This window comes from Clostridium transplantifaecale, from assembly GCF_900626075.1.
GTDB classification, from domain to species: domain Bacteria; phylum Bacillota; class Clostridia; order Lachnospirales; family Lachnospiraceae; genus Otoolea; species Otoolea transplantifaecalis.
Window position 1 is genome coordinate 115,343 of record NZ_UYZY01000001.1, and the last position, 115,343, is coordinate 230,685.

108 protein-coding genes, 1 tRNA gene, 3 pseudogenes and 1 riboswitch (1 of these 113 cut by a window edge) are annotated in these 115,343 nt (G+C 42.9%); of the genes and pseudogenes, 109 read left to right on the forward strand and 3 right to left on the reverse strand.

Going from position 1 to position 115,343, the window contains the following annotated elements:
* Window positions 1-37 precede the first annotated feature (37 nt).
* Both trkA and EJL91_RS00510 read left to right on the forward strand, forming a co-directional pair.
* The gene (gene trkA, locus EJL91_RS00505; RefSeq protein ID WP_125140016.1) at window positions 38-1,396 is read left to right on the forward strand and encodes a Trk system potassium transporter TrkA; all 1,359 of its coding nucleotides are present in this window, start codon (window positions 38-40) and stop codon (window positions 1,394-1,396) included.
* 17 nt (window positions 1,397-1,413) lie between these two features.
* Window positions 1,414-2,856, forward strand: a complete 1,443-nt coding sequence (locus EJL91_RS00510; RefSeq protein WP_125140017.1) for a TrkH family potassium uptake protein — start codon at window positions 1,414-1,416, stop codon at window positions 2,854-2,856.
* Here the strand turns inward: EJL91_RS00510 and EJL91_RS00515 are convergent, their stop codons facing one another.
* Window positions 2,857-3,093 carry a hypothetical protein gene (locus tag EJL91_RS00515; protein ID WP_125140018.1) on the reverse strand — a complete coding sequence of 79 codons (237 nt, stop codon included), beginning with the start codon at window positions 3,091-3,093 and terminating at the stop codon, window positions 2,857-2,859. It lies immediately after the preceding gene.
* A gap of 71 nt (window positions 3,094-3,164) precedes the next feature.
* Here EJL91_RS00515 and EJL91_RS00520 point away from each other — a divergent pair, with 71 nt between their 5' ends.
* The 3 genes from EJL91_RS00520 to EJL91_RS00530 all read left to right on the forward strand — a co-directional run bounded on the left by EJL91_RS00520 (window position 3,165) and on the right by EJL91_RS00530 (window position 4,636).
* Window positions 3,165-3,500 carry a hypothetical protein gene (locus EJL91_RS00520; RefSeq protein WP_125140019.1) on the forward strand — a complete coding sequence of 112 codons (336 nt, stop codon included), beginning with the start codon at window positions 3,165-3,167 and terminating at the stop codon, window positions 3,498-3,500.
* Between the two features lie 224 nt (window positions 3,501-3,724).
* Window positions 3,725-3,988 (forward strand): hypothetical protein, encoded by a 264-nt coding sequence (locus EJL91_RS00525; RefSeq protein WP_125140020.1) that lies wholly within the window; start codon window positions 3,725-3,727, stop codon window positions 3,986-3,988.
* Window positions 3,989-4,354: 366 nt separating this feature from the next.
* Window positions 4,355-4,636, forward strand: a complete 282-nt coding sequence (locus EJL91_RS00530) for an H-NS histone family protein (RefSeq protein WP_125140021.1) — start codon at window positions 4,355-4,357, stop codon at window positions 4,634-4,636.
* Between the two features lie 20 nt (window positions 4,637-4,656).
* Here EJL91_RS00530 and EJL91_RS00535 read toward each other — a convergent pair whose 3' ends face one another.
* On the reverse strand, window positions 4,657-5,439 hold the full coding sequence (locus tag EJL91_RS00535; RefSeq protein ID WP_125140022.1) for a Cof-type HAD-IIB family hydrolase: 783 nt from the start codon (window positions 5,437-5,439) through the stop codon (window positions 4,657-4,659).
* Between the two features lie 296 nt (window positions 5,440-5,735).
* Here EJL91_RS00535 and EJL91_RS00540 point away from each other — a divergent pair.
* From EJL91_RS00540 to EJL91_RS00980, 92 genes and pseudogenes are all read left to right on the forward strand, one after another.
* Window positions 5,736-5,809: transfer RNA gene (locus EJL91_RS00540), tRNA-Pro, on the forward strand.
* A gap of 114 nt (window positions 5,810-5,923) precedes the next feature.
* Complete coding sequence (locus EJL91_RS00545; protein WP_125140023.1) at window positions 5,924-6,910, forward strand: GntR family transcriptional regulator; 987 nt, start codon at window positions 5,924-5,926, stop codon at window positions 6,908-6,910.
* A gap of 343 nt (window positions 6,911-7,253) precedes the next feature.
* Window positions 7,254-8,471 (forward strand): aconitase X catalytic domain-containing protein, encoded by a 1,218-nt coding sequence (locus tag EJL91_RS00550; RefSeq protein ID WP_125140024.1) that lies wholly within the window; start codon window positions 7,254-7,256, stop codon window positions 8,469-8,471.
* Window positions 8,472-8,879 (forward strand): aconitase X swivel domain-containing protein, encoded by a 408-nt coding sequence (locus EJL91_RS00555; RefSeq protein WP_125140025.1) that lies wholly within the window; start codon window positions 8,472-8,474, stop codon window positions 8,877-8,879. It begins immediately after the preceding gene.
* Window positions 8,880-8,916: 37 nt separating this feature from the next.
* Window positions 8,917-10,020: a TRAP transporter substrate-binding protein gene (locus EJL91_RS00560; protein WP_125140026.1), complete on the forward strand. Its 1,104-nt coding sequence runs from the start codon at window positions 8,917-8,919 to the stop codon at window positions 10,018-10,020.
* Between the two features lie 33 nt (window positions 10,021-10,053).
* Window positions 10,054-10,566: a TRAP transporter small permease gene (locus EJL91_RS00565; protein ID WP_125140027.1), complete on the forward strand. Its 513-nt coding sequence runs from the start codon at window positions 10,054-10,056 to the stop codon at window positions 10,564-10,566.
* Window positions 10,563-11,840 carry a TRAP transporter large permease gene (locus EJL91_RS00570; RefSeq protein ID WP_125140028.1) on the forward strand — a complete coding sequence of 426 codons (1,278 nt, stop codon included), beginning with the start codon at window positions 10,563-10,565 and terminating at the stop codon, window positions 11,838-11,840. The genes EJL91_RS00565 and EJL91_RS00570 overlap by 4 nt, the downstream gene beginning before the upstream one ends.
* A gap of 148 nt (window positions 11,841-11,988) precedes the next feature.
* A complete protein-coding gene (locus EJL91_RS00575; RefSeq protein WP_125140029.1) occupies window positions 11,989-13,218 on the forward strand; it encodes a nickel pincer cofactor-dependent isomerase, group 22 in 1,230 nt (409 codons plus the stop codon).
* Between the two features lie 777 nt (window positions 13,219-13,995).
* Window positions 13,996-14,160, forward strand: a complete 165-nt coding sequence (locus tag EJL91_RS24445) for a hypothetical protein (protein ID WP_164516718.1) — start codon at window positions 13,996-13,998, stop codon at window positions 14,158-14,160.
* A 147-nt stretch (window positions 14,161-14,307) separates the two neighbouring features.
* The gene (locus tag EJL91_RS00580; protein ID WP_125140030.1) at window positions 14,308-15,150 is read left to right on the forward strand and encodes a tyrosine-type recombinase/integrase; all 843 of its coding nucleotides are present in this window, start codon (window positions 14,308-14,310) and stop codon (window positions 15,148-15,150) included.
* Between the two features lie 483 nt (window positions 15,151-15,633).
* The gene (locus tag EJL91_RS00585; protein ID WP_125140031.1) at window positions 15,634-16,365 is read left to right on the forward strand and encodes a CpsB/CapC family capsule biosynthesis tyrosine phosphatase; all 732 of its coding nucleotides are present in this window, start codon (window positions 15,634-15,636) and stop codon (window positions 16,363-16,365) included.
* A 54-nt stretch (window positions 16,366-16,419) separates the two neighbouring features.
* Window positions 16,420-17,250 (forward strand): YveK family protein, encoded by an 831-nt coding sequence (locus tag EJL91_RS00590; RefSeq protein WP_125140032.1) that lies wholly within the window; start codon window positions 16,420-16,422, stop codon window positions 17,248-17,250.
* Entirely contained in the window at window positions 17,247-18,026 is a 780-nt protein-coding gene (locus tag EJL91_RS00595) for a polysaccharide biosynthesis tyrosine autokinase (protein WP_125140033.1), read from the forward strand. Before EJL91_RS00590 ends, EJL91_RS00595 begins: the two co-directional genes overlap by 4 nt.
* A gap of 140 nt (window positions 18,027-18,166) precedes the next feature.
* On the forward strand, window positions 18,167-19,597 hold the full coding sequence (locus tag EJL91_RS00600) for a sugar transferase (RefSeq protein WP_125140034.1): 1,431 nt from the start codon (window positions 18,167-18,169) through the stop codon (window positions 19,595-19,597).
* 110 nt (window positions 19,598-19,707) lie between these two features.
* On the forward strand, window positions 19,708-20,781 hold the full coding sequence (locus EJL91_RS00605) for an LCP family protein (protein ID WP_125140035.1): 1,074 nt from the start codon (window positions 19,708-19,710) through the stop codon (window positions 20,779-20,781).
* Window positions 20,782-20,870: 89 nt separating this feature from the next.
* Complete coding sequence (locus tag EJL91_RS00610; RefSeq protein ID WP_206429438.1) at window positions 20,871-21,425, forward strand: hypothetical protein; 555 nt, start codon at window positions 20,871-20,873, stop codon at window positions 21,423-21,425.
* A gap of 430 nt (window positions 21,426-21,855) precedes the next feature.
* Window positions 21,856-22,773, forward strand: a pseudogene (locus EJL91_RS00615) (GDP-mannose 4,6-dehydratase).
* 137 nt (window positions 22,774-22,910) lie between these two features.
* Window positions 22,911-23,396, forward strand: a pseudogene (locus EJL91_RS00620) (3-hydroxyacyl-CoA dehydrogenase NAD-binding domain-containing protein); the annotation flags it as partial.
* Window positions 23,397-23,944: 548 nt separating this feature from the next.
* On the forward strand, window positions 23,945-25,240 hold the full coding sequence (locus EJL91_RS00625; RefSeq protein ID WP_125140037.1) for a nucleotide sugar dehydrogenase: 1,296 nt from the start codon (window positions 23,945-23,947) through the stop codon (window positions 25,238-25,240).
* A gap of 18 nt (window positions 25,241-25,258) precedes the next feature.
* Complete coding sequence (locus EJL91_RS00630) at window positions 25,259-26,962, forward strand: phospho-sugar mutase (protein ID WP_125140038.1); 1,704 nt, start codon at window positions 25,259-25,261, stop codon at window positions 26,960-26,962.
* A gap of 18 nt (window positions 26,963-26,980) precedes the next feature.
* Window positions 26,981-28,294: a sugar phosphate nucleotidyltransferase gene (locus EJL91_RS00635; protein WP_125140039.1), complete on the forward strand. Its 1,314-nt coding sequence runs from the start codon at window positions 26,981-26,983 to the stop codon at window positions 28,292-28,294.
* A gap of 49 nt (window positions 28,295-28,343) precedes the next feature.
* A complete protein-coding gene (locus EJL91_RS00640) occupies window positions 28,344-29,315 on the forward strand; it encodes a type I phosphomannose isomerase catalytic subunit (RefSeq protein ID WP_125140040.1) in 972 nt (323 codons plus the stop codon).
* A 63-nt stretch (window positions 29,316-29,378) separates the two neighbouring features.
* Complete coding sequence (locus EJL91_RS00645) at window positions 29,379-30,752, forward strand: nucleotide sugar dehydrogenase (RefSeq protein ID WP_125140041.1); 1,374 nt, start codon at window positions 29,379-29,381, stop codon at window positions 30,750-30,752.
* 24 nt (window positions 30,753-30,776) lie between these two features.
* Window positions 30,777-32,633 (forward strand): heparinase II/III family protein, encoded by a 1,857-nt coding sequence (locus EJL91_RS00650; RefSeq protein WP_125140042.1) that lies wholly within the window; start codon window positions 30,777-30,779, stop codon window positions 32,631-32,633.
* A gap of 154 nt (window positions 32,634-32,787) precedes the next feature.
* On the forward strand, window positions 32,788-33,999 hold the full coding sequence (locus tag EJL91_RS00655; protein WP_125140043.1) for a glycosyltransferase family 4 protein: 1,212 nt from the start codon (window positions 32,788-32,790) through the stop codon (window positions 33,997-33,999).
* A 16-nt stretch (window positions 34,000-34,015) separates the two neighbouring features.
* Window positions 34,016-35,062, forward strand: coding sequence for a glycosyltransferase family 4 protein (locus tag EJL91_RS00660; RefSeq protein WP_125140044.1), 1,047 nt, complete (start codon window positions 34,016-34,018; stop codon window positions 35,060-35,062).
* A gap of 67 nt (window positions 35,063-35,129) precedes the next feature.
* Window positions 35,130-36,431, forward strand: coding sequence for a phenylacetate--CoA ligase family protein (locus EJL91_RS00665; protein WP_125140045.1), 1,302 nt, complete (start codon window positions 35,130-35,132; stop codon window positions 36,429-36,431).
* Window positions 36,432-36,469: 38 nt separating this feature from the next.
* On the forward strand, window positions 36,470-36,883 hold the full coding sequence (locus EJL91_RS00670; RefSeq protein WP_125140046.1) for an LbetaH domain-containing protein: 414 nt from the start codon (window positions 36,470-36,472) through the stop codon (window positions 36,881-36,883).
* A 25-nt stretch (window positions 36,884-36,908) separates the two neighbouring features.
* The gene (locus EJL91_RS00675; RefSeq protein WP_125140047.1) at window positions 36,909-37,364 is read left to right on the forward strand and encodes a serine O-acetyltransferase; all 456 of its coding nucleotides are present in this window, start codon (window positions 36,909-36,911) and stop codon (window positions 37,362-37,364) included.
* Window positions 37,365-37,385: 21 nt separating this feature from the next.
* Window positions 37,386-38,159 carry a glycosyltransferase family protein gene (locus EJL91_RS00680; protein WP_125140048.1) on the forward strand — a complete coding sequence of 258 codons (774 nt, stop codon included), beginning with the start codon at window positions 37,386-37,388 and terminating at the stop codon, window positions 38,157-38,159.
* A 12-nt stretch (window positions 38,160-38,171) separates the two neighbouring features.
* Complete coding sequence (locus EJL91_RS00685) at window positions 38,172-39,071, forward strand: hypothetical protein (RefSeq protein WP_125140049.1); 900 nt, start codon at window positions 38,172-38,174, stop codon at window positions 39,069-39,071.
* Between the two features lie 41 nt (window positions 39,072-39,112).
* On the forward strand, window positions 39,113-40,072 hold the full coding sequence (locus tag EJL91_RS00690; protein ID WP_164516719.1) for a glycosyltransferase: 960 nt from the start codon (window positions 39,113-39,115) through the stop codon (window positions 40,070-40,072).
* Complete coding sequence (locus EJL91_RS24745) at window positions 40,069-40,791, forward strand: acyltransferase (RefSeq protein ID WP_206429439.1); 723 nt, start codon at window positions 40,069-40,071, stop codon at window positions 40,789-40,791. The genes EJL91_RS00690 and EJL91_RS24745 overlap by 4 nt, the downstream gene beginning before the upstream one ends.
* A 24-nt stretch (window positions 40,792-40,815) precedes the next feature.
* Entirely contained in the window at window positions 40,816-42,027 is a 1,212-nt protein-coding gene (locus EJL91_RS24450; protein ID WP_164516720.1) for a hypothetical protein, read from the forward strand.
* Window positions 41,984-42,646, forward strand: a complete 663-nt coding sequence (locus EJL91_RS00700; RefSeq protein WP_164516721.1) for an acyltransferase — start codon at window positions 41,984-41,986, stop codon at window positions 42,644-42,646. Before EJL91_RS24450 ends, EJL91_RS00700 begins: the two co-directional genes overlap by 44 nt.
* A 21-nt stretch (window positions 42,647-42,667) precedes the next feature.
* Window positions 42,668-44,128, forward strand: coding sequence for a flippase (locus EJL91_RS00705; RefSeq protein WP_125140052.1), 1,461 nt, complete (start codon window positions 42,668-42,670; stop codon window positions 44,126-44,128).
* Complete coding sequence (locus tag EJL91_RS25315) at window positions 44,125-44,346, forward strand: acyltransferase family protein (protein WP_125140053.1); 222 nt, start codon at window positions 44,125-44,127, stop codon at window positions 44,344-44,346. The genes EJL91_RS00705 and EJL91_RS25315 overlap by 4 nt, the downstream gene beginning before the upstream one ends.
* A 210-nt stretch (window positions 44,347-44,556) precedes the next feature.
* Window positions 44,557-45,144 carry an acyltransferase family protein gene (locus EJL91_RS25320; RefSeq protein ID WP_125140054.1) on the forward strand — a complete coding sequence of 196 codons (588 nt, stop codon included), beginning with the start codon at window positions 44,557-44,559 and terminating at the stop codon, window positions 45,142-45,144.
* A gap of 39 nt (window positions 45,145-45,183) precedes the next feature.
* Window positions 45,184-45,327 (forward strand): annotated as a pseudogene (locus tag EJL91_RS00720) (NAD(P)-binding protein); the annotation flags it as partial.
* 267 nt (window positions 45,328-45,594) lie between these two features.
* The gene (locus EJL91_RS00725) at window positions 45,595-45,936 is read left to right on the forward strand and encodes a hypothetical protein (RefSeq protein WP_125140055.1); all 342 of its coding nucleotides are present in this window, start codon (window positions 45,595-45,597) and stop codon (window positions 45,934-45,936) included.
* Between the two features lie 27 nt (window positions 45,937-45,963).
* A complete protein-coding gene (locus EJL91_RS00730) occupies window positions 45,964-46,314 on the forward strand; it encodes a hypothetical protein (protein WP_125140056.1) in 351 nt (116 codons plus the stop codon).
* A 926-nt stretch (window positions 46,315-47,240) separates the two neighbouring features.
* Entirely contained in the window at window positions 47,241-48,065 is an 825-nt protein-coding gene (locus EJL91_RS00735) for a hypothetical protein (RefSeq protein WP_125140057.1), read from the forward strand.
* Between the two features lie 617 nt (window positions 48,066-48,682).
* Window positions 48,683-49,531 carry a tyrosine-type recombinase/integrase gene (locus EJL91_RS00740; RefSeq protein ID WP_125140058.1) on the forward strand — a complete coding sequence of 283 codons (849 nt, stop codon included), beginning with the start codon at window positions 48,683-48,685 and terminating at the stop codon, window positions 49,529-49,531.
* Window positions 49,532-50,041: 510 nt separating this feature from the next.
* Window positions 50,042-50,764, forward strand: coding sequence for a CpsB/CapC family capsule biosynthesis tyrosine phosphatase (locus EJL91_RS00745; RefSeq protein WP_243125244.1), 723 nt, complete (start codon window positions 50,042-50,044; stop codon window positions 50,762-50,764).
* A 162-nt stretch (window positions 50,765-50,926) separates the two neighbouring features.
* Window positions 50,927-51,721: a YveK family protein gene (locus tag EJL91_RS00750; RefSeq protein WP_125140060.1), complete on the forward strand. Its 795-nt coding sequence runs from the start codon at window positions 50,927-50,929 to the stop codon at window positions 51,719-51,721.
* Window positions 51,714-52,415, forward strand: a complete 702-nt coding sequence (locus tag EJL91_RS00755; RefSeq protein ID WP_125140061.1) for a CpsD/CapB family tyrosine-protein kinase — start codon at window positions 51,714-51,716, stop codon at window positions 52,413-52,415. Before EJL91_RS00750 ends, EJL91_RS00755 begins: the two co-directional genes overlap by 8 nt.
* 56 nt (window positions 52,416-52,471) lie before the next feature.
* Complete coding sequence (locus EJL91_RS00760; protein ID WP_125140062.1) at window positions 52,472-53,560, forward strand: LCP family protein; 1,089 nt, start codon at window positions 52,472-52,474, stop codon at window positions 53,558-53,560.
* 210 nt (window positions 53,561-53,770) lie between these two features.
* The gene (locus EJL91_RS00765; RefSeq protein WP_243125194.1) at window positions 53,771-54,187 is read left to right on the forward strand and encodes a hypothetical protein; all 417 of its coding nucleotides are present in this window, start codon (window positions 53,771-53,773) and stop codon (window positions 54,185-54,187) included.
* 213 nt (window positions 54,188-54,400) lie between these two features.
* Entirely contained in the window at window positions 54,401-55,300 is a 900-nt protein-coding gene (gene rfbA / locus EJL91_RS00770) for a glucose-1-phosphate thymidylyltransferase RfbA (RefSeq protein WP_125140064.1), read from the forward strand.
* Window positions 55,301-55,373: 73 nt separating this feature from the next.
* Entirely contained in the window at window positions 55,374-56,393 is a 1,020-nt protein-coding gene (rfbB, locus tag EJL91_RS00775; protein WP_125140065.1) for a dTDP-glucose 4,6-dehydratase, read from the forward strand.
* 48 nt (window positions 56,394-56,441) lie between these two features.
* The gene (locus EJL91_RS00780) at window positions 56,442-57,545 is read left to right on the forward strand and encodes a DegT/DnrJ/EryC1/StrS family aminotransferase (RefSeq protein WP_125140066.1); all 1,104 of its coding nucleotides are present in this window, start codon (window positions 56,442-56,444) and stop codon (window positions 57,543-57,545) included.
* A 47-nt stretch (window positions 57,546-57,592) separates the two neighbouring features.
* A complete protein-coding gene (locus tag EJL91_RS00785) occupies window positions 57,593-58,333 on the forward strand; it encodes a sugar transferase (RefSeq protein WP_125140067.1) in 741 nt (246 codons plus the stop codon).
* A 24-nt stretch (window positions 58,334-58,357) separates the two neighbouring features.
* Complete coding sequence (locus EJL91_RS00790; protein WP_125140068.1) at window positions 58,358-58,999, forward strand: NeuD/PglB/VioB family sugar acetyltransferase; 642 nt, start codon at window positions 58,358-58,360, stop codon at window positions 58,997-58,999.
* A gap of 11 nt (window positions 59,000-59,010) precedes the next feature.
* Entirely contained in the window at window positions 59,011-59,640 is a 630-nt protein-coding gene (locus EJL91_RS00795; RefSeq protein WP_125140069.1) for an MBL fold metallo-hydrolase, read from the forward strand.
* Between the two features lies 1 nt (window position 59,641).
* Entirely contained in the window at window positions 59,642-60,730 is a 1,089-nt protein-coding gene (locus EJL91_RS00800) for a 3-oxoacyl-ACP synthase III family protein (protein WP_125140070.1), read from the forward strand.
* A 16-nt stretch (window positions 60,731-60,746) separates the two neighbouring features.
* Window positions 60,747-61,511: an SDR family NAD(P)-dependent oxidoreductase gene (locus EJL91_RS00805; RefSeq protein ID WP_125140071.1), complete on the forward strand. Its 765-nt coding sequence runs from the start codon at window positions 60,747-60,749 to the stop codon at window positions 61,509-61,511.
* A 68-nt stretch (window positions 61,512-61,579) separates the two neighbouring features.
* On the forward strand, window positions 61,580-61,798 hold the full coding sequence (locus EJL91_RS00810) for an acyl carrier protein (RefSeq protein ID WP_227033077.1): 219 nt from the start codon (window positions 61,580-61,582) through the stop codon (window positions 61,796-61,798).
* A gap of 22 nt (window positions 61,799-61,820) precedes the next feature.
* Complete coding sequence (locus tag EJL91_RS00815; protein WP_125140073.1) at window positions 61,821-62,060, forward strand: acyl carrier protein; 240 nt, start codon at window positions 61,821-61,823, stop codon at window positions 62,058-62,060.
* 14 nt (window positions 62,061-62,074) lie between these two features.
* Complete coding sequence (locus EJL91_RS00820) at window positions 62,075-62,827, forward strand: SDR family NAD(P)-dependent oxidoreductase (RefSeq protein ID WP_125140074.1); 753 nt, start codon at window positions 62,075-62,077, stop codon at window positions 62,825-62,827.
* Window positions 62,828-62,842: 15 nt separating this feature from the next.
* Window positions 62,843-64,237: an AMP-binding protein gene (locus EJL91_RS00825; RefSeq protein WP_125140075.1), complete on the forward strand. Its 1,395-nt coding sequence runs from the start codon at window positions 62,843-62,845 to the stop codon at window positions 64,235-64,237.
* Between the two features lie 80 nt (window positions 64,238-64,317).
* Window positions 64,318-65,592: an O-antigen ligase family protein gene (locus EJL91_RS00830; RefSeq protein ID WP_164516722.1), complete on the forward strand. Its 1,275-nt coding sequence runs from the start codon at window positions 64,318-64,320 to the stop codon at window positions 65,590-65,592.
* A complete protein-coding gene (locus EJL91_RS00835; protein WP_125140077.1) occupies window positions 65,585-67,057 on the forward strand; it encodes an acyl-CoA carboxylase subunit beta in 1,473 nt (490 codons plus the stop codon). The genes EJL91_RS00830 and EJL91_RS00835 overlap by 8 nt, the downstream gene beginning before the upstream one ends.
* Before the next feature lie 29 nt (window positions 67,058-67,086).
* Window positions 67,087-67,557, forward strand: a complete 471-nt coding sequence (locus tag EJL91_RS00840; protein ID WP_125140078.1) for a VanZ family protein — start codon at window positions 67,087-67,089, stop codon at window positions 67,555-67,557.
* A 38-nt stretch (window positions 67,558-67,595) separates the two neighbouring features.
* Window positions 67,596-68,720, forward strand: a complete 1,125-nt coding sequence (locus EJL91_RS00845) for a TDP-N-acetylfucosamine:lipid II N-acetylfucosaminyltransferase family protein (RefSeq protein ID WP_125140079.1) — start codon at window positions 67,596-67,598, stop codon at window positions 68,718-68,720.
* The gene (locus tag EJL91_RS00850) at window positions 68,666-70,201 is read left to right on the forward strand and encodes a lipopolysaccharide biosynthesis protein (RefSeq protein ID WP_243125195.1); all 1,536 of its coding nucleotides are present in this window, start codon (window positions 68,666-68,668) and stop codon (window positions 70,199-70,201) included. The genes EJL91_RS00845 and EJL91_RS00850 overlap by 55 nt, the downstream gene beginning before the upstream one ends.
* Before the next feature lie 365 nt (window positions 70,202-70,566).
* Window positions 70,567-71,409: a tyrosine-type recombinase/integrase gene (locus tag EJL91_RS00855; RefSeq protein ID WP_125140080.1), complete on the forward strand. Its 843-nt coding sequence runs from the start codon at window positions 70,567-70,569 to the stop codon at window positions 71,407-71,409.
* 483 nt (window positions 71,410-71,892) lie between these two features.
* On the forward strand, window positions 71,893-72,054 hold the full coding sequence (locus tag EJL91_RS24455) for a hypothetical protein (RefSeq protein WP_164516723.1): 162 nt from the start codon (window positions 71,893-71,895) through the stop codon (window positions 72,052-72,054).
* Window positions 72,041-72,760: a CpsB/CapC family capsule biosynthesis tyrosine phosphatase gene (locus tag EJL91_RS00860; protein WP_125140081.1), complete on the forward strand. Its 720-nt coding sequence runs from the start codon at window positions 72,041-72,043 to the stop codon at window positions 72,758-72,760. Before EJL91_RS24455 ends, EJL91_RS00860 begins: the two co-directional genes overlap by 14 nt.
* Before the next feature lie 72 nt (window positions 72,761-72,832).
* Window positions 72,833-73,753, forward strand: coding sequence for a YveK family protein (locus EJL91_RS00865; protein WP_125140082.1), 921 nt, complete (start codon window positions 72,833-72,835; stop codon window positions 73,751-73,753).
* Window positions 73,754-73,764: 11 nt separating this feature from the next.
* The gene (locus EJL91_RS00870) at window positions 73,765-74,478 is read left to right on the forward strand and encodes a CpsD/CapB family tyrosine-protein kinase (protein ID WP_125140083.1); all 714 of its coding nucleotides are present in this window, start codon (window positions 73,765-73,767) and stop codon (window positions 74,476-74,478) included.
* Window positions 74,479-74,561: 83 nt separating this feature from the next.
* Window positions 74,562-75,992 carry a sugar transferase gene (locus tag EJL91_RS00875; protein ID WP_125140084.1) on the forward strand — a complete coding sequence of 477 codons (1,431 nt, stop codon included), beginning with the start codon at window positions 74,562-74,564 and terminating at the stop codon, window positions 75,990-75,992.
* Complete coding sequence (locus EJL91_RS00880) at window positions 75,992-77,113, forward strand: LCP family protein (protein ID WP_125140085.1); 1,122 nt, start codon at window positions 75,992-75,994, stop codon at window positions 77,111-77,113. Before EJL91_RS00875 ends, EJL91_RS00880 begins: the two co-directional genes overlap by 1 nt.
* 40 nt (window positions 77,114-77,153) lie before the next feature.
* Window positions 77,154-77,831 carry a hypothetical protein gene (locus tag EJL91_RS00885; RefSeq protein ID WP_125140086.1) on the forward strand — a complete coding sequence of 226 codons (678 nt, stop codon included), beginning with the start codon at window positions 77,154-77,156 and terminating at the stop codon, window positions 77,829-77,831.
* Window positions 77,832-78,159: 328 nt separating this feature from the next.
* Window positions 78,160-79,422 (forward strand): nucleotide sugar dehydrogenase, encoded by a 1,263-nt coding sequence (locus EJL91_RS00890; RefSeq protein WP_125140087.1) that lies wholly within the window; start codon window positions 78,160-78,162, stop codon window positions 79,420-79,422.
* Between the two features lie 27 nt (window positions 79,423-79,449).
* The gene (locus EJL91_RS00895; protein ID WP_125140088.1) at window positions 79,450-80,232 is read left to right on the forward strand and encodes a WecB/TagA/CpsF family glycosyltransferase; all 783 of its coding nucleotides are present in this window, start codon (window positions 79,450-79,452) and stop codon (window positions 80,230-80,232) included.
* Between the two features lie 117 nt (window positions 80,233-80,349).
* Window positions 80,350-81,459 (forward strand): glycosyltransferase, encoded by a 1,110-nt coding sequence (locus EJL91_RS00900; protein WP_125140089.1) that lies wholly within the window; start codon window positions 80,350-80,352, stop codon window positions 81,457-81,459.
* 55 nt (window positions 81,460-81,514) lie between these two features.
* Window positions 81,515-82,186: an LbetaH domain-containing protein gene (locus EJL91_RS00905; RefSeq protein ID WP_164516724.1), complete on the forward strand. Its 672-nt coding sequence runs from the start codon at window positions 81,515-81,517 to the stop codon at window positions 82,184-82,186.
* Between the two features lie 84 nt (window positions 82,187-82,270).
* Window positions 82,271-83,554, forward strand: a complete 1,284-nt coding sequence (locus tag EJL91_RS00910) for a hypothetical protein (protein WP_125140091.1) — start codon at window positions 82,271-82,273, stop codon at window positions 83,552-83,554.
* Entirely contained in the window at window positions 83,551-84,459 is a 909-nt protein-coding gene (locus EJL91_RS00915) for a glycosyltransferase family 2 protein (protein ID WP_125140092.1), read from the forward strand. The genes EJL91_RS00910 and EJL91_RS00915 overlap by 4 nt, the downstream gene beginning before the upstream one ends.
* Window positions 84,460-84,571: 112 nt before the next feature.
* On the forward strand, window positions 84,572-84,763 hold the full coding sequence (locus EJL91_RS00920; protein WP_125140093.1) for an LbetaH domain-containing protein: 192 nt from the start codon (window positions 84,572-84,574) through the stop codon (window positions 84,761-84,763).
* 97 nt (window positions 84,764-84,860) lie between these two features.
* Window positions 84,861-85,400 carry an acyltransferase gene (locus EJL91_RS00925; protein WP_125140094.1) on the forward strand — a complete coding sequence of 180 codons (540 nt, stop codon included), beginning with the start codon at window positions 84,861-84,863 and terminating at the stop codon, window positions 85,398-85,400.
* 47 nt (window positions 85,401-85,447) lie between these two features.
* Complete coding sequence (locus EJL91_RS00930; protein ID WP_125140095.1) at window positions 85,448-86,548, forward strand: glycosyltransferase; 1,101 nt, start codon at window positions 85,448-85,450, stop codon at window positions 86,546-86,548.
* 25 nt (window positions 86,549-86,573) lie between these two features.
* Window positions 86,574-87,479, forward strand: coding sequence for a hypothetical protein (locus EJL91_RS00935; RefSeq protein WP_125140096.1), 906 nt, complete (start codon window positions 86,574-86,576; stop codon window positions 87,477-87,479).
* A gap of 222 nt (window positions 87,480-87,701) precedes the next feature.
* On the forward strand, window positions 87,702-88,520 hold the full coding sequence (locus EJL91_RS00940) for a glycosyltransferase family 2 protein (protein ID WP_125140097.1): 819 nt from the start codon (window positions 87,702-87,704) through the stop codon (window positions 88,518-88,520).
* Between the two features lie 422 nt (window positions 88,521-88,942).
* Window positions 88,943-89,890 carry an O-antigen ligase family protein gene (locus EJL91_RS00945; RefSeq protein WP_164516726.1) on the forward strand — a complete coding sequence of 316 codons (948 nt, stop codon included), beginning with the start codon at window positions 88,943-88,945 and terminating at the stop codon, window positions 89,888-89,890.
* The gene (locus EJL91_RS00950; RefSeq protein WP_125140099.1) at window positions 89,865-90,824 is read left to right on the forward strand and encodes a hypothetical protein; all 960 of its coding nucleotides are present in this window, start codon (window positions 89,865-89,867) and stop codon (window positions 90,822-90,824) included. Before EJL91_RS00945 ends, EJL91_RS00950 begins: the two co-directional genes overlap by 26 nt.
* A gap of 50 nt (window positions 90,825-90,874) precedes the next feature.
* Window positions 90,875-91,756: a hypothetical protein gene (locus EJL91_RS00955; RefSeq protein WP_125140100.1), complete on the forward strand. Its 882-nt coding sequence runs from the start codon at window positions 90,875-90,877 to the stop codon at window positions 91,754-91,756.
* Window positions 91,746-92,738, forward strand: coding sequence for an O-fucosyltransferase family protein (locus EJL91_RS00960; protein ID WP_125140101.1), 993 nt, complete (start codon window positions 91,746-91,748; stop codon window positions 92,736-92,738). Before EJL91_RS00955 ends, EJL91_RS00960 begins: the two co-directional genes overlap by 11 nt.
* 180 nt (window positions 92,739-92,918) lie before the next feature.
* Window positions 92,919-93,167, forward strand: a complete 249-nt coding sequence (locus tag EJL91_RS25325; RefSeq protein ID WP_125140102.1) for a glycosyltransferase family 4 protein — start codon at window positions 92,919-92,921, stop codon at window positions 93,165-93,167.
* Between the two features lie 75 nt (window positions 93,168-93,242).
* The gene (locus tag EJL91_RS00970) at window positions 93,243-94,775 is read left to right on the forward strand and encodes a lipopolysaccharide biosynthesis protein (RefSeq protein WP_125140103.1); all 1,533 of its coding nucleotides are present in this window, start codon (window positions 93,243-93,245) and stop codon (window positions 94,773-94,775) included.
* Window positions 94,772-95,809, forward strand: coding sequence for an acyltransferase (locus EJL91_RS00975; RefSeq protein ID WP_125140104.1), 1,038 nt, complete (start codon window positions 94,772-94,774; stop codon window positions 95,807-95,809). The genes EJL91_RS00970 and EJL91_RS00975 overlap by 4 nt, the downstream gene beginning before the upstream one ends.
* Before the next feature lie 3 nt (window positions 95,810-95,812).
* Entirely contained in the window at window positions 95,813-96,862 is a 1,050-nt protein-coding gene (locus EJL91_RS00980) for a glycosyltransferase family 2 protein (protein ID WP_125140105.1), read from the forward strand.
* A 217-nt stretch (window positions 96,863-97,079) separates the two neighbouring features.
* Here EJL91_RS00980 and EJL91_RS00985 read toward each other — a convergent pair whose 3' ends face one another.
* Window positions 97,080-97,955, reverse strand: coding sequence for an AraC family transcriptional regulator (locus EJL91_RS00985; RefSeq protein ID WP_125140106.1), 876 nt, complete (start codon window positions 97,953-97,955; stop codon window positions 97,080-97,082).
* Between the two features lie 293 nt (window positions 97,956-98,248).
* On the opposite strand from EJL91_RS00985, the gene gmd reads away from it, so the two are divergent.
* The 12 genes from gmd to EJL91_RS01045 all read left to right on the forward strand — a co-directional run.
* Window positions 98,249-99,331, forward strand: a complete 1,083-nt coding sequence (gene gmd, locus EJL91_RS00990) for a GDP-mannose 4,6-dehydratase (protein ID WP_125140107.1) — start codon at window positions 98,249-98,251, stop codon at window positions 99,329-99,331.
* Window positions 99,328-100,272 carry a GDP-L-fucose synthase family protein gene (locus EJL91_RS00995; RefSeq protein WP_125140108.1) on the forward strand — a complete coding sequence of 315 codons (945 nt, stop codon included), beginning with the start codon at window positions 99,328-99,330 and terminating at the stop codon, window positions 100,270-100,272. The genes gmd and EJL91_RS00995 overlap by 4 nt, the downstream gene beginning before the upstream one ends.
* 12 nt (window positions 100,273-100,284) lie before the next feature.
* On the forward strand, window positions 100,285-101,601 hold the full coding sequence (locus EJL91_RS01000) for a sugar phosphate nucleotidyltransferase (protein WP_125140968.1): 1,317 nt from the start codon (window positions 100,285-100,287) through the stop codon (window positions 101,599-101,601).
* Window positions 101,570-102,577: a type I phosphomannose isomerase catalytic subunit gene (locus EJL91_RS01005; RefSeq protein WP_125140109.1), complete on the forward strand. Its 1,008-nt coding sequence runs from the start codon at window positions 101,570-101,572 to the stop codon at window positions 102,575-102,577. Before EJL91_RS01000 ends, EJL91_RS01005 begins: the two co-directional genes overlap by 32 nt.
* 132 nt (window positions 102,578-102,709) lie before the next feature.
* Complete coding sequence (locus EJL91_RS01010; protein WP_243125196.1) at window positions 102,710-104,431, forward strand: phospho-sugar mutase; 1,722 nt, start codon at window positions 102,710-102,712, stop codon at window positions 104,429-104,431.
* Window positions 104,432-104,439: 8 nt separating this feature from the next.
* Window positions 104,440-106,728 (forward strand): hypothetical protein, encoded by a 2,289-nt coding sequence (locus tag EJL91_RS01015; RefSeq protein ID WP_243125197.1) that lies wholly within the window; start codon window positions 104,440-104,442, stop codon window positions 106,726-106,728.
* Between the two features lie 488 nt (window positions 106,729-107,216).
* Window positions 107,217-107,936 (forward strand): LytR/AlgR family response regulator transcription factor, encoded by a 720-nt coding sequence (locus tag EJL91_RS01020; RefSeq protein WP_125140111.1) that lies wholly within the window; start codon window positions 107,217-107,219, stop codon window positions 107,934-107,936.
* 16 nt (window positions 107,937-107,952) lie between these two features.
* A riboswitch (cyclic di-GMP riboswitch) is annotated at window positions 107,953-108,041 on the forward strand.
* A 63-nt stretch (window positions 108,042-108,104) separates the two neighbouring features.
* Window positions 108,105-108,671, forward strand: a complete 567-nt coding sequence (cyaB, locus tag EJL91_RS01025) for a class IV adenylate cyclase (protein WP_125140112.1) — start codon at window positions 108,105-108,107, stop codon at window positions 108,669-108,671.
* Complete coding sequence (locus EJL91_RS01030; RefSeq protein WP_125140113.1) at window positions 108,668-110,980, forward strand: B12-binding domain-containing radical SAM protein; 2,313 nt, start codon at window positions 108,668-108,670, stop codon at window positions 110,978-110,980. The genes cyaB and EJL91_RS01030 overlap by 4 nt, the downstream gene beginning before the upstream one ends.
* Before the next feature lie 270 nt (window positions 110,981-111,250).
* On the forward strand, window positions 111,251-111,850 hold the full coding sequence (locus EJL91_RS01035; protein ID WP_243125198.1) for a VanZ family protein: 600 nt from the start codon (window positions 111,251-111,253) through the stop codon (window positions 111,848-111,850).
* 335 nt (window positions 111,851-112,185) lie between these two features.
* On the forward strand, window positions 112,186-114,402 hold the full coding sequence (locus EJL91_RS01040) for a bifunctional diguanylate cyclase/phosphodiesterase (protein WP_125140114.1): 2,217 nt from the start codon (window positions 112,186-112,188) through the stop codon (window positions 114,400-114,402).
* A gap of 141 nt (window positions 114,403-114,543) precedes the next feature.
* Window positions 114,544-115,343, forward strand: partial view of a PTS sugar transporter subunit IIABC gene (locus tag EJL91_RS01045; protein ID WP_125140115.1) — the start only. It continues 1,396 nt past the right edge of the window; 800 of the gene's 2,196 nt are visible here — the first part of the coding sequence; it begins with the start codon at window positions 114,544-114,546; its stop codon lies off the right edge, out of view.

A 115,343-nucleotide genomic window follows, 5' to 3' on the forward strand; every position in this document is an offset into this window, starting at 1 on the left:
GTACAGACTTGGATTGGATGTACACACGGAGGAAATTATGGAAGTTATCATTATCGGGTGCGGGAAAGTCGGAGTTACACTGGCCGAGCAGCTGGTCAGGGAAGATCATAACGTTGTGATGGTCGATACATCAGGAGAGAGGCTGAACAGCATTTCGGAAGATATTGATGCCATTAAGCTGGTCGGAAACGGAGCCAGCATCAGCACCCAGCTAGAGGCCGGGGTTCAGACGGCCGATATTCTTATCGCAGTGACGGGCTCTGATGAGCTGAATCTGTTTTGCTGCCTGATTGCCAAGAAGGCGGGCAAGTGCCATACGATTGCCAGGGTCAGGAACCCTGTTTACAGCAACGAGATTGGCTTTATCAAGGAGCAATTGGGAATTTCCATGATTATTAATCCGGAGCTGGCGGCAGCTACCGAGATTTCCAGGATTCTGCGTTTCCCTTCCGCAATCAAGATCGATCCTTTTGCAAGGGGAAAAGTGGAGCTTTTAAAGTTTAAGATTAAACCGGAATTCCGTATGGACGGCATGACGGTCATGGATGTGGACAGCCAGTTACGCTGCGATGTCCTGATCGGAGCGGTGGAGCGTGGGAATGATGTCACTATCCCGGCCGGTAACTTTGTACTTCATGATGGGGATATGGTGTCGATAATCGCATCCCCGCGAAATTCCATGGAATTTTTCAGAAAGATAGGGATACAGACCAATCAGGTTAAAAATACGCTGATAGTGGGAGGAGGCACCATTGCCTATTACCTGGCTCAGCAGCTCTCCGCAATGCGCATTAAAGTGAAGATTGTGGAGAAGGACAAGAAGCGGTGCGAACTGCTCAATGAACTGCTGCAGGATACGCTGATCATTAACGGCGACGGTACGGACAGGCGGCTTCTGATGGAAGAGGGGCTGACAAATGCCGAGTCCTTTGTGACGCTGACTAATATGGACGAGGAGAATGTCTTTCTTGCCCTGTTTGCGAAAGAAAACTCCAAGGCGAAGCTGGTTACCAAGGTAAACAGGATTGCCTTTGATGAGCTTATCGGGGCGCTGGATATCGGCAGCGTTATTTACCCAAAATACATTACGGCGGACTATATCCTCCAGTATGTAAGAGCCATGCAGAACTCGATCGGCAGCAATGTTGAGACCCTTTACCACATTCTGGACGGCAACGCTGAAGCGCTGGAGTTTTCCATCCAGGAGGACTCCGCTGTGACGGATGTGCCCCTCATGGAGCTGAAACTGAAGAAGAACCTTCTGATCGGCGGCATCAACCGCGACGGAAAGATCCATATTCCACGAGGACAGGACAGCATCCGCAAGGGTGATACGGTCATTGTCGTGACAACACAAAAGGGATTGCAGGATATACGGGATATTTTGAAAAAATAAAAGGAGCTGAAGAAGAGATGAATTATTCCATCATATTTTATATTATGGGGTGGATTTTAAACTTTGAGGCGGCTTTTATGGTGCTTCCCTGTATCGTAGCCCTTATCTACGGGGAGCAGGCCGGCTGGAGCTTTGTCACTACGATGGCTCTTTGTCTGGTCATCGGCATTCCTCTTGTTATCAAGAAACCCAAAAAACAGATTTTTTATACCTCGGAGGGATTTGTGACGGTTTCCCTCTGCTGGATTGTACTGAGTATTATGGGCGCGCTGCCGTTTTTATTCAGCGGTTCCATTACATCGCCGGTAGACGCCCTGTTTGAGACTGTGTCCGGTTTTACGACAACGGGGGCGAGTATCCTGAGCGATGTGGAATCGCTGCCGCGATCCATCCTCTTCTGGAGGAGCTTTACCCACTGGATCGGCGGAATGGGAGTGCTTGTTTTTATACTGAGCCTGCTTCCCCTGACGGGCGGAGGTTCCCATATGAACCTGATGAAAGCGGAGAGCCCGGGACCCTCTGTCAGCAGGCTTGTGCCGAAAGTGCGCCTTACGGCCAAACTGCTTTACTCTATTTATCTGTTCATGACGGTACTGGAAGTACTGTTTCTTCTCGCGGGAAAGATGCCGTTTTTCGACGCGATTACAATCACCTTTGGAACGGCGGGAACCGGTGGTTTTGCCATTAAAAACAGCAGTATCGCCGGCTATTCGCCCTATCTTCAGAATGTGGTGACTATTTTTATGATCCTGTTCGGCGTCAACTTCAGCGTCTATTTCCTGATCTTTATGAAAAAGATAGGACAGGCCCTGAAGATGGAAGAGCTGCGCTGGTATCTGATTATCATCGCCGCCGCGATTGGAATTATAACATTCAATACGGCCGGTCTTTATCCGGGGCTCGGTGATGCGTTCCACCATGCATCCTTCCAGGTTGCCTCGATCATCACCACGACAGGATTTGCCACCCAGGACTTCGACCTGTGGCCCCAGGCATCTAAAACCATACTGGTCATGCTGATGTTTGTGGGAGCCTGCGCCGGCAGTACGGGCGGCGGTATTAAGGTATCGCGTCTTGTGGTGCTGGTTAAGACAGTGAGAAAGGAGCTGATTCAGTTCCTTCATCCACAGGCAGTGCGTAAGATTAAGATGGACGGGAAAGTGGTGGAGCATGAGGTGGTTCGTTCCATCAATGTCTTTATGGTAGCCTATACGCTTCTGTTTTCGCTTTCGGTTCTCCTGCTTGCGTTTGACGGGGAGGATCTGATTACGAACTTTACGGCGGTTGCCGCTACATTTAACAATATCGGACCGGGACTTGAACTGGTTGGACCGTCTAAAAACTTTAGCATTTTTTCGGATCCCGCCAAGCTTGTGCTGATTTTTGATATGCTGGCAGGAAGACTTGAGATTTTCCCTGTCCTGCTTTTATTCTCCCGGGAGACCTGGAAGAAATTTTAATCAGAATTGTTCTACGGCGTGGTTTAAGATATCGATGAGCCGGAGCAGCGTATTGCGGTCGGGCGCTTCCAGAATAAGCCGGTTTCCATCTCTGTACAGATCGGCAAACATACTGATCTGACGGACGGGGCCTGTAAATCCGGAGCGGATTTCTTCCGCTCTGGAAGCATTTTGGCATATTGCGGCGGAGGAAAAAAGGCCGTTTGGTTCCTGGGTGATTTTTTCAATATCGAACATAATTTTGTACCTCGCTGTTCATATTATTTTTATACCATCAAAGACACTGGATTTGAGAAAGGATATACCTGATGGATATATTGTTTTTTTTGATAGGATGTCTGTTCCTTGCTGAAACCATTGACCTGTTTTGCAGCAAAGATTTCCTGATTTTCATATCTGATACGATTAACCCGGCCGATTATGATATAAAAAAGGTGTACTCGGTTGAAAAATGGCTGTTTGCCATTGATACTCTGGCCAGCTTTTCCATCGCCTTCCACCTGGGAGGGACGGCGGGAGATTTCCTGATGCTGGGACTCATCTTCCTGACGATCATCGGACACGGGTGGGTTTTTAAAAGTCCCAAATTCAGAACCCCTGGAAAACAGGCGGGAAGAAAAAATGGCAGAAAGAGCGGTAAATAACAGCTGGATATGCATGCATATCTTCAGGAAGCACCGGAGAAATCCGGTGCTTTTTTGTATCATAGGAAAAAAGCGACCCGCCTGCGGGATTCTTTCTTGTATTGCCAGCAGACAGTCTGTATTCTGCTGCTTCTCTATTCCTCCTGTCTCTGCATCCTGTAACACATTGTCCCCATGTACATACTATATACTATAAAGAGATACAAAAAAAGGAGATTTTGATTATGTGTTGTTTTTTTAATAATAGATGTGGTTGCGGCTGTGGCTGCAGAAATAATAACTGGGGTTGCAGCTGTGGCTGCAATAACAACAATAACAATGACTGGCGCAGAAGCAGGGCTTACAGAGCCGGCTTTAACGATGGTTATGCAGTAGGTTACAGAGATGGTTTTAATGCTGCTTCCGGTTGTGGCTGCGGCTGCAACAACAACTGGAGAGGCGGCGTATCCCCTCTCAATGAGTCCGATGGCTGCGGCTGCGACAACTAATTGACGGTTTGTGCTTTCACAAAATATTTACCGCATGTTCAAAATATATTCACATTTTCTACAAACAGAGGTCACAATTAAAAGATATACTAAGAGCATAAAGATAAAGCAAATAAATTGAAAAAAGCAAAAGAAGAAAGAAAACAAATTAATCAGACATTCAGAATAGTAATATTTTTTTCATAATAAGCCGGATGGTCACTGGACCACCCGGCTCCTCCTTTTTATCCGGCAAAGACACCTAAAGAATGTTCCTGCCGGATAAAAAACTTTCAGGTGACAGATTTATGTTCTAAAATTACGGAATTTGGCATATATATTAATGATCCGGGAAAAACTGGTAAGAGGAAAGGAGACGAAATAACTATGCCAAGAGGAAAAAGAAAAACGTGTACGGAAAAACTGTGTGAGGTCAGAGAGATGATAGAGGCTCTTGAAACACAACTTAAGGATTTGAAAGCGAAAGAAAAAGAGCTTCTGAAAGAGAGAAGAGAGGAAGACTTAAAACATATTGCCGATATTCTGGAGGAGAGAAACCTGACGCCGGACGAACTGGCCGGGATACTGGATCAGATGTCCCCGGCCGAGCGTGTAAGGCTGGTCTCCCATGTGGATCCAGATGAACAGGCGGAGTGGCAGGCCGTTTAAGAATTGCCCGGTCCGGCCGTTCAGTCGGCCAGAAGCCCAAGATGCAGGCAGGCGCGGTAGATGCCGTCCTCTGCAATGGAGGAAGTCACATAGTCGGCGGCCTCCTTTAGTTCATCAACTGCATTGCCCATGGCAACGCCGGTGCCTGCTTTTATAATTACTTCCAGATCGTTCATGCTGTCTCCAAAGGCAACTGTATCGGAGAGGTCTTCATTTTCACCAAAATACAGGGCCAGCCGTGTAAGACCGTCCGCCTTTGAGATTCCGCGTTCCATAACGTCGGCGCCGCGGCGTCCGGCAAAGAGCGGCATGCTAAGGCCCGGAAACGCTGCTTCGACCCGGCGCACCTGTGATTCATCACCGATAAAGGCCAGGGTGCGGATGTTCATATCGAGCATCTGCCATGGATCCTTAAAGCGCCTGCCGCAGCTGCCCCAGGCCCTGATGTCGCTGGCCTCGATAACCTCGGGATGGATATAAAAATCGTCATCCCCAAGCGTCATACCGATTCCATAACCCTCGCGGTCACAGTAGCAGAGCAGCTCCTTAAGAAGCGCCCTGTTGAAATGGCGCTCGAAAATCAGTGTATCGCCGACGGTGATCTTCGTTCCGTTCATGTGTACGATGGCATCCGGCCGGATGATGTCGCGGTATATGCTGCTGTAGTAATTATCCATATCGCGTCCGGTTGCGAGCACGATTTTATGTTTTTTTCTCAGCTTATTGATTGTCTCAAGAGCGCTGGGGGTGATTTCACCGGTCTTGTGGTCGAGCAGTGTCATGTCTAGGTCAAAACTGATCATTAGGATATCCGCCTTTCCGATAATTTGTGCTTTTATTGTTTCCTGCATATTGCTTATATCAGGGCACCGGATTTGTGAAAAACTGCAGGATGCCCACTGATTTGGCCGGTATTGAAGTATAAAATATCATGCAGGATGCTCTTATTATAGCACAGATAGGCAGGAATTTCAGGAGGGGGAACCTATTTTACCAATTTTTCACTCACTTTTCATAGGTAATATTTTTAAAATTTGATGAAACAGAAAAAATACAATTGATTTTTTTGAATTTTTTGGTATAATAGTAAAGCAGAGTACGGAGTATGGCGTAGCTTGGTAGCGCGCTCGGCTGGGGGCCGAGAGGTCGCAGGTTCAAATCCTGTTACTCCGACTGACTGAAAAACGCCGGGAATCTTTCTGACGGTGGTGAAAAGTTCGTGTAAGTGCTTTTTATCGCCGGGGAGGATTTCCGGTCTTTCTTTTTATATCAGGAGAAAAAAGTATTATGAAAATTTATCTGGATGAGACATCATCGCTGCCTAAATACCAGCAGATAACAGAGCAGCTCTATGCAATGATACGAAGCGGCGAGCTGAAAGCGGGGGAGAAACTGCCCCCCGAACGTGAACTGGGAAAAGAAAACCAAATAGCCAGGGGGACGGTTCAGATGGCGTATCAGGAACTGATCCGCCAGGGGGCCGCATATGCCGTGCGGGGAAGCGGAACGTACATTTCCGACGTGGGAGGCATCCTGAAAGAGGAGATTCTGACCAGGGAGATTAATACTATTTTCGAGCGCGCGGAGCAGATGGGACTGCAGACCCGTCAGGTGGTGGATATCTTCCGAAGGCAGATGGCCCGCCATATGGCCGGGGACGTCAAACTGATGACGGCCTGGGTGGACTGCTGCCCGGAGGCACTCCAGCTTGCGAAGAATGAGTATAAGAATGTGGAAAATAACAGCATCCAGCAGTTCCTTCTGGAGAATGTCCTGAAGGAGCCGCAGCTGCTGAGAGATAATTTTGATTTGATTGTTACAACGACCCACCACTATGAGACACTGATCCAGGCGTTTCCTGATCTTGTCAATAAACTGGAGGTAATAACAGTCGTTACAAGCAGCGAAACCCTGATAGAACTGGCTCAGATTTCTCCCGAGACAAGGGTGGTCGCATGGACGATCAGCAACCGGTTTATGGAAAATCTCCTGTGGCAGATTCGGGATTTGGAAAATATCCATATTGTGAAGACCTTTGTTTCCGACAAGGAGAGGGATGAAATTGAGGAGAGCTTGATGGAAGCGGATCTTTTACTCACGACAAAAGAGTACCGGAACCTGGGAGAGCCTTTTATGATCAATCTTATTAAGAAATACAGAGACAGGGGGGGAAGGGTTCTGGACTTTGAGTATGTTTTCGACCCCGGTTCCATTCTCCATCTTCAGACCCGTATCTGTGAGAAGATAGCGGAAAAAGAGAAGAACATGCTGTAGCACGGAAAACAGTTTTTTGCAGAATCAAATGGAATAAAAAGTAAACCATAAAAGGCGTCTGTTCACTGAGGGCAGGCGTCTTTTTGATTGTAAAAAAATAATCGGACAAAGTTTTGGGAACAGGTGATATTAAGGACGGGTTCCGAATATAATAATATTGGTATAGACCAAATAAAAGTGAGAAAACTAAAATTTTAAATAAAAAAGTGAAAATATCTTGACAAAAGGCTTACGCATGATTAAAATAAGAGCCATAAGTTAAGCAGATGTTAAAAACTATCTTAAAAAATAGTTTTCAGACTCAAAATTGGAATAGTCCAATATTAAAAGGAGGAGGAAGTAAATGAAACTCACAAATTATGAACAGGATGTGCTTAATGGGAAATATGGGGAAGGCGCATCCATGGCAATGGAGATTCAGGTGGCAATTGGAGAGACGTTTGACGCCCCGAGGATGGTTCCGGTGACAAGAACGCATGTGGCTCTGAGCGCACAGGACGCAGATCTCTGGTTTGCGGAGAAGCTGCTTTCAAAAGGAGCGAAATGCAAGATTCCGCCGACCATCAATCCAAGCATCTGTATCAAGTACCTGAATGAGCATCTGCACGAGGTTCCCGACGAGGGAAAGAATATCGTGTTCGCCACGAACGAAGCTTACCGCAAGCTGGGAGCACAGCTTACTTTTGACTGCACACCGTATCTGCAGCAGAATGTTCCGGCCTATGGGGAGGTCATTGCATTCTCTGAGTCGAGTGCAACGCCTTATGTCAATTCGGTGATCGGAGCAAGGACTAACAGGGAAGGAGCCAACAGCGCCCTTTGTGCCGCCATCACCGGCGTAGTTCCGGAGTATGGGCTTCTTTTTGATGAAAACAGAAAAGCGGAAATACTGGTGGATGTACAGGCCGACGTTAAGACCGACTTTGACTATCAGATTCTGGGCTGGTGTTATCCGGAAAAATATAAAGGACTTGAGGTTCCTGTGTTTAAGGGAATCAAAGAGAGGCCGACACCGGAAGGATTTATGAATTTTGGAGCCCAGCTCAATACGTCGGGCTGCGTATCCATGTACCATATAGCGGGGATTACCCCGGAAGCCCCGACTGTGGAAGCCGCTGTCGGAAACAAGAAGATTAAACGGGAAATCGTAATTACAGACAAGGATTTGCAGGATACGAGAGAACGGCTCTGCAACGAACCGGGAAAAATTGATTTTGCCATGTTCGGATGTCCGCATATCACAATCCGTCAGGTCGGCATTATTGCAAAAATCTGCGAAGGAAGAAAATTTAAAGTGGATACCTGGCTGCTGACCAGCTCCCTGACAAGAGAACTGGCGGATCGAATGGGATATTTAAGCATTATCCAGAGAGCCGGAGGCCATATTGTAGCCGATACCTGTATTGATGTGCCGCCATGCTGGAAGCCGTACTACGGTTCCGTGGGAGTAACGGATTCCCCGAAATGTGCATATTACAACGAAATCCGTGGAATTAAATTCTTAATCCGCCCGATTGAAGAAGCGGTTGAGGCGGCAATTTCAGGAAAGGTGGTTAAGTAAATGGAACGTACATATCACTGCGCAAAAATTGCAAAAGGAACGGCAAAGGCTGAGGCGCTGGTATCCAAAGATGCCGTCTGCTTTTATCTCGTAGTACCGGAGACCGGGGAGCTCATTGAGCGCAACCACGATATCAACGGAAAAAATGTGGCTGGGAAAATACTCATTATGCCGTCAGGCAAAGGCAGTTCCGTAGTCCAGGCCGATGGACTCTATAAACTTTTAATGAAAGGCAATCACCCGTCCGGACTGATCGTGGAGACGGCGGACACAGTGTTGGTTACGGCGGCTGTGGCCATGGAAATTCCGATGGTACACAAGGTAGACCCGGAATTCTTCAAAGAAATTAAAGACGGAATGACCGTATCAATGGACGCTACAAATGGAATTATTACCGTAAACGATTGATCCACAGTCAGAGTGAAAATCCAGAAGGAGGATATGTATGAAACGAAGAATAAAGGCAGCAGCGGCAATCCTGACAGCAGTCAGCTTAGTAACAGGCCTCACGGCATGTGGTTCATCAGGCAGCGCTTCCGGCACACCGGCGGCTCAGGCCGACACAAAGAGTGATACATCATCTCAAAACCAGCCGGCCGGAGATTCCGGATACACAGGAGAATCATATCAGATCAGTATCGGACATATCTGTTCCGAGAGCCATTCCCTTCATAAATGCTGTCTGGCTTTTAAGGAGGAAGTAGAATCCAAATCGGGCGGTAAGATTACCGTGGAGATTCATCCCAACAGCGAGCTGGGCGGTGATGAGGCGATGCTGGAATCCGTAGCGCTTGGAACACTGACTATGGTAGTTCCGTCGGCCAACCTGCTGAGCGCCTATGTGGACGGCTTTCAAGTTCTCGGAATGCCATACCTCTTTGAAAATCCGCAGCAGGCATTTGCTGCAATGGATGGAGATTTAGGAACCATTCTGAACAAAAAGCTGGAGGACAATAACGTAGGTCTCTTAAACCTCGGTTATAACTTTAACGGCATTAGAAATATGACCAATAACAAACGGCCAATCAAGACTCCTGAAGATTTGAAAGGACTTAAAATGCGCTGCATGAGCAACCAGGTATACATAAAGATGTTCGAAGCGCTCGGAGCAAATGCGACACCTATGAGCTGGAGCGAACTTTTCACAGCAATGCAGCAGGGAACCGTAGACGGGGAAGAAAACCCGGCGTCCCTGATTTACGAATCGAAATTCCAGGAAGTACAGAAATATATCAGCACTACAGAACACATCTATGATTTCTGCGGAATCGTTATCAACAGGGATTTCTATGAGGGAATGGATGAGCAGGCAAGGAAAATTCTGGATGACGCAGTACAGACCAAACTGATCGATGAACAGCGCTCCATGGAGTTAGACAACAATGGAGAATATCTGAAAAAGCTGCATGAAGAAGGAATGGAACTGACAGAGCTTACACCGGAAGAACGCAAGGTCTTCGCAGAGAAGGTCGCACCGATGTATGAAAACTGGGAGAATACCTATGGCCAGGACATTGTGGATGCAGTGGAGAAATACAGAGCTGAATAATATCCCGATGGCAATTGTGAAAGGAAGAATCTTATGAAGAAAATCATAAACTTCTATAATCAGCTGGAAGCCCACCTTCTGGTGTGCAGCCTGATTTTTACCGTGATTCTCGTCTTCTTCCAGGTAATTCTGAGATATGTGTTCGGATCCTCACTTTCCTGGTCGGAAGAACTGGCAAGATACATATTTATCTGGCAAATCTGGCTCGGCACCAGCGTGGCCCAGAGGGATAATTCCCATGTCCGTATCGAAGCGCTGGGCGGTACAGGGGAGAGCAGACGTAAAGATCTGATTCGCATCATTTCCGATGTGATTTGGCTTGCATTCTGTCTGCTGCTTGTAAAATACGGATTTGAACTGGTAGCCTCCATCCAGAAACGCGGCCTCATCTCGGCCGCGATGAGGATGCCGATGTACCTTGTATATTTGAGCCTCCCTGTCAGCCAGCTGGCGGTGTCAATCAGGATTATCGGAGAATTATGGCAGAAACTCCATGAACTTAAAAATGATAGAGGAGAGATTGGGGAAGGGGGCGAAGGAGCTTGAATATAGCCGTACTGTTTGGTTCATTTGTTTTGATGATGGCTTTGTCGGTACCTGTCGGATACGCCATAGGCATTGCTACCTTTATCACGCTGACCTGCTTTTCTAATATCCCGATTGCTCTTATTACCCAGAACGCCATTACCGGCTGCGATTCATTTCCGCTGATGGCAATTCCGTTCTTTATGCTGGCCGGAAACCTGATGAGCAGCGGCGGAATCGCAAAGAGAATTGTGGACTTTGCCGATACGCTTTTAGGATGGATTCAGGGTGGGCTCTGTATTGTAACAACGATTGCCTGCATGTTCTTTGCGGCAATTTCCGGTTCTGCGATGGCGACGACATCGGCAATCGGCGGATTTATGATACCTGAGATGGAAAAACGCGGTTACAGCCGGCCGTTCAGCGCCGCGCTGGCAGCCTCAGCCGGAACAATCGGTGTTATCATTCCGCCCAGTATTCCATTCGTTATCTACGCTGTAGTTGTGGGAGAATCTATCAGCGACCTGTTCATGGCCGGAATCGTCCCTGGCATATTGATGGGTGTGGTTCTGATTATTGTATCTGTTTTCCGAACAGGCGGAGAAAATGTCAGCAGAGGAGAGAAGCCAACTATTAAAAAAGTCTGGGTATCTTTCAAAGGCGCCTTCTGGGCGTTGCTGACACCGGTCATCATCCTGGGTGGAATTTATTCCGGTATTTTTACTCCGACCGAGTCGGCGGTTGTGGCCGTTGTATACTGCTTTGTAGTCAGCGTATTTATTTACAGGGAAATTGATTTAAAGGGAGTGTACGACTCATTTTACAGAAGTATCAGCGTCAACGGAATGACCACGTTTATGGTGGGACTATCAATGGCATTTGCCGCTTATCTGACAATGGAACGGATTCCGCATAAGATTGCAGCAGCAATGCTGAGCGTTACGGACAACAGGATTATCCTGCTTCTTTTAATCAACCTGTTCCTGCTGTTTATTGGCTGCCTGATTGACAATATCCCGGCCACAATCATTCTTTCTCCGATTCTGCTGCCGGTAGTAACACAGATTGGCATGTCTCCGATTACATTCGGCGTTATGCTTACAATGAACCTGGCAATTGGTTTTGTCACACCGCCTTACGGCATTAACCTGTTTGTGGCGGCCGGTATTTCGGGAGAGCCGATGACGCGGCTGATAAAGCCGATGCTGTTCTTTATTGGCGGACTCTTGATTGCACTTGGCCTTACAACGTTCTGCGAACCGGTTACGCTGGGGCTTTTGGGGCTGCTGAAGTGATGGGACATTCAATGGGACATTCATAAACAAAATATTTATAAACTAAAAAATGCCACATAAGAACTAACTTATAAAGTAATATCGCAAAATCTTCTTTTTCCTGGTGTCAGGTATACAGGTGCCAGGGAAAGAAGAAAGGAGGTGGGAAATGCCTTTATTATTGGAAGAGGACTATAATATAGAACTTCCGGTTATGCATCGGGTACGTCAAAAATTTGACCGCCCAACCGTTGGGGACCTGGAAGGCAGAATCCGTGAGGAGATAGCAAAAGACAAGGTGTCCGGAAAAATAAAAAAAGGCCAGCGGGTAGCTGTGGCGGTTGGGAGCCGTGGGATTAGAAATCTGGCCGTCATAGTGCGCGGTGTTGTCGATGAAATAAAGAAATATGGGGGCGAGCCCTTTATCGTGTCCGCGATGGGAAGCCACGGCGGCGGAACGGAGGAAGGACAGAAAGAAATCCTGACCGGATACGGGATCACGGAAGAAGCCATGGGAGTTCCTGTTATAGCCCGTCTTGATGTGGTGGAGATAGGAGCGCTGAAGAGTGGGACAAAAGTATATTTTGATAAGACAGCGTATGAAGCCGACCTGGTGGTGCCAATCAACAGAGTGAAAATCCACACCGATTTTGTCGCCGATATCCAAAGCGGCCTTTGCAAGATGCTGGTGATTGGCCTGGGAAATCATATCGGCTGCACCTCCATCCATGAGGAGAGCTTCGACCAGTTCGGAGAAGTGCTGAAAGGAGCCGCCTCCATGATTATGCAGTCCGTCAATGTCGGTTTCGGTGTCGCGATTCTCGAAAATGCATACGATGAAACAGCATGGATCGAGGCGATTCCGTCCGAGAATATAATAGAGCGTGAAAAACAGCTCGTTAAAATGGCGGCTGGAAACATGCCGACTCTGATGATACCTGAGATTGACGTGTTAATCGTTGAAAAGATAGGAAAAGATATTTCCGGCTGCGGCTATGACCCCAATATTTTGGGAAAAAGTTATCTTCTCAAGGAATTTATTCTGCCGGTACCGAAAATAGATAAGATGGTACTGCTGGATCTTTCTGAGGAAACCCATGGAAACGGTGTGGGACTGGGAATTTTTGATATCACAACGAAAAAAGTATTTGAACAGCTCGACTATGAGTCCATCTATGCCAATGGAATTGCTGTCAAGGATTTGGATGACTGCAAGATTCCGGTGATAGCAAAAGATGAAGATGAAGCAGTTAAGATCGCAGTAAAAGTGCTGCGTGGAGCCGATAAAAAGCGCCTTAAGATTGTAAGGATTGAAAGCACGCTGAGGCTGGAATATATAGAAGTTTCAGATGCGCTGCTGCCTTTGGTGGAAGCGGATGAGAGGCTGGAACTTGTTTAAAGTTAAAGGATCACTACTTATAATTTGATAAAATATTGCATGGCAGGCCTCCTGAGTACCCCCTCGGGGGAGGTCTGCTTCTTGATGTGGGGATTTAATTGAGATGCGAGGACGCCTCTGTAAGACGGCGGACGGGGGAGTGGGAGGGTGTGTATGAGTCTTCAGTCCCAGTTTGTAAGTTGTGGTGAGGGGGAATCCAGGAGAAAAAATTCCTACGGGGACACGCTTTCGCTTGTGGAATGCGCAGCGGATGCTAGCTTCGTGTAAGACCTCAGCAAGCACCGGCGGATTCCAAGGTCCCCTTCGGAAAGTTTTCTCCTTCCTTCCCCGGGCAGGTTGTCGGCGGGACTGAAGACTCAGCGAAGGCTGTTGCCCCGTCCGCCGGCTTCAGGGGCTGATTGTCTCTTTCGTCAAGTGGGGAGGTGGTATTGTCGCGGCCACGATATAGTCGTAACTATTTTACATTCTGATGATATCCTGGGATGCATAAAAAGAGGCTCAGAATAAACACTCTAAGATTCTAAGTTTAAATAGTTTCATAGTGAACAGGATGTAGTTTTCAGGCATCCGGGGAAACGTAGTGGCAGCGGCAAGCGTCTCCCCCATTGAAGAAAGAGGACAAATCAGCCGCCGCAGGACGGGGCCGGGCAGACGTCCTAGGCTGAGTCTTTCGTCCCGGCCATAACCTTCCTGCGGGGAAGAAGGGAGAAAAAGATTCCGGAGGGAACCTGGGAGTTCATTGGTACTTACCGAGGTCTTTTCGAGGTTAGTACCATTATGTACTCCAACGAGCGCAAGCGTTTCCCGCAGGAACTTTTTCTGCCCGTATTCCCCGCCCGCGACACCCTGACGCCCGGGACGAAAGACTCATCGATCCCCCTCACCACCCCGGTCCCCGGCCTGACGGCGGCGTCCTCATTTCTCAATCAAATCCCCATTTAATGACGCAACTCTGCGCAAAAAAGCTCACGTGCAAAAGATTTGGAATAAATTACCAGAAAAGATTGTCCCTAATTCATTAAAACATACTCCAATTAATGATAATATATTAAGAAGACTAAAATTTCACTTAAAAGGAGAATGCCGACGATGGAACTTCATATGATAACACCTGACTTGCAAATACAATACCGGGATTACCTGGAACGGGACGAAAAGAGCAGCCATACGGTGGAAAAATATCAGAGGGATTTAAAGAAATTTGTATTATATCTTGGTGGGCAGAATGTGACGAAAGATCTTGTGATCGGTTTTAAAGAAAACCTGGTTAAAACGTATGCGGTGAACAGTGTTAATTCAATTTTGGCATCACTCAACAGTTTTTTTCAGTTTACCGGTTGGCAGGAGCTTAAAGTAAAGCAGCTCAAAAAACAACATCAGGTCTATTGCCCGGAAGAAAAAGAACTTACCAAGAAGGAATATTTTGAGCTTATTAAATCTGCAAAGGAAGAGGGCAAGGAGAAAATAGGGCTGATTATCCAGACGATAGGCAGCACGGGCATCAGAATCAGTGAATTGTCCAGTATTACTGTACAGGCGGTGAAAAATGGGCTGGCACAGGTGGATTGTAAAGGTAAAAACCGCCAGGTGCTTCTGCCGAGAAAACTGGTGATAAAATTATCGCATTATATAAGGAAAGAACGCCTCCGCACCGGCCCTGTTTTTGTTACAAAGAGCGGCAATCCTCTGAACCGAAGTAATATCTGGCGGGAAATGAAAAGAGTCTGCCATCTCGCAGGAGTGAATGCAAAAAAAGTATTTCCGCACAATCTGAGACACCTGTTTGCAACCTCATTTTATAAAATGGAGAAAGATATTGCAAAATTAGCCGATCTGTTGGGGCATAGCAATATAAATACAACAAGGATTTATATTATTTCGTCGGGGATTGAACATAGAAAGCAGATTGAGAGGATGAATTTGTTATTATGATGATACAACATAATAGTGATTATGTTGTATTTACATGTTTCAAAAAGAATTGTTCTCCAGAAAATAAAAAATTTACTAATTTTATAATCTTTTTACATTTTTAACCTTCGACTATTATAGCAGTAAAGATCGGAAAGTTCAATGTTTTAATGGGTAAACATGTCCTGTTTTGTATAAATTTGTCTTGAATGATATCAGGGTAGCGTTATAGGACAAGGCCTGGATAAGCAAATCTAAAAAAAATGATAAATTTTTCCACCTCTTTTATTCACGGTAAATACCGCTCATCCAATGGTAAATTTTTCCATATCTAATACAAAAAATAAAAACCCAGCTAACTGTTTCCAATAAACACAGCTATTCTTAGATTTTCAAACGTTTTTCCCCATTTTTATTATCTTAAACATCAATATCATAAATATAAAATACAACATAATCACTATTATGTTGTATTACGCAAGAACCGTAGTTGGAGATTATTCTATGATATCAGAATCAGGAATTATCGATGTACATTCGCACATCATTCCGGGAGCGGACGATGGGTGCAGGTATATCGGAGAGACCTTGGAGATGCTGAAACTGGCATATAGTCAGGGGGTGAGGGGTGTGATTGCCACGCCGCACTATGTGCGCGGTCATAACCGAATGGACGCGGATACCCTGAAGGAAAAAGCAGGCAAGCTTCGGGAGAGTGTTGCGGCCGTTTTACCGGATATGAAAATCTACCAGGGACAGGAAATTTTGTATTTTGACGGTGTTACCGAAAAACTGGCCTCGGGAGAAGTTCTGACGCTTCAGGGGACAAGATATGTTCTTGTCGAATTTATGCCTTCAGTTCCATATAATGAGCTTTTTCTGGCAGTACGAACTCTGCTGCTTGCAGGTTACTTTCCGATACTGGCTCATATTGAACGGTATCAATGCCTGAGAAAGGGCGGATATGTGGAGGAACTGATTCACGCGGGCGCCTATATGCAGATGAATTACCGCTGCCTGAGCAGGGCAAAGGGCCTGGCTGAACGCGCCTGGTGCAGAAAAACGGTTTTGGAGGGAAATATCCATCTGCTTGGAACCGATATGCACCGTCTTGATTACAGGCCGCCGGAACTGGAAAAGACCCTGGCCTGGCTGAAAAAAAGAGGGGGCGAAGAGCTGACAAGGAAATTGACAGCGGAAAACGCTGCAGCGATTTTAGCCGGAGACAGTTTGTAATAGAAAAAGAACAGCATTATAAAAGACAAAAAAGATAAAGAGGAATAACAGAGTATGGAAAAGATGTATCAGGACGATGACGAAATAGAGATTGATCTCAGAGAACTTTTTTTTGAACTGAAGAAAAAAATATGGTTTATCATTGCAGGCCTTTTAATTGGCGCGGCTGTGACCGGAGCCTACAGTAAATTTCTGATTACGCCGCAGTATAAGTCGGAAGCAAAACTCTATGTACTTTCAAAAGAGACAACGCTGACATCCCTGGCGGATTTACAGATCGGAAGCCAGCTTACGCAGGACTATAAAGTTCTTGTCGTCAGCAGGCCGGTACTTCAGGGTGTTGTCGACCATATGAAGCTCGATATGACCTACAGGGAACTTGAGAAAAAGATGACGATTGACAACCCGAACAATACACGTATCCTTACGCTGACAATAGAGGACCCGAACCCCTATCTGGCAAAGGCGATCGTTGATGAAATAGCCAACACCGCTTCCGATTATATCGGAGAGATTATGGAAATGGTGCCGCCCAAACTGATTGAAGACGGTGAGGTGGCGACAGTTAAATCAAGCCCGCATGTTCTCAAAAATACCATCATCGGAGGAATTCTGGGACTTTTACTCGTATGCGGCATTATCGTTGTAAGAGTGATATTGAACGATACGGTTAAATCGGAAGAAGACGTCAGCAAATACCTGGAGCTTCCTGTGCTCGCCGTGATTCCGAAAAAGGGAAACGGAAGTGACAAAAAGAAAGGCCAGGGAAAAGAAAAGAAATCCCGCAGCACGGCCAGGAACACCAAGGTGCCGTCTGTTGATAAGGAACACGGCTCCAGCCGAAAAGGCAGTACCGACAAAAAGGAAGGGGGAGAACGCAAATGAACGAAGAAATAGTAATAGAGGATTTAATCAGCCCCGGAGAGAGCGGTATGGGAGAACTGGTTCTGAAAGGATTTGAAGTAAACGATTATCAGTATGAAGAGGCGATGAAAACGCTCAGAACCAATATCCAGTTTTCAGGCAATAACATACATACAATCATGTTCACCAGCTCTGTGCCGAATGAAGGAAAAAGTGAGACCACGTTTCAGCTGGCGGCATCCATGGCCCAGCTTGGTAAAAGGGTACTTCTGATCGATGCCGATATCAGAAAATCGGTGCTGGTTTCCAGGTATCATCTGGAACATCAAGTGGACGGCCTGTCACAGTATCTGAGCGGACAGAGTAAAAAAGAAGAGGTTATTTACAATACAAATATTGAAAACCTGAATATCATTTTTTCCGGTCCGTTTTCACCAAATCCGGCGGAACTTCTCGAAGGGAACCTGTTCGGAGAACTGGTAATGTGGGCAAGAGGATGCTATGACTACATATTGATTGATTCGCCGCCTATGGGAAGCGTTATAGACGGAGCCGTTATTTCGCGTCACTGTGACGGGGCGGTTCTTGTTATCGAGAGCGGGGCTATCAGTTACCGGCTTCTTCAGAAAGTAAAAGGACAGCTGGGAAAGAGCGGCTGCCGAATTCTTGGGGCGGTGCTTAACAAAGTCGATATTAAACAGGGAAGCTATTACTACTATGGCAAGTACGGTAAATATTACGGGTACGGCCATGAAGATTCTAAACAGGGGAAAGACGCCAAAACGGTTTCCGTTTAAAAACAACAAAATTCGGAAGGTTGTTGGCGGCATTATTTAACAGAAGCACCGTGCGGAGGACATGTTTTTTATCGTTCAGGTATGCACGGCAGGAAATTATTGAGATTAGGCTTTAAGGTTATAAGGGAGCAGGGTATGAAATGATTTTAAAAAATAGAGCATTCTACATGGTGTTGGATATAGCGGCAATTATTATTTCCTACATATTGTCGGCGATTATCAGAGAACCTGTGCTGGCCGGAAAGTCCTCGCAGGAACTCTGGTTTGGTGGAATGATGCTCCTGGTAGTTTATGTACTCGTTATTCTTTTTTATGCACCCAAAAGAGGGCTGATGCGGAGGAATAACTGGAACGAATTCCGAATCGTAGTAACCATCAATTTCCAGATGGCTCTGGTGCTGTCGTTACTTCTCTATCTTTGCAGAGTCGGAACAAGATTCCCAAGATCGTTTTATATTGTACTGTTTTTCTTCAATGTAATCTGGATGTATCTGGGAAGGGTATTTCTCAAAAATGCACTGTTTTCATTTTACAGAAACCCTCAAAATAGAAAACGCCTGTTTATCTGTTCCAATAAGGAAAATGCGCTGAAGGTGATGCACAAGTTTGTGACCTCCTCGATGTATGACTATGAGGCGGTTGCCCTGATGCTGGTGGATAACGAGAAGACCGAGGAAAATGAGAGGGTGGTAATCTACCGGATATTGCACCGGGATTCGCGTTCTTATATGGAAGAAAGCAAGGAGAGCCTGGAAGATTTTCTGAGGCATCAGGTAATTGACGAAGCTTTGCTTAGTCTTCCGGAATCGGGCAGGGAAGAAATCGGTAAGTTTGTCAGCAGGCTGGAGACGATGGGGATTAATACCCATGTGACGGTAAACAGCTTTATCCGTGGTAATAAAGAAAAAACAGTAGAAGATTTTGGCGTTTACCATGTACTGACCTACAGCCCGAGGATTTTTGAACCGACAGAAATGTTTTTGAAGCGGGCAATGGATATTGCTGGGGGAATAGTTGGCCTTCTGTTAACCGGTGTTTTGAGTATTGCTGTCATTCCGGCAATTTGTCTGGAATCGCCGGGAGCGCCTATTTTCAAGCAGAGCAGGATAGGCAGAAACGGCCGAAGGTTTTATATCTATAAATTCCGTTCTATGTATAAAGATGCTGAAGAACGGAAAAAAGAGCTGATGGCCCAGAATGAGATGGATGGCCTGATGTTCAAAATGAAAGATGATCCGAGGATAACGAAGGTAGGAAAATTTATCCGAAAGACCAGCATTGACGAATTTCCACAGTTTTACAATGTCCTGAAGGGTGATATGAGCCTGGTTGGGACACGGCCTCCCACAGAGGAAGAGTTTATGCAGTATGAGGAGCGCCATAAGAGAAGACTGAGCCTGAAACCGGGTCTCACCGGTTTGTGGCAAGTGAAGGGCAGAAGCGAGATTACGGATTTTGAGGAAGTCGTCAAACTGGATCTCGAATACATAGATAACTGGACTATCTGGTCGGATATTAAGCTGCTGATTGAGACGGTGTTTGTGGTGCTGTTTCAGAGAGGGGCAACCTGAGAGGCGACTAAAAAGGAAAATGAAAGGATAGGCTCATCTTTCATTTAAAGAGGTTTTCGTTTTAAGAGTCTTTCTTTTAAAACGGATTAAGTAAAAGCAGGAGAGTAACAATGGTTAACAAAACAGAAAAGGATAAGAAACAAAATAAGTTCATGCATAGCAAGCTGTTTATCGCCGTTATTTCCCTGTGTGTATTGATTGCAGCAATCCTGTTTATTAACTTTAGCTATAACCTGTACCTTGATAAGAAAAAAGCAGAGGCAGGCATCTCCGGGGAAATTGGAGGAGATGATTTGGAGGCCGTATTGGGGAAGGCGGGTAACGGGGTTATTGAACTGGATGGAAAGAAGTACCGCAGAAATACTGCGATCAGGGCAATCCTTTGTATCGGTGTTGACACCCAGGGGGAGATGGAATCCTATCAGGCCTCCGGCGTGGCCGGACAGGCGGACGGACTTTTCCTGGTAGCCCAGGATATGGCCAGAGATACGGTCAAAATATTGATGATTCCCAGAGACACAATGACGGAAATTACACTGTTTGACTTGATGGGAAATGAGCTGGGGAAAGATACCCAGCATTTGACGCTGGCATTTGCTTATGGTGACGGTAAAGAAAAAAGCTGTGAGCTGATGAAGGACGCCGTGTCGGATCTCCTGTTCGGGCTGAAAATTGACGGTTATCTGGCCGGCAATACCAGCTCTATCGGCCTTTTGAATGATGAGGTAGGTGGCGTAACAGTCACAATACCGGTGGACGGGCTGGAAAAACGTGATCCGGAACTTGTGAAAGGCAGAGAGATTCTTTTGAATGGGAAGCAGGCGGAGATATTTGTCCGCTACCGCGATATTACGGTGGCCCAGACTGCAATCAGCCGTATGGATCGTCAGAAACAATATATGGAAGCTTATTTAAAAAGGGTGAAGGAAGCAGCATCAAAGGATAATACTCTGATTACCCGTATTGTCAATGATATTGAGGAACATATGGTCACCAACATGGCGAAGGATCAGTATCTGGATATGGGGCTTGCGTTTCTGAACAGCCAGCAGCAGGTAGGCCAGGGAGACTTTCTGACCGTGCCGGGAGAGGCAATCGAGACGGAGCGGTTTGATGAGTTCCATCCGGATCTGGAGGGACTGAAACGGATGGTGGTTGAGCTGTTTTATAAGGAAGTCGGATAACAGCTTTAAACGTTAATCACAACAGTAATTAGCTGCCGAAAGGCCGCTATTTATTGATAAATATTTTTAAGAAAGGAGCAGTGGAAGACATGAAAAAGCGATATGTAGGCCTGCTGATTGCAGCAGCTCTGATGGTTCAGCCTATGACTGCATTTGCAGCAGGCAGCGTAAGTTCAAGGCCGTCAGGCGGAAGCAGCACTCGCAGCGAATCTCTGAAAACAGGAAAACTGGATCAGAGCGCAGCGCCGGTTGTTAACAATGGAGGCGCCGCTGGAAATGGTTCTGTGTCATTTGCCACAGATACAAACGCACTTCGCGATGCTGGTTTATCCTGGGATCTGATTGAGAAAATCAATACGATCAATGCAGGAACTGAGGCTCTGTACCGTACAATCGGAACTACCGATATGGTCGGTTACGCAGCTTTAGCACCAGTACAGACAGCACTGGCTGGAAACAGTACAAGTGTTAATCTGTACGTGCCGAACCTGGTTGAAGGACTGAACGACGTTCAGGTACTTTACTACAATCAGGCAACAAAGGCATGGGAACTGATGGCACCAAGCAGCATCAACTATGCCACAAAAGAAATTTCCGTTAATTTAAGCGGAACAACTCCATTTACGATTGTTTATAAGAAGTAAGGATTTATGTCTTCGGAGTAGATAGGAAAACTTGGAGAGAGTGTCCCTTGTTCCTCTGGGGCGGGAAGTTCTGGAGGGATGGGGGATATGATGTTTATTAAAATAGTAATTTGTGTTTTCATTTGGACTTGGAGAAAAGTAATACTGATTTCTTTGTTATTGTTACTTCAAGGATTTTCTAATACAGTATTTTGATATTAATGAGGTAGAAACGGTGAAATAGAAAGCCACTTGGAATGATAAAATCATAGATTTTTGTATTTGGGATAGATGTGGAGCATGATGATAAAGTTATATATTGTTGAAAAATCTAGTAAAATCAACGATTTTATGAGGATGGGGAGTTCTAATGGAAAATTTATATAGATAACAATAGGAAAGATGAAGGAACATAAAAAGGGTGCGTATAGCTTACAGAACAAAATGGTAAATTCTTCCAGGTGTTGCCGGTTTTGTTGGCTCTAACCTTGCCAGGAGACTCTTTGCTGATATTCCGTCTGTGAAAATTATAGGTATTGACAATATGAATGATTATTATGCTATTCGATTGAAAGAAGCTAGATTGGAAGAATTTTTTTCCGTCCGAATTTTGTATTTGTGAAGGGCTTCTATCGTGGATAAAACTCTTGTAGATAAGATTTTTGCTGCCTATTAGCCAGATGTGGTTGTTAATTTGGCAGCACAGGCAGGTGTTTGTTATTCCATTTCCAATCCGGATACATATGAGGAGTCCAATCTAATCAGTTTTTACAATATTTTGGAAGTCTGCCGTCATTCCTACGATAACGGCGCAAAGAGTGTGGAACATCTGGTTTATGCAAGCTCCTCCAGCGTTTATGGAACAAATAAGAAGGTTCTATATTCTACAGAGGACAAGGTAGACTATCAAGTTTCCCTTTATGCTGCTACGAAAAAATCAAACAAACTGATGGTTTATGTTTATAGTACAGATTTTTAACTACGGAAACTGTAAACATGATTTCACATATGTAGATGACATCGTAGAGGGGTAGTAAGGGTAAGGCAGAAAGCACCTGACCGTGTGACTGGTGAAGACGGACTTCCGCTGCCTCCGTATGGTGCGTATAACATTGGCAACAACCAGCCAAAGAATCGGTTGGATTTTTTGACAATCCTTCAAGAGGAGCTGATTAGAGCAGGAACATTGCCGGAAAATTACGACTTTGAAGTTCACAAGGAATTGGTTCCGATGCAGCCGGGTGATGTACCTGTGACGTACGCAGATATAAGTGATGTCGAGAGGGACTGTGGTTTCAAGCCGAGTACCAGTCTTCGTGAAGGGCTGAGCCGGTTTGCTGAGTGGTACAAAGACTTTTATATGACGTAATTGCCTTGTAGAAATAAAGGCAGATAAAATTACTCGCAAGCAGGGAAAATCCCAATCGTGAGTGTTAAATATCCATAGCGCTGATAAGAAATTCAATGATTGGATATGAGGAGAACATTATGAGGGAATTTAAGAATTTGAAAATTGCGGTTGCCGGTACCGGTTATGTTGGTTTATCCATTGCCACATTGCTTTCCCAGTATCATCAGGTAACAGCAGTTGACATCGTTCCCGAAAAAGTGGAACTGATTAACAACAAAAAGTCTCCAGTTCAGGACGAGTACATAGAGAAGTTTTTGCAGGCTGATAAGAGTGGCGAGAGAAAACTTAATCTGACTGCCACGGCTGACGCAGAGAAAGCCTATAGTACTGCTGATTTCATAATCATAGCTGTTCCTACGAACTACGATAGCCACACGCAGCACTTCGATACGAGTGCTGTGGAAACTGTGATCGAGCTTGTGATGAAGTACAATCCAAACGCTGTAATGGTTATCAAGTCAACCATTCCGGTAGGTTTTACGGAGAGCATAAGGATAAAGACTGGTAGTAAGAATATCATGTTCAGTCCGGAGTTTTTAAGAGAATCCAAGGCACTATATGACAATGTCTACCCTTCAAAAAAAGTTGCGTAAAGCACATTGTTTTATAGCGTCTCAAATGCACACGAAATGAAGGATGAAAATGGGGTTGAAAATTACACTTTCGCCCGATACGAAGGGTGAAAGTAGGTACATAGAGCGTTGAAAATCACAGGTTGCGGTTTCGCCGTGGTTGTTCACTGTACCCTACAAAAACGAGTATTCCTCCTAAAAACGCACCCGAATCGTTCTCGACCAAAAGGGCAAATGGGGAACAAAGTGGGAACAATGTGGAAAAATAAGGGAAAATCGAGTGTTGAGAAGGGCATTTTCGCCCGGTTTGAAGGATAGATGTAGATACATAAAGCGTTGATGGCGCTGTGGATGCCCACAACATGAAGCGTTTTGAAATATGACAGTGCTGTGGATGCCCACAGTGGTGTTTATAAAACTGAGTATTCCTCCGCTGTGGTTCACGCGGTTGTGTTTAACACACCAACTGATTCACACAGTGGGTTTTGATATATAGGCGAGGGACAAGTCATAAAGAGGCAAGTCCCAAGAAAAAATACTGGAGGCTTGAAAAAGCTATGGAAAAGTTAAGCGTGTTAAACAAGTCAAATGGAGAAAAATACAATATCGCAGTGGCGGGGACAGGCTATGTGGGACTTTCCATCGCCGTGCTGCTGTCTCAGCACCATCATGTGATGGCCGTGGACATCATCCCGGAAAAGGTCGAGATGATTAATAATAGGAAGTCTCCCATTCAGGATGAGTACATCGAGAAGTATCTCGCGGAGGACGTAGCCGGTACAAGAAAACTGGATTTGACCGCAACGCTGGACGGAAGAGCCGCATACAGCAATGCGGACTTCGTCGTTATTGCAGCACCGACCAACTATGACAGCAAGAAGAATTTTTTCGACACATCGGCGGTTGAGGCTGTGATCAAGCTGGTCATGGAGCGCAACCCGGATGCCATCATGGTCATCAAGTCCACAATTCCGGTTGGATATACAAGAAGCATTCGAGAAAAAACAGGCAGCCGGAATATTATTTTTAGCCCTGAATTTTTAAGAGAGAGTAAAGCTCTTTGGGATTGTCTGGAACCCTCAAGAATCGTCATGGGCTACGAGGTCGGCGATGAGCGCTTGGAAGAAGCAGCACATATTTTCGCAGGGTTGCTGCAAGAGGGCGCTACTAAAGAAAATATCGATACGCTTTTCATGGGCAGCACAGAGGCCGAGGCGGTCAAGCTGTTCGCCAACACCTATCTGGCACTTCGGGTAAGTTACTTCAACGAACTTGATACATACGCAGAGATGAAGGGGCTTGATACTCAGGCAATCATCAACGGTGTTTGCCTTGACCCTCGAATTGGCACTCACTACAACAACCCAAGTTTTGGCTATGGCGGTTACTGTTTGCCAAAAGATACGAAACAGCTTCTGGCAAACTACCAAGATGTCCCGGAGAACCTCATCGAAGCCATTGTGGAGAGCAACAGGACTCGCAAGGACTTCATCGCAGACCGTGTACTGCAAATGGCGGGCTACTACGGGTACGAGGAAGATAACGAGTGGAATGCGGGGAAGGAAAAGGAAGTGGTTATTGGCGTTTACCGTTTGACCATGAAGAGCAACTCCGATAACTTCCGCCAGAGTTCCATCCAAGGCGTTATGAAGCGTATAAAAGCCAAAGGTGCCAAGGTTGTTATGTATGAACCGACGCTGAAGGACGGAGAGACGTTCTTTGGCTCAGTCGTGGTCAACGATCTGGAGAAGTTCAAGAAAATGTGCGATGCCATCATCGCTAATCGGTACGATAGCTGTTTGGATGGTGTAAAAGAGCGGGTTTATACGAGGGATATTTTTAGACGGGATTGATACAAGAAGGAGTACAAAATGGACTACTTACAAACTTACGAATACTGGAAAGCAGACGAGTTTTTCAACGAAACAACGAGAGACGAGTTATCAAAATTAGACCCTGTGGCGGATGCCAAGGAAATTGAGGACCGCTTCTACCGTGACTTGGAGTTCGGCACGGGCGGCTTGCGGGGCATCATGGGTGCTGGCACAAACCGAATGAACAAATACACAGTCGGCAAAGCAACGAAAGGCTTGGGAGACTATCTCATTGTGACATATGGTGCAGAGGTGTGTCGGGAGCGGGGGGTGGTAATTGGCTACGATACCCGAAACAACAGCAAGTATTTTTCGGAAGTGGCTGCAAATGTTCTCAGCAGCATGGGAATCAAGGTATACCTTCACTCTCACGCCAGACCGACTCCACAGTTGAGCTACTCCGTACCGTTCTGGAGTGCCGTCGCCGGTGTGGTCGTAACGGCGAGCCATAACCCCAAAGAGTACAACGGGTACAAAGTGTATGACGAGTTTGGCTGCCAGTTGGTTCCTTGGCAGGCGAAACAAGTAATATCCTATGTTGATGCAGTAACAGATTATAAGACCATTGATTTTTCTGGTAATCGCACTTTGATCCACATGGGTGATGTGACCGACAACTTTATCTGTGCTGTGTTAAAGCAGAGCAGGAACAGAGATAAAGATTCCAAGGAAAACCTTCATGTGATCTATACGCCCCTTCATGGAACGGGAAATGTGCCCGTAACGAAAGCACTTCTGCTGGATGGCTTTAAAAAGGTAGAACATGTCGATGCACAGGTCTCCCCGGATGGCAGCTTCCCCACAGTGGTGTCACCCAATCCGGAGGATAGGCGTGCGCTGCTGCTGGGCATTGAACAGGCTGAGAAATGTGAAGCCGACATCGTTTTGGGAACCGATCCAGACAGTGACCGTGTTGGCGTTGCCGTGAAAACAGCGGAAGGATATCAGCTGATGACCGGCAACCAGATCGGTGCGCTGCTGATGGATTATGTACTCACCCATACAAACCTGACTGCCATTCATAATCCCGCTGTGGTAAAAACCGTGGTCACTTCTGAGCTGGGTGCTGAGATCGCAAAGAAATATGGATTGACTGTGTTCTCAACCTTGACCGGCTTCAAGTTTATCGGAGAGAAAATCACCCAGTTTGAACAGGCGAAGAAAGCTGGAAATCCAGAACAGGATTACACCTTCGTCCTTGGTTATGAAGAGTCTTATGGCTACCTCGCCGGTACTCACGCGAGAGATAAGGATGCGGTGGTTTCCAGTCTGCTGATCTGTGAGATGGCTGCCGAATACAAGGCAGCAGGCAAGACGCTCTTTGACCGTATGAACGAGCTTTATGACGAGTTTAGTTATTACAAGGATGCCTTGGACAGTTTCACATTAAAAGGAAAGGACGGACTTGAGAAGATTGCAGCCATGATGACCGGGCTGAGAGGCGGAGACGCTCCGTTTGTAGATGCAGAACAGGTGATTGATTACAGTGTAGCGGTAGATGCAGAGCCCGGCTTTGGCAAGCTGCCCACCTCAAATGTTTTGAAATATATTCTGAAGGATGGCTCCTGGATTGCAGTTCGTCCGTCGGGAACAGAACCGAAGATCAAAATTTATTACAGCGTAAAAGGCAGTGACCGTGATGAGGCAGAAAAGAGGCTGATGCAGATTCAGGACACGATTAAGAATAAATTAGGTCTCTAATGACAGGGGGAATTACTTATGAACATCATTTTACTTTCCGGCGGCAGTGGCAAACGCCTGTGGCCGCTTTCCAACGATATCAGAAGCAAGCAGTTCATCAAGCTGTTCAAGGATGAGCAGGGCGAATACGAGTCTATGGTGCAGCGTGTTTACCGGCAGATCACCACAGTTGATCCCGATGCCAAGGTGACCATTGCTACCAGCAAGACGCAGGTATCTGCTATCCATAACCAGCTTGGGGACAAGGTATCCGTATGCGTGGAGCCTTGCCGAAGGGACACTTTCCCCGCTATCGCGCTGGCGGCTGCTTACCTTCATGATGAGTTGGGAGTCGGAGAGGACGAATGTGTTGCGGTATGCCCGGTAGACCCCTATGTAGATTTGAGTTACTACGAAGGCGTGGAGAGGCTGGAAAAGCTGGTAAATCAGGGAACGGCAAACTTGACCCTGATGGGCATCGAGCCGACGGTTCCAAGCAAAAAATATGGATATATTATTCCTGAAAATCCTAATGAGGTAAGTGCTGTAAAGGAGTTCAAGGAAAAGCCGGACAAGGAAACGGCGAAAACCTACATAAGCCAGGGCGCTCTCTGGAATGCCGGTGTGTTCGCTTTCAAGCTGGGCTATCTTGTGCAGAAAGCCCACGAGATGATCGACTTTACCGACTATCGGGATTTGTTCTCCAAATACGATACCTTGACAAAAATATCATTTGACTATGCTGTTGTGGAAAAGGAACCATCCATTCAGGTAATGCGTTACTCCGGCGAATGGAAAGATGTCGGCTCGTGGAATATGATGGCAGAGGTAATGAGTGAAAACACTAAAGGAAAAGCTGTATTAGATGAAAGCTGTGTTAATACACATGTGTTCAACGAGTTGGATATACCGGTTCTCGTTATGGGATGCAAAGATCTTGTGGTTGCAGCAAGTTGTGACGGTATTCTTGTCTCCGATAAAGAGCGCAGCGGGGCGATGAAGCCGTATGTTGAAGCAATCACTGAGGAAGTCAGATATGCAGAGAAGTCTTGGGGAACGTATACAGTCATTGATGCTCAACCCGGTTCAATGACAATTAAAGTTGCATTATCTGCCGGAAGCAGAATGAGGTATCACAGCCATGAGTTGCGAGATGAGGTTTGGACAATTCTCTCGGGCAAAGGAACGACGATTGTGGATGGTATGGAACAAATAGTGCGGCCCGGTGATGTTGTGAGTGTTGCAGCCGGGTGCAAACATACCCTCATTGCAGATACAGATATGAGTATTGTTGAGGTTCAGGTTGGTGATGAGATCAGCCAGAAAGACAAACAGGTATTCGAACTGGACTGAAAGAGCGGGGAATACCCAGATAGAGAATGAACAAGGAATGTAGTGATATATGGAACCAATGCTGTTAAGGCCTGTTGGAAAGGACTACCTCTGGGGCGGTTCTCGATTGAAAAATGAATACTATAAAGACTGTCCACAAAAGCCCCTTGCAGAGACATGGGAGTGTTCCGTCCATCCTGATGGACCAAGTAAAATCGCAAATGGCGGAGAGAAAGGAAAAACATTAGCCGCTGTTCTGCATGAACTTCCAGAGTATCTTGGGACCAAGGCTTCTGGAGAACTTCGAGGCGAATTGCCGATCTTGGTAAAGTTCATTGATGCGGAAAAAGACCTCTCTGTGCAGGTACATCCTTCTGATGAATACGCAAGAGAGCATGAGCACCAGAACGGAAAAACAGAAATGTGGTACGTGCTGGATGCGAAACCCGGAGCGACTCTTGTGTGTGGATTTGCTCATGATGTCACACCGGAGATTTTAAGGACAGCAGTGGAAACAGGAACTTTGGGTAAGCATCTGCAGAAAGTGTCAGTTTGTAGCGGCGATATTTTTTACATACCCGCAGGCACAATACATGCAATTGGTAAGGGAATACTTATAGCAGAAATACAAGAGAGCTCCAATGTGACCTACCGGGTATATGATTACGACCGCGTGGATAAAAATGGACAAAAGCGACCACTTCATTTTGACAAAGCTGTGCAAGTACTCAATATGAAAGCAGGCGCAGATGTCAGGCAGAGACCGCGGAAAGTAGACTATTACTATGGCTGTGCCAGAGAAATACTGTGTCGGAGTAAATATTTCGAGACAGAACGAGTGCGGGTAAATTTGGGATTCAGTTTTACAGTAATGTTCACGTCGTTTCAAGTATTGCTTTGCATTAATGGTGGTGGCGGTATCACATCAGAAGGCAAACACAAACCACTAAGATTCAAGAAGGGAGATTGCATTTTCCTCCCGGCTGGGCTTGGCAGATGCCATGTTTTAGGGAAGTGTGAGATGCTAAAAATACGTTGCTGAAAGCAGAATACAGAATATGGAGTCTGCTGGTGCAAATAAACAAACTTAAAGAGGAGAATGAAAATGAACATTAGTATTTTTGGGCTTGGATATGTTGGTTGTGTTGGCGCGGCATGCTGTGCAAAGCTGGGACACCGTGTGATTGGAAATGATGTGTCCGAAAATAAAGTAAAGTTGATCAATCAGGGACGTCCCACTATTATTGAAGCCGAAATTGATGAGCTTGTGAAAGAGGCACATGACAAGGGGCTTCTTGAGGCAACAATGGACTATCATTACGCAGTTCACAACTCTGAGATTTCCTTTATCGTTGTCGGTACGCCCAGCAGTAAGGAAGGGCATCTGAACCTGAATTATATTTATGGAGTGGCACGTCAGATCGGTGAGGCGATGCGTGACAAGAGCGAATTCCATATTATTGCAATTCGCAGTACAGTTCTTCCCGGTACGAATAAAAAGGTTGGTGAGATTATCGCAGAAGCTTCTGGCAAGGAGCGCGGCAAGGACTTCACAGTGGTTTCTAATCCTGAATTTCTGCGAGAAGGTACTGCTGTAAAGGATTATATGAATCCGCCGCTCACACTGATCGGTACAGACAGCGAGATTGCAGAGGCTAAATTCCGTGAACTGTATAAGGATATTCCTGGCGAATTTATTTCCACGGATATTGAAGTTGCCGAAATCATGAAGTATGTGAACAATACTTATCATAGTCTCAAGATTGTTTTTGCCAATGAGGTCGGCAATATCTGCAAGGCTCTCGGTATTGACAGCCACAAGGTTATGGAAATTTTCTGCAAGGACAAGCAGCTGAATATTTCGCCGTATTACTTCAAGCCCGGTTTCGCTTATGGTGGCTCCTGTCTGCCGAAGGATTCTAAGGCACTTCGTACGTTGGCCCATGATTTGTATGTGGATGTTCCTGTAATCAATGCAATTAACCCATCCAACGAGCAGCAAAAGAAGAATGCAGTTGAAATAATCGAAAGCAAGGGAAAAAGGAAGATTGGTATTTTGGGACTCAGCTTTAAATCAGGAACAGATGATTTGCGCTGCAGTCCAATCGTGGATGTTGCTGAGACATTGCTCGGCAAAGGATATGAAATACATATTTATGATAAGAATGTGCGCGTATCTCAGCTGACTGGAACTAATGCTGACTTCATTGCTGCTAAGATTCCTCATCTGCATGAAATTATCACAGACGATATGGATGAAGTGGCAAATGCGTGCGAGGTTTTGGTTATCACTAATAAGGAAAAAGAGTTTGCTGACATTCCCGAGAGATATCCGCATAAAATGATCGTGGATTTGGTTCGCCAGTTTAGGGAACTCGATTATGAAGGTAACTATGAGGGCATTAGTTGGGGCAATATTAATGTAAACCCGCAGCAGGATGTAGCGATTGAAAGGACAATGGTTAAGACGGAGTTTTAATATAATGATAGAGGAGGTCTTGAGATGGCGGATATGGGCTGGCTTATAAGAAGACTTAAAGCTATGAGTGTGCCTGAAATCCTGTGGCGTCTATCACAGAAAGGAATTCAGAAGCAAGAAGAAAAGTTATATAAGTCAAAGTCGATAGCAGTTACAGAGAGAGTGTTTAACAGTAAGCTGTCTGAACTGAAGCCGTTAAACGATCTCCTTTATTTGAATTTTGATAATTTGTCATTCGTCGTAGAACGTGATATCCACCTGATTGGTGGGTATGAATACCAACAGTATAAAAATAAATGGAGCGCTGGATTTCAGACAGATGCTGATTGGCCAGATACCTTTTCCTATTCGTTGGAGTATAAGCAGAGAGATGACATCGGTGACGCTCGAACGAACTGGGAACTGAATCGCCATTTTCAGTTTGCATTGCTTGCAAAGAACTACTATGCATCTGGGGATAAGACACATCTGAATGAACTAGAAAGTCTGTTTGACGATTGGAATCAGAGGAATGCATTTTTACATGGCATCTCATGGACAAGCGTAATGGAAGTTGCAATTCGGGTCAGCAACTGGTGCTATGCATATTCGTTCCTGACAAGAAGCAAAGATGTTCCGAAAGAATTGTTAAAGCATCTGCGTGTCGGCATTATCAACATGACTGACTATATCGCACTGCATTATTCTAGATACTCATCTGCTAACAATCATCTTATCGTAGAAGCATATGCAATAGGTCAAAGCGGTATTTTCTTCGACTATGAACCGTGGGTTGAACTTGCTGTATCGCTTTTGACAAGGGAGCTTCCTTTGCAGAACTATTGTGATGGTGTAAACAAAGAACTATCGCTCCATTATCAAAGTTTTTATATGGAGGCAATGGGATTAATGCTTCGTCTGCTAAAAAAAAGTGGGCGATCTGTGCCGGCTACATGGGAATCAATGCTCAACAAAATGTGTCACTATGTGCGTGATTGCATGGGCGACTACGGTGAAATGATTGAGTTCGGGGATAATGATGAAGGGAAGATTCTTGATCTTCATGGCGGCGAGGAAAACCATTATCAATATGTTTTAGGGCTTCTAAGCTGTCTGTTGGACACTCGCTACGTTGATTTGGAGGAATGTTCTGAGAATTTGAAGTGGCTGTTCACGGATGAGGAAAGAACAACGGCCAATCGAAAGGGTGAATATAAGCCAAGGGGAAGTGTCACCTATAAAGAAGGAGGAAACTCGATCCTTCGCAGTAAAGACAACAGAGTATTGATCGGTATTGACCATGCTGCTCTTGGATTTGGAAGTATTGCAGCTCACGGACATTCTGACGCCTTAAGCTTTCAGATGTATGTAGATGGAGAGCCAATCTTTATTGACCCTGGAACATATATCTATCACTGCGATATCGAGGCCAGAAACGCATACCGAAAAACGGAAAATCATAATACAGTCTGTATTGGTAACAAGGACCAGTCAGAAATGCTGGGTGCATTCCTTTGGGGAAAGAAAGCAGAGTGCAAGCTAATCAAGTCCGAGCTTGGTGAAGTGGATGTTATTGAAGCTGAACATGATGGATACAGTCCGGATAAGCATAAGAGATCGTTTAGACTTTGTGGTAATACATTTGATATCACAGATAATGTCGAAACGAGAAAAGGATGGAAATCCTCATTCCTGATCAATGCGGAGCTTGTTGAACTAAAAGAAAATTCGATACATTTATCTTGCAATGGTAATGTTGTTATTATGACATGGACATGCGGAAGTGCCAATCTATCAGATGCCTATATATCTGATACATACGGTGAAAGACGTGGAGTAAAGAGATTGGTTTTATCAGGAAAAGAATCTACGAAAACAAACTATAGAATAAAATGGCTGTGATACATTTGGCTAAAAATCTACAGCCAAGGAGTTAAACATGGGAATCGCGTTACTGAAAAGGTTGAATTCAAAAATGCTAACAATATTGAATACACCATAGGAGGAAAATATAAGCTGAATATCAATAATTGGAAAACAACAGGAGAAATCTGAAATGGGTAAGCAACATAAAATCCTTATTATAGTAGAAAATCTGCCGGTACCTTTTGACACCCGTGTGTGGCAGGAGGCTACAACTTTAGTGGCAAATGGTTATATCGTGTCAGTTATCTGCCCGAAGGGAAAGGGCTACATGGCAGAAGAAGAAACGATAGACGGTGTACATATTTTCAGACATAATCTTGCGGAAGAGGGCAACGGTGTAATTGGATACTTAAGAGAGTACTCTGCTGCTTTGAGTGCGGAGGTTCGTCTGGCAAAGAAAATTTACAAGATGATTGGTTTTGATGTAATCCATGGATGTAATCCACCAGACGATATTTACCTCGTTGCGCGACGGTTCAAGAAATATGGCGTGAAGTATGTTTTTGATCATCACGATATCTGTCCAGAGCTGTTTGAAGCGAAATTTGGTATAAATAGCATCACAAAAAAGTTGATGTATCAAAGTCAAGTCTTTATGGAACGTCAAACATATAAACACTGCACTTTTGCTTTTGTGACCAATGAGTCCTATAAGAAAATTGCCATTGAGCGTGGAAAGATGGACCCAAAGAAGGTGATTGTCCTGCGCAGTGGTCCAAAGCTGGAACGCATGAAAATACAACCACCGGTGGAGAACATCAAACGCGGGAAAAAGTATATGGTCGGATATCTTGGTGTTATCGGCCAGCAGGAGGGTATCGAATATATCCTGCAAGCTGCTAAATATTGCAGGGAAACGCTGAAGCGTGATGACATCTTCTGGGGTATCGTTGGTGGCGGTCCGCATGTGACCGCACTGAAAGAAATGTGTTCAAAGATGGGTCTGGATGAATGTGTGGAATTCACAGGGCGTGTTTCGGATCAGAAATTGCTGGACTACTTGAATACAGCGGATGTATGCGTCAACTCAGACACTTACAATAGTATGAATGACAAATCCACAATGAACAAAATCCTTGAGTACATGGCACTGGCGAAACCCATCGTTCAGTTCGAACTGACAGAGGGGCATTATTCGGCGCAGGAAGCATCCCTATATGCAGAGCAGAATAACGCGAAAGATATGGCTGATAAGATTGTCTATCTGTTGGAAAACCCAGAAATGAGAAAAAAGATGGGTGAATACGGCAGGAATCGCGTTGTACATGAACTGAGCTGGGAACATACCAGCAAGGCTCTACTGGAAGGATACGAAAAATTCTTTAAGGGGAAATTTAATTGAGTTGAGAGGGAACTTGATGAAAAAAGTATTGTTGATTTCGAACCATGTTTTTCATTATAGACAGAAAGTTTACAATTATTTCTTCGATGCTTTTCAAAAAGATGGTTTTGAATTTCATGTGCTAAGCGATTCTTATCAAAAGGTTGATTGGGAGAACAAATTCATACAGCATACAGAACCGTTTTCTGTGCAGGGTTATTGCAAGCAAATCAAGGCTATGAAACCTGATGTGGTAATAGTTTTCCTTCATTTGAAAGATAAGATAATGTTACCGATTATTTATTATTGCAAGTTGCATCATATTCCGATTATTTATTGGAATCATGGCATTAATCTTGAAACGCCCGATGATAAGACAAAGAATGCGATTTTTCATTTCATTCACGATCGTTGTGATGCACTGATTACATATACGCCGGAAATGCGGCAGTATTTCACAGACAAGAATCAGAAAAAGTTGTTTGTAGCTTATAACACAATTAACCTGTCAGGTATAGATAAAGGCGCTCTGCCGAGCGAAGGGGAAACGAAAAGTAAGTATGGAATTAAGGAAAAACGTGTCATTCTTTACATTTCACGATTGATGCCATATAAGAGACCTGACTTGGTAATTGAGGCTTTTGGTGGCGAAAAGGATATTGCTGTTGTAATTGTTGGACCAGGAATGTCTGATGAGCTACAAAAGAGGGTAGATGCATTTGACAACGTATATTATCTTGGCGAGAAATACGGAGATGAAGTAGACGCAATTTATAAGATGGGTGATGTATTTAGCACACCCGGTCATATCGGTCTAGCCGTGAATCAGGCGTTGTTCTGGGGGATTCCCATAGTTTTGCTTAAAGGACGACATGCACCTGAAATCTATTATATGAAAGATGGGAAGACAGGCTATCTTGTAGATAATGAGGAAGAGTATAAGGACAAAGTATTGACGCTTCTGCGCGATGACCAGTTATTGGAACAGATGTCGAAAGTATGTCTGGACGTTTACGATAATGAGGTAAACATAGATAGAATGTACGATGGCTTTATAGAAGCAATCAGGTATTGTAAAAAATAAAGGGCTGGATTCGGTACTTCTCAGAAAGAGAACTGTGACGGCTAAATAGTATGAATGAGGAAAAAATATGGGCATTGCATTATTAAAGAAACTGAATACAAAAATGCCGGATGGATTGAAAACAGCATTAGGTCCGTTGATTAGAGGAAAGCTGATTTATAACAGTACGTTCCGTCACCAGTATTCGGCACTGGTTAAAGCGGACACCTATAGTTATGAGGAACAGGGGAATAAGCAGCTGGCTGCATTGAAAGAAACGCTGGTTCACGCTTATGAGCATACCGCTTTCTACTGTAGTGCATTTGATAAAGCAGGATTTAATCCGCATAAATTTTCTTCTTTTGAGGAGATGAAGCATATTCCGGTAATTACAAAAGCTGATGTGATTGCAAATTATGACGCAATGCAGGCTGATGATATAAATGATTTTTACCATGCCACGACAGGAGGAAGTACAGGAGTACCCTTGAAGGTTTCTTTGGAGCGGGAATCCATCTACCGGGAACGGGCTTTCATATATCATTACTGGAGTAAAGCGGGTTATGATTACAGAACATCAAAACTTGCAACTTTTCGTGGAACGGATTTCAATGGGAAGCTCTTTAAGGCAAATCCTCTCTATAACGAAATTCAGTTTAATCCCTGCCGAATCAATGCGGGAACGATACAGCTCTATTACGATAAGATTATGAGCTTTGGAGCAGACTTTCTGCACGGCTTTCCGGGAGCTATTTATAGTTTCTGCAAATTTGCAAACCGGGTCGGATTAGAGATAAAGGACAAGTTTAAGGGAGCGTTCTTTATCTCCGAAAATGTATATGATTTCCAGAGAGAATACATTGAGCAGTCTTTGGGATGCAAGACATATGCATTCTATGGTCATACAGAAAGAGCAGTATTTGCCGAATTTAATGGGGGGGGGTACTCTTTCAATAAGGCATATGGCTATGTTGAGCTAAGCGAGCAGTCCGAAGGATTTATCATCTGCACAGGATTTATAAATCATAAGATGCCGTTGATTCGCTACCAGGTCGATGATTATGCAGAAAGATATTTTGACAGATATAAGATTGAAGGACATCGTGAAGGCGGTCTGATCGGGAAAAATGGCGAAAATATTTCTTCTGCGATGCTTGAAGTTCACAGCCCTGTACTTGAGCGCATGGCTAAGTATCAGTTCATCCAAAAAGAACAGGGCAAGGTAACGGTACTGACCGTTCCCGTAGATAAGTTTACTGAGCAGGAAGTGGAAGAAATCCGCATGGTATATCAGAATAAATTCGGTGAAGGCATAGATGTTGAGGTGAAACCGGTGAAGGATGTTCAATATACCTCAAGAGGGAAGTATAAGCTGATTGTGCGAGAGTAGCATACGAAGTACGATTGCGTGAAGAAGGGATTATTAACATGGAAGTTCAGAAAGCGATGCAAACTTATCGAAAATCCAACAACAATTTTATAAAAGGCATTTGCCGAAAATGGGCAAAACTGTGGGGCTGCTGCATCGGTAGCAAAGTTCAAATTGGGGAAGGCGTTCGCTTTATTCATAACGCAGTCGGAACAGTCATATACACAGACACTGAATTACAAGATAATGTTTGGATTTATCAAAACGTAACAATAGGTAAAGCTGATGTTTGGCACAATAACGATATTAAGGTTGTTATCCATAAAGGTGCTTGCCTGTGTGCCGGAGCCAAAATATTATGTCCTTCAAATGAGACACTGGAAATTGGTGAGAATTCAGTAATTGCTGCGAATGCGGTCGTGCTACACTCTGTTCCTCCAGATGAAATCTGGGGGGGGGGTACCTGCTCGTAAGTTAAAAAACCGGGAGGATTAATCTGTGGATGCTTATAAATTATACAAAGCTGAAAGAAAGTTGTATCTGCATCACATACCGTTCTTGCCGAAGATTATCAAGGGGCTGATCTATGTGATACATAACTGTTCTATTCCTTATGAAGCTCAAATTGGCCAGAGCTGCAAGTTCCTCTATGGCGGAATAGGGTGTGTAATCAGCAAGAAAACAGTGATTGGCGACCATGTCATAATCGGGACGAATGTTCTGACAGGGGGGCGATCAAATAAAGAAGGACATCCTGTTATTGGAAATAATGTGTATATAGCTACTGGCGCCAAGGTTTTAGGCGACATTCATATTGCTGATAATGTCATTATTGGAGCAAATGCTGTTGTTATACACGATGTTCCAAGTAACTGTTCTGTTGGTGGAGTTCCGGCAAGGATATTAAAGGAGAATATTGATGTGACAGAGTTTTGCAGCCTGGGTAAATATTAATGGATGATTTGAGGTAAAGAGATGATTTATTTTGTTATTCCTTTGATGAGTAAAAAGGTCGCTAAGGACTGGAACATGGTGTCTACGCTTTTCAATCGTACACTGTGGAGTTGCTATAATCAGACAGATCCGGATTTCAGGATTATTGTAGCTTGCCACGAGATACCTGAATTAACTAAAAAATATGATGATCGCGTAGAATTCATCCAGGTAAGCGAGAAAGATGCACCGATACCCAGAGATCAACACGAAAAGATGGTCGATAAGGGATACAAGACACATACACTGGCGATGCGAGTTCGTGAACTTGGCGGCGGTTATGCAATGATGGTGGATGGTGATGATCTTGTAAGCTGCCATTTTGCTGAATTTGTGAAAAAACATCCAGGTGAAAGCGGGTTCTATGTCAAGACTGGATATGTGTACTTTGTAGGAGACGATTATATGAAAGTTCTGCCGAAGTTCTCAAGCGGGTCTGCCTGCATTGTGAATTATGCAGTGGACGATCTCCCGGATTCCTATCCAGAGGTGATGCGAGAAAATTGCGATGATGAATGGTGTATTATGCGTAAGCGTCATGGCGGCGTTGTCCCTGCATGTGAAGGACTGGGAAGACCATTGAAGCCGTTGCCGTTTAAAGGCGCCGTGTACGTTCTTGGCAGTGGTGAGAACCATTCATTGTATGGAAAAACAACGAAATATCAGACAAGGCTTCGGGAGTTGCGTGAGCTATTTGAGTTCAAACACAAGATAAAAGGAAAACTTAAAAGGGAATTTTCAATTGACTGGCTATAAGGAGATACTGGAGTGATCGAATTTTTTTATAAACTTAAATTTAGAGTTGGCTGTAGTAAGCCCTGCTCTCTCTGGAACCACATAATGGCGGCTCTTTTTAACAAGGTATATCCCATTTATTGTAAAAGGACTAAGCCGGAGTATGGACTGAACAAGACCGAGAGAAAGGAAAAAATCGTTATCTCGATGACTTCTTTTCCTGCGAGATTGAATGTCGTGCATTATGCAGTAAGGGCTCTGCTGCAGCAGAGCTATAAGCCTGACAGGATTATTTTGTGGCTTACCGAAGAAGAGTGTCATGATATTACCATTCCAAAAGAGCTTGAGGATTTAAAGCAATATGGATTGGAAATCAAATACGCTCCTGCTAATCTTCGACCCCATAATAAACTGTACTTTACTCTCAAGGAGTGTCCAGATTGTGTTGTAATCAGTGTTGATGATGATAATGTTTATAGCACAAAACTTGTCGAGGGGCTTTTCAAGGCACATCAGGTTCATCCGGAAGCTGTGTGCTGTAATATGTCGCATGAAATACTACTAAAGAATGGAAAACCCGATCTTTATGATAATTGGTACGGTGGTGCAGATGGGCGAGATGGATTGTCCAATTACTATGTGGCATTAGGCGTGGGCGGCGTTTTATATCCGCCGAATTGTTTTGATGACGAATATTTTGATCAAAAGCTTATCCGGGAACTTGCCCTTTCTGCTGATGATCTGTGGCTTAAAATTACAGAGATACGGCTTGGCATTCCTGTGTTTAAAATCAGTAAGGATTCAAAGATACCATATGTAATAGGAGGTACTCAGAAGGTTACTCTAGGCAAAGAAAATAATGGAATGAAGAAAAATGATATTAATATGAAGAAACTTTGTGAGCATTATTCCATTGACTGGGAGAATTTGTAATAATGGAGATAGAGTGGTCTTTTACGAGTTGGAGTTGCAATATGAATGAGGTTATAGTTAATGTGGCTCTGGTAACTTACAATCGCTGGAATTGCCTTAGCAAGTTACTGGATGCGCTAGAAAAACAAACGAAAAAAATAAATAGCATCATAATTGTAGACAACCATAGTTCCGATGGAACAATGAATAATCTCCACGAACGCGGTGCCGTGGACATTGTAGGCGATGACGAGACGTCTGTCAAGGAATGTAAGGGGATAAGGTACATTTATTATTATAACAAAGAAAACGAAGGCGGTTCCGGTGGGTTTTACAAGGCAATCGATATAGCAACAGGATGGGAATGCGATTACCTGTGGATTATGGATGACGACGTTTTACCGGAAACTGATTGTCTAGAAAAACTTCTGGGTAGTATGAAGCCAGAGATACAGGCTGTTATTCCCAATAGAACGGATAAAAACTTTGATGACCGTGTTTGCACCAAATTGGACATGAAGAGCACGTTAAAGTTCAGCGTAATGAAGAGAAAGACGTTTGAACCGCATCCTTTAAGGAACAGCCTTTATATTGTTGAGGATATTCCATTTGAAGGTCCACTGGTCTCTTTTGAGATTGTAAAAAAGGTGGGGCTGCCACACAAGGATTTCTTTATATTGTGTGATGACACAGATTACGCAATTAGAATAAGGAAGCATACTCGGATAGGATTTGTTACCGACGCAACTTTACATCGTCAGCTTGCGAAAAAAGGCGGAACGGGGAATAAAGTTTTCACATGGAGAGATTATTATGCCATACGCAATAATATTTTGCTGGAAAGAATGTATGGCGAGTCTTTTGGAGCAAAGTACATTAGCCCAATTATAGGGTATTGCTGGTGGCTGCTTTTGTCGATATATAAAAGACGGTTTAAGAATTTACGCATCCTGAATATGGCCTACAAAGATGGCTTGAAGGGGATTTCAGGGAAAGTCGTTAACCCGGGAGATTTTAAATGATTCGTATTATTACAATATGCATATGTATATATGCTATTATCAAAGTTTCGTGCAAGACCTTGGCCTATCTAATTTCAATGGCATGGTTTACTCGTGAAAGCAAACGTCCTGTAAAGGAGACAGTCAGGGTTCCTAACCAAAACACCAAAATGATGCGGGGGGGGGGCAAATCCTGGAAGCAGGCTGCTGGTCGCATTGTGAGTGGCGTTAATAAATATGTAGCCGCTGATATTGGAAGGATTCCATCTCATTTGGTGCGAATGGGACTGTATAAAACTGTTTTGAAAGTTGGCATCGAAAAGGATGTTGTTATTTATAAAGGAACGTTTTTCAGAGATGGTTATAAGTGTCATATTGGCGCAGGAACTATTATCGGTGACGATAATATGATTGACAGCAGAGGGACAGTCAGGATTGGTAAAAACTGCAATTTCTCTACTGGCGTAAGAATATGGACTGCTCAACATGATCTTCAAAGTGAGGATTTTAGAATGATATCTGATTCGGTGTCCATAGGAGATCGTTGCTGGATAAGTGGTAATGTTACAATTTTACCCGGAGTAACGGTTGAGGATGGCTGTGTAATTGCCAGCGGTGCTGTTGTAACTAAAGATTGCACTGCCTTTGGAGTTTATGCGGGTGTTCCGGCTAGGCGAATCGGAGAGCGCAGCAAGAAACTTAGTTATGAATTTAAGGGAACACATAACTGGTTTTTATAGTTTAATCAATAGAGGTGTTGTTCAATGAGCATTAGAAAAAGAGAAATACCAATAATTATTTTGGTTTTATGGCTGATGGTTTGGAATTTTGGAATAACAGAAATTGCCAATTACTACTCGGTAAATATTGTTGCATGGATCGTGAGAATATTAGCGATTATCTATATGTTCAATGAATTCTCAGATAAGACAAAGGTGAAGAGGATAAATTTTCTCGCAGGAATTATTATTGTTGCGTTCCTTCTATATTACTGTATACGAACACAGAACACCAGATATTTCGATACAATATTTTTTCTCTATGCTTTAAGAAAAATCAATTATAAGTACATTATAAACGTGGTTTTCAAAACCCAATTTTTTATAGTTGTTTTTACAGTTTTCCTAAGCTTTATTAATATTATACCTAATGAAGCAGTATTCAATGCGGGAAGACAAAGATATAATCTTGGATATATCTATTGTTCATATGCTGCGAATATGTTCTTCTTTACGGTAGCGCATTATTTTGCTGGAAGGAAAAGGACAGACAAGTTTAATTGGTGGCTAGTTGCAGTCTTTTTGGGAATCAATCAAATTATTTTCTATTATTCAGATACGAAAGCAAGCTATTGGGGTACTCTGTTGCTGATTTTATTTGAGATTATTGCATCAAGGTTTCCGATTTCAACTAAACGACATAGGATAGGAGAACTAATGTCCGCATGTATTTTCCCGGGCTTTGCGCTCCTTTCGGTGATAGCAGGGCTTGTTTACAATCCTAATAATGCAGTATTTAGTCTTTTGAACACGATTTCTTCTGGCCGTATTTACATGGTTTATCTGGGGCTACAAAGATATGGAATTAAACTGTTGGGATCAGATTTAACGTGGTCAACAGATCATACATCTGAGTATTTATATGTTGATTCCTCTTATGTGAATATTCTATTAACTTTGGGCTTGATATTCCTTGTCCTTATATGCCTTGGTTTTGCTCGCGTTGCTGTAAAATCAGTTAGAAATAAGGATTTATATTTGACTATAGCTTTATTATTTGTTGCGATTCATTGCTTTACTGATCCACAGCTGTTGGATTTACGATATAATGGATTTATTTTGCTTTGTGTTAATGCAATGGTGTATGGAGAAGCTTTTAATGAAGCTTTTAATGAAGCTTTACAAAATGATATGGACTCTGGAGGAAATGCATATGAATTTAAGCACAACATTGAAGATTATCGCAGGACTACCTAAATCTGTATTTCTGAACGCACGTTATCTGGGATTGACGGGAATTATAAAACTGCCGATTTTCGTTTCATGGAGAACCCAATTTATAAAATTAAGCGGGCGTATAACTTTCTCAGCACCGCTTTCGATTGGAATGGTGAGAATAGGTATCGGCGGATCGGGTACAGCGTCCCGAACACCTTCAAAGCTAGAACTAAATGGAAATATAAATTTTGGAAAAGGTGTAATTTTAGGGGGGGGGGGTACTCTTGTTACGGTTAATTCCTCTAGCCACTTAACGATAGGAAATGATGTACAAATAACCGGTGACACTAAAATCTTATGTGCTGATGAAATTAAAATCGGAGATGACAGTGTTATCTCTTGGGATTGTCAAATCATGGATACGGATTTTCATTCTATAAAAGTTTGTGGTCAAGTGATGAATAAAAATAAACCGATTATAATTGGAAAGCATTGCTGGATTGGAAGCAGATGTTGTATTACGAAAGGGACAGTGATACCTGATGGTTGCATTATTGCTTCTGATAGTACAATAACAAAAAGCATTAATCAGCCAAATGCCGTGTATACAGGTATGCCGCTACGTATGTTACAGGAAGGAGTAGACTGGGAGAGGTAGATTATCCCGGTTGGATAATATATGCAGGAGAAACAGAAGTCACTTAAGCTAAATTTTATTATGAACGCCATTCTAACGATGTCGCAGTTCATATTTCCACTTATTACATTTCCGTATGTTTCACGTATATTGTTGCCAGAAGGTACGGGAAAGGTTTCTTTTGCAACCTCTGTAATTTCGTATTTCTCAATGTTTGCACAGCTGGGGATTCCCACTTATGGCGTTAGAGCCTGCGCAAAGGTTCGAGATAATAGAAGTGAACTTACTAAAACTACACAGGAAATATTTATAATTAACATGGTCATGACGGCCATGAGTTATGCTGTTTTTGTGATTTGTCTGTTTACAGTTCCAAGAATCCAGCAAGATAAGACACTGTTTATTATTATCAGCACCACTCTCATATTCAATGCTATAGGTGTTGAGTGGTTATATAAGGGATTGGAGCAGTATACCTATATAACTGTTCGTTCCATCATTTTTAAATTTGTAGCTCTTGTTGCAATGTTCCTTCTTATTCACGAAAAGAACGACCTTGTGATTTACGGTGGAATCTCTATTCTGGCTGCGTCGGCTTCAAACGTTTTTAATTTCTTTCATGCACACAGATACGTTGGCTTCAAACCAGTAAGAAATTATAACTTCAAAAAGCACCTTAAAGCAATTACTATCTTTTTTGCTATGACATGCGCCGTAACAGTTTACACACATCTGGATACCGTGATGTTGGGATTTATGAAGACTGACGCTGATGTGGGTTATTATAATGCTGCTGTCAAAATAAAGAGCATCCTTGTAAGCGTTGTTACGTCGCTTGGGACCGTTCTTTTGCCAAGAGCTTCATATTATCTTGAGCATAATATGAAGGAAGAGTTTGAACGAATTACAAGGAAAGCATTTAATTTTGTGCTTTTGATTGCAACCCCCTTAATGGTTTATTTTATGGTATTTGCAAAAGAAGGGATCTTCTTCCTTTCCGGGGATGCTTATGCTGGTTCAATTTTACCGATGCAAGTAATTATGCCCACTTTGCTGTTTGTTGGACTTTCCAATATTACAGGAATACAGATGTTGGTTCCATTGGGGAGGGAAAAGGTTGTTCTATATTCCGAGATTGCAGGTGCGATAGTTGACCTGATCATCAATTTGCTTCTTATTCCTTCCTTTGGAGCAGTGGGAGCTGCATTAGGAACAACTGTTGCGGAATGTGTTGTTATGATATGGCAGTATATAGTTCTTCGGGATAAGGCAAATAAGGCATATAGAGAAGTACATTTCATTCCTATAATTATAGGCATAGTATTTGGCAGTGTCGCATCGGTATGGGTGAAGACACTGGGGCTATCAAACTTCTTCACGTTGGTTATATCAGCAATCATTTTCTTTGCTATTTATGCTCTGGTTCTTACAATTGCAAGAGAACCAATGACATTAGAAATTGAAAAGCAGACTCTAAAGAAAGTAAAGGGTTTCAAGAAATGAAGATTCGTGATTATGACATAGACCTGCTGAAAGCTTTATCTTGTTTAGCCGTTATAGGGTTGCATACAATTGGCAAGTATTTCTCAACTGGTAATGTGATTGCATATTACTTATGTGAATTTGCGATTCCGATGTTTTTTATGACAAGTGGCTTTCTTATTTTGAATGGGGGTACAGCAATGAGAACCTCTGGAATCATTCGATTAAGAAGATTTTGAAGATTTTAAGGGTCGTTATATTATGGAATGTGGTTTATTACATTTATGGTATTCTCAAGCTGATTCTGAACAAACAGACATGGAGCTTTTCAATAGGAGAGCTTTTTCTCCAAATTATTAAGAGCCTGGTTCAGGATGGAGCATGCTGGCACTTTTGGTATATGGGATCGTTAGCGTTGATTTATTTTTTAATCCCGTTTATTTAAGAGATTGTCTCCAAAGCAAAGAACGTGGATCTTTTGGGGCCTGGCAGCAGTATGTGTAGGCATGCAGTGCGTTTCTATTCTGTTGGGCTGGCCGATTCAATCGAAGGTTTTGCAGACACTTCGCCTGTGGACTTGGTTGTTCTACTTTTCCTTTGGCGGTGAGATAGCTAAATGGCTTCCGAGCGTAGAAAGCAAAATAGGCAAACAAAGCTATTTCCTTATGCTTGTGTTGCTGACCGTTGGAGTCATTGTGTATCAATACTTTATTGTGAACTCAATAGTCTGCTTTGAGGGACAAAGACCATTACAGGTTGAATACTTCTATGATAGTATTATTGTAACGATACTTTGGGTAGGCACTTTGTTTGCTTTTATTAAACGGTGTGATTTAAAAAGGAAAACCCGGCAGACAGTGTCCTGCTTTTCTCGCCTGACATTGGGAGTGTATTGCTCACATTTATTGGTTAGAGATTTGATAACTCATTTTGTTGGGATGAATTTATTTGCCAGTACGCTGCTAGTATGGTTTGCAGTCACACTTGTTTCAATAACTTTGGTAGAGGTGCTACGAAGGTTACCATTTGGAAGATGATTTGTTAGTTTGTAAATTCAGATCTCGGAGGGTTCTCAAATGTACGATTATTTAGTTGTTGGCGCCGGACTCTAGGGCACTGTATTCGCTCACGAAGCAAAGGCACACGGCAAATCTGTTCTTGTCATTGATAAGAGAAATCACATCGCAGGAAATGTGTACACCGAAAAGGTGGAGGGAATCTGGGGTTCAAAAAAATTATTTTGCTAAATTTAGAATTATGGATCTTCTGATACATATTGGGGATATTACTGCTTCAAACTTCATAGCAAAAGCTCATTCGGTATGGCGTGTCAACCCAGATGGAGAGCTTAGAGATCTTTTGGAACACTGAAATGTGTTTTCGTATGCCCAGAGGAGTATTTCTTTTCTGAATATTCTAAAAGAGCGGCCTCTGATATTAAAACTAATTTTTATGAAGAATGTAAAAGTGATTGTCATAAGGTAGATTTGGCAGTACTTGAACTTCCTTTTTCAAATGCGTGGATTGCATCACAAACTGCATCTAAGCTTCCTGCTAATAGTGTGCTTCATCTAGGGATACAAAATTCTCTACGATTCTGGAATTTCTATGAAACGCCAGAAAGTGTTGCTTGTTTTTCAAACACAGGAGGTTTTGGAATTGATGGCAACATGTCATCTGCGATAGGTGCTGCTTTGACTGCTCCTGAGAAAATCATATTCTGGGTACTTGGTGATTTAGCTTTCTTTTACGATTTAAATTCGCTGGGGAACAAGAATGTTAGCAAAAATCTCAGAATTCTGTTGGTCAATAATGGAAAAGGAACGTAATTCAAATTATCTGGAAATCCGGGATATATGTTTGGAGATGAAACAGATAGATTTATTGCTGCAGCTGGTCATTATGGTAACAAATCCTCTCTTTTGGTAAAAAATTATGCAGAGAATTTAGGCTTTGAATATATTTCAGCTTCGGATAAAGAAGAGTATTTGGCGCATCTTGATGAATTCATCAGTCCATCTATTGGAGAAAGGCCAATTGTTTTCGAGGTATTCACAAACAGTGAGGATGAGGATGAAGCGTTAACAATCATTTCAACTGCCTGCACTGATGGAAAAGTTGTTGCAAAGAAGAAAGTGAAGGATGTCGCTGTTGGAGTTATTGGCGAACGTCAATTTTCTAACCTAAAAAAGATCCTTGGGAAATAGGGTGATTTTGTGAGAGTTATAATTCTAGGTGGTATTGGCGTAATGGGGGGTGGCTCTTAATACTGTCTTGGCAGAGCATGGTGATGAGGTATTTATTACATCACGTCGTATTTATAAATCATATGGAAATGTACATTATTTGCAAGGAAATGCACATAATAATAATTTCAGTCGGAGATCCTAAAAGACAAGTATGATGCCTTCATTGATTTTATGACCTATGGCACGGATGAATTTAAGCAAAAAGTAGTCTCTTTACTTAACGCAATGAGTTAGTATATTTTCACCAGTTCCAGCCGCGTGTATGCGGATTCGATAACGCCTATCACGGAAGAAACGCCAAGGCTTTTGGATGTGTGCAAAGACGCGGATTATCTGAAAACCGATGAGTATGCACTTGCCAAGGCACGGGAAGAGAACATCCTTTTTTGCAGTGGCAAAAACGTGGATCATTATCCGTCCATATATAACATACAATACGGAGCGTCTACAGTTAGGTGCAATAGAGAAGGATATATGGCTTTACCGTGCATTGCATGGCAAGAGCATTCCGCTCCCAAAAGATGTAGATAGGGCTATAGCGGCTCTTATCGGGAATAACGGTGCTTTACAAGAAGCAATTAACCTGGATGGTACCGAACATATGACATGGGGGGAGTTTCGAATATATATCTTGATGTTATAGAAGAGGAAACGGGTGAAAAGCCTCATGTAAATATGGGAGTGGATGGAAATAAGTTAGCGGATGTTATGAATAATACTGCACAAGTCAAGTATGATCGGCTATATGATAGAATATTTGACAACTCAAAGCTCCTATCAACGTTTGTGAACTTTTCTTTGGAAGCTGGCATATAGAACGTTACGATTTATTATGTTAAAGTATATGGAGAAATAAAGCATGGATAATAAAAGGGAGTGGATTTATGGGGAAGGCTATAAAAAGAACTTGGCATGCTGGGAAGCCAAAGAAAAAACCGAATTATGATGCTGAAGTGGTAACGGGAGAATTATTGGAAGCTGTTTCAACACTATATCAGACTGTTAATGAGAGAGGAAAGCATTTGTCACTGCAGGCTATTGCTGATGAACTTGATTGTGGCCTGAATGCAATGAAGGTACGGAAACTGCTCATCACAGTAGGCGAGTTGAGAAGGACTGCCGGAGAAATGAAGGAGACTGCGGAGGCGATTTGCAAAAATAGAAGTGAATTGTTTGATAAACCTGTGTATAGTAGTGTCATGGCAGATAATGTGCTGAAACTTTATAAAGAAGCGAAGTGTATAGAGGAGATTATGTCAATACTCCACTTGTCCCGCGCTTCCGTTTATTCTTATTTACCATACAGCAAAATTATATACAAGTTGGATAAAGTTCCGGGAGGTGAAAGTGGAGTTGACGCAGAGCGGATGCGAGTTTACCGGGAGAGGATGAAAGTTTGTGAGAAGCTAAAAAAAGAGATGAATTGTGACAATCTGTGGAATGCGATAGTAGCTTTTGCCGGGTATCCATTCAAAACGAGTAAAGGGCTGAAGTTTTCTTATACGGTAAAAGGCGGTGAATTATTTTTCTCTCGGAAGGAGAAGAGCATAACCAGAGCCACTGTGGATATGGCATTTCAAAGAGTGATGGAGTTGAACAGTATTGTACCCGGGCCGAAGAAGTTGGGTGTGTTCGGGGCTTCGTATCTATATCCTGTATTTGTGAGACTTGGTTTAATTGATAAGAAAGGGATGAATCGGAATCTATGATTTTATATCATTGGGAAAGAGAGGGGGGGGGACATCAACCACAACCTAGAGGACGCGATTATTACAATTAAAACAAAATCGGACAAAGCAAGCAGTAAAACAACTGTGATTGGCCAGATTAAAACAAGGTCAGTTCCAAGAATGTGCAACGCAGTAAGTGATAAAAAGCAAGTTGCACAGAAACATGGCAGACCATAGATAAACACCACTCATTCACAAAGATATAGCAGAAGAAGTTCCTAGATTCTTCTGTATTTATCATGGCATTTTCGCTGTTGCCAATATTGATGATTTTAAACTGATTGCGGAATTTCTGTACGTGCAGTTCGTAAAGACAAACTTAATGAAGAATAAAAGAGTTAAGAAATTATATTCTGCTTTTATGAATGGACTGATTAGGCGTATCGTTTTCAAAGAAACAGATCCAAAGAGCGCCGGGGGTGTGAGCGAATTGTGAGGAAAGTAAGGAGGAGACTGACACATTTACATTTTTAATACTAACTGAACAATAAAAGATAGTAGGCCGTATGAAGACAAACTTGTTAAGAATTATTTTGCGTATACTGTATTAAATAATTTTTATTGTTTTATTTGTTTTATAGAAAGGAAATAATTAAATGGTTCTAGAAATTAGTAATGTTACAAATTATACTTTTATTAGCTATCACCAATTTTTAATCACCGAAGAAAAATCCCCCACCACCATCACCAAATACCTCCGCGACCTCCAAAAATTCCTCACCTACGCCGCGGACCGCCCCATCACCAAGGAACTGGTCATAACCTACAAAGAGGAACTAAAACAACAATACGCCACCACTAGCATAAACTCCATGCTGGCCTCCCTCAACCACTACTTCGATTTCGCTGGCCTCTACGATTGCAAAGTCAAACAAATAAAACAACAACGCCGAGTCTACTGTCCGGAGGAAAAGGAACTGTCAAAAGAAGAGTACTATCGTCTCATAAAAGCAGCCCAGGATCTACAAAAAGATCGACTCTCCTTAATCATCCAAACCATCTGCAGCACCGGCATCCGTATCAGCGAACTGGAATGCATTACAGTCAGAGCCACACAAAGCGGAGTTGCCGAAGTCAATTGCAAAGGTAAAAGCCGGCAGATATTCATTCCACACAAACTAAAAATGATGCTGCTAAGTTATATCAAGAAGCAACAAATCCGACAAGGCCCCATCTTCATAACCAAACAAGGCAACCCCATCAACCGAAGCAATGTATGGCGGGAAATGAAAAATCTGTGCGAAATAGCTCAGGTGAGAGAAAACAAAGTCTTTCCCCACAATCTCCGCCATCTTTTTGCAAAGACCTACTATAAGATGGAAAAAGACATCTCAAAACTTGCAGATTTACTTGGACACAGCAGTATAAACACCACAAGGATTTATATTATATCATCGGGAGAAGAGCACAGACGGCAAATCGATAAAATGAAATTACTATTATAAGAAATGCGGACGAACGAATAAATACTAAAACAATACTATTAATTACAACATAATATAGATTATGTCGTATTATACACCTAAAAGTCTAAAACGTCTATTGGAAAGTTAATATTATCTAAAATATTTATTAAAATTTAAATATCACTTCTTTTTAAATATCCATTCAATTCCCATATTATACCAATTAAGTTTCGATAATGCAATATTATCGCATGTTGTTTTTTATTTTAAACTCCTTAATGCATATTTATAATTTACAAAATTATTCATAATTTACAATTATTACCATCACATATCTACAAAATTCCCCTTTTTTCTTAACCACATTAAAAAAAATCCCATATCTATTTACTTTAAAATCAAAAATCCAAAAACCGCACAACATAATCTATATTATGTGGTTTCTTTTGCAACATAATCTATATTATGTTGTTGTCCATTAAATCAAACCAATATTATGTTATTTCACCTGACACTATTAATGTAGGGAGTATATCAATGTTACAGCCAATGAACGGGATAATCGACATCCATACCCATATTATCCCCAAAGCAGATGATGGATCCAGGTACCTGGGAGAAACCAGATACCTGCTGAAGGAGGCATATGCCCAGGGCGTCCGTGGAGTGGTTGCTACGCCGCATTATATCCGAGGACATAATAAAATGAGCGCCAGTCAGATATTGGATACTTTAAAAAAAGTGAAGAAAGCGGCGAGTGAGATTGCCTCAGATTTAACAATTTATTCTGGTGAGGAGTTATTTTATCAAGAGGAAATAGTGGAAGCGCTGCAGTCTGGCCGGGCTTTAACGCTGGGAGACACCAGATATGTTCTAATCGAATTTTCCACTTCTGTTTCATATAAAGATATGTATAAGGCAGTACGCCACCTTACTCTGGCCGGATATATTCCGGTACTGGCACATATTGAGCGATACTCCTGCTTGAGAAAAGCCGGCTGCGTTGAGGAACTGATTCAGGCAGGTGCTTATATGCAGATGAATTATAGCAGCTTGACAGGGCTTAGTCATCCGGTCGATCGGCTGTGGTGCAGAAGGGCAGTAAAAGAAGGTAAAATTCATTTGCTGGGAACGGACATGCATCGCCTGGATTACCGCCCGCCGGAACTAAAGAAAGCAGTGGAGTGGCTGCAAAAGGACTGCGGAATGGAGACGTTTAAAAGGCTGACCTATCATCAACCTAAAAAACTTTTGAACGGTGAATTGATTTAAAACATTTAACGTTCCTAATAAAAGAATAATTAGCAAGTAATAAAAATTTAAAGTAATAAGAAAAACAGTAAGTAATAAGTTAAATAGGTAGTAAGAAGATAGATTAATAAGCAAGAAAATAAATTAGAAAAGATTAACTTAAGGGAGAAAAGGGCTTTAGAAATGGAAAAGATGTACACAGAAGACAAGGAAGAGATAGAGATTGATCTGCGCGAACTGCTTTTTGAACTGAAAAAAAGATTATGGCTGATTATAGTAGCGCTGATTCTGGGGATTGGTATTGTGGGCGCCAGCAGCGCATTTTTAATAACTCCCCAATATAAATCGGAAGCGAAGTTATACATATTATCAAAGGAGACAACTCTGACTTCTCTGGCGGATCTGCAAATCGGAAGTCAGCTTACACAGGACTATAAGGTGTTGGTCAGCAGCCGTCCGGTTATGGAAGGGGTAATTAATCATCTTAATTTAGACTATTCTTATAAGGAACTGGCCGGAAAGCTGACTGTAGAAAACCCGCAGAACACCAGAATTTTATCTTTAACAGTACGGGATGAGAATCCCTATATGGCTAAACAGATTGTAGATGACATCGCTAACACAGCCTCCGATTACATTGGAGAAATTATGGAAATGGTACCTCCGAAGATGATTGAAGATGGTGTGGTCGCATCTGAGCCGTACAGTCCCAGCATAAAGAGAAATGCACTACTCGGAGGAATTCTGGCAGTGTTTTTAATCTGTGCACTGATAGCGGTTCGTGTTGTCTTTAACGATACGGTCAAGAGCGAAGAGGACGTCGAAAGATATCTGAGCATGCCTGTGCTGGCTGTTATACCGAAAAAGAGGGAAAAAGGCAAGAAAAAAGAAAAAAACAAATCAACGGAAGAAGCTAAAAAACAAGATCTTAAAGAGGAAGTAAAGGGACACAAAGAGGAGGAACAGGTAAATGGATAACGAAGTCTTTTTAAAAAGAACGGCAATAGATGACTATCAATATAATGAGGCGATGAAAACACTTCGTACGAATATCCAGTTTTCGGGTACAGGCATCCAGGTTGTCATGCTTACCAGTTCCGTTCCCAGTGAAGGGAAGAGTGAGACTACGTTTCATTTGGCGGCGTCCTTGGCACAATTGGATAAAAAGGTTCTCTTAATTGACGCAGACATCCGTAAATCTATCCTCGTGACACGGTATCAGCTGGATCGGAGGGTAGATGGCCTGTCCCAATATCTCAGCGGACAAAAAAAATTGAACGAGGTGGTTTATACGACAAACCTGCCGAATCTGACTATGATTTTTTCCGGCCCCTATTCTCCTAATCCGGCAGAGCTGTTAGCAGAGCCTCTTTTTGATAAATTAATTGGATGGGGGAGAGAAAACTTCGATTATATCATAATTGATACGCCTCCAATGGGGAACCTGATCGATGGTGCAATTATCGGCCGCAATTGTGACGGTGCAATACTGGTTATTGAGAGCGGCAAGATTAGCCATCGTCTTCTTCAGAAAGTGAAGGGACAGCTCGAAAAGAGCGGATGCCGAATTTTAGGCGCGGTGCTGAATAAAGTGGATGTCAGACAGAACAGTTATTACTATTATGGGAAATATGGAAAATATTACGGAAAAGAATATAGTAACAAGTCATAAATAGCTTGTGATACAACAGACTGCAGCAAGAGCTGCCAGGGAGAATATAGCGGAGCATGAGTGAAAAGAAGGATGAATCTGCCGAAAAAGAACTGCCGGATATTAGAAAAAAGAACCCAGCAGAGAGTATAAAGAAGCAAAAGTGGCCGATTGTTTTATTGGTATTTTGTATAGTAGGCATTTTTTTTATGTTTGCGAACCAAAATTATTTGCAGAAAAAAGCGAGAAAATTGGCGGAGGCCGGAAATACGGCCGAAGCCGCTGTTTCTCCAGGGACAGCATCGAAAGAAATCATCGAACTGGATGGAAATAAATATAGAAGAAATACCTCAATCCGCGCGATTCTTTGTATAGGCGTGGACACAGAAGGGGATATGGAACAGAAAACTGCCTCCGGGATGGCCGGACAGGCAGACGGCCTTTTTCTGGTGGCTCAGGATATGGCCAGAGACACAGTCAGGATTTTAATGATTCCCCGAGATACAATGACGGAGATTACTTTGTTTGATTTAATGGGAAATGAGCTGGGAAAAGATGTCCAGCATCTGACTCTGGCTTATGCTTATGGAGATGGCAGGGAAAAGAGCTGCGAACTCCTTTCGGAGGCTGTTTCAGATTTATGTTTTGGAATACGTCTTGACGGATATCTGGCAATGAACGTCAGTTCCATCGCTCTCTTAAATGATGCGGTAGGAGGAGTAACCGTTACCGTAAAAGAAGAAGGACTGGAAGTAAGGGATCCAATATTTAAAAAAGGAAACACCGTACACTTAAACGGAAAGCAGGCAGAGATTTTTGTGCGTTACCGTGATATTACGAAGTCACAGACGGCTCTCAGCAGGATGGATCGACAAAAACAATATATGCAGGCCTATTTTGAAACCGCTAAAGAAGAGGCGGGAAAGGACAATGAACTGATAACAAGGCTTGTCAATGATATAGAAGAACACATGATTACTAATATGGCTAAAGACCAGTATCTAGATATGGGTCTGGCAGTCTTAAACAGCCAGCAGCAACTGGGAGAAAATGATTTCTTATCAATACCGGGCCAGGCGGTAGAGACGATCAATTTTGATGAATTTTACCCGGACCTGGATGAATTGAAACGGATCATAATAGAACTGTTCTACAAAGAAATATAACAGGAAAAGCGTGATACGGAAGCCTAACGGCAATAACTAGCAAAATGCTATTTATTGATAAAAATTAGAAGAAAGGAAGGGTGATGTGACATGAAGAGGAAAATCGTAGGAGTGTTAACCGCTGCTGTCCTGATGACACAGCCTTTTACAGCTCTGGCAGGCTCACGCTCGTCTCAAGGCGTACCTACGCTCAGTAGTTCGACGCAGTCGATGATCAGTGGTGAACTGAATGCAAGTTCAGCTCCAACTGGTACTGCCGGCAGTTCAGTTTCGCTCAGTACAGATCGTAGTGTTTACGAGAATGCCGGAATTGCCTGGGATGTAATCGAAAAGATTAACACCATCAATGCAGGCGTAGAGCCTCTGTACCGCACAATCGGAACGAACAATATGGTTGGTTATGTTCCTTTAGCACCGGTGCAGGCAGCAGTTGTCAGCGGTTCCACCACATTAAGCCTGTATGTTCCAAACCTGGTAGAAGGTCTGAATGATGTTCAGATTCTGTACTACAATCAGGCAACACGTACATGGGAACTGATGGCTCCAACCAGCATCAACTATGCAACAAAAGAAATTTCCGTTACTTTAAGCGGAACAACACCATTTACCATTGTTTATAAAAAATAAACATTGGTAAGTGAGACTCAGGGACTGCCCCAGTTATTCTTGGGGCAGGTTCCCGACCTTACACAGAATTGAGAGAAAAATTTTTCGCGGGATTACTTAAAAGAATCACATCTGTATAACGAAGCAAATGGATTCTGTATGAACCCAAAAACAGGCTTAATTATATAACGCGGAATTAATATATATGAAAAAATGGAAGGATATAAAAAGTTTATGAAGGGGATTATACTTGCCGGAGGCTCCGGCACCCGCCTTTATCCGTTGACGAAAGTAACTTCCAAACAACTGCTTCCTATTTATGACAAACCGATGATTTATTATCCTTTGTCGGTACTGATGGAAGCGGGGATCAGGGATATTCTGATTATTTCCACACCGCAGGATACGCCCCGTTTTCAGGAACTGTTGGGAGAGGGAAAAGCCTTTGGCGTGAATCTGGACTACGCTGTTCAGGCGTCACCGGATGGCCTGGCTCAGGCCTTTCTGATTGGAGCGGATTTTATAGGAACTGATTCGGTAGCAATGGTACTGGGAGATAACATTTTTGCCGGCCATGGATTGAAAAAGCGTTTGAAAAAAGCGGTCCGCAATGCATCAGAGGGAAAAGGGGCAACGGTATTTGGCTATTATGTGGATGATCCGGAGCGGTTTGGTATCGTTGAGTTCGATCAAACCGGTAAAGCAGTTTCGATTGAAGAAAAACCGGAGCACCCTAAAAGCAACTACTGTGTTACAGGACTTTATTTTTATGATAACAGAGTAGTGGACTATGCGAGACAACTTAAGCCGAGCGCGAGGGGAGAATTGGAAATAACTGATTTGAACCGGATTTATTTGGAGGCGGAGCTTTTGAACGTGGAACTGCTGGGCCAGGGATTTACCTGGCTGGATACAGGCACGCATGAAAGTCTTGTAGATGCAACCAACTTTGTAAAAACAGTGGAAAGCCATCAGCACCGGAAAATTGCCTGCCTTGAAGAGATCGCCTATCTGAACGGCTGGATCTCCAGAGACGATGTGTGGTCCGTTTATGAGAGCATGAAAAAAAACCAGTACGGTCAATATCTGAGAGATGTCCTGGATGGCAAATATATCGATGTTCTTTATGAATGATAAACCTATGAAAGACGTTTACATCGGTTAAACATAGGGAGAATTTTTACAAAGGAAAAAGAGGGAAGAGAGTATGAAAATTATAGTGACTGGCGGAGCTGGTTTTATTGGAAGTAATTTTATCTACCATATGCTTAATACGCATCCTGACTATCAGATTGTCTGCATGGATTGTCTGACCTATGCAGGAAATTTATCCACATTAGAAGAAGCACTGAAAAATTCAAACTTTCATTTTTATAAGACAAATATCTGTGACAGAAATGCAGTTTATGACGTGTTTGAAACGGAACATCCGGATATGGTTGTCAATTTTGCTGCTGAAAGTCATGTGGACCGGTCGATTGAAGAGCCTGAGGTTTTCCTGGATACAAATATAAAAGGAACGGCTGTTCTGATGGATGCCTGCCGTAAGTTTGGTATAGTGCGCTATCATCAGGTTTCTACTGATGAGGTTTACGGTGATTTACCTCTGGATCAGCCTGAGTTGTTCTTTACCGAAAGCACTCCGATTCATACCAGTTCCCCATACAGTGCCTCTAAGGCCGGAGCAGACCTGCTGGTTCAGGCATATCACCGCACATTTGGACTGCCGGTGACCATCAGCCGTTGTTCCAACAATTACGGTCCCTTTCATTTCCCGGAAAAACTGATACCACTGATGATTGTAAATGCGCTGGCCGATAAGCCGCTGCCGGTATATGGCGAAGGGCTGAATGTCCGCGACTGGCTGTATGTGGAAGATCACTGCAAGGCTATTGATTTAATCCTTCATAAGGGGAGAATCGGCGAGGTATATAACATAGGCGGACACAATGAAATGAGAAATATCGATATTGTTAAAATGATTTGCCAGGCACTTGGCAAACCGGAGAGTCTGATTACTTATGTGACCGACCGAAAAGGCCATGATATGCGGTATGCGATCGATCCGGAGAAGATAAATAGCGAACTCGGCTGGTTTCCGGAAACAAAGTTTGCAGACGGTATTCAGAAAACGATTCGGTGGTATCTGGACAACCGTGAGTGGTGGCAATGCATCATTACCGGTGAATATCAGAATTATTATGAAAAAATGTATCGTGATAGATAGAATACCAGCGGGAACCGCTGCCAAGGGAAAAGTCAGGAGGATATACAAATGAGTATTTTAGTTACGAGATCTTCAATGCCGGAATTAGATGAATTTGTTGAGGAAATCAGACCCATATTCGACAGTCACTGGTTAACTAATATGGGACCCGTTTATAAAAGATTTCAGCATCAGCTGAAACAGTATTTATCGGTTCCGGAGTTATCTCTCTTTGTAAACGGCCATATGGCGCTTGAAATTGCAATTCAGGCATTAAAACTCACAGGTGAGGTGATTACTACCCCATATACATTTGTTTCGACGACTCATGCAATAGTGAGAAACGGGCTGAAGCCGGTGTTTTGTGATATCAAGCCGGATGATTACACGATGGATCCGGAGAAAATTGAAGAGTTGATCACTGATAAAACTTCGGCGATTATCCCGGTGCATGTTTATGGGAATATCTGTGATGTGGAGGCGATCGAGAAAATTGCAAAAAAGCATAATTTGAAAGTGATTTATGATGCGGCACATGCGTTTGGCGTTACATATAAAGGTGTTGGAGTCGGTAATTTTGGCGATGCGTCTATGTTCAGCTTTCACGCGACAAAGGTCTTCCACACGATTGAGGGAGGAGCGATTGCCTTCACAGATGAAAATTTGAAAAACCCGTTGCATTGTCTGAAGAATTTTGGCATTACTGCCGAGGATATTATTGAGGAAGTAGGAGGAAATGCAAAGCTGGATGAATTCCGTGCCGCAATGGGAATCTGCAATCTGCGCCATGTCGATAAGGAAATTGAGAAAAGGAAGATGGTATACGAGCGTTATGTCGGCCATCTGAATGGAATAGACGGACTTACGTTAATTAGGTACAACAAAGACATCAAACCAAATTATTCCTATTTTCCGCTTTACATTGACGAAGATAAATTCGGTAAAAATCGTGAAGCGGTTTATAAAAGACTGTGTGAAAATGATGTTTTCTCCAGACGCTATTTTTATCCGGCCACGAACGATCTGGACTCATATAAAGGTAAATTTGCCCATGGAGAGACACCGGTATCAGAGAGGGTTTCCAAAAATATCCTGACGTTGCCTATGTATGCGGAACTGGCAATGGAGGATGTCGATCGGATTTGTGATTTGATTTTATCGTTGAGACAGTGACGAATTTAAACTGTCTGAAAAAGGATTACGGTAAGAGGGGGCAGAAAATGGGACATTTAAAACAAACTCCACATTATTTCGGAGAATTGAACGAAAATTTTATCAGCCCTTTCGCGGCGGGGGAATTAACAATAAAGCAAACATTCTATGTTAAATATGTAAAGCGGCTGATCGATATTGTATTCTCGCTGACTGCAATACTACTTACTTTTCCGGTGAATCTTTTGATAGCGGTAGCCACTTTTGTAGATGTGGGAAGACCCATTTTTTTCGTTCACGAAAGGCCTGGATTGGGAGAAAAGCCCTTTAAAATGGTCAAATTCCGAAATATGACTAACGAGACAGACGAAAATAATGAACTGCTGCCCGCATCGGAGCGTATCACCAAGCTGGGGAAATTTCTAAGAAAGACCTCACTTGATGAGCTCCTGCAATTCTGGCTCATCTTAGATGGTAAGATGTCAATCATCGGTCCAAGGCCTTTATTGATGAAATATCTTCCAAGGTATTCAAAACGTCAGCATCTGCGACACGCGGTCCGTCCAGGGTTGGAATGTCCCCTTCCTGATTATCGAAAAGAGAATATAACCTGGGAGGAACGTCTGGAGAACGATGTTTGGTATGTTGAGAATATCAGCTTTAAAACAGACTGTATCATGATTTTTAGACTCATTAGACTTGTTTTTAATAAAAAAAGAGCAGGAATTAGAAGCGAAAAAATCGACGGAGAATTTACGGGAGAAGAGAATTTACAGAACTCTAAAAATAGGGATGATCAAATTGCATAAAAACTGGATATGAAGGATTGAGATATGAAAAAAATAGTTTTATTTGGGGCCGGAGGTTTCGCGAGAGAAACAGCCTATCTGATAGAAAGGATTAACCATGTTAAGCCAACCTATGAACTGCTGGGATTTATCGTCGATGATGCCTATTATAGGGATGGACTAAAAATTAATGGTTATCCGGTCCTGGGAACCAGGCAGTGGCTTTTTGCCTATAAAGACAAGGTAGTCTGCACCTGTGCGATTGGTGAACCAGGCCCTAGAGAGGCCATTCAGGAAGAACTGGAGCAAAAAGGAATTCAATTTGAAACCTTGATCTCTCCGGATGTAGAGCTGCATGATACGGTGGAAATCGGAAATGGCTCAGTCATTGCCCATGGCGTTATGATGACCGTGAATATAAAAATTGGAAAAGGGGTGGTGATTAACGGATGCACAACCCTTGGACACGATGCTGAGGTTGGTGATTACGCATGTGTGATGGGTGGCTGCGGACTGGCAGGTTATGTAAAGATCGGACGGAGGGTGAAAATAGGAGGCCATGCATTCATTGTGCCTCATATCTCAGTAGGAGATGACGCGGTTATAGGGGCTGGAAGCGCGGTATTTGCCAAGGTAAGAAGCGGAAGACGGGTACTGGGGAATCCGGCAAAGCGATTTGAAGTTTAAGGGGGATTTGTATGGAAATTCAACGGTTCGAGTCGGATATGATGGCATCCAACATGTATCTGCTGTCGGAACACGGACACAGGATCGTAATTGACCCCTGCCGTGATACGGATCCAGGTGTAAATTCAAAGGTCGATGCTTTGATACTTACCCATGAACACTATGACCATATTTCCGGTGTTAACGCGTGGAAAGAAGCATACGGCGCCCCTGTAATTTGCAGCAGGCCATGTGCTGTTAACATTGCGGCTTCCAGAAAAAACATGAGCCGGTATTTTGAGGCATTCAGCCAGATGCAGACCTATGCCAGACAGGATGAACACGTTTCCATAGAGAAAAATTATCATTGCACTGCGGAATTTACATTTGACGATTATTTACGCTTTTACTGGTTTGACAATCTTTTAGAAATTTTTGCGCTGCCTGGACATTCGGATGGGAGTATCGGTATTTTGGTGAACAAAAACCATTTCTTTTCCGGGGATAGTCTGTTTATGGAGCATGAGGTGGAGTTGGGATTTCCGGGAGGAAGCCGTGAGAAGTGGGAACATGTTTCCAGAGGACGCATCACGGCCTTGCCGGAAGGTATTACGGTTTATCCCGGGCATTATGATGAGTTTGTACTAAGGAGGAAGAAATAAAATGTCTTATTTTGAGATTAATGACATAAAGATCGAAGCAGTTTCTTGCGCAGTACCGGATAACAGGGTTACGGTTCAAAGTTTCGAGTCTGTTTTCGGTATGGAGGCCTGTAAAAAATTCACCGAAAGTACTGGGATACGGGAAATGTACAAGGCACTGCCGGAACAGACAGCAGGCGATTTGGCTTATGCCGCCGCTGAAAATATGTTTGAGAAAATTGAAACAGATCGAAACAAAATAGGAGCGCTTGTATTTGTTACGCAGTCTCCAGATTATCGGAGGCCTGCAACAGCCTGTGTTTTACAGAAGCGGCTCGGTCTGCCTCTGGGTTGTGCCGCCATGGATATTGGCCTTGGCTGTTCCGGGTTTATCTATGGGCTTCAGACTGCTGCATCGCTTATGGCAACATCAGATATGGAGTATGCATTGATATTGGTAGGGGAAACAGCGTCAAAACTTGTAAATCCACTTGATAAATCAATTGTAATGATGTATGGAGATGCCGGTGCGGCGATACTTCTTAAGCGGGAAGAGGGAGTCAAACTGAAAACCTTACTGAAGAGCGACGGTAACAGGTTCCAATCAATTGTACTTCCGGCTGGAGGGTTCCGTGATATGAATCCGTCCCATGATACTTTTGTGTGCAGCGACGGTATTGAAAGATCGCTCTACGACATCTTTATGGATGGGACATCTGTATTTTCCTTTTCTATTAACGATATTCCGGAGACCGTGAAAGAATATCTCAGCCTGACTGAAACAGAAATTGGAGATTACGATTATTTGGCCTTTCACCAGGCCAACCAGTTTATCTTAAAGCAGATAACACGCAGGTTGAAAGCACCGAAAGAAAAAGTTCTGATTTCACTGGATCGTTTCGGGAATACGGGAGGTATGTCGATACCGTTAACACTGTGTGATCATTTTGGAAGTGAAGAAGATGGGAAAAAGAAAATTCTAATGAGTGGATTTGGTATCGGACTGTCCTGGGGAGTAACTTCCGCGGTATTGGATACAAATAATATTTTTCCTGTAATCCGTACGAAAGATTATTATGCGGAGGGTAAATTCGAACCGGGAAAATATTAAGACAGGAGATAGAGCAATGAATCAATTCGTTGATTTAACCGGTAGGAAGATCCTGATAACAGGTGCATCCTCCGGCATTGGAAAGCAGACGGCCATGACACTTAATGGACTGGGTGCAGATGTAATTCTGGTTGCAAGAAGAGAGGAAAGGCTGAAAGCGGTTCTTAGTGAGCTGGAAGGCGAAAATAACGCTTATTATGTCTCGGACTTGAGCGAAGTGAACAGGATAGAACATTTGTTTAAGCAAATTGCAGAGGAACAGGGAAAGTTGGATGGGATGGTTTACGCAGCAGGAATTGCAATCTATACACCGTTGAAGTTGTTTAAACCTGATAAAATTCAAGAAGTTTTCAATATCAATTATTTTGGTTTTATAGAATCGGTCCGTCAAATTTGCAAAAAAGGAAGATACAATGAGGGAATGCGGATTGTCGGAGTATCTTCTGTTGCGTCTATGCGTGGTGACAAAGCGCGCCTGGCCTATTCAGGTTCTAAAGCCGCTATGGATGCCTCTGTCCGTTGTATTGCCACGGAGGTATATGATAAAGGGATTTGTATTAATACTGTAGCACCAGCGATGACGGAAACAGAGATGTACCTTGAATTTATGAAAACGAACGGAATGAGCAGTCCTAAAAACAGAGGAACTCTAGAACGCCAGTATATGGGGGTTGGAAAACCGGAAGATATAGCAAATGCAATTGCGTTTTTAATCAGTCCCGCAGCCCGTTTTATCACAGGTATTACATTGCCGGTTGACGGTGGGATGACTACGTCCTGATGGCAGGCGCGGAGAAAACCAGCTGGCCGGTGAAATTAAAATAAAATATACGACAGGAGGAAATGATGATGAGTGAAAAAGAAAAATTAGCGCTGTTGGAAGAAACATTGGATTTAGATGAGGGAACCCTTACTCCGGAAATGAAATTAGCTGATATAGAGGAGTATGATTCGATGGCGAAACTGTCTTTAATTGTTATGATGGATGACGAATGTGGAGTAAAACTTACAGGCGATGTCGTGAAAAACTTTCAGACAGTCGCAGATATTCTGGATTATATGAAGTAAAACAGCTATGTGGAGGATAGGTATGAATAACAGAGAACTTTATGATGATATATTTGCTAACGTATTTACGGTAGATAAAAGCGAATTGGGAGAAGATTTCGTTTTTGGAAAAGTAGATAAATGGGATTCCGTTGCCCACCTGAATTTGATTTCAGAATTAGAAGATACGTTTGATACGATGTTTGAGACAGAAGACATCCTTCATTATGGCTCTTATCTCAATGGTCTGGAAATTTTAAGGAAAAACGGCGTAGAAATCTGAGGAGGATTTAGTGAATGGAAAAACTTCTCGAAGAAAAAATTTGCCTGATTACAGGTGCGGGAAGAGGGATTGGAAGGGCAATCGCAGAGCTGTTTGCCGAATTGGGAGCTACGGTGTATGCAAATGATTCAAGGGAAGGCTGTATGGATGACTGGATTCGGGAATTTGATGAAAATCTTCCGGGAAAGATACGCGCCGCTTATTTTGACATAACAGATGAAGCGGCGGTGAAAACGGCAGTGATGCGGATAAAAAAAGAATGCGGCCGGATTGACGTTCTTATCAACAACGCCGGGGTGGAGTTTAACGAACTTATTGGCATGATCAGCAGGAAAAATATGGATATGATGTTCAATGTGAATGTGATTGGAACCATTAATATGCTGCAGACAGTCGGCAGAGTGATGTGGAGGCAGCCCGGAGGGGGAAGCATCGTGAATATTTCTTCTATGGTCGGAGTCCGGGGAAACCGCGGCCAGCTGGTATACTCGGCAACCAAAGGTGCAGTTATTTCACTGACTAAATCGGCAGCCAAAGAACTGGCTGAAAAGAAAATCAGGGTGAATGCCATAGCTCCTGGCCTTACCAGGACACCAATGATGGAACAGGCGGATCAGGACAAATTGGAAGCCAGAATTAAAAATGTTTGTATGGGGAGGCTGGCTGAACCAAAAGACATAGCCAGGGCATGTGTTTTTTTTGCGTCTGACTTGTCGGAATATGTATCAGGACAAACACTGGCTGTTGACGGCTGTACAATAATGTAAAGGTGGAGGTTTACTATGTTTTTAGATATAGAAAACGTTGAAAGAAATAAGACAGCAATACATGATGACAGCGGAACACAACTGACTTATGGAGAGTTGTGCGATTTTATCACAGAGATAGAAGAACTGAAACTGATGCGCAGCGTCGTATTCTGCCTGTGTGAGAATACAGCGGGTGCTTTGGCCGGAATTGCCGCATTTGAAAGTGTCAGGGTGGTGCCGCTTTTATTAAGCGCAGCAATTGATTCCTCTCTGCTGGAAGAACTGGATACGATGTATACACCGTACTATTACTGGATTCCCGATGCCCAGAAAACACGTTGCAACGGCGATGTGATTTATTCAAAATATGGCTACAGTCTTTTAAGATCAAAATATGATGTCTATCCAATTCATGAGAAGCTTGCATTACTGATGACAACTTCCGGTTCCACCGGCAGCCCTAAGCTGGTCAGGTATAAGTATGGAAATCTGGAAGCAAATGCCAGGAATGTAGCGGCTGTTTTTGGATGGACGAGCGATGAGAACTGCATTATGGACTTACCGGTACAATATACGATGGGGCTGAATGTAATAAACAGTCATTTCATAGTCGGAGCCACGGTTCTACTGGTTAAAAACAATTTAATGAGTTCAGAATTCTGGGATTTTATAAAAGAAAACCATGGTTCAAATTTTACCGGCGTACCTTACAGCTATGAAATTATGATGAAACTTAAGTTTACCAGAATGGATCTGCCTGATTTAAAAACTTTATCGGAAGGCGGAGGGAAACTGACCGACGAGATGTTCAAAATGCTGGCAGAGTATTCGGAAAACGCTGGCAAACGTTTCTGTGCTACGTTTGGCACGACGGAGACAAGCGCCAGAATGGCGTATTTACCGCCGGAAATGGCAAGGGAGAAAATCGGTAGCATTGGTAAAGCGATTCCGGAAGGTGAACTGTTTCTGCTGGATGTAAACGGAAATGAAATAGAGGAGCCGGAGGCACAGGGAGAATTAGGATACCGCGGTCCGAACGTCACTATGGGATATGGGATCTGCCGGGACGATTTGCTTAAAGGCGATGAGTGGTTCGGAGAATACCATACAGGCGATATTGCAAAACGTGATGCGGAGGGCTTTTACTACATAATCGGAAGAAAAAAACGGTTTTTAAAGCTGTTTGGGCTACGTATCAGCCTGGATCAGTCGGAACGGATCATAAAAGAAGGATTTAATTGTGAATGCGCCTGCACCGGAAACGATGAAAAGATGAAGATTTTCATCATAGACGGAGCGCTGAAGGATAAAATTCCGGCTTATCTTGCTGAAAAATTGAATTTAAATGCCTCTGCATTTGAAGTGAAAGTTATAGAGGAACTTCCCAAGAATGAGTCGGGAAAAATCTTGTACAAAAATTTAAATTAATTCCGGCAATGTAGAAAAGGCAGTAGAGACGGAAACATAGAATGGAGCAGTATATATATGAGTTATGGAGTCGATGCATTATGGATAAGCTGAAAATTCGTTTAGATTTCGTAAATATAAATTATGATAGGGCGATTACCTGGTTTATCTGTCTGTATTTTTCAAATGGTTTGATTAGGTTGGCCGTAAGAAGGGCTTTGGCTTTTGCCGGCTTACAGAGTTTATATATTATATTCACCAATTTAATCATATATATACCGCTTCTTCTTATGTTAATACTGATGTTTTCCAAAAGGAAGTTAGATAAATCATTATGGAGTTTTTTAATAGTTACTTTTACGATAATCTCTCTTTTTGTATTAACCCTATTCTTCCATCCGGAATACGACAGATTCTTCTTCAGAGAGACTTATGGTGTATGGGATGATGTCTTTCGTCCTGATAATGGAGCTGTTTTCGGATTTCTTGCTGTAACAGCAAGCAAGAACAGCAAGCGATTGATAGAGAATCTTAAATATGCTTCATTTTTGTTACTGTTTTACAGTAGTTATCAATTTGTAAAGGCATTTAGCGATGGATACTGGACTTCTTTAAATGCAGCTGGAGAAATGATTGAGCTGAGTTATAATTTGAGCTTTGGTTATACTATCATTTTTTGTGCCACTATATTTTTTGGGCTTTTTATTAGAGAAAGAAAGAAAATTTATTTATTTTTAGGGTGTTTATCTACTGCATTAGCTTTAGTTGGAGGATCAAGAGGTTGTGTTTTATGTCTACTTGTTTTTGGGATTTTATATCTTTATAAAGAATTCTCAATTGTTCCAATGCATAAGAAGCTACTGATAAGCACTGGGTTTATATTACTAGGCATTTTGTTTAATGCGTTTTATTACGATATTTTGTCGGAACTTTCCGGTATTGATGCGAGAACCATTCAAATGTTTCTCAGTGGAGATATAACCAGTGATAATGGAAGAGAAGTGATTTACTCACTTGCTGCTGAGGCTATTAAAAATATGCCGTTCCTAGGATACGGTGCATTTGGAGACAGGCAGTTTATAACACCATACTATTATTGGGGATACTGTCATAATGTTTTTCTTGAAATGCTCATCGATTTCGGCTGGCTGCTTGGGATTATTGTGTTCCTGATTATTGCAATCAAAAGCATACAGGTTTTAATCAGTGCCAGAAATGAGCAGGCATTTGTCATCTGCATCCTTCTGTCGGCGAACGCAAAATTATTTCTGTCGGATACATTTTGGGGCTACCCTCAATTTTGGATGCTGATAGCATATCTATTTTTTGTATTTAAAGAGGAACGAAAAAAATATACAGAGGCTAACAATGGATGAGATAAATAAAATAGAGGCGGCAAAGCAGAAACAGCATGCAAAAGGCAAATTGTTTGTTACAGAACGGTTGGATAAATTATTTGACGACGGTAAATATAAGGAGCTTTTTGATAAGGGACGAAGAATTGGCGTTTTGATTTGTGAAGGAAAAGTGAATGGGAAAAGAGTAATCGTTGCCGCACAGGATTTTACATATCGTGGTGGGACGCTTGGCATGAAAATCGGTGAAAATATCGCCAGGGCACAGGATGTTGCAATAAGCAAAAAATGTCCGTTTATTACAATTAATGATTCCGGCGGTGCAAGAATTCAGGAAGGAATTGATTCGCTGGCCGGCTATGGGGAAATATTTTACAGGAACGTGATGGCCTCAGGTTTCATTCCTCAGATTTCTGTTATTTTAGGGCCTTGTGCCGGAGGAGCAGTGTATTCTCCGGGAATCACAGATTTTGTTTTTATGGTTGAGAACATTGCGCAAATGTATATTACTGGACCTAAGGTTGTGAAAAGCGTAACGGGCAGCAATATAACGGCTGAGGAACTTGGAGGTTACAAGGTTCATACCAGGGAAAGCGGAGTCTCCCATTTCTGCTATCCGGATGAAGAAACATGCTTTCATGAATTACGCCGTCTGATTGGCATGTTGCCAAAAAACTGTGAAGAGAAAGCTGCTCTGCCCAGAAAAGAATTATATGAAAAAAAATCGGGGGAGATTGAAATACCTGAAAACACCCGCATTGGATACGATGTCAGGGAGGTGATTCGCGCAGTAATGGATGACGAAACTTTTATGGAAGTTTCACCTGAATTTGCACAATCAATTGTAGTTGGATTTGCAACTCTATGCGGGACAACAATCGGTGTTGTTGCAAATCAGCCCAGGTGTCTTGCAGGGAGTTTGGATTGCGATACGAGCGATAAAGCGGCAAGATTTGTCCGGTTTTGTGATGCGTTCGGGATACCATTAATCACGTTTACGGATGTGCCAGGATATCTGCCGGGAAGTTCACAGGAAACAAAGGGGATTATCCGCCACGGGGCAAAACTGCTCTATGCTTTTTCAGAGGCAACCGTTCCGAAGGTCAATATCATATTGAGAAAAGCTTACGGTGGAGCTTATATTGCGATGAACAGCAAGCACCTGGGGGCTGATTTTGTGATAGCATGGCCGACAGCCGAGGTGGCCGTAATGGGAGAAGACGGTGCAGTCGAGATATTATATGCAAAAGAACTGAAAAGTCTGTCGGGGAAGGAACGGGCCGATTTTTTAGAGGAGAAAAAAACAGAATATAAGACTGAGGTTATCAACTATAAACACGGACTTGAAATGGGTTATATTGATCAGGTAATCCAGCCATCTGAGACAAGAGAAACGATCTATACCCTCTTAAATAATGCCTTAAAGAAAAAACGATTTAGTAAAGCCAAAATACTCCGGAAAAAACACGGGAACATCCCGTTGTAAAAAGAAATTAATTAAACTGGAGGTTCATTATGCGGCGAAAAATTCTATTGCTAGGTGTCATCGGTGTGATGGTTCTTATTTTCCTGTTTTCAAGTCAGGCCGGAGCTTCTTCCCACTACATCAGCGATATGGCGGGAAGGATTCTGGGATTGTTTAGGGAAGATGAGAATGGAGAGTTCTACGGCCGGTTTCTTATCTGGGAGTGGAATGTCAGGCAGCTTGGCCATATAACGCTTTTTGGCCTTTTGGGAGGCGTTGCGCATTCCTACCTGCTATCGAAACAGGATGAGTTGACGGGAGGATGCATTTTAAAGTGTTCTTTTTTGTCAGCGCTGCTCTGTTTTCTTTACGGATGTATTGATGAGCTCCATCAGTATTTTGTAAATGGAAGAAATGCGAGATTCCAAGATGTTCTGGTGGATGCAATTGGATTTTTGACAGCCATTTGTGTTTTGAATGTCCTGATTTGGCTATATAAAATAATAAAAAACAGAATGTAAATAATTAATAGAAGTGATTTTGCGGAAAGGAAACAAAGATGAATATTACACATGTAATGGCGCAGACAATGTATACACAGGATATGTATATGCTGATTAATACATGTTTTGATGGGAGAGAGCACAAGTTCTGTACAGGGCATGCAAAACGTAAAAATTCTTTGGCTCCGATAGGATTAAGTCAGTCGGAAGGAAATGCCGAAGTAATCAATCCTAAAAATTTCTTTAAATATATTAAAAATCTCAATGAGTGTGATGCAATTATCCTGCATGGCTTATTTAATTTTAAACATTTCATTTTTATTTCCAGAAAGAAAGAATGGCTGGCGAAAACATGCTGGGTAATCTGGGGAGGCGATATTTACCGCCATAATGAAAAAACGAATCGTTGGGGAGTAAAACTGACAGAATATCTGAAACAAAAATATGCATCTCAGATAGGTTATGTGGCAACCCTGGTCGATAAAGATTTGCCGCTGGCACGCCAGTGGTATCATGTTACAGGTAAACACTTTTCTCTGAGCTATCCGCTTCCGATCCAGCGTCCGGGAGTAATGCAGAAGCTGACAGAGAAAGGTAATAAAAAGGATGGAAGAAACAAGACAGTCAAAGTAATGCTAGGAAACTCTGCGACTGTAACTAATTGTCATATTGAAGCACTCGAGGAACTAAAGTCTTTTGCGGATGAAGACTTGAAACTCTATATCCCTCTTACATATGGATTTAAAGGTTTTGAGGAATATAGAGAGAAAGTCATTCAAACTGCGGTTGGAATTTTTGGAAAAGATAAAGTCGTTCCTATTATTGAGTCGATGGACGGCGAAACATACTCTGATTTTATTAGTGAAATGGATATTGGGATATTTTTTAATGACAGGCAGCAGGCCATGGGGAATATTGCAATTGCCCTGGCTTCGGGGGTGAAGATCTATATTCGAAATGATACGACGATGTGGGAGAATTATGAGGGAAGAGGCTTTCAGGTAGAAAATGCGTTTAATCTATCAAAGGAAACCTTTGAGACTTTCCGGACTTACATCCCGGATGTCAAGAAAAAAAATATGGCTTTAATACGAAAATATACCGATATTAATCTAATCAGGGATAAGTGGAAACTGCTGTTTCTGGTTATGACGTCAGACAGGAACAAAAAAGAACAATGAATCAGCAAAAGAATAATAAGAATACTTATGATAATCCCTCTATTTCAACAAACATATTATGGCGCCTCGCTGAGCGCTTTGGTGCCCAGGGAGTCAGTTTTATCGTTTCGGTGGTTCTTGCCAGACTGCTGGCCCCCTCTGTTTATGGAACGGTCGCATTGATTACCGTGATCACAAATATTTTGAATGTCTTTGTCAGCAGCGGTTTATCCACAGCGTTAATTCAGAAGCAAAAAGCAGATGACCTGGATTTCACGACGGTATTTGTTTTCAATATCTGTATGTCTCTTGTATTATATACCGGCCTGTTTTTCTCTGCTTCGGCAGTAGCGGACTTTTATGATATGCCTCAGATGCTCCCCGTAATCCGGGTTCTATCCCTTTCCATCGTTTTGGGAGGGATCAATGGAATTCAGCAGGCATATATTTCAAAAAAAATGTGGTTCCATCTTTTCTTTAAGGCCACGATTGGCGGAACGATATGTTCGGCGTTTGTCGGTGTTGGAATGGCATACGCCGGTTACGGAGTTTGGGCCCTGGTAGGCCAGATTTTGACAAATCAGCTTATGGACACGGTGATTTTATGGAAAATGCTAGACTGGCATCCGCGCTTCCGCTTTTCTTATCGGCGGTTCAGACCGTTATTTTCTTTCGGCTGGAAAGTATTTGTATCAAATTTGATTGACACATTTTATAAAAATCTGAGGAGTCTGTTGATCGGAAAAGTATATACACAGTCTGATCTGGCTTTTTACAATCGCGGTAATCATCTGCCTGAGCTGATCATTTCAAATGTAAATACTTCTATCCAGAGTGTTTTTTTTCCAGCCTATTCGTCGGCGAATGGTGATAAAACAACGCTGCGGGCTTTGGTTAGAAAGTCTATTTCCGTTAGCACATACCTGATCTTTCCAGCAATGACGGGATTGGCAGTTGTATCCTCCACGCTGGTTCGGCTATTGTACACAGATGTATGGTCCGCTGCAGTTCCTTATATGTGGATAGGGTGTTTCAGCTATGCATTCTGGCCGCTGCACACTGCAAACTTACAGGTGATCCAGGCAATGGGGAGAAGCGATATCAGCTTAAAACTTGAAATAATCAAAAAAGCAGTCACGGTCATCTGCCTGATTTGGTCAATTCGGTATGGGGTGTTCGTTGTTGCGGTATGTGCTTTGCCGCTGTCCATCTTTTCACTGCTGGTGAATTCATTTCCGAATAAATCATTGCTGAACTACTCATTTCGTATGCAGATAACCGATATATTTCCGGCACTGTGGATGAGTGGGGTAATGGGCAGCTGCGTGCTCCTGGCAGGCACACTTCCGCTGACCGGCTTTGTGAAGCTTGCTGTGCAGATTATAATCGGGGGAGTGACATATCTGTTTTTATCGATTGTCTCTCACAATCCATCCTTTGGATATGTTAAAGCAAGGGCGGTCAGTCTTTGCCGTAAGAAAAGTGAGCAGCAAATAGAATAACTCAGTGGCTTAACCTAGAAAATGCAATCGGGCTGCATTTTTTATTGATAGAAATCATTTATGAACAGTTTTAGTGTTCAGAATGTAAAAGAAAGGGGATGAAAACAGAGCAGGATTGCGAAAGTAAAAGGAGCAGATGACGTATCTTTTGTTCGTATCAGTTCCTTTTACTTTCGCAATGTATGACGGGGCCTGTACGCTGGATGTGGCGTTACTGCATCGCTCATTGTATGGATTTAACGGGAGGTGGACAATAAAAATAAATTTATTCCATATTTTTCCAGTGCTTTTTATCCCCACCCCCCTAAAAATAACCTCCAATTAATGATAATATAGAAAGTAAAAATAATTCAAACGGAGGGAAAATGGAAAACCACACAATAACATCCGAAATGAAAGACAGCTTTATCCAATATTTAATCCAGGAGGAGAAGAGCCGCCACACAGTTGAAAAGTACCAGAGAGACTTAAAAAAGTTTACCCGCTTTCTCGGAGCCCGGGAAATCACGAAAGATTTAGTCATCGAATACAAAAAGAATCTTTCCGAACGGTATGCGGTAAGCAGCGTCAATTCGATGCTGGCTTCCCTGAATCATTTTCTGCAGTTTGCCGGCTGGTATGAATTCAAGGTAAAACAAATGAAATTACAGCGCCAGGTCTACTGTCCGGAGGAGAAGGAGCTGACCAGGGAAGAATATAACCGGTTGGTTAATACGGCGAAGTTTATGAAAAAAGAACGGATCGGCCTTATTATACAAACGATTTGCAGTACCGGGATCAGAATCAGCGAACTCATCTATATTACGGTTGAGTCCGTGCAAAGCGGAATCGCCTATGCGACGGGTAAAGGTAAAAGCCGCCAGATATTCCTGCCTCATAAGCTCAGGATGCTATTGATGAAATATATCAGGAAGAACCGTATCAGCCGGGGGCCTGTATTTCTGACAAAGGAAGGAAAGCCGGTAAACAGAAGTAATGTCTGGAAGGAAATGAAGGCGCTGTGTGCAACGGCCAAGGTATTAGCCGTTAAAGTATTCCCCCATAATTTACGGCATCTCTTCGCCAGGACGTATTACAGAATGGAGAAAGATATTTCAAAACTGGCGGATCTATTGGGGCACAGCAGTATCAATACGACCAGAATTTATATTGTGACATCGGGGACAGAACACAGACAACAGATAGAACGAATGAATCTGATATTATGAGACTTGCAGCATAATTATTTGGTGCAACATAATGTGGATTATGTAGTAGTATATAACAAAAAATCAAATTAGTCCATATTTTGGATTTAAAAAATGTAACTATTTTTTCTGAGAAATCATAACATGATTTTCTTCTTTACAATTATCTTCATGAAAAAATCTATGATCTTTACATAAAATTCCAAGTTATCCAAAAATTACCAATCAAATTCCAGTTTCCACCATTATAACATATTTCGCGCAATAGAAAAGTAAAATTTTTGCAGACAAAGCATCACTTATCGGTTTGACATGTTCAAATCACTTGTTTGTTTTACCCAATTCTAATCATTTTATCTAAAGGTATTTTACTTATCAAGGAACATAATCCACATTATGTTGTTCTTTTGCTTTCCCTTTCTGGAACATAATCCACATTATGTAGTAGTCCAACAACTAAAGAATCAATTCAGTCATGCCATTACAGCATAAAGGAGACGCATGATGAAAATTGTTATTGAAGAAAAGGCAAAACCAACCGGAGAGGATGCACAAAAGCGGCAAATGGCAGAATACATGAGTTTCTGCAGGGCTGTCTTTGAGGCAAAACAGAAATTTCTGCAGGAAAGTGGTTCAGACAGGAGTAAAACGAATGGGGATGATTGATATTCATGCACATATTTTACCAGGAATTGACGATGGGCCGGAGACAATGGAGGAGACCCGGAGGATGCTCTTAAAAGCTTTTGAGCAGGGGATACGAAGCATCATTGCAACCCCTCATTTTTTCCGCAGACATTATGAACCGGATGTGGAGCGGATTTATGAACTTGTGGATGCCGTTCGGGCCGAGGCCGAGGTCCTGACCCCAGGGCTTGCTATTTATCCAGGACAGGAGATTATGTATTTTTATGAAATAGAAGAATACCTGTCTGAACATAAGCTCTTAACTCTGGCAGGTTCAAGATATGTGTTGATAGAATTTCAGCCGACTGTTGTCTACAGCAGGCTGGAGCTGGCACTGCGTAAAATGATATTTGCCGGATACATACCTGTTCTTGCCCATGCAGAGCGTTACTTTTGCTTAAGACGAAATGACAGGCTGCAAGAACTGTCGGCAGCCGGCATGCGTATGCAGATGAATTACGAGAGCCTGGAAACAGGAACGAATTTTTCCGACAGGCGGTGGTGCCGAAAGATGATATTGGAGAACCAGTTTGATTTCCTTAGTACCGACATGCACGGAATAAGCCACAGGCCTCCGGACTGTGAAGGCGCTTTGGCATGGCTGCAAAAGAAGGCAGGGGAAAACCGCCTTAGAGAGCTGACGGTAGAAAATCCAAGTATGCTTTTGGAAGCTTCGAAAGTATAAACGTTCCAAAAGTATAAAAGTTTCAAAAGGATTAGAAAATGTTAAAACAAAAGAAGATAAAGGAAATGAGTCATGGAAAAGAATATACGCCAATATCAGGATGATGATGAAATTGTGATTGACTTCCGGGAACTGTTTTATGAGTTCAAACGGAGAATCTGGTGGATACTTTTGTCCGCCGTTCTTGGAACGGGGGTTGCCGGGGCGTACAGCTACTACGTGTTGACTCCCCAGTTTACTTCAGAGGCAAAAATATACGTACTGTCAAAAGAAACTACGCTGACCTCGCTGGCTGATTTGCAGATGGGCACTCAGCTTACCCAGGATTATAAAGAACTGATTGGCAGCAGGCCGGTGATGCAGGAAGTAATTAATACATTGGGGCTGGATATCACTTATAAGCAGCTGGCGGCAAAGCTTAAATTAGAAAACCCCAAGGATACGCGAATCCTGTATCTGACGGTAACAGATCCGGATCCCTATATGGCAAAGGCCATTGTCGACGGGATAGCCAACGCCGCCTCCGACTATATCGGAGAAATAATGGAAATGACTCCTCCCAAACTGATTGAAGACGGTATGGTGGCAACGGTTAAGACGAGTCCGAATGTGAAAAAGAATGCGGCGGTCGGCGGCATTGTGATGCTGTTTCTGGCCTGTGGAATTATTACCCTGTCCGTTATTATGAACGACACAATCAGGACGGAAGACGACGCCTTTAGATATTTGGAACTTCCCGTACTAGCCGTCGTTCCGGAGCGGAAAGATTCAAAGGAAGAAAAAAGCAGTTACCGAAAAGGCATTTTGGGCAGAAAGAAAAAAGTGCCTAAAAAGCACACTTCCAGAAAAAAAGCGGATCTTTCTCGAAAAGTATCGGAGGAGAAAAAACAGACAGGAAAAACGGAGCAGAGGACACAGACGGAAAAAAAGGAACAGGGTTCACAGGAGGCTTCAGCGAAAGATAAAACCGAAACTAACAAGGAAGAGCGGTAAGGAGAGACAAGATGGGTAAGGAAATCACTTTATTGCGCGATCTGAAAGAAGATTACCAGTATGAAGAGGCAATTAAGACTCTGAGAACGAATATTCAATTTTCAGGTACGAATTTGCAGGTCATCATGCTGACCAGTGCGGTGCCGAATGAGGGAAAGAGCGAGATATCATTTTCACTGGCCTCTTCGCTGGCCCAGATTGATAACCGTGTTCTTTTAATCGATGCGGATGTCAGAAAATCAGTCCTGGTGACCAGATATAAACTGGATCGGAAGATTGAAGGGCTGTCCCAGTATCTGAGTGGCCAGAAGACATTGGAGGATGTGGTGTATACAACCAATATAAGCAATCTGGATGTTATTTTTTCAGGCCCCCTTTCACCAAACCCGGCGGAACTGCTGGAAGAACCGCTGTTTAAAAAACTGATTGACTGGGCAAGGGAAGAATACGCCTATGTCGTCATCGATACACCTCCGATGAGCACGATTATTGATGGGGCTATTGTGGCAGGCCACTGTGACGGGGCCATTATGGTGGTGGAGAGCGGGGGCGTCAGCTACAGAGTGCTCCAGAAGGTCAAGAGACAGCTGGAACGCAGTGGCTGCCGTATCCTCGGAACGGTTTTAAACCGTGTCAATATGCAGATGCAGGGATATTACCGATACTACGGGAAATATGGGAGATATCATTACGATTACGGCTATGGTCAGGAAATTAAAAAATAAAATCATCTAGAAAGTAATGGGGAAGATTGTTAAAAAACAGGATGCCCTGCAGAGATAAACAAAAGAAATCAGGGGACTAGGGTATGATTTTCGAAAACCGCTCTTTTTATATGGTTTTAGATACGTTGACGGTTGTTTTTTCTTATATTATAACATCGTTTCTCAGAGAAGGTTCCCTGTTGGGGATAACGCCGTCCGAACTCTGGTATCGGTGCATACTGGTGATATGTATCTATTTTCTCGTTACTTTGTTTTATCGGGAGAAAAAGCCACTGATGAAACGCAGCTATTGGAATGAACTGGAAAATGTGTGCAGCGTTAATTTTCAGATGGCTCTGGGGATGGCGCTTCTACTGTATTTATTCAAAGTGGGAATGAAATTTCCACGATCGTTTTACCTTATATTTTTTATTGTAAATACATTGTTTATGTATATGGCCCGTTTGTTATTCAAGTCTTTTCTATATGACTATTACAGTAAATCGGAAAACAGAAAGAAATTAATTCTGTTTGCTAATGAGGAAAATGCTCTGAAGATGATGCACAAATATGTGACCTCTTTTATGTTTGATTATGAGGCCGTCGCGCTCGTGGTAATCAGCGGCCATAAGGACAAAGGCAATCTGCATGTGGAAATAAACCGTATTCTCCGCGGGAAGAGCGGAAGCTATATGGAGCTGTCGGAAAAGAGTTTGGAGGCATTTCTGATGCGGGAGGCAATCGACGAGGCGCTGGTAAGCATGCCCGAGTCGAGGAGGCAATGGCTGAGAGAGCTGATCCTTTATATGGAAAACCTGGGAATCGTGACCCATGTGACGACAAATACCTTCTGTCTCGGCCGGGAGGAGAAGGCGGTGGAGGAGTTTGGAATTTACAACGTTCTTACCTACAGTCCCAGGATATTTGACCCGGCGGAGCTGTTTTTAAAAAGGACGATGGATATTGCAGGAGGCCTGGCCGGCGTGATTCTGACTGTGACGATAGGAATCGTCATTGCGCCAATGATATATCTGGAGTCGCCGGGGCCCGTGATATTTAAACAGACCAGGATTGGGAAAAATGGCCGCCGTTTCACTATTTATAAATTCCGCTCCATGTACATGGATGCGGAACAGCGGAAAAAAGAACTGATGGCCCAAAATGAGATGAACGGCCTGATGTTTAAAATCAAGGATGACCCCAGGATCACCAGAGTGGGTAAATTTATACGCAAAACCAGCCTGGACGAATTTCCACAGTTCTTTAACGTCCTCGCGGGAGATATGAGCCTGGTGGGAACGCGTCCTCCGACCGAGGATGAATTTGTGAAATACTCGGAACGCCATAAAAGGCGTCTCAGTCTGAAACCGGGAATTACCGGGATGTGGCAGGTCAGCGGGAGAAGTACGGTCAGTGACTTCGAGGAAATTGTAAATCTTGACCTGGAATACATAGATAACTGGTCCTTCTGGCTTGATATCAAGCTGCTCTTTCAGACCGTGTATGTGGTCCTGTTTCAGAAAGGGGCATCGTGATGGGGGAGGGAAAGGAGAAAGAAGGGAAGGTAAAAGAGCGAAAAGAAAAATACAAAAAAGTAATAGACGGAGAAACAGGAAGAGAGAATAGAAACAGATGGAAAAAACTGCTCCCCTTCATTTTGGCTGCAGGAGCATTGTTTCTTTTATGGTTTTTCTGGTTCAGCCTGGGATTATACCGTCAAAGACAGGAAACAGAGGCCCGTATTCGGGAGCGGGAGAATGGGGGTGCAATGGAAGCTCTTGGTTCACAGGTGGGGAATGTGCTGGAATACAAAGGAAAAAAATACAGGCGGAATACAGCAATACGGGCAATACTCTGCATCGGCGTCGATACGACGGGTGAGATGGAGCAGTATCATGTTTCAGGAGCGGCAGGCCAGGCCGATGGCATCTTCTTAGTGGCTCAGGATGCTGCCAGCGATACGGTCCAAATCCTGATGATACCCAGGGATACAATGACAGAAATTACACTGTTTGATTATTTCGGAAATGAACTGGGGAAAGACGTTCAGCATTTGACCTTGGCCTATGCCTATGGCGACGGAAAAGAACAGAGCTGTGAGCTGATGACGGAGGCGGTCTCGGAGCTGATGTCCGGTTTGCGCATAGACGGTTACTTTGCAACAAACATCAGCACGGTTGAAATTCTAAATGATGAAATCGGTGGTGTTGAGGTTCTGGTTGAGGACGAGACCCTGTCTGAAAAATATCCGGAGTTTGTCAAGGGAGAAACAGTTCTTCTGGAAGGAGAGCAGGCTGAACATTACATCCGGTACAGAGATATCAATCAATATCAGACGGCGCTGACACGGCTGGAACGTCAGAAGGGATACATAAAAGCATATATTGAAACGGCGAAACGCCGAGCGGAGGAAGACGATCAATTGATAGTCAGATTGATGGATGACGTGGAGAAATATATGATCACCAATATGGCCAAGGATCAGTATATGGAAATGGGGATGGCGGTGTTGAACAGTCCGCAGATTATGGATGACGGAGATTTCATCTCCCTTCCAGGAGAAGTAAAGGAAACCCAGTTGTATGAAGAATTCTATCCGGATGAGAGCGAGTTGAAGAAAATAGTAGTGAAAATGTTTTATAAGGAAGTGAAATAAAGTTCAGTCAGGAAGACTGGAAAGGAAAAAGGTGATTGATATGAAGAAAAAGTATTTTGGCGTTATGTTGGCGGCAGCGATGATGGCTCAGCCCCTGATGGTACTGGCGGCGGAGAATCCGAGCGCAAATGCGAATGTGGTGGTACGGCCTTCGAGAGACAATGGAAGTGGGAGTAGTAGCAGTTCCAAGCCACTTGATACGTCTGTTGCATTAGGACCTGGACTTACCGGTGGAGTGATTGGGAATACAGCGGTAGGTATAACTATCTCAAACGGTACCGCTACGGGCTCGGCTTCCGGGAATAGTGGGGCCGCTCTTTCTCTTGGTGATATCACGGTCCGTTTCGCTACTAATGAAGAAAATAAAGAAAGTTTCCCTTGGAATGTGGTGGAAACTATCAATACGATTAATGCGGGAACGACTCCCCTCTATCGTGCAATCGGTACACCGGATACAGTCGGATATAATCCATTAATTCCAGTTCAAACATTAATAGCTGAGGATGCAGCTACCCAGGCTAAAAGGACAGATTCTGTTACTGTGACATTGTACGTGCCAAATCTGATAGAAAATCTGAACAATGTGCAGATTCTTTATTATAACGAGGAGACGAAGAAGTGGGAGTTCATGGCACCTTCAGCGGTGGACTTTACGACAAAGCAGATTTCGGTGATGCTTAAGGGAAATACGCCGTTTACGGTGGTTTATAAGAATTAAGTAAATTATAGGGAATAGATCTATCTGAGGCGGGGAGTGATGCCTTAGATAGGTCTATTTAGTATTGAAAAGGGCGGGAAGATGAGATTGCCTACCTTGTACAAGCATTTCTGATTTTGTGGGTTATGTAAACGGCATAAATGGACAATTTTATCCATTTCCACAAAATGCGGAGTAGACATAGTATGTTTGTTAATGAACACAGTGGCTTGAAAGTAGAAAATTAGTTTCGCCGTGAACATCATGGCGGGTTTTGATATGTGTTAATCTGCTGTGAGGGCACGGCGATTTTTATATAGAGTAAAAAATAGCGGAGGATTGAAAAGCTATGAAAAAGACAAGTGGAGAAAAATATAATATAGCAGTTGCGGGCACGGGCTATGTTGGCCTGTCCATAGCCGTACTGCTTTCACAGCATAATCATGTAACGGCGGTGGATATCATTCCGGAAAAAGTCGAGATGCTCAACAACAGAATATCGCCAATTCAGGATGAGTACATCGAAAAATATCTTGCAAGTAAAGAGTTGGATTTGACTGCAACACTGGATGCTGAAGCCGCGTATAGTGACGCGGATTTCGTCGTTATTGCAGCCCCTACGAATTATGACAGCCAGAAGAACTTTTTTGATACTTCGGTGGTCGAGGCTGTGATCAGACTGGTCATGGAATACAACACGAACGCGATTATGGTTATCAAGTCTACAATCCCAGTTGGGTATACCAGAGGCATAAGAGAAAAGACGGGTAGTAAGAATATAATCTTTAGCCCGGAGTTTCTACGTGAGAGTAAGGCTCTATATGATAATTTAATGCCGAGCCGCATCGTTTTGGGTTATGAACAGGATGACGCGAGGCTGAAGGAGGAGGCTCATATCTTTTCCAAACTACTGAGGGAGGGCGCAATTAAGGAGAATATAGACACTCTGTTCATGGGAAGCACAGAGGCTGAGGCTGTAAAGTTGTTCGCTAATACATATCTGGCATTGCGGGTGAGTTATTTCAACGAGCTGGATACCTACGCTGAAATGAAAGGGCTTGATACACATGCCATTATCGATGGTGTGTGCCTTGATCCACGAATCGGTACCCACTACAATAATCCTTCCTTTGGTTACGGCGGTTACTGCCTGCCGAAAGACACAAAGCAGCTTTTGGCAAACTACGCAGATGTTCCCGAAAACCTGATCGAAGCCATCGTGGAGAGCAATCGCACAAGGAAGGATTTCATTGCCGACCGTGTGCTTCAGATGGCTGGGTATTACGGTTACGGAGAAGATAACGAGTACAGCAAGAGCAAAGAAAAGCCAACTGCGATCGGAATTTATCGGCTGACTATGAAAAGTAACTCCGATAACTTCCGACAGAGTTCTATTCAGGGCATTATGAAGCGCGTGAAGGCTAAAGGTGCCACAGTTATGATTTATGAGCCGACAATGAAGGATGGTGAAACTTTTTTTGGTAGTTTGGTGGTTAATGATTTGGAGCGGTTCAAGGCACAGTGTGATGCGATTATTGCGAATCGTTATGATAGCTGTTTGGACAATGTGAAGGAAAAAGTTTATACGCGGGATATTTTCCGGCGGGATTGACAATTCAGAAGATAAGTGAGGTTGAGCATGGGTGTTGGGACACCATTATTCGATAGAAAAATTGATAAAACGCAGATACCCACCTGCAATATTTTGGGCGTAGAAATTGCGGCTATTGATATGAATTGGCTCTTAAAATTTACAGATGAAAATATCAGACAGTTATCCGGAGATTATATGACGATTGCAAACGTACATACAACCGTGACTTCTTATGAAGATTTGGAATATTGCTTTATTCAGAATGGCGGCATTATAGCGATTCCGGACGGAGGGCCGTTGTCCACAGTGGGGAGAAAGCGTGGATATAATAAGATGAAGCGTACCACGGGGCCGAGCTATATGGGAGAAGTTTTTAAAATTTCTGCTGAGAAAGGGTACCGCCATTATTTCTATGGTTCCACGGAAGAAACGCTGGAAAAACTTTATAAGGCTTTGATGGAACAATATCCGGGAATCCAAATCGCTGGGATGTATAGTCCGCCGTTTCGTCCTCTGACGGAAGAAGAGGATAAGGCAGTCATAGAGCGGATTAATGAGGTCAGGGCTGATTTTGTGTGGGTTGGTCTCGGTGCACCGAAGCAGGAACGTTGGATGGCTCAGCATCAGGGAAGGATAGTTGGTTTCATGATCGGTGTTGGCGCCGGATTTGATTACTTTGCCGGAAACATCGAGCGGGCACCAAAGTGGATGCAGGACAGTAACCTAGAGTGGGTGTATCGGTTGATGCAAGACCCAAGGAGATTGTTCAACCGGTATTGGCATACGAACACAAAGTTCATTTGGAATGCGTATTTGAGAGGGAAATAAGTTCTTGAGTTTGAAAACGATAAAACGAAAAGAAAATATTGCAGTATAGAAGTTTTCAAATACGGATTAAACACACCATGAATGGTGAAGTTTATATGAAAGGAAAAGAGTGCGGCAATGAATAACAAAAAAATGAAAGTGTGCCACATATTAAATGAATTACTGCCCTCAGGTGCAGAAACTATGCTTGTGAATTCAGCATCGAAATGGAAGAATTGTGAATTACATGTGTTGGCGACAGCAGCGAATATTGGTGTCTATGCACCGGAGTTTAAACGGGCGGGCTATACTGTTCATCATATAAATGAAAATGGATTTATAAAGCAGCATAAAGCGGTTTGCGCGTTTCTGAAAAATCTGGAACCTGATGTTTTGCATGTTCATAGAGAGAGTCAGGACTTTTATTATGAGCTGGATGCAAAACTGGCGGTGAGGGGGATACGAATTGTAAGAACTGTACATAATGTTTTTCTTTTTTCGGGAATACTTCGTTTCAGGCGCATCATGACCAGAGCATTTGGAAGGTTAATAGGAACGAAATATATCGCTATAGGCGATAGTGTGTTTCAGAATGAGAAGAATAGATTTTTAAATACTCCCTATCGATTGGTCAATAATTGGTGCGATGAGTCAATATTTGGATATGTATCAGAAGGGATGAAAGAACAAGAAAAGAATAAAAAAGGCCTTGTAGATAAGATGATTCTGGTTTCTGTTGGGAATTGCAGCAAGGTAAAAAACCATATGCTCTTGCTAAAAGGAATTAACGAAATGGTTTCTGCCGGAACGATTAATATACATTATTATCATTTAGGGCAAGGTGAGAGTGAAAGAGAAGAAAAAGAATATGTCAAGAATAACAACTTGAGTGATTATGTTAGTTTTGTTGGAAGAACCAATCCGGCTCCATATCTTAAGTTGGCAGATTTGTTTGTAATGCCTAGCCTATTTGAGGGTGTGAGCATATCTGCGCTTGAGGCAATGATGTGTGGGGTGAATTGTTTACTGGCTGATGTTGTGGGATTGCAGGATTTTAAATCTATAGGAGCAAAGGCTATTCACTATACTGGTTTATCTCAAGATGAATTTACGCAGTGCCTATGTGAGCTATATAAGGTATGGGGCGAAAGAAGGCTGAAAAACAATTTTGAATTATCGAATGCGGTTCGAGAACGGTACAGCATGAAAAAATCAGTTGCATCATATTTGGAAGTTTATTCAAACTAACAATTAAGCTGATCCTATTTGCCTGTATCGAACCTTTCGTGATATGGGAGATACCATGATGGCATTAATAAAACAATATATAAATCGGATATACATTAAACATATTTGGAAACGGAAATGCAGGTTCTGTGGTACGGCGATAGCGGATAGGAGAAGCACGTTTTATGGTAAAAACTATTTGGGCAATAATACAAATGTAATAAATGCTCATTTTGGCTATGCAAGCGGTGTGGGAATTGACTGTTTCTTAAAAGATATTGAAATAGGGAAATATTGCTGTTTGGCAGGTGAAATAAGAACAGTTATCGGTATACATCCAACGAATAAATTTGTTTCTATTCACCCTGCGTTTTATTCTATAACGCAGCAATGGGGATTTACTTACATTAAAGAACCGTGCTTTGAAGTTAACCACAGGATAGAGAAAAACAGAAGTATATCTTTTCGGATAGGAAATGATGTGTGGATTGGAGAAGGCGTAAGACTGCTTGAAGGCGTAACAATCGGCGATGGCGCTATAGTTGCGGCCGGAGCAGTTGTTGTAAAAGATGTTGAACCATATTCGATTGTAGGCGGCGTGCCCGCAAAACACATTAAGTACAGGTTCGATGAAGAAACACGTCGTAAGCTGCTGGAACTTAGATGGTGGGATAAAGATGAAAGCTGGATTAGAGAACATGCAGAACTGTTTAGAAACGTCGAGGCACTGCTGAATGCGCAAGATTGAGAATGAACAGAAGCAAATAACAATGAAAAGGTATATATTTTGATAATCGTTACAATGAAAGAGATTTTGGAGAAGGGGAATACAATGAAAAAGAATGTATTTGATGGAATATTTATAGCGATACTACTGATAGGGGTCTGCTTCACGATGTCTGCTGTATCTGCGTTATGTCCTATTGAACCAATTCGGGAAAACGTAAAGCTATCTATTTCGGAGTTACAAGAAGAAGGATTGTATCCTTGTTTTCTGAATTTTAAGCTGTTTCAGATGGATAACTATACAGATGTGATTATGCTGCAGGAAAGCGTGACAAATAATGATAATGCGCTTTTAAAATCTGCAATGGACTGCACAATCTACAAGTCTGATGTATATATGGATAAAATTGTGGATTTGGAACGCTATTTAAGTGGAGATTTGGATGGTATGGAGGCTATGAATTATAGTCGATATTGGCATGGATATCTATTTATTTTAAAGCCGTTGTTAAGTATACTTACATATCAACAAATCAGAGTATTAAACTACATTATATTCTTTTCTGTACTGTTACTTGTTTTTCTTAAAATGTGGAAAAAGCTTGGGCGTATAGAGGCGGTTTTGTTCCTCGTATCCATGATATGTGTTTCAGTACCGCTGATTCCTTATAATCTTCAGTTTAGCTGGACATTTTATATAGCTTTTGGCGGAATTTTGTGGATGCTCCATATTTCTGAGAATACAAAGCAAACCAATGAGATCTGGGTGATGATGCTGTCGGTATTTGTGTTGGGCGGACTTACAAGTTATGTGGATTTATTGGTCACCCCAATTGTGACAATAGGTCTTCCGCTTACTGTCTGGTTAATGAGAAAGTATGACTGGAGCAACCTTGAAAAGATAAAAGCCGTTGTTATCGCTTCATTCATGTGGGCGCTGGGCTATGCATGGGTTTGGGCGAGTAAGTGGGTAATTGGTGGATTTATTACAGGAGAGAGCATAATAGCAGATGCCATTTCGCAAGCCAGCGTTCGAACAACGGGTATGAAATGGAAGGGAATGGAACTGACAATTCCTAATATAGGGAAGTTTGTATGGAATACATTGAATCAACGCGGACTATCTATTCCTTTACTAATTGTTGCAGTTGCAGGAATTGCAGCATACCTCTTGCTATGCAAAAATTGGGGAGAAATCAGAGAAAATTTGTGGTTGCTATTGATCGCAATGATGACGCCTGTTTGGTTTATAGTTCTTCGGGAACATTCTATTCAGCACGGATGGTTTACATGGAGAGCCTTGGTCGTAACTATATTTGCGGGACTGATGTTTATTGTACGTACCTGTGATTATAAACAGGTAAAAGAAAGAATGAGGTGGCACAAATGAGTAGAATAGCAGTTTTAATTCCCTGCTATAATGAAAGCCTTACGATTGGGAAGGTCGTAACCGATTATAAAAGAATTTTGCCGAATGCAGATATTTATGTATATGATAATAATTCAACGGATGGAACGGATGAAATTGCGAGGAATGCAGGAGCAATTGTTAAATATGAGAGGCGCCAAGGAAAAGGGAATGTAATTAGGTCAATGTTTCGACAGATTGATGCAGACTGCTATCTCATGCTTGATGGTGACGATACATATCCGGCAGAATCAGCACGCGAAATGTGTGATTATGTTTTGAAGGATGGAGTTGATATGGTGATTGGAGACAGACTGTCTTCGACCTATTTCCAGGAGAATAAACGAGCTTTCCACAATTTTGGAAACCGTATTGTAAGAGCGCTAATTAACAAACTTTTCAGCAGCAATGTGCAAGATATCATGACAGGATATCGTGCGTTTAGCCGAGATTTTGTGAAGCATTTTCCGGTTCTTTCCAAGGGGTTTGAAATTGAAACTGAAATGACGATCCATGCGCTGGATAAGAATTTTTATCTGAAAGAAATCCCCGTTGCCTATAGGGATCGTCCGGAGGGAAGTGTATCAAAATTAAACACGATTCAGGATGGGATTCGAGTTCTGAAAACGATTGTAACGCTATTTCGTGACTACAAGCCGCTGCTATATTTTGGCCTTTGCGGTTCGATGTGCATATTAATTTCTTTGATTATGTTTACGCCTATTTTGATGGAATATATAAGTACAGGAGTGGTGCCTAGATTTCCGACACTGATTGTTACAATTGGATTTGCAATGATTGGTGCACTATTATATTCTTGCGGCTTAATCTTAGAAGTAATTGCAAAGAAACATAGACAGTTGTTCGAACTTCTGATGAATAAATAATCCATATATCCATCCGACCTTTTACTCCGCAAGGAAACAAGCAGGCTTTACCTATGCTACAAAGAATAAATTTGATAACTTTCGTTTTATTAACAAAGAGAATCAAATCGCTGTGCAAATTAGGAATGATGTCTGGAGAAGATACGGCATTCGAATTATGGAGCGTGTAAAAGCCGGAAACGGTGATATTGTAGCAACCAGTGCAATCGTCGCTAAAGATATGGAGCTGTACTCGATTGCAGGCGGCATGCTTGCAAAACACATTAAGTATAGGTTCGATGAAAAAAATGCTATAAGCTGTTGAAACTAAGATGATGAGACAAAAAAGAAATCTGAATCAGTGAGAAAGCAGAACTGTTTAAAAATGAAGAAACACCGCTGAATGTGAAAGATTGAAAAAGATGAATATTATCAAGAAAATTAAATTATTACGGTGCAGATTACTCCTTTTGAAAAACAGAAATATCCACATAGGAAGTAACACAACGTTCGGCCGTGGCACCGTTTTTTGGGCGCCGAGTAGAATATCAATTGGTAACAATGTGTATATAGGAAAGTATTGTACGCTCCAAGCAGACATTGAAATGGGAAATAACATTGAAATTGCCAATAATGTAGGACTGATCGGAAAATATGACCATGATTACTCAAAGGTTGGTGTGAGCATCAAGGATGCGCCGTGGATAGGCGATCCCTACTATGACTTCAAAGGTAAAGACCAAAAAATTGTGATTGAGGATGATGTCTGGATCGGATATGGGGCTGTGGTTTTTACGGGCGTACATATTCATCGTGGAGCTATTATTGCAGCCGGAAGTATTGTGACGAAAGATGTTTCATCATATGCGATCGTTGCGGGAAATCCAGCAAAAGTGAAAGATTATCGATTTACGAAAGAACAGATTGTAGAGCATGAGCAAATACTTGGAATTGAAAATTAATAATACGGGAAGGTCAAATTTCTGTGTGGAACTGGCGGGTGTTATAGATGAAAATAGGATTACTAATTACTAGCATAGGAAACTTCGGATTAAAGGGTTGCTACAACTCGCAGGAGATTGGTCTTGCGAAAGCGCTTGATTCATATTTCAATGCTGTTTACATATATAAGCTCATACCTGAGAGTAATCAAAGAAAAGATGAAAAGATAGATGGAACAAAAAATGTCATTTTACATTCTATTCCATCGAAGAGCTTTGGCATAAATGGACTTCTTAATATAAGCGATTTAGACAGCTCTTTGGACAGCTTGGTATATTTTTCTGACACGCAAATCAGCGTTCCGAAGGTCTATAGATGGGCAGCAAAAAACAAAGTGCAGTTTTTTCCCTATATTGGAGTGCTGGAAAGTCACAGCACAAGTAAATGGAAAAAGCTGATTATGGACGCACTTTTCAGGAGAAATCTTGAAGTGTATCGGCACTGCCATTGCTTAGTGAAAACGCCCACAGTGGAACAAAAACTTCATCAGCTGGGCGTGGACAAGATTATGGTCACCCCCGTTGGACTTGACTTGTCCTTGTTGCATCAAGGCTATGAGGTGGTAGAAAAAACGTCCCTCAAAGAAAAATATGGGTTCCAGCAAGCTGATAAGGTTTTGCTGTTTGTCGGGCGATTGATTGAAGAAAAGCAGCCCTTGCGAATGATAGAAATATTTAATGAAATATATACGAAAGATTGTAACTATCGCTTGCTGATGGTGGGACAGGGAGAATTGAAGTTCGCTGTGGATACTGCAATTAAAGGCGCAGCCTTGCAAGCGGTTGTAACTCGGATAGAGCAAATCCCAAACGCTGATATATGGGAACTCTATCGACTGGCGGATTGTTTTGTGAATCTTAATCAGCAGGAAATATTTGGTATGGCGATTCTGGAGGCTATGTATTACGGTTGCAAGGTGGTGGCATGGAAGGCACCGGGACCGGAACTGATCATCGAGGACGGAGTTTCCGGTTTCTTGGTGGATAACTATAAGATGCTGTGTAGTCGGGTGGTTTCGGAAGAGCATCATCCGGTAAATGGGCGTAAGCGTGTGCTTGAGAATTTTACATGGAATAATATGGCAAGGTATATTGATTCTATAGTATAGCTTAATAGGGGCAAGGAGATAACTGATGGATGATGACCGCAAAATGATTAAAATATTAAAACAAATGTATAAAAAGATGCAGTTCAGCCTAAGTTATCATGATTTAGACGTACTTCCAGAACAGGTAGGAAATGAACTTATTCGAACAATAATTAAGGAAGGAAACCCAGCATTTGTGGCCCGTGGCGGTGCGACTGAATTGCGTTGCATCAGTGAATATTTGCATAAAAATAGTTTTTCAGAAAAAATAAGGAGGGAGGTATCCGAATTGTCAGGGATATTTCCCAACGACTCAAAAACATTAGAGCGTTTCTGTGAGCTATATATGTCCGAAATGGAAAGTGCAGATGTTGTTGCGCTTTGGGGGGTAGGAGCAGAGTCTAAGGTAGTGCATAGTAGGTGTAATAATGCGAAATTTACAAAGTTGCACGCATTAGAACCTTACTATTTTGATAGACCTTGGTCTGAGGCTCTGTTAGCCAAAAAAGTGTTAGTTATACATCCATTCAAAAAAAGTATCTTGGAACAGTATAAAAGGCGAGAACAGATATTTCCTGAGAAAGAGGTTTTACCAAAACTTCAGTCTTTGGAGTGTATCCAGGCTGTTCAGTCGATTGCGGGAGAAAAGACGGCCTTTGATTCGTGGTTTGATGCATTGGAATACATGAAATATGAAATCTATCAAAAGGATTTTGATATTGCGATTATAGGAGCCGGTGCATACGGTCTTCCGTTGGCTGCTTATTGCAAAAAGATAGGAAAACAGGCAATTCAGATGTCCGGTGCAACCCAACTAATGTTTGGTATCAAGGGTAAACGATGGGATGAACATCCTATAATATCTAAGTTTTATAACGATGCCTGGATTAGGCCGGACAGAAAAGAAACGCCGGCACAAAAACAGAAGGTAGAGGGTGGAAGTTACTGGTAAGGAGGTCAAAGAATGATTCTTCCGATACTTATAAAATGCAGGATGATTCCGTGCTTAGATAGATTATCTAAGTTTCTTATTGGTTTGTGGTTTGGATTTACCTGTAAGTGTGCAATTAGGAAAAAACGTTTATTTCCCACATAATGCAATAGGTACCGTCATTCATTTCTTAAGATGCATGAATAATGAATAATCACGTTATTGTGAGAAGGGAGATATTAAGTGAAATCTATAACGGTTATACTAACTTGCTTTAATAGAAAAGAAAAAACAATGCAAGCTTTGCGGAGTCTTGTAGAAGAAAATAAAGAAATAGATTTCAATTTTATTGTTTTAGACGATAAGAGTTCTGATGGGACCGTAGAAGCTATAAAAGATTTAGGATATTGTGTTGAAGTGATTGAAGGAACAGGGGATTTGTTCTGGTGTGGCGGTATGCGTGTTGGAATAGAACGATATTTTGAAAAAAATGATGGCTCGGATTGTATGCTCGTCAATGATGATGTGGAATTCTATCATGGCGCTGTTGAAAAGATGGTGCTTCTTCTTGCGGAAAGAGAGAATTATGTCATTGTTGGAGCGACCTGTGACAAAGAGGGGAAGTTTACCTATGGACTTAGAAAGCATCGGGACAAGAGAGGAATCTATTTATCATATATTGAACCAAATGAAGATGAAATTTTCGGAGAAACCATGAATGCTAACTGTGTATTGATACCGAATGCGATAATGAAAACAATTGGAAATATGGATTCGCACTATCAGCATTCATTGGGAGATCTTGACCTAGGCTTCGAAATACATAGAAGGGGGTATAAATTAATTTCGTCTACTGAATATGTTGGCTGCTGTGAGCATAATAGCTTTGAGAATACTTGGAGAGATACCAAATTAAACAGAATGCAGAGATTGAAGAAAAAAGAATCTCCCAAAGGAAGTCCATTTAAGGAGTGGTGGTATTTCTTGCGAAAAAACTACAATCTGTCTATTGCGGTTAAATACAGTTTGATTCCTTATGTAAGAATATTATTGAGTAAATGAGAAGTAGTTGTGTTGATGTACACGAAAATGTTACTAAATGTAAAGTGGATTATTGACAGTGTGGTTTGAAGAAAAGCGTTCTGCGGTGATAGTAACATACAACAGTGAGGTAAACAGTATTGAACTTTTTTATAGGAACCTTTGAATTCCTGATTTTTCTATATTTGGCGAACAGAACATTAAAGAATACAGATAATTTGATTGACAATTTAATATATTTATACCTGTGTCAAATCTTCAATTACAAACTGTGGGGATCAATTGCCTGGCTCAACATAGGTGTTAGTCTCTATTCTGTGGACTGCACTGTACTATTGATGATTCTGATATTGGTGGTGAAGTTTAAAATTTATAGAAAATGGTATATTGGATTATCGCTGCTGTTTGCTGTAATGGCAATTCAGTCGTGTGTTAGAGGGTTGATGACATTCGGTATGACATCGGAATTTTGGGGAGATGTGCGAAAGTATATTCATTTCATTATTCCTGTTTTATATTTTTCCTGCGTTCCGATTAAAACCAATCTTATGATATTAAAAGCAAAATTGGACAAGTGCTTTGTGGTTGTTACGATATATGTAGTGGTCGTTTTGGCTTTCTTTTTTATAGGAATGCCACTTGGAGAGCGGGCGTCTAATCGCCCACTTCTTGCAGATTTCGCAATCATCTATGGTGCATACATAGGATTGTGCTGGTACTGTGATTTAATGCTGTCTGATAAGCCAAGAATGAGTTGGAAAACAATTATATATACGCTTATTTTGATTCTCAACCGGTTTAATACGACATGGGTCGCTTTGTTTGTGTCACTGATGGTTTTGCTGCTCATATACATAATCGGTCCATATAGAAAGAAATTGACAAAAACATTTACTGTTCAGATAGCTATAGTAATTTGTTTTGCGGTACTGTTCTTTACATCAGATAATGTAGTGACAAAAGAAGTCTTTCGAATGGCAGAGAAATTTGATGTATCCGAGAACAACACATACTCAGGTAGAATGGAACTTTGGGCTTTATTGATGGATTTGGTAAAAGGGAAAGAAGCGGTTATCGGATATCCGTTTGGAAGTGGTTTTCGTGCTTATTATCGAGGTAGTTATTGGCAGTATAGTCCACACAATGGTTACTTGGAGACTCTTTTGCGAACAGGCTACATAGGTGTTGTATCTCTTGTGGCATTGATGCTTGCGATAATAGCAAAGGCATGGCAAGACCGAAAAATACTGCCTATTATGATGTGCGTGAATAGTATGGTATTCTGGTATGCATACTCTTTGACAATTGAACAAGGTATTATCATAGGTGTGTGTGCACAGCTCGTTTTTTTCAGGAGGAAACAGAATGATTTGGAATTACATAATATATAGGACGAAAGCACTCATACGCGGACAGAAGATAAAAAGAAATGGCTTATTTGAATATGCCGGCAGCGTTAAAACATATCAAGACCGCCCAGTGCTTGATGCGGACAAGTTAAGCCAAGAATTATATAATGAGATCCAATCGGGAAACTCCTTTATGGCGGCACGGTTTGGCTCGACCGAATTATTAAACATTCGATATTATGATTTCCCTGTGAACGGGAAATACGATGGAAACTTTCATTTCAATCATCTTTGTGAGTGGTCGGGATTTTTTCCCAACGATAGTAGCTTATTACCTAAATTTGTTGCATTGATGAAGGAAAGCGCATCACAAGTTGATTATATGGCAATTTGGTTCCACCCTTTCGAAGATTATTATATCAAAAAGCTTATGAACAAAAATGTAAAGTGTGCTTATTTGCTTAACTTTGAGCCGTGGAGTAGCAAATCCATCCATTGGAGCGCGGCCTTGGCGGGCAAGAAAGTCTTGGTGATCCATCCTTTTACGGAAACCATCAAACGACAATACGAGAAACGGTCGGAAATATTCCCGGGGACAAACATTCTTCCAGAATTCGAGCTGAGAACGGTCAAGGCGGTTCAAACTCTTGCAGGAACAAAGGATGCTCGATTTGAAAATTGGTTTGAAGCTTTGGATTGGATGTATGAAGAAGCTATGAAGAAGGACTTTGATATTGCAATCATAGGTTGCGGTGCGTATGGCATGCCGTTGGCTGCTAAGATAAAAAAGGCTGGAAAACAAGCAATCCACCTAGCAGGAGCTACACAGCTTCTTTTTGGCATTAGAGGAAAACGATGGGACATCGATCCGGCTTTTGAATATGTGAGAAATTGGTATAACGATGCATGGGTATATCCTGATGAAAATGATAAAATTGAAAATGCAGGAAAAGTTGAAAATGCGTGCTATTGGTAACGAAAATTTGATAAAAATAAAATCATGAATCTTATCCACAGGGGGATATAATGTTTGATATATGGAACGCTGATGAGCCTTTAGCCATTCAGGAATACAAAAAAAATAACTATATGATAAGATTAACACCAGAGGGGCAATATTGTGCAATATTTTGTTCCTCTAATAATATCTGGTTTCCCTGTACAAAGGAAGCATTTGAGGCGTCGATAATTAATAAGGACCGTTATGAATGGACAAATTTTCATATTCCGATAGCCAAAAAAGAGATTTTTGTGAGGGATATCTATAAATCTTGGTATGTTACCGGAATTAATGAGGAGTTGAATTCAATTGATAACTTGACTGATTTTCTTCGTAAGGAAACAGCCGGATACAAGCTCATTTTAATCGGCTCATCTGCGGGTGGATATCTTGCAGCATTACTGAGTGCAAAATTAAATGCCAGTTATGCAATCGTATTTTCGGCGCAATTTGAATTGAAGAATAAGTGGGCATATGATGGGAATCCGTTTTTAAGGAAATATGAAGAAACGGATAAAAGTAGGTACTATGATTTAAATACTTTACTTAAAGCATCAGATAGACCTATTTATTATGTTGTACCAATAAAATCGGAAAATGATTATTATCAGTACATGCATGTAAAAGATATACCCTGCGTAAAACCGATAATTTTTAATAGCAGACATCACGGAATTGTTATGCTCAAAGGAAATATGAATAGGTTTCTTTCTCTTTCGCAAGAAGAAATTCAAGCTATTTATGAAAAAAATTCGAATAAAAGAATTTCTTTAATTGGTTTTTCACTACAATTAGAGGGGTTCTGGCATACTGTTTTTGAAGTAGCAATGCAGATAAAAATTATATTGATTGTAATATACAAAAAAATAGTGAAAAATGCGAGAAAGGAGACCAACCATGAAAATTGATGAGATTTATTATAGAGTGCTTGTCAGATTGAAGGGGTTTCGTTTGCGGCAGTGGGAGAAGCCACATTATTTTAAGACGTACCCTGCTTCGTATCACAAAGGTAAAAACGATAAAAGGGAAAAGAGCGAACTCTATATGACGGAGAGAGTTTCGTATGGTGCCGGTATAGGGCATCAGCTTGCCAACTGGATAGCGGGGTATTGGTTCGCCCGGTACTTTGACGTGAAATATGCGTATTCGCCATTTACTTCTTCTGCGGTTCCATTTCGCCCCAATCGATGGGATTATGCCTTGGGATTTGGCGAAGGTGAAATTACAGCAGAGCAATTGCTGAAAGCAGGCTACAAAAAGGTGCTCCTTCCTTATTTTGATGAAAAAGACGGAAGCCGGGTTTCAGAAATTAAACGCATCATAGATTCTTATGCAGGAGAAAAAGTGGTTTTTTATCTTGAGGCCGATCAGTTCTATTTCGATCAATTTGGGGTCATGGATGATTTGAAATACAAATTTTTTTCAGCACCGGCTCGAAAAGAGGATAAGCTGATTTACGATAACAAAGCGTTCAATATCGCAATTCATATCCGACGCGGTGATATTGTGCAGACTGGTGACAAAAGAAACGAAAATTTGGCCATGAGGTATCAAGGCAGCGAGTATTTTGTCAATGCCTTAGACACAGCATTAGAATACTTAAAGGACAAGAAAAACATACATATTTATTTGTTTTCTCAAGGCAAGATTGAGGATTATGCGGAATTTTCTCGTTTTGAAAACTTACACGTTTGTCTTAATATGGGAGCAATAGATAGTTTCATTCATATGGCGTATGCCGATGCTTTAATAACGAGTAAAAGTTCATTTTCATATAAGCCAGCTTTGCTGAATCGTGGAATAAAGTTTTGTCCGGCGGATTTCTGGCATGGGTATCCAGACTGCAAAGATTGGATATTGCTGAATGAACAGGGGAGATTAATTCAATAGAGTGACAAGCCGCAGTCTGGGAGCAAAGAGAAAGGCATGAGCGTCAGTATTATAACTTGGATGTTACGGTGGATCTGTCAATGAAAGCAAGTTTATAAGAAGGAGTTATGAATATGATAGTGGGAATCGTAAAGGTGAAAAACTGAAATTCATTTTTGTCGGACGTGACTTCTTCCGAAAATGAGGATACTGCTACCAACATTTGCAGATACATATGGATATTCTTTGCTGGAAATGCAGGCATGTGGTTTACCAGTTGTTTCAACTAATGTCAGAGCAATGCCAGAGATTAACGATAATGAATGTGGCTGGATAGCAAAGCTGCCAGTCAATGAGTACGGTGAAGCACTTTATTCAACCGAACAGTCGAGAAATAAAATGAAAATGGAATTGCGTAATGAGCTATTAGTAAGCGAGTTATGGGGATGAGAAAACAGGCATTGGTTTGAGAATGGGGGATATCCTATTGAAAATCAGCTGGAGAGGGAGAGCAATAAATCGAATATGAAAATCTATAGTAACAATGCAAATAGAACAAAAAATTCAATGAGAAATATCGTATTCGGATTGGGAAACCAAGTCGTTCTCTCGGTTGCTGCATTAGTGTGCAGAATGGTGTTTACCAGAGTATTGTCTGCAGAATATCTTGGGATAAATGGTTTATTTACCAATATACTTTCAGTGCTTTGTTTGGCTGAACTGGGAATTGGCAGTTCAATCATCTACGAGTTGTACGGTGCATTAGCCAAAGAGGACCATGAGGCGGTTAAGTCCTTAATGAAGTTTTATAGAAACATCTATAATGCGGTAGGAGTATTTGTTCTGGCTATGGGTACGTTGATTTTGCCGGTTGTTCCCAAAATCGTTGGTGAGTCACCGATAACAGGAAATATATATGCTATATACTATATATTTCTAATGACAACAGCTTGCTCTTATTTCTTTTCTTATAGATCAGCGCTGATAACAGCGGATCAAAGGAACTATATTTGTGTTACGCTAAATACGCTCACCATTGTCGTTCAAGATGTTGTACAAATTATAATCTTACTGACAACAAGAAATTTTATACTCTATATCATTTGCCAGTTGATATTTACGATTGCCTACAATGTTGTAATTTATTTTGTATCTGGGAGATTGTACCCTTATCTCAGAGAAAAGAATGTCAAAGCGATAACAGGCGAAAGAAAAACAAGAATGTTGATAAACGCAAAAGCCTTGGTTATTTCAAAGATAAGCTTTACTTTGGTAAATAGTACAGATAATATCATTATTTCAGCTATTTGTGGGTTGATTGATACCGGGCTGATATCAAATTATCTTTTGCTTACACAGACAATGAAGTCATTTGTCAAAAAGATATTTGATGCATTAACGGCAAGTGTGGGAAATCTTAATGCTACAGTAGAGACTAAATATCAGGAAAGTGTATTCCGGGAGATTAATTTCCTGAGTTTTTGGTTGTATTCGTGGAGTGCAGTGGCGTTTTTTATTGCCGGCAATGATATGGTCGAACTGTTGTTTGGCAAAGAGTACAGAATGGGCTTTGCTGTGATAAGTATAGTAGCATTAAACTACTATACAGAAGGAATGCACGATGTCGTTAATATTTACCGAAATACTTTGGGAATATTCAAGCAAGGCCAATACATGAATTTGATAACTGGCGTATTAAATATAGTGTTCTCGATAGCGTTAGGGAAAGTTTTTGGGGTTTTTGGCATCTTGCTTGCGACACTGATTTCTCGGGCTGTATCAGTACTGTGGTATTATCCTTACACGGTATTTCATTATGGATTTCGAATATCGTCGAAGGGTTACTTTAAAAGATATATAGTGTATCTATTGGCAGCAGGTTGTGCCTCCTTACTTTCCAAGAGCGTTATTGTGGCAATCAATCTTGGATTATTTGCGAATATTGTTATTGATATTATCGTTGCCATAATAGTGCCAAATGCTTTTTACCTGCTTGTATTTTGCAAAACCACTGAGTTTAAGAGTTTACATAGACGTTTTAAAAGGAGACCAAGATGAGTGATTTAAGATCAAAATCAAGAGATTCCAATATGGAGCTTTTACGTATTATTGGAATGTATGTGATTGTGCTGGGACATTTTAGTCAAGAACTGCTGACAAATGGTGTGGTGAACGGTTTTGAAAAACAGCTGGCGCTGTTTACCAGTTCCGGGGGACAAATGGTTACAAACTGCTATGTTATGATCAGTGGATACTATTTGTCCACGAAAAAAAGGATAGAATTAAGGAAAATACTAAATATGTGGGGAGCAGCGCTGTTTTATTCATATGGAATTACGATAATACTGGCTGCAACGGTGGGGCTCCAGCAGCCTATGGGTATAAGTGAGATATTGACAATCCTTTTTCCGGTATCTTGTCGGCAGTGGTGGTTTGTTTCGGCATATATTGGAACTTATGTGTTAGCGCAGTATATAAATATACTTATCGATGCTATGAAGGTGATTGAGTACCGGAGGCTGATCTTGATCCTTGTATTGATGCTTTCTGTAATTCCTACATTTACGGTCAGCGGAACATGGTTTCATGAACTTACTTGGTGCATTTTCTTATACCTTCTTGGCGGATATATTAGAAAATACGAAGCGGATGTAGCACCACTTTCAAGAGGGTTCTGTGTTTGCAACATGCTTATCTGTGTCACTGTGCTAGGGGCTTCTGTTGTTTTGCTAGATTCTTTACCAGCTATTTCGGCAAAATTGGGAGGCGTTATGTATTTTAGAGGATTAAATAAATTCCCCTGCTTAGTGACATCAATTTCGGTGTTTATGTTTTTCATGAAGTGTAATATAGGAAATAATCGAATTATTAATCGTATCAGCAAGCTTACCTTTGGGGTGTATTTGATACACATGCAGGTTTTACTCAAGGAACTCGTTTGGAAGCCTTTTTTGTGTGGCATAAACAAGAGCGGGGGATATTTGTTGATATGGATTGCCCCGCTGGTTGTTTTTGCCATATGTGCATTTATCGAATATCTGAGAGATAAAATCTTCAATGGCGTAAAGCCTGCCGTAATAAAAATGAGGTGACAAATGAATGAAAATGTTAATGAAATGGTTTCGGTAATTATTACATCCTATCGAGGGTCGGCTCACTTGATGAGAGCAGCAGAATCTGTTATTTATCAAACCTATAAAAATATTGAATTAATTGTTGTGGATGATAATGACCCTGAAACAGAAGAAAGGAAGAAAACAGAGGCCTGTATCGAAAGACTAAAGGGAAAATTCCCTTCATTCCCTCTTCTATATATCCAGCATCCCCAAAATATGAATGGAGCTGTAGCAAGAAATACCGGAGTTCAGGCTGCGCAAGGAATGTATGTTCAGCTGCTTGACGATGACGATGTTTTTTTTCCAGAGAAAATTGCTGTATCGGTAGAAGCTATTAAAACTGATAAAACAGATGGCGTTTTGACAGGAGTAGTAGCGTGTTCCAATACTAATATTGTTGATATTAGCGGCGCATTGCTTTTAGAAGGAAAGAAGGATAAGCGCGCAGAGATGGTATTGGATGATTTAATTGGGACGGGAAGCAATCTCTTCCTTAAAAAACAGGTATATCTTGAATTAGGAGGCTTCGATACATCTTTCCGTCGAATGCAGGATTTGGAATTCATGATGCGCTTTTTTCGAAAAAACACTTGTTCGATGATTGAACGCATTTTGATAATTAAGATGGAAAATGAGAGGGGTATACTGCACACCGACTATCACAAACAGTTAGATTATAGATGTAGATTTTGGGATAAATACCAAAGCGATTTTCAACAAGCGTTCACGGCAGAGGATTATAGGAACTATTTTGAAGCAGAATATGCACATCTATTTAAAATTGCTCTAATGAATCCCAGAAAGGAGGATGTGTTGGATGCAAAAAAACGTTTGGAAACAATTCGTCCGCTGAGCAAGAAAGAGAGTTCTTTCGTAAAATATCATAGTATATACTATAGATTACATAAATGTAAATGGATTGTAGTGTTAGTCCGTAAATTTAAACCTCAACAAAATAATGACCGCGTTAAAAGAGTGGAATTGTCAGCGCCAGAATGGATGCTTATAAAACAATATTTAAAAGGTTGATTGCGGATTGTTTGTGACAATGATTTGGTAATCCGCGTGCTACTCATTTGCAGGACAAGGACAATGTTAATGAGCAGCCCGATCAGCAGATGTGGTTTGGTGAAGAGAGTGATTCCTGACCACAACTGAAACTATGTGGCTACTCATCAGCACCTGATTTTAGATATTTTATTTGTCTACTTGACAAGGGGCATATCATTTACGGGTGGTGGAGTCTTTATCGCGCCCACATCCGCCGGAATTCCCACGGTGAAACCTCTTCAACTTTTTTAAACACTCGAGAGAAGTAGTTCGCGTCATCGATCCCACATTCTCTTCCTACATTTTCGATTGACAGCTCACTGAAGCGCAGCAGCAGCTTGGCCCGAGTAATTCGCAGCTGCTGTATATAATTGTTAATAGATATTCCGTACTGTTCTTTAAATACCCTGGTGAGATAAAATTTATTGATGAAAAATTGTTCCGACAGGCCCTCTAGAGTCAGGCGTTCACGGTAATGCTGGTCGATATAATCTTTGATAGGCTGCATTTCCCGCCTTCCGGTTCCAGCCTTTGGCTTTGCGCTGGACTGGTTCCAGCTTTCCTCCATTAACAAGGATAGAATTGCAGTCAGTTTCTCAAAAATCTTCATATCCCGGATGTAAAGATCGGATGCCGCGATACCGTAAAGTTCATCCAGCAGATGTTCATATTCCGACATATGGCGTGAAGTAAAGCAGGGCAGGCCGCCGCGCTGAAGGTATTTGTCATAAATACCGTTCATGTTGGGGCCGTAAAAGTGTACCCATTTGAGCCGCCACAGGCGCTCGGCCTCAGCTCTCTGGAAGTAAGGTTTCCGACAATCCAAGAACACACAGTCTCCCTGCTTTAGATGATATTCGGTGCCGTCACAGCCGACGGTTCCGGCTCCTTCCAGAACTATAAAAAAAAGGTAGGAGAGTAACCCTTTCCGCCGGCTGGTATGCGGCTTCAGCGCTTCCGATTCTCCAATTTCCTGCAGATGAATTAAATTTGCCCGGGCAAAAGATGAGGCAGTATAGAGGATACGGTTGGCAAGGACGACAGATTGATCCTGAAACATTGAAGGGCTCATAAGCAATCTCCTTTATATGGATAGAATCTAACGGATAGCGTTTAATGGATGGGAGTTAACGTTTACCCAAAGTAAGATAGTACAATTTAAGCATAGTACATAGAAAAGTAAAAGTCAATATTGTACTATTATTCACCAAGATATTGAATTCAATCTGGAAACTTCCCAAGGTATAATTGAGATATGAGTGTACACTTCTGATATTGAATGATTAAAAGCAAATTTAATTGTCATGATATGGCTCGCAGGGAGCAGATATGGATAACCCACCAAAGAAACGAGAGGAACAGAACATGAAAAAAGCACTAATCACAGGAATTACCGGCCAGGACGGCTCTTACCTGGCGGAACTTTTATTAGAAAAAGGATATGAAGTACATGGAATTACCCGCCGTTCTTCCCTATCCAATACAGGGCGGATCGACCACCTGCTGGCAGATAACCGGATCACATTACACCAGGGGGATCTGATGGATTCTTCTTCCCTGATCCGAATTATCAATATTGTCCAGCCAGATGAGATTTATAATCTGGCGGCCCAGTCCCACGTGCAGGTTTCTTTCGATGTGCCGGAATATTCCGGTGATGTGGATGCCCTCGGAGTGCTGCGGATTCTGGAGGCGGTCCGTATTCTGGGACTTGCGAAAAAGACGAGAATTTATCAGGCGTCTACTTCCGAATTATATGGCAGGGTAGAAGAAATCCCGCAGCGGGAGACGACGCCGTTTCATCCCTACAGCCCTTATGCGGTGGCGAAGCAATACGGTTTCTGGATCACGAAGGAATACAGGGATGCCTACGGAATGTTTGCGGTAAATGGGATTTTATTCAACCACGAATCGGAGCGGCGCGGGGAGAATTTTGTCACCAGAAAGATCACGCTGGCAGCGGGACGCATCGCCGCAGGGCTTCAGGAAAAGCTGCAGCTTGGTAATCTGGACTCTTTGAGAGACTGGGGATACGCGAAGGACTATGTGGAGTGTATGTGGCTGATGCTCCAGCAGGAAAAGCCGGAGGATTTTGTCATTGCTACGGGAGAACAGCACACTGTCCGTGATTTCACGGAAAAAGCATTCCGTGCGGTCGGGATCGAACTTCGCTTTGAAGGCAGCGGAATAGAGGAGAAGGGGATCGATGTGAAGACAGGAAAGGTTCTCGTCGAAGTCAATGAGGCCTGGTTCAGGCCTACAGATGTTGACAATCTCTGGGGAGATCCGACTAAGGCGAGAACGGTTCTTGGATGGAATCCGCAGAGAACCAGCTATGAAGAGCTGGTGAAAATTATGGCGGAACACGATTTGCAGCTGGCACGCAGGGAAGCGGTATTGAACCTGGAAATGAGATCCAACGAAAGAAAGAAGGCAAATTTATCATGATGGAAAGAGAAGCAAAAATATACGTGGCAGGCCACCGGGGTATGGTAGGCTCCGCCATCGTACGGGCCCTGGAGAAGGATGGATACCACAACATTATCACCAGAACCCACAGTGAGCTGAATCTCTGCAGCCAGGCTGCCGTCGAATCATTTTTCGCGGAGGAGAAACCGGATTACGTATTTCTGGCCGCTGCCAAAGTAGGAGGAATTATTGCCAACCAGGAAGCCCTGGCTGATTTTCTGTACGAGAATATGGTTTTAGAGATGAACGTGATACATTCCGCCTGGAAAAACGGATGCAGAAAACTATTATTTCTCGGTTCGTCCTGCATCTATCCCAGGATGGCTCCGCAGCCGATGCCTGAGAGCTGCCTGCTGACGGGAGAGCTGGAGAAAACTAACGAGGCATATGCCCTGGCGAAAATTTCCGGCCTGAAATACTGCGAGTTCTTAAACCGGCAGTATGGGACAAATTACATCTCCTGTATGCCTACGAATCTCTACGGCCCCAATGACAACTACCATCCGACTCACAGCCATGTGCTCCCCGCTCTGATCCGCAGATTCCACGAGGCGAAAGAGGAGGGACTAAAGGAAGTGACGTGCTGGGGAACCGGTACGCCCCTAAGGGAATTTTTATATGTGGATGATCTGGCGGACGCCTGTCTTTTCCTGATGAATTTCTATTCCGGGAATGAGACGGTCAACGTGGGAACCGGCAAGGAGCTGACGATCCGGGAGCTGACGGAGCTGGTGGCGAAAGTAATCGGGTATGAGGGGGAAATCCGCTGGGATGCGCAGAAGCCGGATGGCACGCCCAGAAAGCTTCTGGATGTGAGCAAGCTGGAGAGGCTGGGTTGGAAATACAAGACGGAATTAGAGGAAGGAATCCGCCTGTCTTATGAGGATTTCCGAAATAATCCGATGAGGGCGGAGCGGTAAGGAGAGTACATGATGAATCTTGTTTTATTATCCGGTGGTTCCGGAAAACGCCTTTGGCCTTTATCAAACGACATTCGTTCGAAGCAGTTTATCAAGCTGTTCCGACGGGAGGACGGAAGCTATGAGTCCATGGTTCAGAGAGTCTACCGCCAGATCCGTGAGGTGGATCCGGAAGCGGCAGTGACAATAGCCACCTCGAAATCCCAGGTATCGTCTATCCATAATCAGCTGGGGGAAGATGTGGGGGTTTGTGTGGAACCGTGCAGGCGCGACACATTTCCGGCCATTGCTTTGGCAGCGGCCTGCCTCCATGACCGGAAGGGCGTTTCGGAAGATGAGATTGTCGTCGTATGTCCGGTTGATCCTTACGTGGATCCCGATTATTTTAAGGCGCTGGGCCGTCTGGCGGAGTTGGCCGGAAACGGCGGGGCAAACTTGTACCTGATGGGAATCGAGCCGGCTTATCCCAGCGAAAAGTATGGCTATATTATCCCGCAGGGAAAGGATGCGATCAGCAGCGTAAAGACATTTAAAGAAAAGCCGGATGCTGAGACAGCAAAACGTTATATTGAGGAGGGAGCGCTCTGGAATGGCGGAGTATTTGCCTTTCGCCTTGGCTATGTGCTGGAGATTGCCCGCCGCCTGATCGGGTTTGCAGATTATGAAGAGCTGTACGACCGGTATGAAACGTTAAACAAAATCAGCTTTGATTACGCCGTTGTGGAGCAGGAGCCAGAGATTCAGGTGATGCGTTTCGGTGGGAAATGGAAGGATCTCGGAACCTGGAATACGCTGACGGAGGAGATGTCGGAGCCGGTATTGGGACAAGCCATGTATAACGAGACGTGCGAAAATATCAATGTGATTAACGAGTTGAATGTTCCGGTGCTCTGTATGGGATTAAAAAATGTGATTGTTTCAGCCAGTGCAGAAGGGATCCTGGTCTCCGATAAGGAACAGTCGAGCTATATCAAGCCGTTTGTTGATCGGATTGGTCAGAGAGTCATGTTTGCGGAAAAATCCTGGGGAAGCTTTACTGTCCTTGATGTGGAGGAGGGAAGCGTCACGATTAAAGTTACGCTGAGTCCGGGGCACAAGATGAATTATCACAGCCATGGATGCCGCGATGAAGTGTGGACGGTGATTTCAGGAGACGGCAGGACGATTGTAGACGGAATGGAAGAGATTGTCCATCCGGGTGATGTGGTGACGATGCAGGCAGGCTGTAAGCATACGGTGATTGCGGATACGGAATTGAAATTGATAGAAGTCCAGCTTGGCGGGGAGATCAGTGTGCATGACAAACAGAAATACGAATTTCCTACATAAACCGTTTTTATTGAAGCCGGCCGGCAAGGATTATCTTTGGGGCGGAACACGGCTTCGATCCGAGTATGGGAAAGAGCTTTTGATGGAGCCGCTGGCGGAGACATGGGAGTGCTCCACCCATCCGGATGGCCTTAGTGTGGCAGCCGGAGGCGATTTCGACGGCTGCACATTGAAGGAGATTCTGGAGTCCCATCCGGAGTTTGTGGGTACGCATCCGGACACGGACGGAGGCCTGCCGATTTTGCTTAAATGGATCGATGCGAAGCAGGATCTTTCAGTCCAGGTCCATCCGGACGACGCATATGCAGCCAGATATGAAAATGGCCAGCGCGGTAAAACGGAGATGTGGTACGTGGTGGATGCGAAACAGGATGCGAAATTGATTTACGGGTTCCACCATGATATTTCCAGGGAAGAACTGGAGAAGAGCCTGAGGGAGGGGACAGTGGAGCGCTATCTCCAAAAGGTGAAGATTCACAGGGATGATGTGTTTTATATTGAAGCGGGGACGGTCCATGCCATCGGAGCCGGGGCACTGCTCGTGGAAATCCAGGAAAGCTCGAATCTGACATACCGGATGTATGACTACAACCGAATTGATAAAACGGGAAAATGCAGAGCCCTTCACATTGAAAAAGCCCTCGAGGTAGCGGATAGGAGAGGAAGCGCGGAGCCGAAACAGCCGCTCCGTGTTCTGAGATACAGAAAAGGGGCCGCTTCAGAGGTTCTGTGCCGCTGCCGTTATTTCCAGGTGGAGCGTCATCTGCTGAACACGGAGGTCTCCCGGCGTATGCTGGATTTTAAGACAGAGAAAAATTCATTTAAAGTTTATGCCTGTCTGGATGGCTGCGGCGTGATTTATATGGAAGATGGGGATATGCTGAATTTCTTTAAGGGAGATACCATCTTTATTCCTGCGGATTCGGTGAAACTTAAGTTCCATGGAAAAGCGCAGTTTTTGAGTGTGACTTGCTAGAAAGGCAGGCAGAATCTTACGGTTTTACAGGTAACGGATGAAAATCGAGGAAAAAGTTCAAAACATATGGGCCGGCTTAAGGGAATGGAGTATTTAGCTGCAGTGAATGGGACGGAAGAAGGAGATCTGAGAGTGGACGTTGAGAAAATAAACCGGTTATACCGGCAGTGGCTGGAATATGCAGTGGAGGATGAGAGTGTAGTCAGGGAGCTGAAAACCTTGGCAGCCAATCCGGGGGCGCTGGAGGATGCTTTTTATCGGGATTTGTCTTTTGGCACCGGCGGCCTCCGCGGCATAATAGGGGCGGGGACAAATCGTATGAATATTTATACGGTTGCCAGGGCATCCCAGGGATTGGCGGAATATGTGAAAAAGCACAGCAGCGAGGAAAAGCCGAAGATAGCGGTAAGCTTTGATTCAAGAAAAAAGTCGGCATTATTTGCCCGGATTGCATCGGGTGTTTTCGCAGCAAACGGAATTGATGTCCGAATCTTCCCGGAGCTGATGCCGACACCCTGCGTGTCATTTGCCGTGAGGGAATTAGGCTGTGCGGCCGGGATTATGGTGACGGCATCCCATAATCCTTCAAACTATAATGGTTATAAGGTTTATGGCGCGGATGGCTGCCAGATAACCGAAGAAGCGGCAGATGAAATAGCGGGGGAGATTGAGAAGGTTGATTTCTTCGGAGGCATCCGCCGCATGGATTTTTTCGAGGGAATATCATCGGACCGAATTTCCTTTATCAGGGATGAGCTGGTGGCTGCGTTCCTTAGCCAGGTGAAGAAGCAGTCCATGATGACAGAAGAAGATATCCTCGATAAAAATGCTGCGATTATCTATTCCCCGCTTAACGGAACCGGATTAAAACCGGTGCTGCGGGTGCTGAAAGAGAGCGGTTACGCTAATGTTACGGTTGTCAGAGAGCAGGAACAGCCGGATGGAAATTTTCCAACCTGTCCCTATCCGAACCCGGAAATCCGGGAAGCGATGGAGCTTTGCCTGAGAGATGCGGCAAAGCACAATGCCGATCTTCTTTTGGCTACGGATCCGGACTGCGATCGGGTGGGCATTGGCGTAAAAAATACAATGGGAGAGTATGTTCTTTTGTCCGGCAATGAGACGGGATTCCTGCTTTTGGACTACATTTGTTCCCAGCGGATCCGTCACGGGAAAATGCCGGGAGAGCCGGTTATGGTCAAGACAATTGTCACCAGCGATATGGCAGAACGGATTGCGGAACACTATGGCGTAAAATGTATCAATGTCCTGACCGGATTTAAATATATCGGGGAACAGATCGGAATCCTGGAGGCGGAGGGAAAGGCGGATTCTTACATATTCGGTTTTGAGGAGAGCTATGGCTATCTGAGCGGCTCCTATGTGCGGGATAAGGACGCGGTCGGCGGAGTGTTTTTGATCTGTGAGATGTTTGCGTGCTATCAGGCGGAAGGCATCAGTCTTTACGAGAAGTTGGAAGAGCTGTACCGCACCTATGGTTATTGTAAAAATACGCTGCATTCCGATACGTTTGAGGGAGCGGCAGGATTTGTCAGGATGCAGGAAATCATGGAGCGGTTCCGCCGGAGCAGTATGGGCTTTGGCTCAAGAAAAACCGTGAGGTGCCTGGATTATATGGAAGGGATCGACGGCCTGCCGAAATCGGACGTACTGAAATTTATTCTGGAGGATCATTGTTCCGTTGTGATCCGCCCTTCAGGGACGGAACCAAAGATAAAAGCTTATATTTCGGTCAGTGCAGAGAATGCAGAGACGGCAGGGCGGATCGGGGAGGAGATTGCAGGGGCGCTGGAGCGGGAAATGGCAGATGAAACATGCAGTGGAGGAATCTGAAGGGACATATGAAAAAGATGAAAAGGCATATTACTGAACATACAAACTTAAAAAAGAAGAGGGGAAAACAATCCCGGCCGGTGGCGTTCATCCCGCTGGCCGCTGCCCTGGCTCTTCTGACCGCCATCCCTGCCCTGGCAGCCGACGGCTGGCAGCAGAACACGAACGGACAATGGGTCTATTTGCAAAATGAGAAAAAAACCGTCAACCAATGGGTGCAATGGCCGGACGGTACCTGGCGTTTTGTGGACGGCGGCGGCCTGATTGCGGTGAACCGTTGGATTAATTTCGAGGATCAGCGCTATTACGTCGGAGAGGACGGCGCGCGGTATGAAAATACCTGGTTCAGCTTTGACAGCATTCCGAAGAATCCCCTGACGAAAGTGAGCACCACCTGGTATTATGCCGGGACGGACGGTGCGATCGCGCGGAACGGGTGGTATGGAATCGGCGGGAAAAATTATTACTTTTATTCGGGAGGCAACTCTCCCCGGGCCGCATTTTTTAACGTGGATGACAAACGCTATTATGTAGACGAAAACGGCGCCCGTCAGGAAAATGGCTGGTTTTCTATCTCCGGCACCAATGGAAATGGTGTTCCCTACACCAACTGGTATTATGCAGATTCCGACGGAGTTATACTCAAAGACGGCTGGCATGAGCTGAATGGAAATTATTATTACTTTTATCCGGGCTGTAATTCTCCTCGTAAAAGCTGGGTCAACCTCGATCAGGACCGCTATTACGTCGATGAAAACGGTGTCCGTCAGCAGAACGGCTGGTTTGCCATCCGCGGCGTAAACGGGAATGGCCAGGAATATGAGAACTGGTACTATGCCCGCCCGGACGGCGTGATTCTCAGGAACGGGTTTGCCGAACTGGACGGAAACTCCTACTATTTTGACGTAAACGGACTGTCCTATCGGAAACGCTGGTATGTGGACGGACAGGGCAGCCGCTATTACCTGGATGAAAACGGAGTGCTGCAGAAAAACGGCTGGTTCAAAATTTCCACTACAAATACGAATACCGGAGTGGTGACAGATAACTGGTATCTGGCCGCCGAGGACGGTTCCGCCTCCAAAGGAGGTTACCGGGAGGTTGATGGTAAGACTTATTACTTTGATGCTAACGGAACCATGTATAAAAAGCGCTGGCTGACGACGGAAAAGGGGGCCAGGCAATATTTCGGCGAGGACGGCGTACTGTATCAGAACGCCTGGTTCGGTATCGACGGAACCAGGGCGGACGGTACGGCTTACACGAACTGGTACCATGCGGACGAGAAGGGAAATATGCAGAAAAACGGCTGGTATACCATTGACGGTAAGGAGTATTACCTGAATTCCGGAGGCACTATGGCCACGAAATGGTTTGACGACAAAAAATACTATCTGGGCGAAGACGGCGCCCGCCGCTACGGCTGGCAGTGGCTGGAGATTGAGGATGACTGGATTGACGACAATGACCGTGTCGCGGAGCATTTTGAAAAATTTGGCAAGTATGCCTGGTTTTATTTCTCGGAGACCTCCGGCCGGAAACGGGAGTGTACCTCCGGCACCTACAGTGAGAGCCGTATCGGCGGTGTGGACTATATTTTTGACACCTATGGAATTATGCAGCGCGGCTGGATCCGGATCAAAGGAATGACTCCGGCTATTAAGGGATTCCGCTATCTCTATCCCGAAGCGGGGAAAGGCCATGTGATAGGCCAGCTGGCGGAGCATGCCTGGGTGAAAACCGTTCAGCCGGATGAACTGGACGGTTCTTCCAAGGAATCATGGTACTATTTCAAAGGCAGCGGGGAGCCTGTCTGTGCCGCCGCTGGAAAATATGCCATTGAGAAAATTGACGGAAAGCGCTACGCCTTCGACTCCCAGGGACACGCCAGAACCGGCCTTCTGGAAATTGATGGCGAAGTGTATTATTTTGGCCTTAAAGACGGTGATATGGCCGGCGTGGAAGGCTCTTGCGAAATTTTGGAGCTAGAGACCGGCAAAAAAGCAAAGTACCGCTTTGCTTCCAGCGGAAAGGGAATCACCGGTATCGAGGACGGATATTTCTACTATAAAGGCAAGCTACAGACAGCCGCGAAAGGCGCCAAATACGAAGTGTTTAATGTCCCAGGGAAAGGCCTTCGCCTGATCAGTGAGTCGGGTAAAATGGTAAAAGATAAGAAAGTGAAGGATGGAGCCGGCTGCCAGTGGAAAACGGGTTCAGGCGGAAAAATTCTGGAATTCGGTTCTGATGACGTGGCGGAAATCGAGGCGCCGGAGACTGAAGAATACGAGGAATAAAGAATGCAATCGGGCTGCGTTTTTTATTATAGAAGACATCAGTGGAAGCAATATGCTTTCACTTGATTTAGGGAGGAGGAAAGGGAATATAGACAATTGATTATCCGAAAGGAACAGATGCGGTAAATAGGCAGCTGTTCCTTTTGAATTATCTGCAGGCATCCAGAGGATTCTATTTCGTATCCTGGCATCCTGAATTCGTTGCATCCATAGGTTTTTTTAGACTCTGGAGGGTATAGAAGGCAGACGGTACACCATATGTTTACCCCTTGTTCATACGCCTGGGGTTAATACGGCATTGAATAAATCAATATATCACCACATTCAATCCTTCATATCTACTATTATTATCTGGGAAAATCTATTTTCATCAAAAATCGGCTTGTTTTCAACATCATTGGTTATAATATGTAAATTCGAGGTAAAATATATAAAAAGACGGCAGATCCTGCGGGACGAGCAGTTTTAAAGGGGTAGTATGAGTATTTATGATACATATAGCAATTTGTGATGATGACCTCCGGATAGGTAAAAAAATGGAGCAGTATATTACTTGCTGGAAAGAGAATCAGGATATAGAGATAGAGGTATTTACATCAGGAAAGGTATTTGAAGAGGAACTGAACGAAAAGTATTATGATCTGATTTTATTGGATATTGTTTTGGCCGATCTTAACGGGATTGAATTGGGCAGAAAAATTCGGGAGGAACTTAAAAATGATACAAGTTTACTCATATATATGTCTGGTTACAATGAATTTGCCATGGAATTGTTCCAGTTCCAGCCATTCTATTATTTGACAAAACCGATTGAACCGGTTATTTTTCAGAAGGTATTCTACCAGGCCTGCGATAAAATTAAAAAAAATACAGGTATTTTTGAATTCAAGTTCGGTAGAAGCATCCAAAGGGTGCCATTTAGTAAAATTTGTTATTTTGAAGGAGATAACAGAAGAGTTAAGATTGTGACAGACAGAAAAGTTTTTTACTGCTACTCAACAATCGAAAAGTTATTTTCTAAAATCAATATGGAAAAAGAGGGATTTATCAGGATTCATAAATCCTATGCGGTGAATGCAAATTATATATCGTCGTTCACAACGAAAAAAGTTTCTATGTTTGATGGGACGGAGTTAACTGTCAGCGCACAATTTAAAGAAAACGCGCAGAAATGGTATGAAGCTCATGTGGAGAGGATAAGCTGGTAATGAAAGAACATATAACTAAATAATCGGGCAAATCTGCCGAAAGGCGGTGACGCAAAGCTATAGGGTCTGAAGCCACGATAGGAGGTATGATTGCCAGTTGTGAGATGTAGATTGGGCGGATTCCGAAGGGGTTCGCCTTGTTTGTTATTGGTGAAAGGAGAAAATAATATGGATAATAAAGAATTTGAAGTAAAACTGGAGTTAACACCGGAGGAAGCACAGGAAATTTATAGATATTTAGTAAACGATTTAAATGGCATCCCTGAAATTCAAAAAGATATTTACTATTGTCCGGTTCAGTCGGATGTCCGGCAATATATGAACACGAAATGCGTTCGCATTAGAACACGGAATAAAAAAATCACATTAGATTATAAAGAAATAATTGATGAAAAAAATACATATATACAAAAATTGACGGAATACAGTACCGGAATAGAAGATGACACCAGTATGGATTTGATCTTAAGGGAGTTGGGTTTGGTGGCTGTTCTCAAGGTTCAAAAAGAAAGGGTTGAGAGCATTCATAAAGAAATATTCAAAATTGCGTTGGATAATGTGGAAGATTTGGGTTGGTTTATTGAAATCGAATTGTTGAATCATGATGGAGACGAAAGCGTTATTGAAAACAAAATGATAAAGGTCATCGAAGAGTTAGGTATCAAAGAGGTACGTATTAATAAAACAGGTTATTCCAATATGTTGTTGAATAACCATTATGGGGAAGAAAAATGACATTTGATACGTTTATTGGCATACTTTTATCCATTTTATTGCCGAAGGTTTTTGAAAATATAGCAAGCAGGAATCATACCAGAATATCGGCTATTATTAAAGGTATTTTAATTGCTGTGATTTTCTGCATATCAGTTAATTTTGACAAGGCAATCAAAATATTATTCAACCAGGATTTTATTGCGTTATATGATAAAGTTACCACCAGTCCTTATTTTGTAGTAATTGTGACAATTGCATTATTTATTGCCATTATCTATGTCTACAGCAGTGATTCAAAAGGAAAGTGTTCTTTTGAAAAAATGTCAAAAGCGATTGCGGATTTTACAAGCCAGGTCAGTGATAATGATATTATCTATATATTCTGCGGTGATATGGATGTGTGGGGGAATGATCCGAATAATTCAAATGAATTTCAGCAACTTTTGAGATTGCAGCAGGAAAATAGAAATTTGGAAATCCGCATACTATGTAAACATTGTATGGATGATGATTTAATCGAAGAAATATTAGAAGATAAATATGATTTTGACGGTATGCTGAGTGAATCTCGCTTGAAGTCGGTCCAGGTTGAAAGAGTGGCCTATTTTAAGAATCACCTAAAAAAATGTTCGTTCAGGTTCTATAAAGATCCAAAGGATGACTATTCAAATCTGCGCGGTAGAGTCATTGTCAGCCATGGAATAAAGAAGGTCTTAATATATCATAAAGCGCTTCCTCAGGAGAATTCATTTATGAAGTTATTTTCGAAATATCGAAGACGTGAGTATGTATATGAATTTAATGAACTTACCAGAAGCGAAGATTATCAGTTGCTGCATTATGTAGAATTATGCGATTTAAAATGGAAAGGCTGCGATCCTACGTTAGCTAATAAAATAGAAGAATTTTGCATAAAATATAGTCAATTAAAACAAGGGAAAAAAAGAACTTTGAAAAAGATTGCATTTATATATGCGAAAACTTATGAAGTAGCTCATTTTGGTAAGGCACGGAAAGAATTCCCGCCTTTTGGGGTTATGTACCTGGCGGCAATGGTTAGGGAATATTGTCAGGATTGGATACCGGAAATTATCGCTATTGAAGATTCTGATGTGGACATTAATCCGAAATTGTATGATGTTATAGCCTTTAGCGTTATTTCGGCTTATACGGTGCCTGTATTTGAAAAATGTATGAAAAAAGTGAATCAGCAGTTGAAACAGTATTCGAATGATGTAGTTTGTATTGCAGGAGGATATCAGGCAGAACTCGAAGCTGAAAAGTGGTTAAAGATGAATATGGTAAGTTTAGTTTTGAAGGGTGAAGGTGAAAACGCAATAGTTAAACTTTTAAATGCAGGATATTCGTCGAAAGGGAAGAAAGAGGGATATTTATCAAAAGAGACATATGCCAAAATTGCAGGAGCCATGTTCATGGAAAACCGCAATAAAGGGAAAATATTCAGGAAGATTCCTCTTGAGGGTGAGTGTGTCGATTTAAATAAAATACCAATGCCTGCTCGGGATTTACTGCCGGAGGAAGACTATATAATGAATGATCGTCTGGCAAACACAAACTATAAAATGGTTCATGTAATTTTTAGCAGAGGGTGCTCTTACAATTGCGTTTACTGCGGGGTACCGAGAGAAGGCAATCGGATGGTCCGTTACAGATCCCCTCAGAATATCATAGATGAATTAGAATACTTGAAAAATATGGGAATAGAAGGATTTTCCATCATAGACGATTGCTTTTTGACAAATGAAGAGAAGGCTTTAAAGATCATAAAAGAAATATCGAAGGTAGAACTTAAGTGGTCCTTGACAGCCAGGGTAGACCAAATTAATGAAAAGATTGTCAAAGCGTTGAAAGAATCAGGATGTTTGGAAATCAAGTTTGGTTTAGAAACAGGAAGTAATAAGATATTAAAAGAGATGAGAAAGGGATTTACGGTAGAAGAGGCGAAGGCAGCCATTGAATTAGTCCGTTCATATGATATAGGAGTTAAAGCTTTTATTATTACGGGGTTGCCTGGGGAGGATGATGATACTAATAAAGAGACAGAAGATTTTTTAAAGGAAATGGGAAAAGAAAAAATAAACAGAATTTCACTGTTGCGTTTTGTTCCGCTGCCTGGTTCTCATATTTTTGAAAATCCAAAACATTATGGGATTAAGAAGAATATAAAAGAGACAATTGATTACAGTTGTTATAAATTATATGATGGGGAAACGAATTGGTGGGAAAAAGAAGAGGATTTTGTGAAGCGTAATGAAATATATGAACATATAAAAACGTTTATGCTGGAAATTTGGGATAGGATTTAAGGGATAAGGAGTTACTGTTCACTCTGTGGCCAGTAACACGGTGCGCGATGCACAGAAACGGCAAAAAAACGCCGTTTCGCCGCAACCATCGGGTTTCCTGTGAACAGTAACGATTAGGAGAATTATGAGTAACCGCGTAACAATCTGTTGTTGACTCCACCCTCCCAATTCACTATAATAAATAAAATAACCAATTCAATCGGATTAGTTCTTCAACAAGAGCCGCTGCCCAAATGAATAAAATCAAACAGACTGGTAAAAATTAGAAACATGACAATACAAAACAAAATGAAACTCTGGGGCTATATGCTCCAGGACATGAAAGAACCGGTAAGCTATCTGCCCCAGGCCATCCTCATCGGCCTGGCCGCCTCCGCTGCCGGATTCTTTCTTTTATTCATAATAAAATGGATTAAAAAGGAGCCGCATATAGGCCGGAACAAAACTGCAGGTGAAATCGCCCTGTATATTTGCGTACTCTTTCTTTTTGCCGCATACCTGACGGTCCTCCTTCAGGAAGCATTCTTTTCCCGTCCGCCCGGTTCCAGGACTTCCGTAGACCTGGAGCTGTTCGGCACATGGGGACACAGTCCGCAGGGTAATGCCTATGTAATAGAAAACGTCATCATGTTCATTCCCTGGGGTATTCTTCTGCCTGTTCTCATCAGGTCGTTTGGCAGAGGCGTTGGAGCCTGGTTTTGTATTTTAAGCGGTTTTCTGGCAAGTGTATCGCTGGAGACTGCGCAGTACCTGACGCAGAGAGGTCATTGCCAGCTTGACGATGTGGTAATGAACACACTGGGGACTTTGGCCGGATGGCTGATTTTCAAACTGTTGTCATGTGTTCTGTTCAGCCGCCGTTCCGGCTAATATATCCCGCTGATATAATTGAATAAACTGAAAAGAGAGCAGGTAAAAACTAATCAATTAAGTTTTTACCTGCTCTCTTTTGAATTGCCAACACGCTTTTCTACGGTCTTTTCAGAAGCATGCATAGCCCAAAAGAGAAAAAAATTAAAAAAAGACATATAATTTTCAATCAACAGCTAAAAACAGCAAAAATTGTTTGATTTAACTTGTCTGCCTCCAAATAAACGATTACAATAGAAGGGAAACAAGCGCTTTATGTTTTCCTGACAGAGCGCCTGAAACGATGTGGAAATAGAAGCGCTTAAAATGTATGAGCCCAGATGGAGGCAGGAATCATGGGAACAGGGAACAACCGGACGGTATTTGATCTGAGTGGGATTATGACCAGTTTGACGGGGAAGGAACGACTTGCACAGTTAACGAAACTGGCGCGGCAGGAGCAGAAGATGATTTCTGTTGCGCTTTATGATATTAACGGGATGAAACGGGTCAATGAATTATACGGACATCGGGAAGGGGATCATCTGCTCTGGTATACATCCAAAATGATGGAAGAAAGTCTGACGGAGCAAGACATACTGTTCAGGCTGGCCGAAGATAAATTTGTCTTGGCGCTGTATGCAGAGACGGAAGATGGAGCCGTGATCCGGATTAATGAGGCTCTGAGACGTCTGGAGAGAAACCGGGAGAAATTCGGCATCGGCTATGAGGCATCTTTCTGCTATGGCGTGACGTCCGTTTACCCGACTGACCGGTACTGCGTAACGGATATTATTGCCAGGGCGGATGAACAGATGTATCTTCAGAAGAGAAGCTACCATATTGCCAATGCGGGGAGGGAGCTGCTCCAATCGGGAGCCGGCGGCTCGCTGCCGGAATTTGATTATGATAAAGAACACCTTTATGAGGCCCTGGCCGACAGCACGGACGATTATGTGTATATTGGAAGCATGAAGTCGGGGATATTCCGGTATCCGCCGTCTATGGTTAGAGAGTTTGGCCTGCCGGGCGAGGTGGTGGAGAATGCGGCGGCCGTCTGGGGAAAACGGATCCATCCTCATGATAAGAAGGGATTTTTGGAGAGTAACCAGGAGATCGCCGACGGCAGAACGGAGCATCACAGCATCGAGTACCGGGCAAAGAATATTTATGGCGAGTGGATCTGGCTGCGCTGCCGCGGTAAGATGATACGTGACGAAAGCGGGGAACCGGATCTCTTTGCCGGATTCATAACGAATCTGGGCAAGAAAAATCTGGTGGACCATATGACGGGACTCTATAACCGGTATGAGCTGGAAGGAGCCGTTAAAAGGCATCTCGTGGACGTCGGGGGAAAATTCGGCCTGATGGTGCTTGACATGGACGAATTTAAGAATATCAATGATCTCTACGACCGTTCCTTCGGCGATGAAGTCCTTCGGATCACGGCTCAGATGATTGCCTCCCTTTTGCCGGTGAACGCGAGGATATACAAGCTGGATGGAGATGAATTCGCCATCCTGATTCTGAATGAGGTGTGGGATGAGCATATAGAGATATTTAATAAAATCCGTTACAGAATGCACAGGCAGCAGGAGTATGAGGGCAAAAAATATTACTGCACGATTTCTGCCGGCTATGCATCCTATCCGGAACACGGCAGCCAGTACCTGGAGCTTTTGAAATGTGCGAACTACTCGCTGGAGCAGTCGAAACTGGCCGGGAAGAACAGGCTGACCTGCTTCTCGCCTGATATCCTGCCGGAGAAGGAGAGACGGCTGGAACTGACTGAGCTGCTGCGGGAGAGTATCGAGCGCGGTTTTGCTGGATTTTCCGTGGCATACCAGCCACAGGTGGATGCTGCGACAGGAGAGATTTATGGGGCGGAGGCCCTGGCGAGATGGACCTGCGGAAAATACGGCAGTATTTCACCGGGGGAGTTTATCCCTCTTCTGGAAAACAACGGCCTGATTAATAAGATGGGCCGGTGGATTTTCCGAAAGGCGGCCGGACAGTGTAAAGAATGGTGCAGGATTATACCGGATTTCAGGATGAGTATCAATGTGTCCTACCACCAGCTCAGGAAAGGAGACATTGTTCCCGACGCGTTGGAAGAACTCAGAATGCTGGATATGGATCCCTCCAACCTGACACTGGAGCTGACCGAATCCTATTTTATGAAAGAGGAAGAGAACAGGGAGAATGTCCTGGAAGAGCTTCACAAAGCCGGTTTCAGGCTGGCCATGGATGATTTCGGGATGGGATATTCCTCTCTTTTATCCCTCAAAAATATTCCGGTCGACCTTGTTAAGATTGACCGGGGATTCGTGCAGGGAATTACGGAGGAGCGGTTTAATGTAATATTCATCAAGGCCATCACGGAACTTTGCCATAACGTGGATAAGAAGGTGTGCCTGGAAGGCGTGGAAACGGAAGCGGAGTACAGGGCGGTCACAGACACGGGACTGGAACTGATACAGGGATACTACTTCGGCCGTCCCGTCACGGCCGGGGAGTTCGAGGAGAAATGGCTCGGCAATGATACTGTTAATAAATCTATATTCGTTTCCTAAACAAAAAAATACAATAACGCCAGCTACAGCATCGGCAGACCGGGATACAGAAGACCGTATCCCGGGACAGCCGGTGTTTTTTTATTGCAGATAATGGCAATACTACAAATGATAACGATTCAGACGAAAGGAAAAAGACGAATGAAAGACAAAATTTTCGGTGTGCTTCAGCGTATCGGACGCAGCTTCATGCTGCCGATTGCAGTTCTGCCTGTGGCGGGTCTGCTGCTTGGAATCGGCAGTTCTTTTACAAATGAAACGACGATAGCCACCTACCGGCTGGGTGCGTTCCTGGGGAACGGCACAATTCTCCACGGGCTTCTTGTAATTATGAGTAAGGCCGGAAGCGCTATTTTCGATAACCTTCCTATTATATTTGCCATCGGCGTGGCTATTGGAATGGCGCGGGCGGAGAAGGAGGTGGCGGCTCTTTCGGCAGCCATCGCATTCTTTGTTATGAATGTATCGATCAGCGCGGTACTGGAGGTTGCTGGGAAGATTCTTCCCGACGGCAGCATTTCACCGGATGTGCTGGAAGGGACGATTACGGGCGTGTGCGGCATCCAGACATTGCAGATGGGAGTGTTCGGCGGAATTATTGTGGGACTTGGAGTGGCTGCTCTTCATAACCGGTTTCACAAAATCCAGCTTCCGAATGCCCTGTCTTTCTTCGGCGGCTCGCGTTTTGTTCCAATTATATCAACACTTGTTTACGTATTTGTCGGAATTGCACTCTATTTTCTCTGGCCTCCGGTTCAGAATGCGATTTTTGCGCTGGGCGGACTGGTGACAGGGACGGGATATCTGGGAACGCTGGTGTTCGGTATCGTAAAGAGGGCACTGATTCCGTTCGGTCTTCACCACGTATTCTACCTGCCTTTCTGGCAGACGGCGGTCGGCGGGACGATGATGGTGGACGGCAGCCTGATCCAGGGCGGCCA

Excerpts from the sequence above, each read along its gene's own strand:
- trkA (WP_125140016.1), top strand. The coding sequence starts at position 38 with ATGGAAGTTATCATTATCGGGTGCGGGAAAGTCGGAGTTACACTGGCC.
- EJL91_RS00510 (WP_125140017.1), top strand. The coding sequence starts at position 1,414 with ATGAATTATTCCATCATATTTTATATTATGGGGTGGATTTTAAACTTT.
- EJL91_RS00515 (WP_125140018.1), bottom strand. The coding sequence starts at position 3,093 with ATGTTCGATATTGAAAAAATCACCCAGGAACCAAACGGCCTTTTTTCC.
- EJL91_RS00520 (WP_125140019.1), top strand. The coding sequence starts at position 3,165 with ATGGATATATTGTTTTTTTTGATAGGATGTCTGTTCCTTGCTGAAACC.
- EJL91_RS00525 (WP_125140020.1), top strand. The coding sequence starts at position 3,725 with ATGTGTTGTTTTTTTAATAATAGATGTGGTTGCGGCTGTGGCTGCAGA.
- EJL91_RS00530 (WP_125140021.1), top strand. The coding sequence starts at position 4,355 with ATGCCAAGAGGAAAAAGAAAAACGTGTACGGAAAAACTGTGTGAGGTC.
- EJL91_RS00535 (WP_125140022.1), bottom strand. The coding sequence starts at position 5,439 with ATGATCAGTTTTGACCTAGACATGACACTGCTCGACCACAAGACCGGT.
- EJL91_RS00545 (WP_125140023.1), top strand. The coding sequence starts at position 5,924 with ATGAAAATTTATCTGGATGAGACATCATCGCTGCCTAAATACCAGCAG.
- EJL91_RS00550 (WP_125140024.1), top strand. The coding sequence starts at position 7,254 with ATGAAACTCACAAATTATGAACAGGATGTGCTTAATGGGAAATATGGG.
- EJL91_RS00555 (WP_125140025.1), top strand. The coding sequence starts at position 8,472 with ATGGAACGTACATATCACTGCGCAAAAATTGCAAAAGGAACGGCAAAG.
- EJL91_RS00560 (WP_125140026.1), top strand. The coding sequence starts at position 8,917 with ATGAAACGAAGAATAAAGGCAGCAGCGGCAATCCTGACAGCAGTCAGC.
- EJL91_RS00565 (WP_125140027.1), top strand. The coding sequence starts at position 10,054 with ATGAAGAAAATCATAAACTTCTATAATCAGCTGGAAGCCCACCTTCTG.
- EJL91_RS00575 (WP_125140029.1), top strand. The coding sequence starts at position 11,989 with ATGCCTTTATTATTGGAAGAGGACTATAATATAGAACTTCCGGTTATG.
- EJL91_RS24445 (WP_164516718.1), top strand. The coding sequence starts at position 13,996 with ATGTACTCCAACGAGCGCAAGCGTTTCCCGCAGGAACTTTTTCTGCCC.
- EJL91_RS00580 (WP_125140030.1), top strand. The coding sequence starts at position 14,308 with ATGGAACTTCATATGATAACACCTGACTTGCAAATACAATACCGGGAT.
- EJL91_RS00585 (WP_125140031.1), top strand. The coding sequence starts at position 15,634 with ATGATATCAGAATCAGGAATTATCGATGTACATTCGCACATCATTCCG.
- EJL91_RS00590 (WP_125140032.1), top strand. The coding sequence starts at position 16,420 with ATGGAAAAGATGTATCAGGACGATGACGAAATAGAGATTGATCTCAGA.
- EJL91_RS00595 (WP_125140033.1), top strand. The coding sequence starts at position 17,247 with ATGAACGAAGAAATAGTAATAGAGGATTTAATCAGCCCCGGAGAGAGC.
- EJL91_RS00600 (WP_125140034.1), top strand. The coding sequence starts at position 18,167 with ATGATTTTAAAAAATAGAGCATTCTACATGGTGTTGGATATAGCGGCA.
- EJL91_RS00605 (WP_125140035.1), top strand. The coding sequence starts at position 19,708 with ATGGTTAACAAAACAGAAAAGGATAAGAAACAAAATAAGTTCATGCAT.
- EJL91_RS00610 (WP_206429438.1), top strand. The coding sequence starts at position 20,871 with ATGAAAAAGCGATATGTAGGCCTGCTGATTGCAGCAGCTCTGATGGTT.
- EJL91_RS00625 (WP_125140037.1), top strand. The coding sequence starts at position 23,945 with ATGGAAAAGTTAAGCGTGTTAAACAAGTCAAATGGAGAAAAATACAAT.
- EJL91_RS00630 (WP_125140038.1), top strand. The coding sequence starts at position 25,259 with ATGGACTACTTACAAACTTACGAATACTGGAAAGCAGACGAGTTTTTC.
- EJL91_RS00635 (WP_125140039.1), top strand. The coding sequence starts at position 26,981 with ATGAACATCATTTTACTTTCCGGCGGCAGTGGCAAACGCCTGTGGCCG.
- EJL91_RS00640 (WP_125140040.1), top strand. The coding sequence starts at position 28,344 with ATGGAACCAATGCTGTTAAGGCCTGTTGGAAAGGACTACCTCTGGGGC.
- EJL91_RS00645 (WP_125140041.1), top strand. The coding sequence starts at position 29,379 with ATGAACATTAGTATTTTTGGGCTTGGATATGTTGGTTGTGTTGGCGCG.
- EJL91_RS00650 (WP_125140042.1), top strand. The coding sequence starts at position 30,777 with ATGGCGGATATGGGCTGGCTTATAAGAAGACTTAAAGCTATGAGTGTG.
- EJL91_RS00655 (WP_125140043.1), top strand. The coding sequence starts at position 32,788 with ATGGGTAAGCAACATAAAATCCTTATTATAGTAGAAAATCTGCCGGTA.
- EJL91_RS00660 (WP_125140044.1), top strand. The coding sequence starts at position 34,016 with ATGAAAAAAGTATTGTTGATTTCGAACCATGTTTTTCATTATAGACAG.
- EJL91_RS00665 (WP_125140045.1), top strand. The coding sequence starts at position 35,130 with ATGGGCATTGCATTATTAAAGAAACTGAATACAAAAATGCCGGATGGA.
- EJL91_RS00670 (WP_125140046.1), top strand. The coding sequence starts at position 36,470 with ATGGAAGTTCAGAAAGCGATGCAAACTTATCGAAAATCCAACAACAAT.
- EJL91_RS00680 (WP_125140048.1), top strand. The coding sequence starts at position 37,386 with ATGATTTATTTTGTTATTCCTTTGATGAGTAAAAAGGTCGCTAAGGAC.
- EJL91_RS00690 (WP_164516719.1), top strand. The coding sequence starts at position 39,113 with ATGAATGAGGTTATAGTTAATGTGGCTCTGGTAACTTACAATCGCTGG.
- EJL91_RS24745 (WP_206429439.1), top strand. The coding sequence starts at position 40,069 with ATGATTCGTATTATTACAATATGCATATGTATATATGCTATTATCAAA.
- EJL91_RS24450 (WP_164516720.1), top strand. The coding sequence starts at position 40,816 with ATGAGCATTAGAAAAAGAGAAATACCAATAATTATTTTGGTTTTATGG.
- EJL91_RS00700 (WP_164516721.1), top strand. The coding sequence starts at position 41,984 with ATGAATTTAAGCACAACATTGAAGATTATCGCAGGACTACCTAAATCT.
- EJL91_RS00705 (WP_125140052.1), top strand. The coding sequence starts at position 42,668 with ATGCAGGAGAAACAGAAGTCACTTAAGCTAAATTTTATTATGAACGCC.
- EJL91_RS25315 (WP_125140053.1), top strand. The coding sequence starts at position 44,125 with ATGAAGATTCGTGATTATGACATAGACCTGCTGAAAGCTTTATCTTGT.
- EJL91_RS00730 (WP_125140056.1), top strand. The coding sequence starts at position 45,964 with ATGTTTGGAGATGAAACAGATAGATTTATTGCTGCAGCTGGTCATTAT.
- EJL91_RS00735 (WP_125140057.1), top strand. The coding sequence starts at position 47,241 with ATGGGGAAGGCTATAAAAAGAACTTGGCATGCTGGGAAGCCAAAGAAA.
- EJL91_RS00740 (WP_125140058.1), top strand. The coding sequence starts at position 48,683 with ATGGTTCTAGAAATTAGTAATGTTACAAATTATACTTTTATTAGCTAT.
- EJL91_RS00745 (WP_243125244.1), top strand. The coding sequence starts at position 50,042 with ATGAACGGGATAATCGACATCCATACCCATATTATCCCCAAAGCAGAT.
- EJL91_RS00750 (WP_125140060.1), top strand. The coding sequence starts at position 50,927 with ATGGAAAAGATGTACACAGAAGACAAGGAAGAGATAGAGATTGATCTG.
- EJL91_RS00755 (WP_125140061.1), top strand. The coding sequence starts at position 51,714 with ATGGATAACGAAGTCTTTTTAAAAAGAACGGCAATAGATGACTATCAA.
- EJL91_RS00760 (WP_125140062.1), top strand. The coding sequence starts at position 52,472 with ATGAGTGAAAAGAAGGATGAATCTGCCGAAAAAGAACTGCCGGATATT.
- EJL91_RS00765 (WP_243125194.1), top strand. The coding sequence starts at position 53,771 with ATGATCAGTGGTGAACTGAATGCAAGTTCAGCTCCAACTGGTACTGCC.
- rfbA (WP_125140064.1), top strand. The coding sequence starts at position 54,401 with ATGAAGGGGATTATACTTGCCGGAGGCTCCGGCACCCGCCTTTATCCG.
- rfbB (WP_125140065.1), top strand. The coding sequence starts at position 55,374 with ATGAAAATTATAGTGACTGGCGGAGCTGGTTTTATTGGAAGTAATTTT.
- EJL91_RS00780 (WP_125140066.1), top strand. The coding sequence starts at position 56,442 with ATGAGTATTTTAGTTACGAGATCTTCAATGCCGGAATTAGATGAATTT.
- EJL91_RS00785 (WP_125140067.1), top strand. The coding sequence starts at position 57,593 with ATGGGACATTTAAAACAAACTCCACATTATTTCGGAGAATTGAACGAA.
- EJL91_RS00790 (WP_125140068.1), top strand. The coding sequence starts at position 58,358 with ATGAAAAAAATAGTTTTATTTGGGGCCGGAGGTTTCGCGAGAGAAACA.
- EJL91_RS00795 (WP_125140069.1), top strand. The coding sequence starts at position 59,011 with ATGGAAATTCAACGGTTCGAGTCGGATATGATGGCATCCAACATGTAT.
- EJL91_RS00800 (WP_125140070.1), top strand. The coding sequence starts at position 59,642 with ATGTCTTATTTTGAGATTAATGACATAAAGATCGAAGCAGTTTCTTGC.
- EJL91_RS00805 (WP_125140071.1), top strand. The coding sequence starts at position 60,747 with ATGAATCAATTCGTTGATTTAACCGGTAGGAAGATCCTGATAACAGGT.
- EJL91_RS00810 (WP_227033077.1), top strand. The coding sequence starts at position 61,580 with ATGAGTGAAAAAGAAAAATTAGCGCTGTTGGAAGAAACATTGGATTTA.
- EJL91_RS00815 (WP_125140073.1), top strand. The coding sequence starts at position 61,821 with ATGAATAACAGAGAACTTTATGATGATATATTTGCTAACGTATTTACG.
- EJL91_RS00820 (WP_125140074.1), top strand. The coding sequence starts at position 62,075 with ATGGAAAAACTTCTCGAAGAAAAAATTTGCCTGATTACAGGTGCGGGA.
- EJL91_RS00825 (WP_125140075.1), top strand. The coding sequence starts at position 62,843 with ATGTTTTTAGATATAGAAAACGTTGAAAGAAATAAGACAGCAATACAT.
- EJL91_RS00830 (WP_164516722.1), top strand. The coding sequence starts at position 64,318 with ATGGATAAGCTGAAAATTCGTTTAGATTTCGTAAATATAAATTATGAT.
- EJL91_RS00835 (WP_125140077.1), top strand. The coding sequence starts at position 65,585 with ATGGATGAGATAAATAAAATAGAGGCGGCAAAGCAGAAACAGCATGCA.
- EJL91_RS00840 (WP_125140078.1), top strand. The coding sequence starts at position 67,087 with ATGCGGCGAAAAATTCTATTGCTAGGTGTCATCGGTGTGATGGTTCTT.
- EJL91_RS00845 (WP_125140079.1), top strand. The coding sequence starts at position 67,596 with ATGAATATTACACATGTAATGGCGCAGACAATGTATACACAGGATATG.
- EJL91_RS00855 (WP_125140080.1), top strand. The coding sequence starts at position 70,567 with ATGGAAAACCACACAATAACATCCGAAATGAAAGACAGCTTTATCCAA.
- EJL91_RS24455 (WP_164516723.1), top strand. The coding sequence starts at position 71,893 with ATGAAAATTGTTATTGAAGAAAAGGCAAAACCAACCGGAGAGGATGCA.
- EJL91_RS00860 (WP_125140081.1), top strand. The coding sequence starts at position 72,041 with ATGGGGATGATTGATATTCATGCACATATTTTACCAGGAATTGACGAT.
- EJL91_RS00865 (WP_125140082.1), top strand. The coding sequence starts at position 72,833 with ATGGAAAAGAATATACGCCAATATCAGGATGATGATGAAATTGTGATT.
- EJL91_RS00870 (WP_125140083.1), top strand. The coding sequence starts at position 73,765 with ATGGGTAAGGAAATCACTTTATTGCGCGATCTGAAAGAAGATTACCAG.
- EJL91_RS00875 (WP_125140084.1), top strand. The coding sequence starts at position 74,562 with ATGATTTTCGAAAACCGCTCTTTTTATATGGTTTTAGATACGTTGACG.
- EJL91_RS00880 (WP_125140085.1), top strand. The coding sequence starts at position 75,992 with ATGGGGGAGGGAAAGGAGAAAGAAGGGAAGGTAAAAGAGCGAAAAGAA.
- EJL91_RS00885 (WP_125140086.1), top strand. The coding sequence starts at position 77,154 with ATGAAGAAAAAGTATTTTGGCGTTATGTTGGCGGCAGCGATGATGGCT.
- EJL91_RS00890 (WP_125140087.1), top strand. The coding sequence starts at position 78,160 with ATGAAAAAGACAAGTGGAGAAAAATATAATATAGCAGTTGCGGGCACG.
- EJL91_RS00895 (WP_125140088.1), top strand. The coding sequence starts at position 79,450 with ATGGGTGTTGGGACACCATTATTCGATAGAAAAATTGATAAAACGCAG.
- EJL91_RS00900 (WP_125140089.1), top strand. The coding sequence starts at position 80,350 with ATGAATAACAAAAAAATGAAAGTGTGCCACATATTAAATGAATTACTG.
- EJL91_RS00905 (WP_164516724.1), top strand. The coding sequence starts at position 81,515 with ATGATGGCATTAATAAAACAATATATAAATCGGATATACATTAAACAT.
- EJL91_RS00910 (WP_125140091.1), top strand. The coding sequence starts at position 82,271 with ATGAAAAAGAATGTATTTGATGGAATATTTATAGCGATACTACTGATA.
- EJL91_RS00915 (WP_125140092.1), top strand. The coding sequence starts at position 83,551 with ATGAGTAGAATAGCAGTTTTAATTCCCTGCTATAATGAAAGCCTTACG.
- EJL91_RS00925 (WP_125140094.1), top strand. The coding sequence starts at position 84,861 with ATGAATATTATCAAGAAAATTAAATTATTACGGTGCAGATTACTCCTT.
- EJL91_RS00930 (WP_125140095.1), top strand. The coding sequence starts at position 85,448 with ATGAAAATAGGATTACTAATTACTAGCATAGGAAACTTCGGATTAAAG.
- EJL91_RS00935 (WP_125140096.1), top strand. The coding sequence starts at position 86,574 with ATGGATGATGACCGCAAAATGATTAAAATATTAAAACAAATGTATAAA.
- EJL91_RS00945 (WP_164516726.1), top strand. The coding sequence starts at position 88,943 with ATGACATTCGGTATGACATCGGAATTTTGGGGAGATGTGCGAAAGTAT.
- EJL91_RS00950 (WP_125140099.1), top strand. The coding sequence starts at position 89,865 with ATGATTTGGAATTACATAATATATAGGACGAAAGCACTCATACGCGGA.
- EJL91_RS00955 (WP_125140100.1), top strand. The coding sequence starts at position 90,875 with ATGTTTGATATATGGAACGCTGATGAGCCTTTAGCCATTCAGGAATAC.
- EJL91_RS00960 (WP_125140101.1), top strand. The coding sequence starts at position 91,746 with ATGAAAATTGATGAGATTTATTATAGAGTGCTTGTCAGATTGAAGGGG.
- EJL91_RS25325 (WP_125140102.1), top strand. The coding sequence starts at position 92,919 with ATGAGGATACTGCTACCAACATTTGCAGATACATATGGATATTCTTTG.
- EJL91_RS00970 (WP_125140103.1), top strand. The coding sequence starts at position 93,243 with ATGAAAATCTATAGTAACAATGCAAATAGAACAAAAAATTCAATGAGA.
- EJL91_RS00975 (WP_125140104.1), top strand. The coding sequence starts at position 94,772 with ATGAGTGATTTAAGATCAAAATCAAGAGATTCCAATATGGAGCTTTTA.
- EJL91_RS00980 (WP_125140105.1), top strand. The coding sequence starts at position 95,813 with ATGAATGAAAATGTTAATGAAATGGTTTCGGTAATTATTACATCCTAT.
- EJL91_RS00985 (WP_125140106.1), bottom strand. The coding sequence starts at position 97,955 with ATGAGCCCTTCAATGTTTCAGGATCAATCTGTCGTCCTTGCCAACCGT.
- gmd (WP_125140107.1), top strand. The coding sequence starts at position 98,249 with ATGAAAAAAGCACTAATCACAGGAATTACCGGCCAGGACGGCTCTTAC.
- EJL91_RS00995 (WP_125140108.1), top strand. The coding sequence starts at position 99,328 with ATGATGGAAAGAGAAGCAAAAATATACGTGGCAGGCCACCGGGGTATG.
- EJL91_RS01000 (WP_125140968.1), top strand. The coding sequence starts at position 100,285 with ATGAATCTTGTTTTATTATCCGGTGGTTCCGGAAAACGCCTTTGGCCT.
- EJL91_RS01005 (WP_125140109.1), top strand. The coding sequence starts at position 101,570 with ATGACAAACAGAAATACGAATTTCCTACATAAACCGTTTTTATTGAAG.
- EJL91_RS01015 (WP_243125197.1), top strand. The coding sequence starts at position 104,440 with ATGAAAAAGATGAAAAGGCATATTACTGAACATACAAACTTAAAAAAG.
- EJL91_RS01020 (WP_125140111.1), top strand. The coding sequence starts at position 107,217 with ATGATACATATAGCAATTTGTGATGATGACCTCCGGATAGGTAAAAAA.
- cyaB (WP_125140112.1), top strand. The coding sequence starts at position 108,105 with ATGGATAATAAAGAATTTGAAGTAAAACTGGAGTTAACACCGGAGGAA.
- EJL91_RS01030 (WP_125140113.1), top strand. The coding sequence starts at position 108,668 with ATGACATTTGATACGTTTATTGGCATACTTTTATCCATTTTATTGCCG.
- EJL91_RS01035 (WP_243125198.1), top strand. The coding sequence starts at position 111,251 with ATGACAATACAAAACAAAATGAAACTCTGGGGCTATATGCTCCAGGAC.
- EJL91_RS01040 (WP_125140114.1), top strand. The coding sequence starts at position 112,186 with ATGGGAACAGGGAACAACCGGACGGTATTTGATCTGAGTGGGATTATG.